At 53.8% G+C, this 115343-nt stretch carries 107 protein-coding genes and 3 pseudogenes (2 of these 110 only partly in view); 43 read left to right on the top strand and 67 right to left on the bottom strand.

From position 1 onward, the window contains the following. Both SK47_RS10490 and SK47_RS10485 read right to left on the bottom strand, forming a co-directional pair. Nucleotides 1-268: the 5' portion of a VF530 family protein gene (locus SK47_RS10490; RefSeq protein WP_003857097.1), read on the bottom strand. Its footprint begins 20 nt before the window's first position; only the first 268 of its 288 coding nucleotides appear in the window; the start codon lies at nucleotides 266-268; its stop codon lies off the left edge, out of view. 130 nt (nucleotides 269-398) lie between these two features. Beyond that, the gene (locus tag SK47_RS10485) at nucleotides 399-1880 is read right to left on the bottom strand and encodes a UbiD family decarboxylase (protein WP_048244104.1); all 1482 of its coding nucleotides are present in this window, start codon (nucleotides 1878-1880) and stop codon (nucleotides 399-401) included. Nucleotides 1881-1993: 113 nt separating this feature from the next. On the opposite strand from SK47_RS10485, the gene SK47_RS10480 reads away from it, so the two are divergent. Further along, complete coding sequence (locus tag SK47_RS10480; RefSeq protein ID WP_003857101.1) at nucleotides 1994-2878, top strand: LysR substrate-binding domain-containing protein; 885 nt, start codon at nucleotides 1994-1996, stop codon at nucleotides 2876-2878. Here SK47_RS10480 and SK47_RS10475 read toward each other — a convergent pair. The 4 genes from SK47_RS10475 to SK47_RS10460 all read right to left on the bottom strand — a co-directional run bounded on the left by SK47_RS10475 (nucleotide 2869) and on the right by SK47_RS10460 (nucleotide 6387). Further along, a complete protein-coding gene (locus tag SK47_RS10475; RefSeq protein WP_048244103.1) occupies nucleotides 2869-3777 on the bottom strand; it encodes a LysR family transcriptional regulator in 909 nt (302 codons plus the stop codon). The two genes, SK47_RS10480 and SK47_RS10475, sit on opposite strands and share 10 nt — an antisense overlap. A 1-nt stretch (nucleotide 3778) precedes the next feature. Beyond that, on the bottom strand, nucleotides 3779-4756 hold the full coding sequence (locus tag SK47_RS10470; RefSeq protein ID WP_048244101.1) for an MBL fold metallo-hydrolase: 978 nt from the start codon (nucleotides 4754-4756) through the stop codon (nucleotides 3779-3781). Between the two features lie 107 nt (nucleotides 4757-4863). Beyond that, on the bottom strand, nucleotides 4864-5748 hold the full coding sequence (locus SK47_RS10465) for an SDR family oxidoreductase (protein ID WP_022651207.1): 885 nt from the start codon (nucleotides 5746-5748) through the stop codon (nucleotides 4864-4866). A gap of 111 nt (nucleotides 5749-5859) precedes the next feature. Further along, nucleotides 5860-6387, bottom strand: a complete 528-nt coding sequence (locus tag SK47_RS10460; RefSeq protein ID WP_003857109.1) for a GNAT family N-acetyltransferase — start codon at nucleotides 6385-6387, stop codon at nucleotides 5860-5862. A 131-nt stretch (nucleotides 6388-6518) separates the two neighbouring features. Between SK47_RS10460 and treZ the strand changes: the two genes are divergently transcribed. The 3 genes from treZ to glgX are packed head-to-tail and all read left to right on the top strand — an operon-like array spanning nucleotide 6519 to nucleotide 12862. Further along, complete coding sequence (treZ, locus tag SK47_RS10455; RefSeq protein ID WP_048244098.1) at nucleotides 6519-8306, top strand: malto-oligosyltrehalose trehalohydrolase; 1788 nt, start codon at nucleotides 6519-6521, stop codon at nucleotides 8304-8306. Next, a complete protein-coding gene (treY, locus tag SK47_RS10450; RefSeq protein ID WP_048244093.1) occupies nucleotides 8303-10771 on the top strand; it encodes a malto-oligosyltrehalose synthase in 2469 nt (822 codons plus the stop codon). Before treZ ends, treY begins: the two co-directional genes overlap by 4 nt. Nucleotides 10772-10786: 15 nt before the next feature. Further along, entirely contained in the window at nucleotides 10787-12862 is a 2076-nt protein-coding gene (gene glgX / locus SK47_RS10445; RefSeq protein WP_003857116.1) for a glycogen debranching protein GlgX, read from the top strand. Here the strand turns inward: glgX and SK47_RS10440 are convergent. Then, nucleotides 12859-13407, bottom strand: coding sequence for a winged helix DNA-binding protein (locus SK47_RS10440; RefSeq protein ID WP_003857118.1), 549 nt, complete (start codon nucleotides 13405-13407; stop codon nucleotides 12859-12861). The genes glgX and SK47_RS10440 overlap by 4 nt on opposite strands. Before the next feature lie 224 nt (nucleotides 13408-13631). Here SK47_RS10440 and SK47_RS10435 point away from each other — a divergent pair, with 224 nt between their 5' ends. From SK47_RS10435 to SK47_RS10425, 3 genes are read left to right on the top strand one after another with little or no spacing between them, the layout of a single operon-like run. Next, the gene (locus SK47_RS10435) at nucleotides 13632-14354 is read left to right on the top strand and encodes a DUF969 domain-containing protein (protein WP_003857121.1); all 723 of its coding nucleotides are present in this window, start codon (nucleotides 13632-13634) and stop codon (nucleotides 14352-14354) included. Beyond that, on the top strand, nucleotides 14351-15337 hold the full coding sequence (locus SK47_RS10430) for a DUF979 domain-containing protein (protein ID WP_022651202.1): 987 nt from the start codon (nucleotides 14351-14353) through the stop codon (nucleotides 15335-15337). Before SK47_RS10435 ends, SK47_RS10430 begins: the two co-directional genes overlap by 4 nt. Nucleotides 15338-15346: 9 nt before the next feature. Then, nucleotides 15347-16342, top strand: coding sequence for a DUF2891 domain-containing protein (locus tag SK47_RS10425; RefSeq protein ID WP_048244091.1), 996 nt, complete (start codon nucleotides 15347-15349; stop codon nucleotides 16340-16342). Nucleotides 16343-16363: 21 nt separating this feature from the next. On the opposite strand, the gene SK47_RS10420 is transcribed toward SK47_RS10425, so the two are convergent. Continuing rightward, entirely contained in the window at nucleotides 16364-17752 is a 1389-nt protein-coding gene (locus tag SK47_RS10420) for an MFS transporter (protein WP_023314162.1), read from the bottom strand. A 129-nt stretch (nucleotides 17753-17881) separates the two neighbouring features. Here SK47_RS10420 and SK47_RS10415 point away from each other — a divergent pair, with 129 nt between their 5' ends. The 4 genes from SK47_RS10415 to SK47_RS10400 all read left to right on the top strand — a co-directional run bounded on the left by SK47_RS10415 (nucleotide 17882) and on the right by SK47_RS10400 (nucleotide 21232). After that, nucleotides 17882-18811 carry a LysR family transcriptional regulator gene (locus SK47_RS10415; protein WP_048244089.1) on the top strand — a complete coding sequence of 310 codons (930 nt, stop codon included), beginning with the start codon at nucleotides 17882-17884 and terminating at the stop codon, nucleotides 18809-18811. A 63-nt stretch (nucleotides 18812-18874) separates the two neighbouring features. Then, nucleotides 18875-19141 (top strand): type II toxin-antitoxin system TacA family antitoxin, encoded by a 267-nt coding sequence (locus SK47_RS10410; RefSeq protein WP_003857131.1) that lies wholly within the window; start codon nucleotides 18875-18877, stop codon nucleotides 19139-19141. Beyond that, nucleotides 19129-19614: a GNAT family N-acetyltransferase gene (locus tag SK47_RS10405; RefSeq protein ID WP_032609220.1), complete on the top strand. Its 486-nt coding sequence runs from the start codon at nucleotides 19129-19131 to the stop codon at nucleotides 19612-19614. Before SK47_RS10410 ends, SK47_RS10405 begins: the two co-directional genes overlap by 13 nt. Before the next feature lie 577 nt (nucleotides 19615-20191). After that, a complete protein-coding gene (locus tag SK47_RS10400) occupies nucleotides 20192-21232 on the top strand; it encodes a hypothetical protein (protein WP_000368395.1) in 1041 nt (346 codons plus the stop codon). Nucleotides 21233-21749: 517 nt separating this feature from the next. Here SK47_RS10400 and SK47_RS23910 read toward each other — a convergent pair. Further along, entirely contained in the window at nucleotides 21750-22511 is a 762-nt protein-coding gene (locus SK47_RS23910; RefSeq protein ID WP_001176973.1) for a hypothetical protein, read from the bottom strand. Nucleotides 22512-22615: 104 nt separating this feature from the next. Further along, nucleotides 22616-23621: pseudogene (locus SK47_RS23700) on the bottom strand (IS3 family transposase). A 263-nt stretch (nucleotides 23622-23884) separates the two neighbouring features. On the opposite strand from SK47_RS23700, the gene SK47_RS10380 reads away from it, so the two are divergent. Continuing rightward, entirely contained in the window at nucleotides 23885-24640 is a 756-nt protein-coding gene (locus SK47_RS10380) for a DUF2971 domain-containing protein (RefSeq protein WP_042199392.1), read from the top strand. A 391-nt stretch (nucleotides 24641-25031) separates the two neighbouring features. On the opposite strand, the gene SK47_RS10375 is transcribed toward SK47_RS10380, so the two are convergent. Together SK47_RS10375 and SK47_RS10370 are read right to left on the bottom strand one after the other, a co-directional pair. After that, complete coding sequence (locus SK47_RS10375; RefSeq protein ID WP_000876161.1) at nucleotides 25032-25286, bottom strand: hypothetical protein; 255 nt, start codon at nucleotides 25284-25286, stop codon at nucleotides 25032-25034. A gap of 284 nt (nucleotides 25287-25570) precedes the next feature. Further along, the gene (locus SK47_RS10370) at nucleotides 25571-28684 is read right to left on the bottom strand and encodes a chromate transporter (protein ID WP_048244085.1); all 3114 of its coding nucleotides are present in this window, start codon (nucleotides 28682-28684) and stop codon (nucleotides 25571-25573) included. Between the two features lie 800 nt (nucleotides 28685-29484). Between SK47_RS10370 and SK47_RS10365 the strand changes: the two genes are divergently transcribed. Continuing rightward, entirely contained in the window at nucleotides 29485-30216 is a 732-nt protein-coding gene (locus SK47_RS10365) for a hypothetical protein (RefSeq protein WP_000417618.1), read from the top strand. 164 nt (nucleotides 30217-30380) lie between these two features. Here SK47_RS10365 and SK47_RS10360 read toward each other — a convergent pair whose 3' ends face one another. The 3 genes and pseudogenes from SK47_RS10360 to SK47_RS10350 form a co-directional block, all read right to left on the bottom strand. Beyond that, the gene (locus SK47_RS10360) at nucleotides 30381-31919 is read right to left on the bottom strand and encodes an IS66 family transposase (protein ID WP_000555831.1); all 1539 of its coding nucleotides are present in this window, start codon (nucleotides 31917-31919) and stop codon (nucleotides 30381-30383) included. A 48-nt stretch (nucleotides 31920-31967) separates the two neighbouring features. Then, a pseudogene (tnpB, locus tag SK47_RS10355) lies at nucleotides 31968-32132 on the bottom strand (IS66 family insertion sequence element accessory protein TnpB); the annotation flags it as partial. 14 nt (nucleotides 32133-32146) lie between these two features. Beyond that, nucleotides 32147-33314 (bottom strand): IS3 family transposase gene (locus SK47_RS10350; RefSeq protein WP_095512926.1). Its coding sequence is split into 2 segments (ribosomal slippage): nucleotides 32147-33056 and nucleotides 33055-33314, totalling 1170 coding nucleotides; the frame shifts between segments, so codons are not numbered across the junction. Nucleotides 33315-33373: 59 nt separating this feature from the next. Between SK47_RS10350 and SK47_RS10340 the strand changes: the two genes are divergently transcribed. The 6 genes from SK47_RS10340 (at nucleotide 33374) to SK47_RS10315 (ending at nucleotide 40285) form a co-directional block, all read left to right on the top strand. Beyond that, entirely contained in the window at nucleotides 33374-34105 is a 732-nt protein-coding gene (locus SK47_RS10340; protein ID WP_001388968.1) for an SDR family NAD(P)-dependent oxidoreductase, read from the top strand. 402 nt (nucleotides 34106-34507) lie between these two features. Further along, entirely contained in the window at nucleotides 34508-35386 is an 879-nt protein-coding gene (locus SK47_RS10335; RefSeq protein WP_000769121.1) for a restriction endonuclease, read from the top strand. Nucleotides 35387-35606: 220 nt separating this feature from the next. Beyond that, nucleotides 35607-36782 carry an HNH endonuclease gene (locus SK47_RS10330; RefSeq protein WP_000992191.1) on the top strand — a complete coding sequence of 392 codons (1176 nt, stop codon included), beginning with the start codon at nucleotides 35607-35609 and terminating at the stop codon, nucleotides 36780-36782. Next, nucleotides 36779-38026: a nucleotidyltransferase domain-containing protein gene (locus SK47_RS10325; RefSeq protein ID WP_000064266.1), complete on the top strand. Its 1248-nt coding sequence runs from the start codon at nucleotides 36779-36781 to the stop codon at nucleotides 38024-38026. Before SK47_RS10330 ends, SK47_RS10325 begins: the two co-directional genes overlap by 4 nt. 1 nt (nucleotide 38027) lies before the next feature. Then, nucleotides 38028-39791 (top strand): HesA/MoeB/ThiF family protein, encoded by a 1764-nt coding sequence (locus SK47_RS10320; RefSeq protein WP_014640894.1) that lies wholly within the window; start codon nucleotides 38028-38030, stop codon nucleotides 39789-39791. Next, nucleotides 39788-40285 (top strand): Mov34/MPN/PAD-1 family protein, encoded by a 498-nt coding sequence (locus tag SK47_RS10315; RefSeq protein WP_001002160.1) that lies wholly within the window; start codon nucleotides 39788-39790, stop codon nucleotides 40283-40285. The genes SK47_RS10320 and SK47_RS10315 overlap by 4 nt, the downstream gene beginning before the upstream one ends. Before the next feature lie 13 nt (nucleotides 40286-40298). Here SK47_RS10315 and SK47_RS10310 read toward each other — a convergent pair whose 3' ends face one another. The 3 genes from SK47_RS10310 to SK47_RS10305 all read right to left on the bottom strand — a co-directional run bounded on the left by SK47_RS10310 (nucleotide 40299) and on the right by SK47_RS10305 (nucleotide 42292). After that, complete coding sequence (locus SK47_RS10310; protein WP_000994210.1) at nucleotides 40299-40841, bottom strand: 3'-5' exonuclease; 543 nt, start codon at nucleotides 40839-40841, stop codon at nucleotides 40299-40301. Between the two features lie 288 nt (nucleotides 40842-41129). Further along, entirely contained in the window at nucleotides 41130-41426 is a 297-nt protein-coding gene (locus tag SK47_RS23150; protein ID WP_075262092.1) for a helix-turn-helix transcriptional regulator, read from the bottom strand. A gap of 305 nt (nucleotides 41427-41731) precedes the next feature. Beyond that, nucleotides 41732-42292: a hypothetical protein gene (locus SK47_RS10305; protein WP_001088742.1), complete on the bottom strand. Its 561-nt coding sequence runs from the start codon at nucleotides 42290-42292 to the stop codon at nucleotides 41732-41734. A gap of 97 nt (nucleotides 42293-42389) precedes the next feature. On the opposite strand from SK47_RS10305, the gene SK47_RS10300 reads away from it, so the two are divergent. Further along, complete coding sequence (locus SK47_RS10300) at nucleotides 42390-42722, top strand: helix-turn-helix domain-containing protein (protein ID WP_001446018.1); 333 nt, start codon at nucleotides 42390-42392, stop codon at nucleotides 42720-42722. A gap of 202 nt (nucleotides 42723-42924) precedes the next feature. On the opposite strand, the gene SK47_RS10295 is transcribed toward SK47_RS10300, so the two are convergent. The 6 genes from SK47_RS10295 to SK47_RS10270 all read right to left on the bottom strand — a co-directional run bounded on the left by SK47_RS10295 (nucleotide 42925) and on the right by SK47_RS10270 (nucleotide 51071). Continuing rightward, nucleotides 42925-43359, bottom strand: coding sequence for a hypothetical protein (locus tag SK47_RS10295; protein ID WP_001214166.1), 435 nt, complete (start codon nucleotides 43357-43359; stop codon nucleotides 42925-42927). Beyond that, the gene (locus SK47_RS10290) at nucleotides 43359-45725 is read right to left on the bottom strand and encodes a hypothetical protein (RefSeq protein WP_001556591.1); all 2367 of its coding nucleotides are present in this window, start codon (nucleotides 45723-45725) and stop codon (nucleotides 43359-43361) included. Before SK47_RS10290 ends, SK47_RS10295 begins: the two co-directional genes overlap by 1 nt. Next, nucleotides 45722-47272 (bottom strand): site-specific integrase, encoded by a 1551-nt coding sequence (locus SK47_RS10285; RefSeq protein ID WP_048244080.1) that lies wholly within the window; start codon nucleotides 47270-47272, stop codon nucleotides 45722-45724. The genes SK47_RS10290 and SK47_RS10285 overlap by 4 nt, the downstream gene beginning before the upstream one ends. Beyond that, nucleotides 47256-48656 carry a site-specific integrase gene (locus SK47_RS24085; RefSeq protein ID WP_232927500.1) on the bottom strand — a complete coding sequence of 467 codons (1401 nt, stop codon included), beginning with the start codon at nucleotides 48654-48656 and terminating at the stop codon, nucleotides 47256-47258. The genes SK47_RS10285 and SK47_RS24085 overlap by 17 nt, the downstream gene beginning before the upstream one ends. A gap of 259 nt (nucleotides 48657-48915) precedes the next feature. After that, a complete protein-coding gene (locus SK47_RS10275) occupies nucleotides 48916-50208 on the bottom strand; it encodes a glycoside hydrolase family 28 protein (protein WP_045896810.1) in 1293 nt (430 codons plus the stop codon). Nucleotides 50209-50312: 104 nt separating this feature from the next. After that, the gene (locus tag SK47_RS10270) at nucleotides 50313-51071 is read right to left on the bottom strand and encodes a DeoR/GlpR family DNA-binding transcription regulator (RefSeq protein WP_003857136.1); all 759 of its coding nucleotides are present in this window, start codon (nucleotides 51069-51071) and stop codon (nucleotides 50313-50315) included. A gap of 86 nt (nucleotides 51072-51157) precedes the next feature. On the opposite strand from SK47_RS10270, the gene SK47_RS10265 reads away from it, so the two are divergent. After that, nucleotides 51158-51742, top strand: coding sequence for an NUDIX hydrolase (locus SK47_RS10265; protein ID WP_001190898.1), 585 nt, complete (start codon nucleotides 51158-51160; stop codon nucleotides 51740-51742). Nucleotides 51743-51826: 84 nt separating this feature from the next. Further along, the gene (gene tam, locus SK47_RS10260; RefSeq protein WP_023314159.1) at nucleotides 51827-52585 is read left to right on the top strand and encodes a trans-aconitate 2-methyltransferase; all 759 of its coding nucleotides are present in this window, start codon (nucleotides 51827-51829) and stop codon (nucleotides 52583-52585) included. 6 nt (nucleotides 52586-52591) lie between these two features. Here tam and SK47_RS10255 read toward each other — a convergent pair whose 3' ends face one another. The 5 genes from SK47_RS10255 to SK47_RS10235 form a co-directional block, all read right to left on the bottom strand. Continuing rightward, complete coding sequence (locus SK47_RS10255; protein ID WP_048244078.1) at nucleotides 52592-53782, bottom strand: cytochrome c biogenesis protein/redoxin; 1191 nt, start codon at nucleotides 53780-53782, stop codon at nucleotides 52592-52594. A gap of 135 nt (nucleotides 53783-53917) precedes the next feature. Then, complete coding sequence (locus SK47_RS10250; RefSeq protein ID WP_048244076.1) at nucleotides 53918-55213, bottom strand: ATP-binding protein; 1296 nt, start codon at nucleotides 55211-55213, stop codon at nucleotides 53918-53920. Continuing rightward, nucleotides 55210-55950: a response regulator gene (locus SK47_RS10245; protein WP_022651194.1), complete on the bottom strand. Its 741-nt coding sequence runs from the start codon at nucleotides 55948-55950 to the stop codon at nucleotides 55210-55212. Before SK47_RS10245 ends, SK47_RS10250 begins: the two co-directional genes overlap by 4 nt. A 44-nt stretch (nucleotides 55951-55994) precedes the next feature. Further along, on the bottom strand, nucleotides 55995-56990 hold the full coding sequence (locus SK47_RS10240; protein WP_003857149.1) for an alpha/beta fold hydrolase: 996 nt from the start codon (nucleotides 56988-56990) through the stop codon (nucleotides 55995-55997). A 145-nt stretch (nucleotides 56991-57135) separates the two neighbouring features. Then, the gene (locus SK47_RS10235; RefSeq protein ID WP_045342945.1) at nucleotides 57136-57576 is read right to left on the bottom strand and encodes a GNAT family N-acetyltransferase; all 441 of its coding nucleotides are present in this window, start codon (nucleotides 57574-57576) and stop codon (nucleotides 57136-57138) included. Between the two features lie 303 nt (nucleotides 57577-57879). Between SK47_RS10235 and SK47_RS10230 the strand changes: the two are divergent. Beyond that, nucleotides 57880-58428 (top strand): annotated as a pseudogene (locus tag SK47_RS10230) (GNAT family N-acetyltransferase). Here SK47_RS10230 and SK47_RS10225 read toward each other — a convergent pair. The 8 genes from SK47_RS10225 to sad all read right to left on the bottom strand — a co-directional run bounded on the left by SK47_RS10225 (nucleotide 58416) and on the right by sad (nucleotide 67184). Next, nucleotides 58416-59330 (bottom strand): bestrophin family protein, encoded by a 915-nt coding sequence (locus SK47_RS10225; RefSeq protein WP_003857155.1) that lies wholly within the window; start codon nucleotides 59328-59330, stop codon nucleotides 58416-58418. The pseudogene SK47_RS10230 and the gene SK47_RS10225 overlap by 13 nt on opposite strands. Before the next feature lie 201 nt (nucleotides 59331-59531). Then, complete coding sequence (locus SK47_RS10220; RefSeq protein ID WP_048244074.1) at nucleotides 59532-60983, bottom strand: tagaturonate reductase; 1452 nt, start codon at nucleotides 60981-60983, stop codon at nucleotides 59532-59534. A 116-nt stretch (nucleotides 60984-61099) separates the two neighbouring features. Further along, a complete protein-coding gene (locus SK47_RS10215) occupies nucleotides 61100-61627 on the bottom strand; it encodes a GNAT family N-acetyltransferase (RefSeq protein WP_045333039.1) in 528 nt (175 codons plus the stop codon). A gap of 82 nt (nucleotides 61628-61709) precedes the next feature. Beyond that, nucleotides 61710-62675: a sensor domain-containing diguanylate cyclase gene (locus tag SK47_RS10210; RefSeq protein ID WP_032609205.1), complete on the bottom strand. Its 966-nt coding sequence runs from the start codon at nucleotides 62673-62675 to the stop codon at nucleotides 61710-61712. 58 nt (nucleotides 62676-62733) lie between these two features. After that, nucleotides 62734-63096, bottom strand: a complete 363-nt coding sequence (locus tag SK47_RS10205) for a DUF4186 domain-containing protein (protein ID WP_048244072.1) — start codon at nucleotides 63094-63096, stop codon at nucleotides 62734-62736. Next, on the bottom strand, nucleotides 63096-64022 hold the full coding sequence (glsB, locus tag SK47_RS10200; RefSeq protein ID WP_003857165.1) for a glutaminase B: 927 nt from the start codon (nucleotides 64020-64022) through the stop codon (nucleotides 63096-63098). The genes SK47_RS10205 and glsB overlap by 1 nt, the downstream gene beginning before the upstream one ends. A 62-nt stretch (nucleotides 64023-64084) precedes the next feature. Then, nucleotides 64085-65674, bottom strand: a complete 1590-nt coding sequence (locus SK47_RS10195) for a methyl-accepting chemotaxis protein (RefSeq protein ID WP_048244070.1) — start codon at nucleotides 65672-65674, stop codon at nucleotides 64085-64087. 127 nt (nucleotides 65675-65801) lie between these two features. Beyond that, nucleotides 65802-67184, bottom strand: coding sequence for a succinate-semialdehyde dehydrogenase (gene sad / locus SK47_RS10190; RefSeq protein ID WP_003857170.1), 1383 nt, complete (start codon nucleotides 67182-67184; stop codon nucleotides 65802-65804). A 99-nt stretch (nucleotides 67185-67283) separates the two neighbouring features. Here sad and SK47_RS10185 point away from each other — a divergent pair, with 99 nt between their 5' ends. Next, nucleotides 67284-68162: a putrescine utilization regulator PtrR gene (locus SK47_RS10185; protein WP_017382364.1), complete on the top strand. Its 879-nt coding sequence runs from the start codon at nucleotides 67284-67286 to the stop codon at nucleotides 68160-68162. Here SK47_RS10185 and SK47_RS10180 read toward each other — a convergent pair. Both SK47_RS10180 and SK47_RS10175 read right to left on the bottom strand, forming a co-directional pair. Next, nucleotides 68159-68971, bottom strand: coding sequence for a PhzF family phenazine biosynthesis protein (locus SK47_RS10180; protein WP_048244068.1), 813 nt, complete (start codon nucleotides 68969-68971; stop codon nucleotides 68159-68161). The genes SK47_RS10185 and SK47_RS10180 overlap by 4 nt on opposite strands. A 22-nt stretch (nucleotides 68972-68993) precedes the next feature. Further along, a complete protein-coding gene (locus SK47_RS10175) occupies nucleotides 68994-69782 on the bottom strand; it encodes a PhzF family phenazine biosynthesis protein (protein ID WP_048244066.1) in 789 nt (262 codons plus the stop codon). Nucleotides 69783-69958: 176 nt separating this feature from the next. Here SK47_RS10175 and SK47_RS10170 point away from each other — a divergent pair, with 176 nt between their 5' ends. Beyond that, entirely contained in the window at nucleotides 69959-71155 is a 1197-nt protein-coding gene (locus SK47_RS10170) for a sugar transporter (protein ID WP_003857178.1), read from the top strand. Nucleotides 71156-71198: 43 nt separating this feature from the next. Here the strand turns inward: SK47_RS10170 and SK47_RS10165 are convergent, their stop codons facing one another. After that, the gene (locus SK47_RS10165; RefSeq protein ID WP_003857180.1) at nucleotides 71199-71864 is read right to left on the bottom strand and encodes a MarC family NAAT transporter; all 666 of its coding nucleotides are present in this window, start codon (nucleotides 71862-71864) and stop codon (nucleotides 71199-71201) included. 256 nt (nucleotides 71865-72120) lie between these two features. On the opposite strand from SK47_RS10165, the gene marR reads away from it, so the two are divergent. From marR to marB, 3 genes are read left to right on the top strand one after another with little or no spacing between them, the layout of a single operon-like run. Continuing rightward, complete coding sequence (gene marR / locus SK47_RS10160) at nucleotides 72121-72555, top strand: multiple antibiotic resistance transcriptional regulator MarR (protein WP_003857182.1); 435 nt, start codon at nucleotides 72121-72123, stop codon at nucleotides 72553-72555. A 20-nt stretch (nucleotides 72556-72575) separates the two neighbouring features. Further along, nucleotides 72576-72956 (top strand): MDR efflux pump AcrAB transcriptional activator MarA, encoded by a 381-nt coding sequence (gene marA / locus SK47_RS10155; protein WP_001303241.1) that lies wholly within the window; start codon nucleotides 72576-72578, stop codon nucleotides 72954-72956. A 32-nt stretch (nucleotides 72957-72988) separates the two neighbouring features. After that, entirely contained in the window at nucleotides 72989-73204 is a 216-nt protein-coding gene (gene marB / locus SK47_RS10150) for a multiple antibiotic resistance protein MarB (protein WP_003857184.1), read from the top strand. Nucleotides 73205-73242: 38 nt separating this feature from the next. On the opposite strand, the gene eamA is transcribed toward marB, so the two are convergent. Next, the gene (gene eamA / locus SK47_RS10145; RefSeq protein WP_045894357.1) at nucleotides 73243-74142 is read right to left on the bottom strand and encodes an O-acetylserine/cysteine exporter; all 900 of its coding nucleotides are present in this window, start codon (nucleotides 74140-74142) and stop codon (nucleotides 73243-73245) included. A 193-nt stretch (nucleotides 74143-74335) separates the two neighbouring features. Here eamA and ydeE point away from each other — a divergent pair, with 193 nt between their 5' ends. Further along, a complete protein-coding gene (gene ydeE, locus SK47_RS10140) occupies nucleotides 74336-75553 on the top strand; it encodes an efflux MFS transporter YdeE (protein ID WP_023324643.1) in 1218 nt (405 codons plus the stop codon). 46 nt (nucleotides 75554-75599) lie between these two features. Here the strand turns inward: ydeE and zinT are convergent, their stop codons facing one another. The 8 genes from zinT to SK47_RS10100 all read right to left on the bottom strand — a co-directional run bounded on the left by zinT (nucleotide 75600) and on the right by SK47_RS10100 (nucleotide 83608). Continuing rightward, nucleotides 75600-76238, bottom strand: coding sequence for a metal-binding protein ZinT (gene zinT / locus SK47_RS10135; protein WP_003857190.1), 639 nt, complete (start codon nucleotides 76236-76238; stop codon nucleotides 75600-75602). Between the two features lie 52 nt (nucleotides 76239-76290). Continuing rightward, complete coding sequence (urtE, locus tag SK47_RS10130; protein WP_048244064.1) at nucleotides 76291-76989, bottom strand: urea ABC transporter ATP-binding subunit UrtE; 699 nt, start codon at nucleotides 76987-76989, stop codon at nucleotides 76291-76293. A 9-nt stretch (nucleotides 76990-76998) separates the two neighbouring features. Then, nucleotides 76999-77796 carry an urea ABC transporter ATP-binding protein UrtD gene (gene urtD, locus SK47_RS10125; RefSeq protein WP_048244062.1) on the bottom strand — a complete coding sequence of 266 codons (798 nt, stop codon included), beginning with the start codon at nucleotides 77794-77796 and terminating at the stop codon, nucleotides 76999-77001. Beyond that, nucleotides 77796-78869, bottom strand: coding sequence for an urea ABC transporter permease subunit UrtC (gene urtC / locus SK47_RS10120; protein WP_048244060.1), 1074 nt, complete (start codon nucleotides 78867-78869; stop codon nucleotides 77796-77798). Before urtC ends, urtD begins: the two co-directional genes overlap by 1 nt. Beyond that, entirely contained in the window at nucleotides 78869-80443 is a 1575-nt protein-coding gene (urtB, locus tag SK47_RS10115) for an urea ABC transporter permease subunit UrtB (protein ID WP_003857199.1), read from the bottom strand. Before urtB ends, urtC begins: the two co-directional genes overlap by 1 nt. Nucleotides 80444-80465: 22 nt before the next feature. Then, nucleotides 80466-81737 carry an urea ABC transporter substrate-binding protein gene (gene urtA / locus SK47_RS10110; RefSeq protein ID WP_015570544.1) on the bottom strand — a complete coding sequence of 424 codons (1272 nt, stop codon included), beginning with the start codon at nucleotides 81735-81737 and terminating at the stop codon, nucleotides 80466-80468. 200 nt (nucleotides 81738-81937) lie between these two features. Beyond that, the gene (locus SK47_RS10105) at nucleotides 81938-83041 is read right to left on the bottom strand and encodes a cobalamin-independent methionine synthase II family protein (protein ID WP_023314139.1); all 1104 of its coding nucleotides are present in this window, start codon (nucleotides 83039-83041) and stop codon (nucleotides 81938-81940) included. 156 nt (nucleotides 83042-83197) lie between these two features. After that, nucleotides 83198-83608 (bottom strand): rhodanese-like domain-containing protein, encoded by a 411-nt coding sequence (locus tag SK47_RS10100; protein WP_003857206.1) that lies wholly within the window; start codon nucleotides 83606-83608, stop codon nucleotides 83198-83200. A 73-nt stretch (nucleotides 83609-83681) separates the two neighbouring features. Here SK47_RS10100 and ftrA point away from each other — a divergent pair, with 73 nt between their 5' ends. Further along, entirely contained in the window at nucleotides 83682-84680 is a 999-nt protein-coding gene (gene ftrA / locus SK47_RS10095; protein ID WP_022651184.1) for a transcriptional regulator FtrA, read from the top strand. A gap of 148 nt (nucleotides 84681-84828) precedes the next feature. Here the strand turns inward: ftrA and SK47_RS10090 are convergent, their stop codons facing one another. Beyond that, the gene (locus SK47_RS10090; RefSeq protein WP_003857209.1) at nucleotides 84829-85191 is read right to left on the bottom strand and encodes a hypothetical protein; all 363 of its coding nucleotides are present in this window, start codon (nucleotides 85189-85191) and stop codon (nucleotides 84829-84831) included. Nucleotides 85192-85434: 243 nt separating this feature from the next. Between SK47_RS10090 and SK47_RS10085 the strand changes: the two genes are divergently transcribed. Continuing rightward, on the top strand, nucleotides 85435-85668 hold the full coding sequence (locus tag SK47_RS10085) for a DUF2554 family protein (RefSeq protein WP_048244058.1): 234 nt from the start codon (nucleotides 85435-85437) through the stop codon (nucleotides 85666-85668). Here the strand turns inward: SK47_RS10085 and SK47_RS10080 are convergent. Beyond that, nucleotides 85665-87629 carry a peptidase U32 family protein gene (locus SK47_RS10080; protein ID WP_015570549.1) on the bottom strand — a complete coding sequence of 655 codons (1965 nt, stop codon included), beginning with the start codon at nucleotides 87627-87629 and terminating at the stop codon, nucleotides 85665-85667. The genes SK47_RS10085 and SK47_RS10080 overlap by 4 nt on opposite strands. Before the next feature lie 80 nt (nucleotides 87630-87709). Continuing rightward, the gene (locus SK47_RS10075) at nucleotides 87710-88237 is read right to left on the bottom strand and encodes a helix-turn-helix domain-containing protein (protein ID WP_015570550.1); all 528 of its coding nucleotides are present in this window, start codon (nucleotides 88235-88237) and stop codon (nucleotides 87710-87712) included. A 92-nt stretch (nucleotides 88238-88329) separates the two neighbouring features. On the opposite strand from SK47_RS10075, the gene SK47_RS10070 reads away from it, so the two are divergent. Further along, the gene (locus SK47_RS10070; protein ID WP_048244056.1) at nucleotides 88330-89496 is read left to right on the top strand and encodes a benzoate/H(+) symporter BenE family transporter; all 1167 of its coding nucleotides are present in this window, start codon (nucleotides 88330-88332) and stop codon (nucleotides 89494-89496) included. Here SK47_RS10070 and SK47_RS10065 read toward each other — a convergent pair. After that, complete coding sequence (locus tag SK47_RS10065; RefSeq protein ID WP_003857218.1) at nucleotides 89476-90348, bottom strand: helix-turn-helix domain-containing protein; 873 nt, start codon at nucleotides 90346-90348, stop codon at nucleotides 89476-89478. The genes SK47_RS10070 and SK47_RS10065 overlap by 21 nt on opposite strands. A 174-nt stretch (nucleotides 90349-90522) precedes the next feature. Between SK47_RS10065 and SK47_RS10060 the strand changes: the two genes are divergently transcribed. Then, nucleotides 90523-91419, top strand: coding sequence for a DMT family transporter (locus tag SK47_RS10060; protein ID WP_003857219.1), 897 nt, complete (start codon nucleotides 90523-90525; stop codon nucleotides 91417-91419). Between the two features lie 34 nt (nucleotides 91420-91453). Here SK47_RS10060 and SK47_RS10055 read toward each other — a convergent pair whose 3' ends face one another. Then, nucleotides 91454-92128: a DUF3313 domain-containing protein gene (locus SK47_RS10055; protein ID WP_048244054.1), complete on the bottom strand. Its 675-nt coding sequence runs from the start codon at nucleotides 92126-92128 to the stop codon at nucleotides 91454-91456. Between the two features lie 133 nt (nucleotides 92129-92261). Next, entirely contained in the window at nucleotides 92262-93857 is a 1596-nt protein-coding gene (locus tag SK47_RS10050; RefSeq protein WP_045896795.1) for an ABC transporter substrate-binding protein, read from the bottom strand. A 111-nt stretch (nucleotides 93858-93968) separates the two neighbouring features. On the opposite strand from SK47_RS10050, the gene pepT reads away from it, so the two are divergent. After that, a complete protein-coding gene (pepT, locus tag SK47_RS10045) occupies nucleotides 93969-95198 on the top strand; it encodes a peptidase T (protein ID WP_022651180.1) in 1230 nt (409 codons plus the stop codon). Here the strand turns inward: pepT and tehB are convergent. Continuing rightward, nucleotides 95195-95788: a tellurite resistance methyltransferase TehB gene (gene tehB / locus SK47_RS10040; protein ID WP_003857227.1), complete on the bottom strand. Its 594-nt coding sequence runs from the start codon at nucleotides 95786-95788 to the stop codon at nucleotides 95195-95197. The two genes, pepT and tehB, sit on opposite strands and share 4 nt — an antisense overlap. Next, entirely contained in the window at nucleotides 95788-96783 is a 996-nt protein-coding gene (tehA, locus tag SK47_RS10035; RefSeq protein ID WP_023324635.1) for a dicarboxylate transporter/tellurite-resistance protein TehA, read from the bottom strand. The genes tehB and tehA overlap by 1 nt, the downstream gene beginning before the upstream one ends. A 121-nt stretch (nucleotides 96784-96904) precedes the next feature. Between tehA and ydcK the strand changes: the two genes are divergently transcribed. After that, entirely contained in the window at nucleotides 96905-97885 is a 981-nt protein-coding gene (gene ydcK, locus SK47_RS10030; RefSeq protein ID WP_048244052.1) for a YdcK family protein, read from the top strand. Here ydcK and rimL read toward each other — a convergent pair. The 4 genes from rimL to SK47_RS10010 form a co-directional block, all read right to left on the bottom strand. Further along, nucleotides 97880-98419, bottom strand: a complete 540-nt coding sequence (gene rimL, locus SK47_RS10025; protein WP_045346283.1) for a 50S ribosomal protein L7/L12-serine acetyltransferase — start codon at nucleotides 98417-98419, stop codon at nucleotides 97880-97882. The genes ydcK and rimL overlap by 6 nt on opposite strands. 105 nt (nucleotides 98420-98524) lie before the next feature. Then, complete coding sequence (locus SK47_RS10020; protein WP_045334842.1) at nucleotides 98525-100180, bottom strand: glucan biosynthesis protein D; 1656 nt, start codon at nucleotides 100178-100180, stop codon at nucleotides 98525-98527. Between the two features lie 230 nt (nucleotides 100181-100410). Beyond that, nucleotides 100411-101184: an ABC transporter substrate-binding protein gene (locus tag SK47_RS10015; protein WP_048244050.1), complete on the bottom strand. Its 774-nt coding sequence runs from the start codon at nucleotides 101182-101184 to the stop codon at nucleotides 100411-100413. Nucleotides 101185-101194: 10 nt separating this feature from the next. Beyond that, entirely contained in the window at nucleotides 101195-102364 is a 1170-nt protein-coding gene (locus SK47_RS10010) for a pyridoxal phosphate-dependent aminotransferase (RefSeq protein ID WP_003857239.1), read from the bottom strand. A 113-nt stretch (nucleotides 102365-102477) separates the two neighbouring features. Between SK47_RS10010 and SK47_RS10005 the strand changes: the two genes are divergently transcribed. Then, nucleotides 102478-103320 (top strand): LysR family transcriptional regulator, encoded by an 843-nt coding sequence (locus SK47_RS10005; RefSeq protein ID WP_048244048.1) that lies wholly within the window; start codon nucleotides 102478-102480, stop codon nucleotides 103318-103320. Here SK47_RS10005 and SK47_RS10000 read toward each other — a convergent pair. Further along, on the bottom strand, nucleotides 103307-104812 hold the full coding sequence (locus tag SK47_RS10000; RefSeq protein WP_048244046.1) for a carboxylesterase/lipase family protein: 1506 nt from the start codon (nucleotides 104810-104812) through the stop codon (nucleotides 103307-103309). The two genes, SK47_RS10005 and SK47_RS10000, sit on opposite strands and share 14 nt — an antisense overlap. A 42-nt stretch (nucleotides 104813-104854) precedes the next feature. Beyond that, nucleotides 104855-106198: a 2-oxoadipate dioxygenase/decarboxylase HglS gene (locus tag SK47_RS09995; RefSeq protein WP_003857245.1), complete on the bottom strand. Its 1344-nt coding sequence runs from the start codon at nucleotides 106196-106198 to the stop codon at nucleotides 104855-104857. 227 nt (nucleotides 106199-106425) lie between these two features. Between SK47_RS09995 and SK47_RS09990 the strand changes: the two genes are divergently transcribed. After that, nucleotides 106426-107349, top strand: a complete 924-nt coding sequence (locus tag SK47_RS09990; protein ID WP_003857247.1) for a LysR substrate-binding domain-containing protein — start codon at nucleotides 106426-106428, stop codon at nucleotides 107347-107349. A gap of 41 nt (nucleotides 107350-107390) precedes the next feature. On the opposite strand, the gene SK47_RS09985 is transcribed toward SK47_RS09990, so the two are convergent. The 3 genes from SK47_RS09985 to SK47_RS09975 form a co-directional block, all read right to left on the bottom strand. After that, a complete protein-coding gene (locus SK47_RS09985; protein WP_023314123.1) occupies nucleotides 107391-109082 on the bottom strand; it encodes a methyl-accepting chemotaxis protein in 1692 nt (563 codons plus the stop codon). A 159-nt stretch (nucleotides 109083-109241) separates the two neighbouring features. Further along, the gene (locus SK47_RS09980; protein WP_003857251.1) at nucleotides 109242-110360 is read right to left on the bottom strand and encodes an S-(hydroxymethyl)glutathione dehydrogenase/class III alcohol dehydrogenase; all 1119 of its coding nucleotides are present in this window, start codon (nucleotides 110358-110360) and stop codon (nucleotides 109242-109244) included. 32 nt (nucleotides 110361-110392) lie between these two features. Then, a complete protein-coding gene (locus tag SK47_RS09975; RefSeq protein WP_003857256.1) occupies nucleotides 110393-110668 on the bottom strand; it encodes a metal/formaldehyde-sensitive transcriptional repressor in 276 nt (91 codons plus the stop codon). A gap of 340 nt (nucleotides 110669-111008) precedes the next feature. Between SK47_RS09975 and SK47_RS09970 the strand changes: the two genes are divergently transcribed. The 6 genes from SK47_RS09970 (at nucleotide 111009) to SK47_RS09940 (ending at nucleotide 114250) form a co-directional block, all read left to right on the top strand. After that, nucleotides 111009-111551 carry a hypothetical protein gene (locus SK47_RS09970; protein WP_126296783.1) on the top strand — a complete coding sequence of 181 codons (543 nt, stop codon included), beginning with the start codon at nucleotides 111009-111011 and terminating at the stop codon, nucleotides 111549-111551. A gap of 487 nt (nucleotides 111552-112038) precedes the next feature. Further along, the gene (locus tag SK47_RS09960; protein WP_023314119.1) at nucleotides 112039-112644 is read left to right on the top strand and encodes a hypothetical protein; all 606 of its coding nucleotides are present in this window, start codon (nucleotides 112039-112041) and stop codon (nucleotides 112642-112644) included. 184 nt (nucleotides 112645-112828) lie between these two features. Beyond that, nucleotides 112829-113101 (top strand): ElaB/YgaM/YqjD family protein, encoded by a 273-nt coding sequence (locus tag SK47_RS09955; RefSeq protein ID WP_003857263.1) that lies wholly within the window; start codon nucleotides 112829-112831, stop codon nucleotides 113099-113101. Nucleotides 113102-113290: 189 nt separating this feature from the next. Next, complete coding sequence (gene ycgZ, locus SK47_RS09950) at nucleotides 113291-113530, top strand: regulatory protein YcgZ (RefSeq protein WP_003857265.1); 240 nt, start codon at nucleotides 113291-113293, stop codon at nucleotides 113528-113530. Between the two features lie 118 nt (nucleotides 113531-113648). Beyond that, nucleotides 113649-113948: a hypothetical protein gene (locus SK47_RS09945; RefSeq protein ID WP_003857266.1), complete on the top strand. Its 300-nt coding sequence runs from the start codon at nucleotides 113649-113651 to the stop codon at nucleotides 113946-113948. A 23-nt stretch (nucleotides 113949-113971) separates the two neighbouring features. Beyond that, complete coding sequence (locus SK47_RS09940; RefSeq protein ID WP_044596271.1) at nucleotides 113972-114250, top strand: biofilm development regulator YmgB/AriR family protein; 279 nt, start codon at nucleotides 113972-113974, stop codon at nucleotides 114248-114250. 83 nt (nucleotides 114251-114333) lie between these two features. Here SK47_RS09940 and SK47_RS09935 read toward each other — a convergent pair whose 3' ends face one another. Then, nucleotides 114334-115343, bottom strand: the 3' portion of a protein-coding gene (locus SK47_RS09935; protein WP_032609154.1) for an EAL domain-containing protein. Its footprint extends 448 nt past the window's final position; only the last 1010 of its 1458 coding nucleotides appear in the window; its start codon lies off the right edge, out of view — the gene reads right to left on this strand; it ends in the stop codon at nucleotides 114334-114336.

The raw sequence follows: 115343 nt of genomic DNA, 5'->3' as shown, positions 1-115343 counted from the left end.
TATCCGTCCAGGGATTAAACGCCGGTTCGTCCTGCTCCCCGTTACCGTCATCGTGAAGGGAGTCGAGGTAGAGGGCTTCAACTTCCGCCCGCGCCCATGGGGTGCGGCGCAGGAACTTCAGACTCGATTTAACACTCGGGTCCTTGCGAAAACAGTTGATTTTGATTCGGTTGCCCAGTTCATTCCAGCCATATCGCGCAACCAGCGCGTTAACCTGCATTTCGAGCGTTACGCCATGCAAAGGATCGTTGGAAACATGTGCTGTCATAGGCGTCCGGTAGTCTCATTTTTTATGGGGATGTGATAAACGCTCAAAGGTTACAAGAAAGCAGGGGACGCGGCAATTTCAGCGTGAGGTTCTTCACCCGTGAAGGGTGAAGAAGATTTTCCGGTTAACGCTATTTTTTAAACAGTTCAGGTGCCCACGGCGTTGGGTCTACCTCCATAAAGGGCGCACGCTCAAAGCGGTACTTCAGCGCCCAGGGCACCGTACAGTCGAAAATCGTTTTGCAGGTGATCCCGTTGCCACGAATGGAGGGGCTGTAGTCCGGCGCCTGAGACGGATCGAGCTGGTGTCCGCGGATCCCCGGCAGATGGGTGATGCTGACATCGCCCTGCATACGGGTCGTCATCGCCCACAAGATGTCGTCGCTGTCGAAAATATCCACATCTTCGTCGACAAGAATAATGTTTTTAAGCTCGGAATAGGTGGCTAACGCAATGAGAGCCGCCTGACCCTGACGCCCTTCGTCAGAGGGCTGGCGTTTTTTCACCTGCAATATGCCAAGGAACTTGCCGCCGCCAGCGGTATGCGCATAGACGTTTTGCAGAAAACCGGGAATGGCTTCTTCCACCGCATTACGGATGCTGGCCTCCGTTGGCAAACCGGCCAGCGTGGTGTGCTCTTCGCCCGGTCCTACCAGGGTTTGCAGGATCGCCTGATGACGCATCGTGACGGCCTTCACTTTGATTACCGGTAAGGAGGGGTTAGCCTCCCCGCAGTAGCCGGGAAATTCCGGCATCGCGTGCCCGGTGTGGGTATGCTGATCTTCTTCTACGCGCACGCCCGGCAGCAGTTCGCCTTCGATGATAATTTCCGCACGCGCAATCGCTTTTTCATTTACGGCCACACCCTGCACCAGCTCGACGGGGGTCTGACGTAACGCACCGGCGACACCCAGTTCGTTGTAGCCGAAGGGCGTGGTAGGGGCTTCGAAACAGGCGCCAATATAGATAGCGGGATCGAGACCCATATTGATCGTGACCGGCAACGGTTTACCCGCCTCCTCTGCTTTCTTACGGAACACTTCAATATGGCGGCCCGCGGCAAGAAACATGGAGAGTTCATCGCGCTCCTGAACGCAGAGACGGTGAATAGTGACATCGGTCAGTGAGGCATCTTCCGGATCGCTTGCCAGCACCAGCCCCAGACAAAAGAACGGACCGGCATCTATCGGCGTGTTGGTCGGTGCCGGAAGCAATTTACGCAGATCGAATTCCGGATCGTCGGCATAAAACACCTTTTCCTGACACGGCGCCTGGGCCGCCGGAACCACAACGGGAGCAATCGGGTTTTTCACGGCCTGGCCGACATGTTTTGCCAGTTCAGAGGGATCGCAGCCCAACAGGAGCGCCGCTCGCTCGCGGCTGGCGTGCATTCCGACCAGTATACGGGAGTCGGGGTATCCCTTAATAGCGTTAAACATCATCGCCGGGCCAATGCGCGTCGGACGTTTTACCGTGCCGCCAGCACCAATATGCCGGTACACACCCGCCAGCTCCGCGTCAGGATCGACCGGATGGCTGGTTTCAAGGTATTGACCTTCATGGCGTTTTAGCAGTTCGATAGCACTTCTGAGATCGTTGATGTGGTTTTCCATATTTTTCCCCCCTCGGATGAATGCATCCATTCTTAACCGGACGAAGAGGGCTATCAATTGCATCATTTATGCTATTTTAATATGAATTTTATTATCAATAATAAAGGCATGGTATGCAGTTTCGACTGATGCGCAATTTTATCGTGGTGGCGGAAGAGCTTCACATGCATCGAGCGGCGGAGCGCCTTAACATGGCGCAGCCCGCGCTGAGTCAGCAGATAAAAACGCTTGAAGATCGTCTGGGGGTAATGCTCTTTAGCCGGGCGAATCGTCGCCTGACGCTGACGCCAGCCGGTGAGGCGTTTCTCAGTAAAGCCAGAGTCGCGATTTTAATGACCGATCAGGCGATTCTGGATGCCAGACAGACGGCCAGAGGAGAACAGGGCGTGCTGAATCTCGGATGTGTTTCAAGTGCGATATTCGACAGTAAGCTGCCCGCCGCGCTGCGGCTTTTACATGAGAAATGGCCAGCCATCAGCCTTTCAATGATGACGGGAAACGTGCAAACCCTTTATACCGGCGTGCAAAGCAACCAGCTGGATGTGGCCATTATTCGTGCCCCGTTACCGCTGCTGCCTGACGATCTGCAAAGCCGTCCTTTCACAACGGAAAAAGCCGTGCTGGCCTTACCTCGTCAACACAGCCTGGCGGGCTCCGCCGCGCTGACGCTTGCGTCGGTGAAAGAGGAGAAGTGGATCGCCCTGCGCGACCCGGAGGGGATGGGGCTGGAGCAATATTTCTATGATGCCTGCCACAGCGCGGGCATACAGCCTGACGTTGTGCAAAATGCCACCGATGTCCCCACGGTGATAAGTCTCGTCTCGGCAGGGTTTGGCATCGCCATGCTGCCGGCTTCAGCGAAGGCGATATGCGTACAAAACGTCGTCTTTGTGGATATTCTTGACCGACTCCGGGAGAGCGAGCTGACGCTGGTTTGCCACCGGATTATTCGCTCTGAGGTGCTGAAAAAATTGATGAGTATCCTCGATCATACCTGACGTCCGGCGGCCTGAAGAAGCTGTTCTCGCAGCCAGCGGTTAGCCGGATCCTGGCTGTTTTTCGGGTGCCAGTACATACCGATGACGATCGGCGGGAGATCCAGCGGCGGTGGAAAAATATCAAGCGTTTGCGTAAACCGTAGCAACATGCGTCTGGGTAAGGTGCAGAGCAAATCGGTACCGGCAACAATCGCAGGCGCCATCGCATAGCTTTGCGTCGACATCACTACGTTACGCTGGTGGCCAAGCCCCGCCAGATGCTGATCGACAAAGCCCGCGAACGGGTCGCCCTCGGATGAAACCACTAGGTGGGAAAGGCTACAATAGCTATCCAGATCCATCGGACTCGTACCGCGCGGATGGCCTTTTCGCTGGGCTGTGGCATATTCATCGTCAAACAGCTTGCGTCTGACCCATGCATCGTGCGCCACCGCGTTAACGCCGACATAAATATCCACATCGCCATTTTCCATCTGCGCTGGCAGCAGTTGGGTTTCCGGGAGCGCAAAACGCAGGCGGATACCTGGTGCCGCACTGCTAATCTGATTCTGCAACTCTGCCCCCAGCATCAGCGCCGGGTTCTCGTGCAGGGCAATCACAAAGGTGCGGTTGCTGTTCTGCGCGTTAAACGTGGTGGGTTCAAGCATCGCCGATATACCCTGCAAAACCGTCGCGACCTGCGGCCTTAACGCCTCGGCGCGCGGCGTCGGTAACACCCCACGTCCGTGTGGGGAAGGGACAAACAGCGGCTCACCAAACAACACGCGCAGGCGCGCAAGGCGGGCAGACATCGCCGGCTGGCTGATGCCCAGCCGCGCGGCGGCATGGGTGATATTCTGGTCCCTGAGTAACGCATCCAGCGTCAGGATCAGGTCCATATCCATATCGGAGGGGGACATCTTATTTTGCGTCACGGTTGGTATAGGTCACCGGAACCCACGCGTAGCCGTCCCGCTCACCTTTCGTCACATAGCCGATCCCGGGGAAAGGCAGATGTGGCGCCGCAATCAGCGCTTTATTTTTCACAAACTCAGCGAAAGCAGCGTTGCGCACCCGGGCGGCGCCGTCCTGATCCTCATCGTAAGCAATCGTCACGTTGGGCTGTGGGAACTGAACCGCGGCAACGTGAATGATGTCGCCGACAAAAGTCATTTTTTCACCTTTGCTCTCCAGCGTGTAGAACGCGGAGCCTGGAGTGTGACCCGGGTGAACCGTACCGCTGATGCCCGGCAGAAGCTGTTCCGTGCCGGAGAAGGTCGTCACTTTTCCGGCATCCAGATAGGGCTTTAAGGTCTTGTGCGCGACGTCGAAGTAGTTCTGGTCATAGCCAGACTTTTTCTGGTTCTCGTCGTTAAAGAAGAAATCGATATCCGGTTTGCCGACATACACCTGCGCGCGGGTAAACACGCGCTGACCGTCTTTAACCAGGCCGCCAGCGTGATCGGAGTGCGCATGGGTGATCAGAATATCGGTAATATCTTCGGGTTTGATGCCCTGGGTCGCCAGGCTCTCAATCAGCCGCCCGCCTTTGCCGGGGCCAAACAGCTGACCGGAACCGGTATCCACCAGAATTTTGTGGCCGGGGATGGCGATATAGAACGCGTTAATCGACGCTTCCACCGGATTGGACTGGAAGTTTTTAGCCAGTAACGCATCGGTATTTTCCGCCGTCGTCCGGCGCAGTAAGGCGTGCAGATCCTGCGGCACGCTGCCGTCCGTAAAGGCGGTGACAATCGTATCGCCAACCTGAACGCTGTAGCCGCCAGCCTGCTGTTTCACCACATGCTGCGGAACGCTGGCCACCGCGTGGATAGCGGGAAAGAATAAAACCGAACCGGCCAACAGGGTTGATATCGCAAGTTTTTTCACAGTAAACATGATGGGCTCCTCAATAGTAAGTTCATCATAGTTCAACTGCGATTTTTGAGAACCGCCGGGAAGTGAATGTGACCTATCCATGGAATGGATAGGTCTGAGAGGATGCTTTACAGCACGCCGGTACCGCCGTCAGAGCACCACACTTGCCCGGAGGCGTATGAGCAGGTATCGGAGGCAAACAATACATACAGCGGTGCGATTTCAACCGGCTGGCCCGGTCTGCCCAGGGGCGTATCTTCCCCGAACTTCTGAACTTTGGACTGCGGCTGGCCGCCGCTGGACTGAAGAGGCGTCCAGTATGGACCTGGCGCGACGGCATTCACCCGAATTCCACGCGGTCCCAGCTGCTGGGCCAGAGACTTGGTAAAGGCTACGTTACAGGCTTTGGTCTGCGCATAGTCCACCAGGATCGCGCTCGGTTTAAACGCCTGAACGGAAGTGGTGTTAATGATCACGGCGCCTTCCTGCAAATGGCGTAGCGCAGCTTTGGTGATCCAGAAGGGGGCATAGACGTTGGTCTTAAACGTCGCGTCAAAATCTGCCGTGGTGAGATCGTCGATAGATTCACAGTACTGCTGGCGTCCGGCGTTATTCACCAGAATATCCAGGCCGCCCAGTTCGGCAACGGCTTTTTCCACCAGCGTGTCGCAGAACGACTCCACGCGAATGTCGCCCGGAATGGCGACCGCTTTACGGCCTTCAGCCTGAATCAGCGCAATGACCGATGCCGCATCGGACTCCTCTTCCGGCAGATAGCCAATAGCGACATCTGCGCCTTCACGGGCATAGGCGATCGCTACCGCGCGACCAATTCCGGAATCACCGCCGGTAATCAGCGCTTTTTTTCCTGCCAGTTTTCCTGACCCGATATAACTTGTTTCACCATGATCCGGTATTGGCTTCATTTCCGATGCCAGCCCGGGGGCCCTTTGCGGTTGTTCAGCAAACGGTGGACGAGGGTAATGCAGCGTGTGATTATTTCCTGTAGACATACCGGCCTCCTTAATAGTGAATTCCAAGATTAGTCGTTAATTAAACGTAAGCGGGCAAAATTGACAAATTCAGACAAATCTATCTTCCGGTAGCGGATATAAAATATTTTCTCAAGCCAGCATGTAATACCAGAAAAGGGCGACCTCATCTTTTTCCGGCAGGGCGTTGTAAAGGTAGCGATCGTAACCGCCGAGAATAAACCCATAGTGACGATAAAAAAGACAGGCAGAAACATTAACGTTCTGCGTCTCCAGCCGTAACCCGGGCGCATTGAGGCTTCGCGCCCAGACGTGGGTGGCGGACATCAGCTTGTGCGCCGCGCCCGTACGACGCTTTGAACGCTCCACGGCAATGTAATCCACCGATATAAATTTATTCCAGTTGCAGGACGCGGTAATAAAACCGGCGATTTCACCGTCATCCGTTTCGGCGATAAGAAATATTGAATCCGGATTAACACAATGATTTTCCAGCGTCTGGAGATCCAGTTCATAGGTTTTAAGATAAGGTTCGGTCAGCGCCTCGATATGCAAATCACCATTGAGAAAAGGCTCTCTGGCAATCTCATCGACCGTAAAAGAAAAATCACAGCATTCAAGACGGGCAAGGTCGGTGCTTAATCCTTTTCGAATATGCATAGTATTCCTTAAGTGGGAGTTATAAATAGATAATAGACGAAGCGGCATACTCTGCTGGCATAACACTCTGTAGATCCTGGTCTAAGCTTGTATTTCGTTCCGCGTAAAATGTGGTCATTCGAGGACAATGAATGGAATTCAGAACATGTCGCAGGCACTGGGGTGCTGAGTTTATTTCCGATGACGTTGTACGTTTTCGCGTCTGGGCAGAAGGGCAAAAAGATCTCACGTTGCGTTTAACCGATACCGACATTCCCATGGCGGCGGTGGGCGACGGCTGGTTTCAGATTGACGTGCCCGGCGTCAGGCACGGTACGACGTATCAGTTTGTTTTACAGGATGGAATGGCGGTGCCGGACCCGGCCTCGCGCGCGCAGCAGGCTGACGTCAATGGCCCGTCGGTGGTGATCGACCCGCGTCGCAGCCTGCCCGCTCAGCGCGAATGGCAAGGACGACCGTGGGAAGAGACGGTGATCTACGAGCTGCATATCGGCACCTTCACCGGGGAAGGAACCTTCAGGGCGGCCATAGACAAACTGCCTTATCTGGCCGAACTGGGTATTACGCAACTGGAAGTGATGCCCGTGTCTCAGTTCGGGGGCGCGCGCGGATGGGGGTATGACGGTGTACTGCTGTATGCCCCGCACTCGGCTTATGGTACACCGGATGATTTTCATGCCTTCATTGATGCCGCCCACGCGCTCGGGCTTTCTGTGGTGCTGGATATCGTACTCAACCACTTTGGCCCGGAAGGGAACTACCTGCCGTTGCTCTCGCCGGCGTTTTTCCATCAGGATCGTATGACCCCGTGGGGCAACGGTATTGCCTATGAGGTTGAAGCTGTCCGGCAATACATCACTGAGGCGCCGTTATTCTGGCTCTCGGAGTATCATCTTGACGGTCTGCGCTTCGACGCCATCGACCAGATCCATGACGACGCTGAGACCCATATTCTTCCCGAGATAGCGCAACGGATCCGCGACGCCTTTCCGGATCGGCATATCCATCTGACCACCGAAGACAGTCGCAACGTGATTTTCCTGCATCCGCGTGATGAGCATGGTCAGACGCCGCTTTTCACCGCCGAATGGAATGATGATTTTCACAACGCCGCGCATGTCTTCGCGACGGGAGAATCACACGCCTACTATCAGGATTTTGCCTTTGAGCCGGAGAAAAAACTGGCGCGGGCGCTGGCAGAAGGCTTTGTCTACCAGGGGGAAATCTCGCTTCAGACCGGAAAATCGCGCGGGGTAGAGTGTCGCGAGCAACCCCCACAGTTTTTTGTCGATTTTATTCAAAATCACGACCAGGTCGGCAACCGTGCCCAGGGGGAGAGGCTTATCTCTCTGGCTGGGGCGGATAAAACGCGCGTGCTGTTCGCGGCGCTGCTCCTGTCGCCCCATATTCCGCTGCTGTTTATGGGCGAGGAGTATGGCGAAACGCATCCGTTCCTCTTTTTCACCGACTTCCACGGCGACCTGGCGAAAGCGGTGCGGGAAGGGCGCGCGAAAGAGTTTACCGGCCATGCCGGGCACGATGAAACCGTACCGGACCCCAATGACGTAAATACCTTTATGCGGTCGAAGCTTGACTGGAACAAGGCAGACACGGAGGAAGGCAGGGCGTGGCTGCACGTCACGCGCGAGCTGATTGTGCTGCGTCAGCGCTTTATCGTCCCGTTACTGAAACAGCGGGGCACCGTGGAGGGTAACGTCCTGCAAACGGCGCTCGGCATGGTTGCCGTGAGCTGGCGTTTTCCGTCCGGCACGTTGTCGCTGGCGTTGAATATCGGCAAAAAGCCGCTCGCCTTACCGGACCTGCCCGGAAAAACGATCTTTAGCTGGCCGGAGGCAGTCGAAAACCTGCCGCCGAACAGCATTGTTGTTCGCTTTGCTGATGGAGAAGCAGCGCTATGATCCCTTCCTCTACTTACCGAATTCAGTTTCGCAACGGCATGACCTTTGACCGCGTTGCAGACCTGATTCCGTATATGAAAGACCTTGGTATCAGCCATCTTTACGCGTCGCCTGTTTTCACCGCAACCACGAATTCCACCCACGGCTATGACGTGACCGACCCCAACGAAATTGACCCGGCGATTGGCGGGCGGGAAGGGTTTGACCGCATGGCGGCGGCGCTGAAACAGGCGGGGATGGGGCTGATTCTGGATATCGTTCCTAACCATATGTCGACCTCGCTGGAAAACCGCTGGTGGCGCGATGTTATCGAACATGGCGGGCAGAGCCGCTATGCGGCGTATTTTGATATCGACTGGTCCCGACCGCTGACGTTGCCGTTTCTTGGCGACACCTTTGAAGCCGAGCTGGAGCGGGGGACTATCACCTTAAAACGTGACAGTGTCACAAACAGCGCAGCGCTGGTTTACTATGATACCGCCTATCCGCTTAATCCCGGCACGTATGCCGAAGGCAAGAGCATCGCTGAGATCCACGAGGCGCAAAGCTGGCGGCTGATGTCCTGGCGTGAAGCGCCGAAACAGCTTTCATGGCGTCGCTTTTTTGAAATCACCGGGCTGGTCGGCGTGCGGGTAGAGGATGAGGCGGTATTCGCAGATACGCACCACCTGATCCTTGAGCTTGTCCACGCCGGGGTTGTCGACGGCCTGCGCATTGACCATGTGGACGGGCTTGCCGATCCGCTGGGCTATTTGCAGCGACTGCGTGCGGCTACCGGACCGGATTGCTACATCACGGTGGAAAAAATCCTCGCCAAAGGGGAACAGCTTCCTCCGGAGTGGCCCATCTCAGGTACTACGGGTTATGAGTTTATCGCCTCCCTGGCGGAAGTGCTGGTGGATGATACCAACCTCTCGCGGCTGGAGATGCTCTACGACGAGACGCTGGGTACGACCGTGGACAGGCAGGCGGAACTTCGCAACGCCAAAGGGCTGATGACCGATCGTAATTTTGAGGGTGAATTTACCACGTTGCTCAAAATAGCCAGCGAGCTGGCCGGGCATAACGGCGCCGAAGTGGAGCATGATGATATCCGCCATGCCCTGCGTGAGCTGCTTATCGCGTTTCCGGTGTATCGCACCTACGGCACCGCTGAGGGACTGACGCCACCGGATGTGGCGCTGCTCAGCCGTGTGGTCGCCAGCGTCAACGCCTCTGAACCCGCTCTGAGCCTGATCGTGCGTATTCTTACCGGCGATCTGCCGGAGCATGACCACGCGCTGGCCTCGCTTTTCCGCACCCGTTTTCAGCAACTGACCGGGCCGCTGATGGCAAAATCGGTAGAGGATACGCTGTTCTTCCGCCATAACCTGGAGCTGGCCCTGAACGAAGTCGGCGCCGACCCGACGCCGCGCGCGTTTTCACTTTCCCGTTTTCATCAGGAGATGCGCATTCGACTTGCCCGCCAGCCCGATGCGCTGCTGGGAACTTCCACCCACGACACCAAACGCGGCGAGGATGCACGAGCTCGTCTGTATACGCTGACGGAAGCGCCAGATCTGTGGGGAGAAAATCTGGCGCGCTGGCGGCAGATGAACCAGACGCAGGTCCGATTCCTCAACGATGGCACCGCGCCGAACGCCGCCGACACCTGGATGATCTTCCAGGCGCTGGCGGGCGTCTGGCCAGCAACCCTGTCGCCTGAGGATCGTGATGGCCTTAAGTCACTGGAAGAGCGTTTCCTCGGCTTTATCGAGAAAGCCCTGCGCGAGGCCAAGCAGCGTACCGACTGGATCGACAGCAACGAAGGTTACGAGAGCGTGGTCTTGGACTACGTGCGCCATCTGCTTTCCCCGGATAACACCCTGTTCCTGCGTGATTTCAGTGCCGCACTCCAGCCGTTTATTCGGGCTGGGTTAATGAACAGCCTGAGCCAGACGGTGATCAAGCTGACTGCGCCTGGCGTACCGGACATCTACCAGGGCAGCGAGGGGCTTAACTTCAGCCTCGTCGACCCGGATAACCGCCGCGAACCGGATTTCGTCGCACTGGCGGAAAACCTCAGCGTAGCGGATGGCACCGTTTTTAACGATGCGCAACGCTGGCGAGACGGCAGCGTGAAGCAGTACGTTACCGCCACGCTGTTACGGCTTCGGCCACATTACCCCGCACTTTTCCGCTACGGCGACTGGCTGCCGCTGAAGGTAACCGGTGAGCGGGAGGAGAATCTGATCGTTTATGCCCGCATAAAAGATGACGAGGCGCTGATCGTCGCCGTGCCGCGTCTGGTGTTTGACGTCACCGACAATGCGATGCTGTGGGCCAACACTATCGTGGCCATACCCCAGGAGCTGGCCGGGAAGCACTACCGGGATCTGTTTACCGGTGAGCGTCGCCTTCTGCCAGAGACGCTGGATTTAACGTCTGAAAAGGGATGTTTGTTGGTTCTGCTTACCTGCGACTAATCGAGGAGAACAAAAATGCCAAAGGATACAACGTTTGAAATTCGGGCCGGTCATGGCCAGCAGTTGGGCGCAAATTATGACGGGAAAGGGGTAAACTTCGCCCTGTTTTCCGCCCACGCGGAGCGGGTGGAGCTGTGTCTGTTTGATCCTTCGGGAAAAACAGAAATCGCCCGCCTGGAACTGCCGGAATATACCCATGAGGTCTGGCACGGCTATGTGCCGGATCTGAAACCGGGGGCGCTGTATGGCTACCGTGTGTATGGCCCCTACGATCCGGAGAACGGTCACCGTTTTAACCCCAATAAGCTGCTTATTGACCCCTATGCCCGTGAACTGGTGGGTGACATTGAGTGGAACGATGCCCACTTCGGCTATGAGCTGGGACACGATGAGCTGGATCTCAGTTTTGACACGCGAGACAGCGCGCCATTTACGCCCAAATGTAAGGTCATCGACCCCAATGCCGTTGACTGGCAGGACTCACGCCGGCCCGATATCCCGTGGCCGCATACCGTGGTCTATGAAAGCCACGTAAAAGGCTTTACCCAGCTTAACCCGGCTATTCCGCCTGAACTGCGCGGTACGTTTGAGGGAATGGGGCATAAAGCCTCGGTGGAGTACATCAAAAGCCTCGGCATTACCTCGGTCGAGCTGCTACCGGTTCACTGGTTCCCTGACGATCAGCACCTGCTCGATCGCGGCCTGAAAAACTTCTGGGGCTATAACTCGCTCGGTTTCTTTGCGCCAGCGTCCCGCTATTACGGCCCGGCGGGCATCCAGGGTTTCCGCGACATGGTGCGTGCCTATCATGACGCGGGCATCGAGGTGATCCTCGACGTGGTCTATAACCACACGGCGGAGGGCAACGAGCTGGGACCAACCCTGTCGTTTAAGGGGATTGATAACTTCTGTTATTACCGCACCATGCCGGATCAGCACCGATATTACATCAACGACACCGGCACCGGGAACACCGTTAATACTTCGCACCCGCGCGTGTTGCAGATGGTCATGGACTCCCTGCGCTACTGGGCGGAGTCGATGCAGATTGACGGTTTCCGCTTTGACCTCGGGACCATTCTCGGACGTGAGCCGGAGGGGTTCGATCCGCGCGGCGGCTTCTTTGATGCCGTGACCCAGGATCCGGTTCTGTCGAAGCTGAAGCTCATCGGTGAGCCGTGGGATATCGGCCCCGGCGGGTATCAGGTGGGGGGCTTCCCACCTGGCTGGGGTGAGTGGAACGACAAATACCGCGATACGGTACGTGAATACTGGAAGGGGGATAACGTTTCTAACGATTTTGCCGCCCGTCTGTTAGGGTCCGGTGATTTATACGATCTGCGCGGGCGTCGTCCGTGGGCCAGCGTCAATTTTATCACCGCGCATGACGGCTTCACGCTGAACGACCTGGTATCGTACAACGAGAAACATAACGCCGATAACGGGGAAGATAATAACGACGGACATAACGATAACCGGTCGTATAACTACGGCGAAGAGGGGCCGACGGAAAACCCGGATATCATTGCCACCCGCGAGCGGCAAAAGCGCAACTTCCTCACCACGCTCTTCTTCTCGCACGGCACGCCGATGCTGCTGGCAGGCGATGAGTTTGGCCGGACGCAAAAGGGCAATAATAACGGCTATTGTCAGGACAGCGAGATCTCCTGGGTAAACTGGGAAGGACTCACTGAAAACGACGAGAAGCTGCGCGACTTTACCCGTCGGTTGATTGCCCTGCGCGCGACGCAGCCGCTGCTGCGACGTGAGAACTGGCGCGACGGGCTGGAGATCCGCTGGTTTAACGCCGGTGGCGGACCGCAGCAGTCGGAACAGTGGGACGAGGGTTCCACCCTTGGTCTTGCCATCAGCCGTCCTGATCTTGAGCAGGAAGAGGGCGTCTGGCAAGACGTGCTGATGCTGTTTAACCCGTTTGAAGGTACGGTGCCATTCCAGATCCCGCAGTTTGGCGAAGGGGGTTGGGTGCTCGAACTCTCGACGTCGGAGGATGCCCCCACGGGGGAAATCATCACTGAATCTGTCGATTACGAGCTGGCCGGGCGGAGTATCACCCTGTTCCGCCGTCCTTAAAGCGAGGCCGCCGCGCGTGCGGCGGTATCATACAGGGAGGAGATCGCGCGGAGTAACTGCGCGGTCTCGCCAATCGACGCGCCCGGAATACCGCTTTCCGCATGAATGTTGATCAGGCAGGCCTCCCGCACCTCCCGGTACTTCATGCACAGCGCTTTTCCCTCCTCCGTAGTGGAGAAAAAAAGCTCTTTTCCCGCTTTCTCGCTGGTGACGTAGCCCGCCTTGACCAGCTTTTTCAGCGCATACGTCACCACGTGGGTATCTTCCACGTTCAGCACAAAGCAGATGTCAGCCAGCTTTTTCTTACGGTTGCGGTGATTCACGTGGTGCAGAAGCGAAACATCAAAGGCCCCCATATCCGGTTCACCCGCTGCGGTCATGCAGCGCACCATCCATTTGTTAAACGCATTGCTGGTCATGATCAGCGCATATTCCAGCTCTGATAATTCAGCACACCGCTCTGAGACGAGATGACGGGAGGAGACGATTCGCCCGTCCGCAATATCGTCGTGGTTTAACGCTGTCGTCTTTTTCTTTACTGTCATAACGATCCTTCCCCCGAAATGTAAACCCGTCGATAAAATAAGAACATTTTATTGATAAATTGTTTACATGTTTTTGACGTTCAGATATAGCTTTTTAGTGCAGGTTCTGTGGAGCCTCACGCAAAACACAACATCGCGCGCCGTAATGCACCGGCTTCGCTCTGCTGCGAAGTATAAAAAATAGCCGTCGGCGCGCAACGCTCACTTTGGATAGGGTAACGTTTATGGACAGTTCTACACTGTTGCCACTTATCGGGATTCCGGTGGTGGTTATTGGTTTTGCACTGCGTTTCAACCCGCTGCTGGTTGTCGTGGTGGCGGGCCTGGCGACGGGCCTGCTGGTTGGCATGGATTTCGGTATGCTGCTGGAAACCTTTGGCGAAAAGTTCGTGAATAGCCGCTCGCTTGCCACCTTCATTCTGATCCTGCCGGTGATTGGCCTATTGGAGTATTACGGGCTGAAAGAACGCGCCCAGGCCTGGGTCGCGAAGATCGCCAGCGCCACCTCGGCGCGTATCCTGATGCTCTACTTTGTTGCCCGCGAAGGGACGGCTGCGCTGGGCCTGATGTCGCTTGGCGGCCACGCGCAAACGGTGCGTCCGCTGCTGGCGCCGATGGCGGAAGGGGCAGCTCTGAATGAATACGGGGAACTGCCGCAGACTATCCGCGACAAAATCAAAGCCCATGCCGCCGCGTGTGACAATATCGCGGTTTTCTTTGGGGAAGATATTTTTATCGCCTTTGGCGCGGTACTGCTGATTGATGCGTTCCTGAAAGAGAACGGGATCGAGGGGATCGAACCGCTGCATATCGGCCTGTGGGCCATTCCGACCGCCATTGCGGCACTGATCATCCATATGACGCGTCTGCTACGCCTTGATGCCAGCATTCGTCGCGACGTGATGGCCTGGAAAGCAGAGCAGGGTACGCAGGAGATCGCACCATGATGACCCTCATCACCATTAACCGCGTGTACTACCTGATCGGCTTCGTCGTGATGCTGCTGGTTGTGATGACCCTTCGCGATCGCGCTAACCCGAAACGCTATACCACGGCGCTGTTCTGGTTTCTGTTTGGCGGGATCTTCCTGTTTGGCGATCTGATGGTGCAGGAGCTGGGTAAGTCCCTGGCGTATCGCATTATTGGCGGCGCCGTTATTGTGATTGCGCTGCTGGCCGGTTTCGGGCTGGTCGGGAAGGGGCATTATAAAATGTCCACCGAGGAGGAGCGTGTTGCCTCGTCGAACCGGCTGAAAAACTCGCTGTTTTTACCGGCACTGATGATCCCCGTGGTAACGGTCATCGGGACGCTATTTCTGAAAGGCGTGTCGATTGGCGGCGTTTATCTGCTCGACCAGAAACAGCTTACGCTGGCGGCGCTGTGCGTGGCCTGTGTGGCAGCTATCCTCACCGGCTGGTGGCTGACAAAAGGTACGCCGCTGCATGCGGTTCGTCAGTCGCGTCGGCTGGTCGATACCATTGGCTGGGCGGTGATCCTGCCGCAGATGCTCGCCATGCTCGGCGGGGTGTTTGTGGTGGCGAATACCGGCGAATCGGTACAAAAGGTGGTCAGCCTGTTTGTGAACCCGGACAGCCGCTTCATGCTGGTGGTCATTTATTGCGTGGGGATGGCGCTGTTTACCATGATCATGGGTAACGCCTTCGCAGCCTTCCCGGTGTTAAGCGCCGGTATCGCTCTGCCATTCCTGATTAACGTCCATCACGGTAACCCGGCGCCGCTGCTGGCTATCGGTATGTACGCTGGCTATTGCGGCACGCTGATGACGCCGATGGCCGCCAACTTCAACATTGTGCCCGCCGCGCTACTGGAGCTAAAAGACAAATATCAGGTTATCAAGATCCAGATCCCGACCGCGTTAACCCTGCTGGTGGTGAACGTGTTCTTAATGTATTTCCTCGTGTTTCGCTAAGGAGCTGCAATGGAATTAACGCAACATCAGGCTGACGCCTTCGCCAGAATGCCGTTGACCTATTTACGTCAGGAATACCCGAACCACATTATGCATCTGCTCAACGATGACGGCGACGTTCTGCCGCCTCGCGAGCTGCACCCGATCTTTTACGGCTGTTTTGACTGGCACTCTGCGGTGCACGGCTACTGGCTGCTGCTGCGCTGCCTGCGTCTCTGGCCCGAACTGCCGTGCCGGGAAGAGATCATCACTCTGTTCGAAGAACACCTGACCGACGAGAAGGTGGCGAAGGAGTTGGCCTATTGTACCGCGCCGTTCCGCGCGTCGTTTGAGCGGCCTTATGGCTACGGCTGGCTGCTGGCGCTGGCGCAGGAGCTGAAGCAATCGTCACTGCCGCAGGCGGAGCGCTGGTACCAGACGCTGCAACCGTTAACGCTGGATATTCGCCAGCGGCTGGTGGATTACCTCAGCAAGCTTACCTATCCGATCCGCGTCGGGACGCACTACAACACGGCGTTTGCGCTCGCGCTGGGGCTGGATTATGCCCGGGCGGTGAACGATGACACGCTTGAGCGCGCCATCCTGGACGCGGCAACGCGGTTTTACCTCGCGGACACGCAATATCCTGCGCATTATGAGCCGGGTGGCGACGAGTATATCTCCGGAGCGCTGACCGAGGCCCTGCTGATGAGTAAGGTGGTGGGGGATTTCCCGACCTGGTTCGATGCGTTTCTGCCTGAAGTGGGCGCCGTTTCTGCGCTCATGAACCCGGCCGAGGTGAGCGACCGCACCGACCCGAAAATCGCGCATCTGGACGGTCTCAACCTCAGCCGCGCCTGGTGTATGAAGCACATTGCCCGTGCTCTGCCGGAAAATCATCACGCCCGGAAGCCATTACACGATGCCGTTGCGCGCCATCTCTCGGCAAGCGTGGAGCATGTTGTCGGCAGTCACTACAGCGGCGGGCACTGGCTGGCGAGTTTTGCGCTGCTGGCGCTGGAGTAGCGCTTAGTTATATTTTCGTGCTCATCCTGTTTCCGCAGGATGAGTGATTTTACGCAACCGACTCGCGCTGACGACGACCGCTACCGCAGAAGCCGCGGCGGCGACCCACAGTGCAACATGAATTGACCTTTCATCTGCGGCCAGCAGAACGGCCACGGCGGCGGCGCCCAGACACTGCCCGAACGTGCGCATAATGGATAAAACACCGGATGCATAGCTCGCATGCTCACGAATAACGTTGGAGAGCATTTCCCGGTTATTGGGACTCTGAAAGCAGCCAAACCCCATGCCGCATACCAGACTCCGCAGGCAGATATCCCACATTGTAGGGCGGTCGGGTAATGTCGCAAGAAGGATCAAACCCACGACAAAAATCACCAGCCCCAGGGTGGATATCGCCGGGGCTGAAATCGTGTCCGCCCACCGGCCTGCATGCGGCGCAATCAGTACGATCCCTAGCGGCCACGGCGTAAACAGCAGGGCAGACAACACCGGACTGTAGCCGTATTCGCTCTGAAACAGGAAAGGCAGTGCAATAAAAGTGATCCCCTGGCTGACAAAAGCAATCATTGACGTGAAGGCCGCGAGGGTAAAACGTTCATTTTTAAACATCGTCGGCGGCAGCAAGGGGTTATCCGTGCGGCGGATCTGCCAGATAAACGCCATGCCGCTCAGCGCAGCGAGCACCGTCCAGCAAAGACTGCCGGGGTGATAAGTAGCCTCCTGGAGGCTGTTCGCCGCCATGATCGTCGACCCCAGCAGCAGCGCCGACAATATGGCGCCCGGGGTGTCGAAGGGCGCTTGCTTTCGAACCGCATCCCGCGGCAGCGCTTTGACCGCCAGCAGTAAGGCGAGGGTGCCGGGAACCACGTTTATCGCAAACAGCCATTGCCAGCTCAGGGTGTGAAGGATCGTCCCACCCAATACCGGCCCGATAGCGGAGCTGGAGGCGATGAGCAGAGCGTGTAACCCCAGAATGCGGCCAAGTAATCGCCCGGGAAATACGGATCGCAGGATTGCGGGGGCAATACTCAGCGTCGCCGCGCCGCCGATCCCCTGAAGCACGCGCATACCGATGAGCACTTCGGGCGTCTTCGCCAGCGCGCAACCCAGCGATGTCAGGGTAAAGGTTGTCAGACCTGCCAGAAAAACGGGGCGATAACCCAGGCGGGCCGCAAGCGCCGCGAATATCGCCAGCGACATCGCGGCCGCCAGCAGATACCCGTTGGCAAACCAGACGGCAATACTGGCAGGTACCTGCATCTCCTGAGCCATGGAGGGCAGGGCAATGTTGATCATGGTGCCATCAAACACGCCCATTAAGGTGGTGGTCATAATTGCGGCCATCACCCGTGCGCGCGCCGGGCCAGGCAGTCCTTCGTCGCCGGGTTGACTGGAAAAGAGCGTCATCAGGTTGTCCTCTGAGAAGAGTGTATGGATGACAAAACTATAAAGATGGCTTTTACAGGGCGGAAGGCGCACCATTTGCACTTTATCGTTGCATGAAACGCCTTATCTGAATGTACAGGAATGAGCGCTATGACCGATCCTGTTTTTAATTTACTGATTGCACTCGACATATTGCTGAGCGAAGCGAGTGTCGCAGGTGCGGCACGCCGTCTGAACCTCAGCACCTCGGCCATGAGCCGGACATTAAGCAGGTTACGCGACGTTACAGGCGACCCGATCCTGGTGCGCGCCGGACGTAACATGGTACTGACCCCGTGGGCCGAAGCGACCCGGGATCGCGCCAGGCGTGCAGTGCACGAGGCCAGGGCGGTATTGCAGCCCTCAACTGAAACGTTCAGCGCGCGAAGTCTGGCGCGTCTTTTTACCATCAGGGCAAATGATGGTTTTGTGGTGGCGTTTGGGCCTGCGCTTATAGCGGCTGTGGCCGACGCCGCGCCGGACGTCTGTATACGCTTCGCGCCGAAGCCGGAAAAAACGTCGCGCTATCTTCGGGAAGGGCTGGTTGATCTGGAGATTGGCGTCCAGAGCAATATGGGGCCTGAAATACGGCTGCAACGACTGTTTGAGGATCGGTTTGTGGGCGTCGTGCGTAAGGGGCATCCGCTGGCTAATCAGGCAGAAATAGGGGTGAAGGATTATGTCGCCTGGGGCCATGTGGTAGCGTCACCTGAGGGCGCGTTGCACGGTTCCGTTGACGATGCGCTGGCCGAACTGGGGACAAAACGTAAAATCGCCAGCGTCGTTCCGGGATTTCCGACGGCGCTGTCCGTGGCGCTGGCATCAGATCTTATTGCCATGATACCCGCGCTCTATTTACTCAATCAGCAGGTAACGGAGCAGTTACACGTTTTCGAGCTGCCGTTCAAAAGCCGTCGTATTACGGTTTCACAGATGTGGCACCCAAGAATGGAACGCGATCCTGGTCACCGCTGGTTGAGAGAGCAAATTCTTGCGATATGCGGTGTGGAGAGGTCAGACATGATAAAGAGCGCTGTATAGCGATTGCTATACACGCCGCTTATGTTATGCTTGTAAAGCAATTGCTATACAAGAGGTATACCCATGAAATCAGATGTTCAACTCAATCTCAGAGCCAAAGAATCCCAGCGGGCGCTTATCGATGCCGCCGCAGAGATCCTCCATAAATCACGTACAGACTTCATTCTGGAGATGGCCTGTCAGGCAGCCGAGAATGTGATCCTCGATCGACGTGTATTCAATTTTAACGATGAACAGTACGCAGAGTTCATTGACATGCTCGATGCCCCGGTCGCGGACGATCCTGCCATAGAAAAACTGCTGGCAAGGAAACCGCAGTGGGACGTGTAACAGCGCCAGAGCCCTTATCCAGCGTCCATCAACTGGCGGAGTTCGTCAGCGGAGAGGCCGTGCTTGACGAATGGCTAAAACAAAGAGGTCTGAAAAACCAGGCGCTCGGCGCAGCCCGAACGTTTGTCATTTGTAAAACGGGCACGAAGCAGGTCGCGGGATTTTACTCACTGGCTACCGGCAGCGTTAACCATACGCAAGCGACAGGTAATCTGCGGCGTAACATGCCGGATCCCATTCCCGTGATTATACTTGCCCGTCTGGCTGTTGATGTCTCGTTACGCGGAAACGGGTTGGGAGCCGATTTACTCCACGATGCGGTTTTACGCTGTTATCGGGTAGCTGAGAATATTGGGGTGCGGGCGATCATGGTTCATGCACTCACTGAGGAAGCCAAAGCGTTTTATATCCACCATGGTTTTAAAGCATCGCAGACTCAGGAACGGACACTGTTTCTCCGGCTTCCTCAGTAGAGGCAAAGGAAAGGGTGGGATGCGATGGGCTTATCTGATGAGTGATAGGATTCATAATATATCATTTAACTTATGTTGTGTAAGAATTCAGTTCATAAGGCAAATGCGCCACATTTAGTTGTTTTAAATGAATATTTCTAATTTAGATACCAACTAACTTCCAGGTAACTTCATGAACTAACAGAGAGTCCGCTTCTTATGGGCATTTCCTGTCAACTTATTTTACTCTAGTTCATGAACTATTTCCCTCCGTAATCGCATAACCAGATTTATAAGTTCTTAGGGTTTATCTGATTGCATTCTTGAGCAATCCATGAATTTCGGTAATATATAGATGCATCATTACTTAATCAGAACTGATATCTCTGAGGGCGGTAGCGTTGTCAAGGCTGGCTTGGTTTATAGTCTGGTAAGAGGGCTATTAAGATCTATGTTGGATGAGCGGCGTGAAGCGAGCACTAATGGTATGTTGGTGCAGTTTGTAAGTCTTACAAGGTGTTATAACCCTTACTATTTTGCTCTGATAGGGTTAAAAATAATTCTGATAGGTAGGCTTAATTTTCAAAAGGGATAACTCATGGATAACGAATATATGTATCAGGAAGCAATTGGAAATATCAAGTATCAAGCTCACAAAATAACATATCTTGCTAATGGTTTCAATGCTTCACTTATAGATGCTATTAATCTTTTTTTAAAGTCTGGCAACAATAACGTTAATCCAGTCGATAATGATGTTTTTTTTAAAGCTCAAGTGAATGCAGATTCATTGTTAAATGCATATGCGTCATTGATAGATTATTATTATATCGCTATTGCGATTAAGATGAATGCCCCTTTAGATGTTATTAATAGTGTTCAATACAAGAAAATCACTAACGAGTTAATTGCAAAGAAAGAGTCATGGAGTAAATATCTACAACATTTAAAACCAATTCTTGAGGAGAAGTTTGAGCCTGAAAACGACATATGGAATGAGTTTTATTTTATGTGGGGTGGTGTTTTTAAACAAGAACTAGTTAAATGGAGAGTGCTTAAGACTGAAGATCCTGCATTCTCAGAATTGACGAAAGAAAATGGGAAGATTGACATTCTTCCCAACGAAGCTGTTCTGGAATATTACCGCCTTACACATTTCCTTTACTGCAATAGAACAGGTTCCGGTCATAAGTATAATATTTATTTGGAACTTAACAACTACTTGAAACACAATAGATATCCATTAGTTAAGTATGAGACACAGAGGCTTAAAGATGGTGACTATGCTTATGCGTTTTATACTATACATCAAAATGAATATCATTTATTAAAAGCTGGCATTATACGAACTTTCGCTGAGATTGATTTTGATACTCTGAAAGAGGGATTGAAGCATTGTTATGAAAACAGAGGAGTAATCTCTAGTCTGGAGATGGAAATTGGTTTACCCATTATCAATGTTGACCGGGCGAATGGTTATGAATCGAATTCATGTCTTTATTTTCAATTGGATGGAGTTCTGATGTCAAGGAGCGTGGATTCTATATCGGTCAATGCACATAGCCTTTTTTCAGTCTCAGGATCGTTACTTCGAGAAATAAGCAATGCTCTTGACTGCAAGTTGATACCAGATATATAGTAATGCAACCAGAATGTTACGCCATTCACAGCATGGTGTAATTATAACTATATAGAGGGTTGATTTTCTTCGAGTTGGTAATCCCCGCATATCCTTCCCCGCGAACATACTACGCTGGAGTGCGGGTGTTTGCGTTAGCAAACTGGCAAAAAAAGCAATAACTCAGAATGTCAGTGTAAATAACCTAATATTCTATTTGGTTATTCAGTAAGTGTACTCTGAACCCAACGCAAGAAACGGGAGGGATTTCAGAAAACACAATGTATTCCCTTTAGTGGAAATCAGCTTTCGAATATATTTATCATGTACGCAGTTGGCACAAATGCAATGCTCTTCGTCCATATTTTCCATCATTAATTTTGCTGGTGATTCTGAGATAGAGTGTAACCTTTTGAATATCCTCTATGTCAGAACGATGAGAGAGCCGCGGGGGTGTTTCGCCGCGCTGACAGCAGCGTGCATAATTGCGCACCGGTCGGGTATGGGAAAATTATCTGCTTCACCGTAGTGAGTCAGTTCACGAAATCGTTGCGATAAGCAAATAGCTAGGAACTATTTTTGATTGCCATCCCATGCCCACAGGGAAATCCTCGCGAATTAGAATACGTTCGCTAATCGTGATTTCTGCACCTGTTTCAAACAAAACCTCCCGTTCATGGCCTTTCCTTGAAAATCCCTCTTCGTTATCTTCGTGCGAGAAGAAATAAGCCCTAGATTTGGGCTGTGTAACGGTCAGCATTACTAGATCAATGTAACCTGCCTCAAAGGCTTTACCCAAGTGCCATCCATTTGCAATTGCAGCTCCCGGACAGAATGATGTAGCTAGCGGTCTTTGAGAGGTGTATTGCCAAGGCAGATCAGCAAATTGCCCGCCGTGGAAAAGTACCTGTCCTTCAGGAGGGATTGCACCATATTGTTTAATGAGAGTGTCAACGTTACTAAGATTCAGCACATTATAAGTTTCCTGATACCGCTCAAGTGCAGCAGGCGTTGGCTCAGGCATAAGATGTCGCCAGTTCTCGAATATGGGATTGCTCCTGAAGTAATCGCTAACATGTCTGGTTAGCCCAGGAGAATGCGCAAATGCGGTAAGCGCTCCTGCTTTGCAGGGGGCATCAATGAATCCATATTGGTCATCCTCATATAAACCAGGATACAAGCGGTTAACTCTATCTGCCTCTGGCGGAGCCTCTGCAATTCTGTAGCGTTCCGGTAGAAAACCATCGGGCATTTTAGCCGGGCATGGAGTGCAGAAAGGATTTAAAACTTGTAATTGCATAGCTGACGTTCCATGTATGTAATGTAACTAGCCATTATCGGCATGAGCAATAAAGCCAGTATTTTACCTCCGCGAGAACATTGATGTGAATCGCCACGGATAATCTAGACACTTCTGAGCCGTTGATAATATTGGTTTACATATTCTGTCGGTGACATCTGATCACTCGAACCATGCCGACGCTTACTGTTATAACACATTTCGATGTAATCAAAAATATCGCTACGGGCTTCTTCCCGCGTTCCATAGAACTTTTTCTTTATCCGCTCGCGTTTCAACAACTGGAAAAAGCTGTCTGCAACCGCATTATCGTGGCAGTTACCGCGACGGCTCATGCTGCTCTCCAGGCCGTGTGATTTCAGGAACGACTGCCACTCATGGCTTGTGTACTGACTGCCCTGATCCGAGTGAACCAGCACCTGTTTTTGGGGATTACGCCGCCAGACAGCCATCAGTAGTGCGTTCAGGACAATGTCCTTTGTCATCCGGGATTGCATTGACCAGCCGATAATTTTGCGTTAGAACAGATCGACAACCACGGCAAGATACAGCCAGCCTTCGTAGGTCCTGATGTAGGTTATGTCTGTTACTCAACGCTCATCCGGATTGAACTGTCGTCAGACTCTGTTCACTCCGCACTTTTGCCCACTGTCCCGTAGATCCAGATGGATCTTTCGATCTCCATATACGCATCCCGATTCCAGCCAGAACTGTTTAATCTGCCCTGTAGTCTTAGGTCTGCCTGATGGCGTTGCGAATGCGGCTGCTGAAGCCAGGCGTAAAAGCCACTGGGATGAACATCCAGCCCCCGACAGAGCAGGCGAACAGGCCAGCAACAGCTGTTGTCACGGATAAAGGCGTACCTCAGTCGGACAGCTTTGCGAAGTACGCCGCGGCTTTTTTTAATATGTCCCGTTCGTCGGTAACTCGCTTCAGCTCTTTCTGGAGACGGCGGACCTCGGTCTGAGCATCTGACTGTTCTTTATGAGTGGAAGAATCTGGACCGTACTTCTTTATCCAGGCATAAAGGCTGTGGGGGGTGATATCGAGACGTGTTGCAACGCTGGAAACAGAATTACCACGATCAATAACCTGCTTGACTACTTCAATTTTAAACTCTTCGGGATAACGCTACCGCTCATGGGCACCTCTCTTTAAGCCATCTTAAATGACTCTGAGGTGTCTGTTAAAACCGTGGCGATTTAGTTCAATTCATGAGGTTAGTTAACATCTTGTCACGCCATTTCCAGCTCTTTACTTGATGAAGGTTGGAATCAGGCATAGTCTACGATGAAATCAAGCGCGAGCTGATTAAGAAAGGTTGAACTTACTAGACGCTGGAAGGTGCATTTTAAGTGGAGTGATTTCAGACCATGTTGTACAAATATGTAGGGAATGTTGACGACAATAAAGTCATCGAGTATTTAGATGCTTTTGTTGAGAAAGGTACAGTATATGCCAGCAGAGCCTTAGGATTTAATGATCCAGCCGAGCTAAAGCTAATTTTTGACTTCAATGCCGAATTTGAGGTGATCAAAAAACGATTTCATCAGGCCCGTCCAGATAGAACAGAACAAGAATTTTGGGCATGGTACAAATCATTTGATGAAAACTCCAGGTGGGGTATTGAGAATAGTATGCGAGAGCATACTTTGACGACAAAAGGTATTGTGTGCCTTACGCGTGACTATGATAACTATTTGATGTGGTCACATTACGCTAGTTCGCATACCGGATTCTGTATAGGCTTTGATGATGCTTTCTCTCATAGTATTGAAGATCGTGGGATTGAGGGCGATGTTCTCTATGTTGATTCATATCCCCATTATAACTATTACACTGATTCTCCGAAAGACTATTTAAACGCCACATATCTTCATAAGGGTAAACCGTGGGCTTATGAAAATGAGTACAGGGTAATTACTGAGGGTTCTGGTGTTAAACAATTTGATAAGTCTCTTATCAAAGAAATTACTTTAGGTTGCAGGGCTTCAGTTAAACTTCAAGATTACGCCAGTAAGCAAATAGACAAAGGAATAGATGTCTACAAAATGGCATTAGATCGTAATTCATATAGATTAATACGAATTCGTGTAAAAGAAGGCCATTATTTCCAAGGTGACACATAGTCCGTAAGTAAAATCAGGCGGGTAGAAACCCCCGCCTAATACATTCTAACCCAGATTATTAGTAATTTAACTCGCCGAATAATCCGATCATCAGGTCTCCGTCCAAAATTTCCATAGCTGCGACATTAAGGAGCTGTTCTAGAGATGGCCGGTATTTGCCGTCATATTTAGTGCGCAAGGCGTCGAGAGGATAACGCAAATACGAACGATAGTGCCCGTTCAGCTCTTAAGCCGCCTCAATAAGATCGACAATGTGTGTTGTGTGTTGTGCGCTCCAGCGAAAAGGCGTTACGATTGAGTATCTGGTCCTGCTCTGTCAGTAGCGCAGACAACGCCGCCGCCTGCGCAGCGATTTTCTCATTTAGTTTAGTCAGCCTGCGGTAGTCAGCCTTCAACCGACTGCTATGATCCCTAGTGCCATAAGCCCTCGCAAAAAAATCTGCTCCAGCAACGTGTAGCACTTCTTCCAGCAAAGCCGTTGCTGCGCAATGTTTTCCCATACCTGCATCATTTCTGTTTCACGGGAAATAAGCCTGTCCAGCAGCGGCCAGTGTGGCTTTCGTAACGTATGCTCGTGGAGATAATCACGGTACGCTTTAATTGTATTAAGCACCTCATCGGCAGTACGGGTATGCAGGTATTTCATGTCTTTTCCTCATCATTTGCGGCTCCACCAATTATGTCCAGGCACCACAAGGATGTCGGGAACGCAGGAGAGAAATATTTTCAGTCGCTGCGTTACTTCACTTCTGGATCTGGCATTTTTCGGATCTTAGCGGAGGAGGAGAGAAAGTTAGTACAGATAAAGCACTAATGAATCAAAACTATTGTGAATAAGAGATTATTGCAAATATTTAAAGTAAATACTTTCATTATTAGCATATAAGCATAAAAAGGCGACGCCCTGTCTGCGTCGCCGGAAGGATGAAATCAAAGGTGGTCGAACCGGCCGGCCAAGGGGCCTTTTACCTGCATGTCAAATTCCCACACCGTTCTAAGCTCCCCCTCAAGCGGATCGGCGCTACTGCGATAGAAGGTATTGAAAAGCGTGCCATCCGGATACCGGAACAGCTTCAGTTCACCAAAGGTTTCCCTGTTGACCAGCAGGGAATAATTCTGCAGGGCATGGCGAACCTGATAAATGAGACAGTTATTGATCCTGACGGGCAGTCCGTGGACACCCCGGACAGGGGTATCAATCTGTAGATTTAGCGCAGCATGCCTGTCCGGCTGGTAACTCAGCTCCCGTAATTCGTCACTGAACCGGGAACCATAAATAATGAGCACAGAATCGCGCTGATCTGCTGTGTGCTGCCGGACAGCCTGCAGCAGATCCGGCAGGTTGCTTACCGGTGTATTAAGGGTGGAGGGTAATTTACCCAGCATAAAATGCAGCCGGTGAAGCATGCTTCCCTTCAGGTCTGCCGTGGCAGGAAAATCGCCGTAGAAATTCGTGTTCAGATGGCGGGCCACATATTCTCTGGGCACTCCTGCCGAATAGCACCTCATTTGCCAGTCATGCCGGAAATCCGGGTCCGCAGTGAAGTTGAAGCGTGCAAGGAGAGGGTCTTCTGACAACGCCCCTGGCAACTCTGCCGTCAGACGAATATCGGTCTTTCTCAGTCGTTCCGTATCCACTTCTGCTGCCAGGATATCAGCTGTCCTGCTGCGGCTAAACGCCTCAATATACCGGTCCAATATGCCATTGAAAAAGGGAACCTGTCCGGCATATTCGGCGGCCGACAGCATATACCCCTGATAAGGGACAAACGGGTCTCGTTTGAGTCTTTCGAGTGTATGAATGATCTGCTCTTTACGAAAATAAGAAAACAGGCCCCCGGCCAGTGCCTCCGAAACGCGTTCGGTTACAGGCTCTGACGTTCTGGCGAGCCGGATGGCCAGGAGCGCAAACGCACCATAAAGAGAATCCAGATCATCCTTTATCCCTGAATAGACTCTGCCGGATATTAACGGTCTCTCATTAAACGAGGTCAGGGCTTCAATGGTCTCTGACAGGGCACCATACCAGTTGTCATGGTTCTGCGGCCGGTAATGTTCGATTCTCAGGATTATATCGATAATATCCGTGGCCGTTTTGAAAGCGGGCGTGGCGGCGTCATTGTCATCCCTTTCTTCAAATAATGACGACAATCCCAGACGGTTAACCAGGTCAGCGAGATCAATATTCCCCTGGGGCTCTAGGTTGGCAACGATATACCCTGATATCAACAGCCGCATATCGCATAAGGCATTACTGAAAATGATGGCTGATGCTGCCTTTTCATTATACGTACCGCCCCTGAGCATCGTGGTCCATTGCGGGCCCGAAGGTTCCAGATTAATATAATCAGGATTGAGGAAGAAGCTGTGCCATCGAAATTCTTCCTCCCAGTACCGGGAGAAGCGACTTTTCTCATTCCATAGACACAGCACATCATGCGCATGTCTTGCAGACGACACATTGTCGGCCACTACCGGAGGAATAATTAGTCTTACGGTGTAGTGCAGATGGAATAAAAGGCGGCTGGCATAATCCCCGGCGTCAGGTTTACCGATGACGTCCCCCATACTCCAGCCTTCCCACAGACTGATGAAACTGCGGATCAGATCCTGGTGTGTCTGCTCCTGGCTGACGGATAGGGTACCGCCGTTTCCTGCTTTCCATTCAGTAAGGGTGTGCCATACGCTAAAGAGCGACTGTATAAACTGTCTGAAATCCGTGAAACTGGTGCTGTCAGATTCCCTGTAGACGTGTAAGGGGACATACATCGCTTCACTGAAGTAGGCACCCGTCGTCTCAGTTGATTTTACCGTTTCCCTTATAAACTGCCTTAACTCAAAATGAAACGACTGGCTTAAAGAATAGCTCAGGCCTGAGGCGTCCTGTTCGTCCAGAAAATTACCGTCAGCATAACAAAAGCTCCTTTTGACAGACGTGTAGGTTCCCGTAAGTCTTTTTACAGCCATTTTAAAAATGCCAATGTTTTTATCATTCAGGGCATCATAGGCCTCACCAAAAAAATCATAGGGGATGTCATCATAATCTTTCTTTTGCCGAGGTATGCCCGTCGGAATACAACGTCTGTACAGCCAGTTCCACAGCTGGGAGGTAATGACTCCTTTTGCCGACAAAAGGGTTAAGTTGCCGTTTTCTCTGCCGGACGAAGGTAGAATCACAATCTCAGCCTCCTGATCCGAAACGGGCCGTAATCGTCTCAGAAGGAAAAGTAGTGGCCTCAGGTAAATATCCTTTACGATTTCATTTTTCTTAACGGGGCAGGTAAGCGTGTTCATCCCGTCGTTCATGGCGTCTGCGTAGGGCAGTATTTTTATCGTTTTCAGATACTGGTTGCCAATATAATGACCCGGATACTGCAACCAGGATCTTATCATGGATTGCTGTATATACTGGCTCACCATCTGTGATTGATAGTATTTTTTCATCAGACGGTCCCGTTTGTCATCATCTAGGACATTGAGACTGGTGACAAAGAACCAGATGGACAGAAAGATATTGAACAGCATCCAGATAAAGGCGGTAACCGCTATCGCAGTATTGAGATAGTTATCCCCGAGTGACGACGCTATCCCCGCCATCAGAATAAAGCCCGCCAGGGAAAGGGCGCTTAATCCTGCAAACATATACCCGGAATTCAGCTGATAGGCAGACTGGATATGAATCCGGGATGATTTTTTCTGAAAAAGAACACTGATCAGACCGACAACCAGCGGGAACACAATACCGATGAGGGTCACCTGGCTTCCCAGCAGGCTGGACATCCACCCGGGCAAGGCGGTAATACCTTTAAAATGTTGACGGGCAAACGGATCAAAGACAGGGCGGGCATAGTGAGCCACCGCCACCGCGCCGGCTGCCACTCCCCAGAGTATCAGCATGGCCCGAATGTAATGCGTGGAGCAATAAACCTGCAGCCTTTCCGCCAGATTCCAGCTGAGATTTTTATGATCCCGGTTGGCTTTGAGTTTGCGGCGGAGGTCAGCTCTGACCTGCCAGGTCACGCTGTTAAGGAGCTTTCCAAACATAGATATCCTGAATTCCCTATATGCTAAGTGCAGAAATAATAAGCGTTAACCCACTTTTTATCGCGGGGAAATTCACGATTAATTTTCAGTGTATTGCTTAGGCTCGGCTGGAATGCGAAGAGCAACGATATAACCATTCTCGGGCACGCCAGCGCGACAGGGAGACAAAGAAGGTCGGAGACACTGAGGGGAGCGGGTCTGCATCTACTGAAATAGTGATTTTTATCCTGACAGGGGAGAATACTCAGTAAATGGTAGTCATTTTTACCAGAGATCGCTGTCGTGGATGAAAACGCACTTTACGCTGATAGGAAATGCGCCTCTTATGAATATATCCTGACAGCTTACTTTGCTTCAGTTCATGGACCTTTTCCTAACGTAACAAAAGGTTGTAGAATGCGTTTTAGCATCACCGTGGTAGGGTGTATTAACACAAGCGGGCGGGCGCGATAAGGTGAGAGGGTAAGGTTACTACCCAACCTCAAGGGGGTCAGACGACTCCAAGTCCATTACATGGCACTTTTATGTGTCGGGACTTTGCCTACTTGAGGAAACACTATGAACACATCATCTTCTCTCGCGTCCCAGACCGTCGACCGTAAACTTGCTCGCACGGCATCGGTCGCATTAAATCAAGCTGAGGTGACAATGGACTTCTCTCGTCCAAGCGCAGACTGGATAGCACATGGCTTACCTCGCCCTGGACTGTGCGCAGAGCGGAGTGAATGAGCATGAGTTCGAATAGTCTTGCGCCTCAGTATATAAAATATGAAATCAGACGGGGAGTGGAGCCTAGCCACATGGAGAAGTACACGTTTATTGATCGATATTTTCACAGCCAGCGCGAGCTGTTGGACATCAGGCATTCTGAAGAGCGGGACATCAACACGCTGTTTACCTACCTGAATAACCTCCACTCTACGGCTGATAAGCTGCTTGAGCTATTCAACTGCTGCATTAAAACTGCTCCAGAATTCAAAGTCCTTCGGCTTATCAGAAATTATTTTCATCATGTCGGGGACGTCGACGAAATTCGTCTCCATGTCAAAATCGAGGAAAATGTTCTCGTTAGCCATTCGCAACACCTTCTAATACCACTAGAAGTGTTTGCAAAAAGCGTGAAATCATTTATCGATAACACGATACCTGACGAAAAAAACAAAAATTACAAATCCAAATTGCGATTCGTACAGAGCGAAATGAGTAATATCGCTGAGATCTTCGACTACACCGCAAATCTCATGAAAGACCTCGAGATGTTCTGTCAAAAGCCTAGTCTAAGGCTTGACGGAAGGGTATACGAACTCGGATTTGATATGTACAAATTTGTTTTCAACATCACGAATATTATTGCAGACAAATGCCGAGAAATCCCAGAGCTATGCGAAAAGAAGGTAATCCGGGACCTCGATTGGTCATATCGTGCTGAAAATAACATTGGCAAACACGACGTTTTTTGCAGCCCGTCCAACGTACCAATCACCACCACCGAAGGCTTCGTATACGCTAAGAGTATTGATCTGGTTCGTTAACTTGCTTGTGCTGTGAACCGCCTGCGTTTGCAGCCCGAGTAAGCAAACAGACAAGGAGCGGCACATTGTCTGTTTAAAACCAACTCTTTCATGGGTGGATAAAAGTAAATTAATACTTCAGAAATACGTAAGCGTCCAGCGAGAACCGTATTGACGGGGATGGGTTATTCAGTTGGCAGTGTGATGCGCCAGGGGAGTAGTTCGCTGACCCGGTTTATCGGCCAGTCAGCAATGACGTCAAGGACATAACGGAGGTAGCTTTCTGGCTCCACTCCGTTCAGTTTGCATGTCCCGAGCAGGCTGTACAGCAGCGCTCCCCGCTCTCCTCCATGATCCGAACCGAAGAACAGGTAGTTTTTGCGGCCCAGGCTGACCATCCGTAGCGCATTCTCAGCTATGTTGTTATCTGCCTCGGCCCAGCCGTCGTCAGTATAGTAAGCCAGCGCCGGCCACTGGTTCAGTACGTACGTGAACGCTTTCGCCAGTTCTGAGTGTCGCGACAGCGTTTTCACCTTTTCACGCAGCCAGCTTTCCAGGGATTTCAGTCGCGGTTTAGCTTTTTGCTGACGTTCTGCAAGGCGTCGCTTCGCCGGCATCCCCCTTATTTCCGCCTCGATGGCATATAACTCACCGATCCGTTTCAGGGCTTCCTCCGTCAGCGCTGACGGGGTGCGAACGTGCACATCGTGGATCTTGCGGCGGGCATGAGCCCAGCAGGCAGCTTCCGTTATCTGTCCATTGCGGTACAGTTCGTTGAACCCGGCGTACGCATCCGCCTGCAGAACACCACTGAACCCCGCAAGATGGGTCCGCGGGTGGATACCTTTTCTGTCCGGGCTGTAAGCGAACCACACTGCCGGCGCCAGCTCTGACCCGGCGTTACGGTCGTCACGAACGTACGTCCACAACCGCCCGGTCTTCGTTTTCTTATTACCTGGCAACAGCACCGGGACAGGCGTGTCATCAGCATGGAGCTTGCCGTCAGTCAGCACATAGTCCTGAAGCGCCCCTTCCAGCGGTGACAGTAGCCGGCAACACGCATCCACCCAGCCCGACAGCAGTGAACGGCTCAGCTCCACACCCTGGCGGGCGTATATTTCAGACTGGCGGTACAGCGGGGTGTGCTCTGCATACTTTGAGGTCAGCACGCGGGCCAGCAGCCCCGGGCCGGCGATACCCCGCTCGATGGGCCGTGAAGGCGCGGCTGCCTGCACGATGGCATCGCACTGAGTACAGGCATGTTTTTCACGTACTGTCCGGATAACCCGGAAGGCGCTGCGCATCAGCTCCAGCTGTTCGGCGGCATCTTCACCAAGGTAACTCAGCGCACCACCACATTCCGGGCAGCATGACGCTGCCGGCAGCAGCCGTTTTTCGTCACGGGGAAGTGATTCAGGGAACGGTTTGCGGGTACGGGTCTGCCGCAGCGGGCGCTGCACGGCCGGGTCATCCACCCGACCGGTAAGGATATCGCTTTCTTTCTGCAACTGCTTAAGGTCGGCTTCCATCTGCGCGATACGGCGGGAGACTTTTTCGGAGCGGCTGCCGAAGTTCATTCGGCGCAGCTTATCCAGTTGCGCCTGCAGGTGATCTATTTCGCGTTCACGCTCGTTCAGCTTTTCCAGAAGGGCACGGTTCAGCGCCTCCTGTTCGGCAAGGAGACGTTTCAGTTCATCGATATCGTCAGGAAGTAAGCTGTGCATACCGGGTATATTACCAGGCTCATTCAGCGTCGACCAGGATAAAGAGGCCTACAACATAGTCAGTGACGTAAGCAGTCTTTTAGGCTGCCGCCAGTCGATCCCTTCAAGGAGCATCGCCAGCTGTGCCGGTGTGAGGAACACTTTGCCATCCCGGGCTGACGGCCAGGCGAAGCGGCCGCGCTCCAGCCGTTTGGTCAGCAGACACAGTCCATCGCCGGTTGTAGTGGTCAACTAAAACTGGCCACCACGTTAGAGTTTTTCCAGTATCGATTTTCTGATTCGTTTGGTGATAACCCACCGTTATATTCGTGTGGCCTGAGTGTGCTGTAATATCCAACGATATAGCCCGTTATTGCGTGGGCTGCATCGCTGAAGCTTACGTAACCTGTCACCGGCACCCATTCGTTCTTCAGACTCCTGAAGAAGCGCTCCATCGGGGCATTATCCCAACAATTTCCTCTCCGGCTCATACTCTGCCTGATCCGGTATCGCCACAGTAACTGCCGGAACTGCCTGCTCGTATAATGACTACCCTGATCGCTGTGGAACATCACCCCGATGGGCTTACCGCGAGTTTCCCATGCCATTTCAAGCGCTTTCATGGTGAGTCTGCTATCCGGCGAGTACGACATTGCCCAGCCCACTGGTTTTCTTGCGAACAGGTCGAGAACAACAGCGAGGTATGCCCAGCGTTTGCCTGTCCATATATAGGTCACATCACCGCACCACACCTGGTTTGGCTCTGTTACGGCGAACTGTCGCTCAAGGTGATTTGGGATGGCAGCGTGCTCATGACCACCTCGCCTATACCGGTGAGCCGGCTGCTGGCAACTGACCAGTCCCAGTTCTTTCATGAGTCTGCCTGCAAGCCAGCTCCCCATCTGATATCCCCTTTGGGTTGCCATTGTGGCGATGCTTCTTGCTCCGGCCGAACCGTGACTGATGCCATGCAGCTCAAGTACCTGACTGCGTAATACAGTTCGTCTGCCGTCTGGCTTTTCAGGACGATTTTTCCAGTATTTGTAGCTGCTGCGATGAACCCCGAACACATGGCAAAGAGTGGCCACAGGATAACGCGCCCTGAGTTTCCCGATTATCGAGAACTGTTCAGGGAGTCTGACATCAAGAGCGCGGTAGCTTTTTTAGAATATCGTTTTCCATTTCAATACGTTGTAGCTTTTTCTTCAGCTCTCGTATTTCGATTTGTTCCGGCGTTATTGGAGAGGCTTTTGGTGTTTTGCCCTGACGCTCATCACGCAGTTGTTTGACCCATTTCGTCATCGTGGAAAGACCAACATCCATAGCCTTAGCAGCGTCAGAGACGGTGTAATTTTGGTCGACAACCAGTTGAGCTGATTCGCGTTTGAATTCAGGACTAAAATTTCTTCTTTTCATTGGAGCATCTGTGTTGTTCTGAGGTGAGCATATCACCTCTGTTCAGGTGGCCAAATTCAGTGTGCCACTACATTGACTCAGATTTGAATTCTCGTGCTCCTCGTATTTTGCTTATAGGGGCCTCCAGAGGAATAGGGCTTGCGATGGCCGAAGAGTTGCTGAAGCGAAACTGGTTAGTGACTGCCACCGTGCGTGGTGATGGGCGTACAGCGCTGCACGAACTTTCAGTACGTTACCCTGAACAGCTTACGATTGAGCGTCTTGATATAACGGATAACACTCAGCTGAATGACTTACATTCAAGGCTCAGTGGCCAGAAATTTGAAGTTTTATTCATTAATGCCGGGATTGTAAACAAAAATCAGGGCGAAACCGTTGGCGAGGTCAGTGCCGAAGAATTTATAGATCTAATGATTACAAATGCACTTTCACCGATTAAGGTCGCGGAAGCGCTTCAGGACACGCTCACTCCTGAAGGTCTGGTTGGAATAATGTCTTCTGGACAGGCAAGTCTTACTAATAACACGACAGGCGGCCTGGAAGTTTATCGCGCCAGTAAAGCTGCACTGAATCAGTTTATGAGAAGCTATGCGATCAGACAGTCTACGCTGTATCCAAATCGCGCTTTTCTTCTTCTTGCTCCTGGCTGGATCCGTACAGATATGGGAGGGAGTAATGGTGCTTTTAGCCTGGAAGAGGCCATTCCGGATATCATTAAAACAATCGAGCAGAAACAAGGTAAACCGGGCCTGGAATATTTAGATCGCTTTGGAAAGACCATACCCTGGTGAGCATAAACAATCGTGATTGAAAGATTTACACTGAAACACCGGCCAGTTTATGACTGGCTGTTTAGTTCAAGAAAATTAACAATAAGATAATGTGTCCATCAGTACCCATAAAAGCCGTCGTTAGTCGATATTGAGCTGTGTAAGTATGAACACGCGGCACTTATCCTCATAAACAGTATATATGAACAAGGTAACCAGCAAAGCTCGCCCCATTGAACTCACAGCTCTGAGCTGCCCTTCTGCTTATTGAGTTAGTCCGCCCCATGCTCACAGCAGAGCTGATGGCTACACAGCACGTCCGCTTTGTGCAATAGCGGAACACGCTAATGCTGGTGTACAGGTGCTGACTCATTTCCTCCTCCACTTTCATCCCGTTATACTGTGAAAAAAAAGGGGGTAGGCGTGAAACTGAAAATGCAGGATTTGAGGCTGTTTAATCTCGTGTTTGAGAGCGATCCTGGCTGGATACTGGATTTCTCTAACCGCACCTTGTCTGCTTTTTTTGATGAAGAACTGAACATTGATATTGATGATAAACGTTATCAGGAAGAGGGGACATCAAAAGCCAAACGAGTTAGATGTTTGCTAAAACAGACTGATCGTGAGACCGCTCTGCGGGTTCTTGGCGCTCTCTGGCAGTATAAAACAGAATCCATGCCTGAACAGGCTGAACAAAGCCGTAATGACTATCTTGCACTGATTTCCCGCTTAGAAAATGCTGACACCAATGAAGCCAAAGGCGTAAAGCCTGTCCAGGCATGGCATGGTGTTGACTGGCCTTCACTTATCGCTGAAATGAACGAGATGAAATCTCTGCCGCCACAACTACGTGGTTTTCGGTTTGAAGCTTGGCTTGCTGAACTGTTCAGTATCTTTAAGCTTGCTCCCCGTTCGTCTTTCCGAAATACAGGCGAACAGATTGACGGAAGTTTCCGACTGAATGATGAATTTTACCTGATGGAGGCAAAATGGCATCAGAAAAGAACGTCGGCTGCCGATCTCCATGTATTTGAAGGAAAGCTCAGTACCAAGGCAACCTGGACACGCGGCGTATTTATCAGTTGGATGGGATTTACGCCTGAAGGTCTGACGGCTTTTGGTAAAGGGAAGCGGGTTATCTGTGTCAGTGGTTATGATCTTTACCACTCACTGAGTCATGGGATCCCTTTGCCCGACCTTCTGGACGCTAAAACCCGGCACGCCGCTGAAACGGGAGAGCCCTATGCTGAGTTCGACCGACTATATGCACTGAAGAACAAACAGTTCGGCACGCTGAAATAACGGGTTGGGAAGCGGTGACCCGCTCCCCCGTTTCACACAGAATGCTGTTAGTAATGTCCGCATATCGCTCAATGAAGACCTGGCAGCGCTATAGGCGGTTCGCTCCGTATTTTGTTTCGCGAGTTATGTTTTTCGCGGTTGCGTATTGAAAAAAAGATGAACAGTACCTATTTCAGTATTTCCCGTGCTAATGGCTTTTCCTTTTCAGGAGTATCCTTACGTGAATGCGAAAAAAAAGGCGGATGATTCGAGTGGGCGTTTTAACACTAGCCCTGAAGTGAGAACTCTGGTCTGGATCCGTGCTGCGGGTCATTGTGAACTCTGCGGAACCGATCTGACACATGATTTTCGTATCGGTACGACGATGAAATGGGGAGAAGTGGCCCATATTCTTCCTGCCAGCCCGAAAGGCCCCAGGGGAAATGCCACACACAGCGTAGAAGAGGCATTGGCACGGACGAATGACAGCGAGAATCTTATGCTGCTGTGTCCGGGATGCCATGACCGGGTTGATCGTGACGGCGACAATTATCCCGAAGACGATCTTAGCGGACTTCACTCTGCCTGCCTGACCAGAATTCGCCTGGCGGCTTCCACGCCCGGGGAGGAACGCGCCATACCGGTTATCGTTCAAAGCCAGCATCATCAGACACTGGTTGCAATTCCGGCGCAGGCCCTTCTTACCGCCATGTCTGCAGAAGGGCTGACGGCACAGTGCCATCCGGTTACGGTTGTGTTCCCTGAGCCCAGTTCACGGGGAAGGGATGCGGGTTACTGGCAGGCGATTAAGGATTTAATCACTGAAAAACTCGAGGCCGGGCTTGCCCGCCGCGGGGGGCAATTTGGCGACAAGCCGGCTCTGGCCATGGTTGGGCTTGCGGATATTCCGGCGTTGTTTTTCCTCGGCCAGACCATTGGCGACCGCTATAAACGCTTTCAGTATTCATTTAACAGAGAACATATATTGCGCTGGCCGGATACAGATGCCCTGCCGCCGGCGTTTATCTCTTCTGAACTTCCGCAAGGTGAGGGGCCAGTTGCTCTGGTGCTGTCTCTTTCCGCAGCGGTACCGCGAGGCGATGTTACCGCCGCACTGCCGGGTGCCCGGATTGTAGAATTCACTGTCCCTGAACCCAGCTACGCCATGGTGACAAACCGCAGGGTCATCCATGCGTTCAGGGATGAGCTGCAGAAGCTGCTCAGTCAGTTAGAAGCCACCACGACCCAGGCCATTCATGTTTTTGCCGCGGTGCCTGCTGCGCTGGCCATTGAATTTGGGGCTTTGCTGACGACCCAGCATCAGCATCCCTACATCATCTTTGACCGTGACAAAAATAACGCAAACCAGTTTCGCCCCATGCTTAGCATCGGATGTACAGAGGAGCAACGTCCATGAGTAACGAACAGACTAAACACAGCAGCTGGGAGTATTTTCTTCTCCGTGCAGCCCGAAAAATTTCGTTATCAGCAGCTCAGTACAGCGTCATTGATGCTCGCTACTCTCAGCTGGAAAAAATTCTTTCTGCTGCCGATGATCCCCTGCTGGCGGATGCCCATATTTTTCCCCAGGGTTCTATGCGTCTTCAGACAACGATTAATCCGGTGCCTGGGGCGCCAGCAGATCTCGGGACAATTGATGCAGATGCGATTGTCTGGTTACCCCATGCCAGAGGGATCGATGCCCGGACTGTATTAGAGGTTATTGAACGTCGTTTCCAGGAAGGCAGTAGGGTTCAGGAGGATATTCAGCGACTTCGTCGCGGTGTCAGGATTGTTTACGCCGATGAAAATCCGGGTTTCCACATTGATGTCACACCTGCACGTCCCTGCCATCACAATGAGCAAAGCGACGGACTGGGCATGCTCGAAGTACCCGACAGGGAGCACGGCTGGAAGGCAAGCAGTCCCATTCCTTATGCAGACTGGCTGCATGATGCGTCAAAGCAGGACATCATGCTTGAACATGTTGTTGAGTTTAATAAAAGTCATGCAGCAATGGACTCTGCGACCCAGGCCCCGCTGCCTGAATATAAAGAATATCAAAAAGATGATCCGCTGCGTGCGAGCATTAAATTGATGAAAAGGCACAGGGATGAATGGGCGATCAGGACGAAAAATGAAGGATATCGGCCTATTTCGGCAGTTATCACCACGCTTGCGACTCACGCTTATCTGGATGTTGTCGCGCAGTCAGTATATACCGCCTTCACCCCGCTTCAGGCTATCCTGGCAATCGTTAACAGGATGCCTGACCATATTCACCGTTACGGTAATGAGTATTACGTCTGCAATCCTGAAGATAACGGCGAGAATTTTGCGGAAAAATGGAATCGTCCGGATGAAGGTTATAAATACGTTGATGCCTTTAATAAATGGCATGCGAGTGCCCGTTCGGCGCTGACGCTGGGGCTCGACAGCCACGCGTCGACAGAAACCTTTGCGAAGGCGGTCCAGGAGCAGTTCGGTATTGGTCCGACATTCGTTCGCGAAGTTAACGAGAGCATTCCGGCAAACTGGACGATGCCCGGGCGGCAAGACGGTGTGACACGAAACTCTGTCGCAATGGGGTCTCTGTTCGGGAGTTCAGTCAGCAGTACCCAGTCTCAAGCAAATGTTGCACCTGTCGGGCGACTCGGCTGATATGAAGGATGAGATGATACAACGGGGCATTTCCGCCCTTAAAGACTATCTGGGCGCGGACAATGCTTCGGCTCTTCTCAGGCCCGCTGAACTGCGGGTCGGTGAGGCGGTCGCCTTTTATTTTCCTTTACCCGTTGATTACACCGGCCTTGAGCGGAGACTACGGATTGGTTTTCCCAACGATTTCCCGTCTGAATCCCCTAGCCTTCAGGTTGAACCTTCACCGTGGTTAGTCTGGCCCCATGCCATGACGTCCGGGTTGTGTCTCCATGGATTCAGGGAAAAGCCCGTTACGGGCTCACCTGAGAAAATTGTTCAGGACAGCTTATCCCGTTTTGCGAGCATTGTGTCTTTTTCTCTGGAAAACGCAGATCCTGCACGGCGGGAGACGGAGTTTCAGAATGAAATTTCCACTTACTGGCTCTGGCAGCTTAAACGGTCGGCACGTAACCTGATTCTTTTGGGGGAGCCTGAATCGGGTTCAGTTTTGTATGTTGTAAGCGATCCGAGGTATACCGGTCATACTGGCCTCAACCCGGTATGGGTTTCGTCTGACAAGAACGCTATCCGCCAGCATTTCAGACGTGCCACTGGCCGTTCGGTTGTGATAAGAAGCCCCCATGAAGCAGGTTTCTTTGTCAAACTGACGTCTTTCCCTGGCATTAAGGTGCCTGAACCTCACGCGTTTCTCGAATGGCTTGCTCCCCATATTTCTGAAGAATCCCTGTCCGCGATGTCTAAATGGTCAGAAAAGAGTAGTACTTTGCTTTCCCGATGGGTTGTCATGGCATTACCGGGTGGGGACGGGGCGGCAAGATTTACTGTTAACCTGTGCACCAGAAAGAAGGAAACAGACCGTACACATTTTTACGGCCTGAGATCCTCACGCCGTCAGTCCGGGTTAAAGAAAGAAGGACCTCCGGCCAGTATTCTGTCATCGCGTGTGAACGTTATTGATCGTGGGGCATTTTTTTCACGGGATCGAAGCAACACAGCAAAAACACTTGAGAACTCGCATGTTGTCTTTGTCGGTGTAGGGTCGCTGGGATCTGCTGTGAGTATTCAACTCGCCAGGGCCGGTCTGGGCAGGCTGACCCTTATTGATCCTGACAGACTGGAGTCACCCAATCTGGGGCGGCATATGCTGGGTGCTGAGGATTTAGGCAAATTTAAGTCTCAGGCCATGCGCCATCGTCTGCTTCAGGATCTGCCTGTGCTTGATGTCACCGCGCTGGATACATACATCGAATGGGTTATGGGTCAAAAACCCGATATTTTCGAGGATGTTGATCTGGTTATTATCACGACAGCGGACTGGGAATCAGAGTCTGCCCTCTGGGAAAAGAAAGCCTCCGGAGCGAAATGGGGGCTGATACAGGCCTGGAGTGAGCCGCATACACTTGTCGGGCATGCACTGATCGCACCTGAAGGCCGCTTTGATGCAAGATATCTTTTTAGCGACAGAGGTGACTTCAGGCACCGGTTTACCGACTGGCCGGATGGGGGCGTTGTGCCTCTTCCTGCCTGTGGTGAAAGTTTTATACCGGGAGGCTCGGCGGGAATGAATGGTGTTGCAACAATGGTCACTCAGGCCGCAATACGTTACCTGACTACTGTAGGGGATGTCACTCAATGGCATTCCAGTGTGTATCGCCCTGATGAGGCCGGAGTGTTGGGGGGACGCTATACGGGACCTGTACTTCCTGAAGGAGTTGTCCATAGTGTTTTTGAACGTAACTGGCCGAAACCCGGGCAAAACGCATGAATGAAATAGCATGGTGCTGGGCCTGGCCGGATATGAATGCGGAGCTGCAGGTTGGGCGGCAGGTCTCTGAGATGTTCGGTCACTACCGGCAGTCACAGGGAGAAAATGAGCGAGGCGGGCAGCTGTTTGTCGATCCCGCCAATCCCGGCGGTATTGTACTGTGTCATGCTTCAGCGCCACATCCTGCGGACCGCGCTGGCAGAACGTGGCTCGAACTGAACAACGATCGCTGCCGCACTGAAATCGAGAACGCAAACAGGAAGGGATTGCGCCTGGTTGGATACTGGCATACGCATCCGCAGGCAGTTCCTCACATCTCAGGGACTGACATTGCCAGTTTTGCGCGATTCGCGAGGCAAAATGCACGTGATCTTCCCCATCCCGTGGCGGTGATTGTCGGCACGTCACCATCGACCACAGGCATTAAAGCCTGGATATTTCGGGAGGGCAGGTATCAGGAGGCAGTGTATACAGCATCCTTGTCGCGGCCTTAACGGACCCAATTCATCAAGACCCTTTATTTTGCATCAACGCAAAAAGCTCTGCCTGAAATAATGCATCATCCAGAGCATTATGGCTGGGTCTTCCTTTGGCAGATAAACGCTGTGTCATCATTGATGATTTGGTCTCAGACCACGTACAGCCTGTTGCCCCCATAAAGTAAGCTTTAATATCTAATGCACTGAAGCCAAATGGGTTGTTCCCCGTATATTTATGGAAGTAGTAATTGATGAATGACCAGTCAAAGGGGGCATTCAGTCCCGTAAAGACCGGCTTCTGGCTCGGTTGAAGGTGGGATGTGAGCCAGGTGGATAACTGAAGCATGGCGTCCGCGGGGGCTATGCCGGTGGTAGCCAGTGCCTGAAGGTTAAATCCCGTCACTGCCAGCGCCTCAGGATCAAAGCCAGTGCAGTCAGGCTTCAACTCGGCATAAAAACGCACGTCGGGCGCATGCACCAGACAGGCCCCAATGGAAAGCAGACTAAATAATCCCGGGACCGGGCCGGATGTTTCAATATCGACTGAAACGAAAATCTCGCTAGCATTCATAATCACTCCTGCGATTGAGGGCACTGCTATTCGGCTTGTAAAAGAAAACGATACGCTATTACGGGTGGTAAGTATCTACCACATCACCCTTTAAGTAATGCCTTTATCAGGCTAAAACCATATGCGAACTTCCGCTGTTCGCTCACAGCGGACATTCAAGTTGGTCAATTTATCCGCACCGAGCCAGAATCGGGCGTTGCTAAACAGTCTGAGTTGATCAATGGGGAACAGATCAAATGCTTAAAGGCGATGGCTGACGTCCAGGCCTATCAAATAGGCTTGCTTCTATCACCATTTCTCACGCCTTGCCGGTGAATCAGCCTCCTTTTCTACAAAATTTGCAGGCTTTGTATAAGTTGAAAGCGGTGCAGAACTGAGCGAAATCTCCACCCCTAAAATATGTAACACTTTGTATAGACGCTCAAAACTTGCTTTTGAAGGATTTGCCTCAAGGCGAGCATAAGTCTGCTGAGTTACACCCAACATGGCAGATAATTCTCTTTGAGTTAATCCTTTTGATTTACGAAAACCAATTAAAAGTGGACGTAACTGGCTAAGAAGTCTAACGGGAAAAATAGTATCCATAAGTAGGTGGCCATGTCGATTACTTCATAATAAATTCACTCCTCGTAAAAAACAGCCTGTAAGATGTTTTATTACTTTACAGCTTACAAGGTGTAAGGATGAACTCGTTGTTTAACTAGTACTGCTCAAATTTTAAAGGTTGCATCTCGCGCTGGCTGGGATTATATTTATTAAGGACTAGCATATAGTGGTGTACGCTGTTAACCTCATTGTAATGAGGCTTATCAGGGGATGAAGAGAGAGGGCGGACTCTGCTTTGCCCTCTCTCTTTCATGGACTTATTTAACTTTAAATGTTTTTAAAAGTCATTGCCTTATTGCAATAGTTTTATTAAAAATTCCAATTAATGTGTTTATTTTTTCATTTATCTTAATTTGCTTTTTCTCTTGCTCGAGAGAAAGCTTCCTGAATTCATTTTCCCTGCTCGGCACGGCAATTATCAATTCTTCATAAATCTCCTTTGCTCCTGATACTTTTTCCAACTCGCTGCTGTATTTTTCAATAAGAGTTCTTATTTGAATATTTACATTTCTGTATTCATGGCTGGTAGCACTTAAAACAAGTTGACAGGAATTTTTTTTGGGTACCTCAATTAACTCTACGCTTTCCTTTACGACATTGAATTCAGATGTGACTGAGTATACATATTGATACGCGCCTGATTTTCTGACTTTACTCAATAATCCTTTTCTAACTAAACACTGAATTTGGTTATAAGCAAAAGCTTTTGCCTTAAAATAACTTTTCGGAAGTGAAAATCGCTCGATAAGAATTTGAGCCACATCGTTACTGGTGAAGTTATCTTTACCAATATAGATTATTGCAGAAAATATGTACGACTCAGGGTTGGATACTCGACTATTCATATGACTAAAACAAGGCAGTTAACTTAGGATTGCTAAGTATACAACAATGGCAGATACTTAGACAATCTAAGCATTCGAGGCCAATGAAGATGAATCAGTGTCTGAAAAAAATCCGATACCAGAAAGACTTAAGGAAGCGAGATGCAGGGCGGGTTTATCACAGCGCTCATTGGGCCTCCTTGTTGGGTTTGATCCCGCTTCGGCTAGCAGTCGTATGAATCATTATGAGAAAGGGCGCCATGTCCCCGATATTGATACGCTTCGACGGATGGCGGCAGAGTTAAACGTGCCGTTGAACTACTTTTTTTGTGATGATCAGACCACAGCTGAACTTGCATTACTCATATCCCGGATGACAGAGGAAGAGCGAAGTAATCTTATCGAAGCACTCAAAAGGCATCCAGGCGAAAAGCATGCTGACAAAAAATGATATTACATATAAAGCGACTGAACTTTTTGAAGGTAACGAAAGTGTAGCATTACCCTGATGCAATGAACCAAGCAGGGCATTACAGTGGGAGACGCCCTCTCAGATAACAAACTCAAATGAGGGAGCCCAATATATGTTTATCAATACAACCAGCATTCCGCCGACAACCGGGAAGCTGTCGGCTAAATCTTCCATGTCAGAATTATGACGACTTATGTAGTTCCCGAATCACATGGTTGGCCAACAGACTTTCCACCGGTATAATCGAATTGATTTTTACCGCTTTGACAATTTCTATCAACGAAAGGGTATTTTGCGCTAATTGGTCTCGCAATTCACTTACTTCAGCCTGCAACTGCTGGTTTCTGGCCAGTAAGGCCTGACGGGTTTTACGGTTAACGTATTGCTGTTTTTCTTTTGGCCGTAAATTCAATGGACTAAGTTGCTGATCAATATAGGCAGCAATTAGGCGTTTTCGCTCCAGGCTGCTCAGCGTGCTTAAACCACCATTAACGATACCTTTTGCCCTGAGCCGAATATGCAAGGCTTTGGCAGAAATAGGGGACTTGTCAAAGCCTTCAACCAGCATTAGTTGTAATTCGTGTTCGAGTAGTGTGTCCAGTTCCTTGCCGCGCATCAGTCGTTCTCCTTCATCAATTGTTGGTATTCAAGTGCAAAAAGCTGGGCTAGTGTACGGACTTTGCCCTCGGTAATTACTTCACCAGACAGCACATTCTCCGTAGCAACTAGTTGTTGAGTTTTAGCTCGACGCTGCCATTGTGCTTGTATTGCCTTGAGTTGATGTAACCGTTTTTCGATGTCGGCCAGTCTGGTCTGGTAGTCAGGCTGACGTTGTGTAAGTTGTGTTAACTTAGAATATGCTTTCTGTAACGCCTGTTTTTTGGCGATCAGATTGGGTAGCTCATCCATCCGGCCTGTCAGCGTGAAATGTTCACAAAAGGCAGCACTTTGGCATTTCAGTCGATAAGGACATCCCCAGAGGTTAACTTCCCGCATACAAGAGCCAAATTTCAGCGGATACAGCACGGCATGCCTTGCCACCATAGCAGAGGCTTGCTCTGGTCCTTCTGCGGTGCGGATTTCTTCAAAGGCGGCAGCAACATCTTCAAATAGACCCTCAGCAAATGACGCCTCGATGAATCTGGCTACATCATCCCGATCGTCAAAAGTATGCAGGTTGGCTTTGATGGTATTATCCATTGCCATGTGTTCCGTGGCCGCCAGTTGGCCGGTCTGTTTGACGATATCCAGTGGCGTAGCAACGGAGGACGAATAGGGCGTGGCAGTTAGTGCTGTCGATATCGGCTGCAAGGGCATCAACGAGGCTGCTTTTCGCCGTCCTGCAAGCGCCAGATGTTGATAGTGCTGATTCTGCGTGATGTCCACTCGCCCCATCAGCATTGCCTGTAAGTGGTCAGAGATTTCCGCAATGGCAAGAAAGGTATTGATGTTGTGCCGGGGAATGTGGGTACGCATCCGCGTGGAGGTACCATCCTCCTCCAGTAATTGATATTTGCTGAATACTGATCCATCAGGCTCAACGTTGCCTAAAAATTTATTCATAAGTGTGTTAGTGAAGGGTATCGGTGTAGCCAGCAAAGCCAGTGTGCGCTTTAATGCCAGCGAACCCTTCTCGTGTAGAAATAGCAGGTCCTCGTAGTTAACTTGGTAGCGTTTGCCATTTTCCATCCAGGCGTGTGTACAGGGTTCGTTGGCATTCGTCAGGCCAAATTCGGTCTTGATGTAATGATTAAGATCAGTCTTGGAATAATAGATAGCTTTGCTGTTTTTCGGCCCTGGTATTTCTTGAGCGGGCAGCACACCTCTTTTGCTAAGGGCTTTGGATGTTTTGTCCCGTTGTCCTGCCCGGCCCCGAAAACTTGAGGTAGTTTGGGTGATGTACTTCACCACATCATCCAGTTCGACTTGTTCACCGGGCATGTTGCTGATGGCCTGTGGCAGGTAATCAGCAAAAGATTTTGCCCGTAGATAGGTAAGATGGCTGCGTATTGGTGCGGTCAACATTTTAACGGTACTGAATATACTCTCGACCAGCGGTACTGCCAGCGGTTCTACCCAATGCGTTCGCTCCCCAGCACCTTTGACACCAACATAACGGATACCAAGAAAATAATCGGGTAATCCCTTGTCCTGAAACCGTTTGCAGAGTGCCGGATCATCAATCTGGCGTTTAAACAGGGCATCCTGTCTGAGATTAAACGCTTCAATGGAGCGAAAGCCGGTAATAACCAATAACAACAGGCAATTTAACGCGATTTTCTCAGCATCACTTTCCACCCGCTGGATTAATGCAACTATGTTCAGAAATCCGCGAATGGTAATCAACGCATCTTCACCATCGGTAGTGGTATCAGACAGCTTGGCCTGCTGTTTCAGCGCCATGGTTTCCCGGGCTTTACGAGTGAGGTTTGTTTGATTGGTATATTGCCCATCGGATACATATTGCAATGTCACCAGTGTGAATGACTGGTGATTAACCAGTTTTTGCAGACTGACACAGCGTCCTTTGTAATTGGCGGTATTGGGGTCCCCTAGAGATGAAGCTGCGCTGAGGTTATCCATCGATCGTTGAATTACCCCTGTGGTTAGATACACTGGGTGGGTTTGCCCGGTCACCTCAAATAGTGAGTGGTACCAGCGCTTTAAAATCATGAGTGTTGCCACAGCCACCGCTGGGGATATACTACGATTTCGCCTCCGATACACCAGTACCAGCAGGGCTTTCATAAACCGGGCATAGTCTTCTGCCACGGCATGACGCCCCTCAATACCTTTGGTACGGCCGATTTCATCAAAGCGTAATTTATTTTTGCCATTGCCACGTAACCAACCACTTCCATTGCTACCGCAGACCCAAACAGGATCATCCCATGACTGCTCGAAGTCTGCTGCCAGATGCTGTTCAAACCAGCTTTGTTGCTCGGTGATAAAGGCGTAAAACTGCGCAAAGTGTTTTTTCATCGCACACCGCCTTTTTCCTGATGAAAGCGGCAACGAGCAATCACGGATTGAATTTCAAATTGTGTGGTTTCATGGATTGAAATAAGTGGATTGCGGGCGTTACCAACACTGTCTGAAATGGAAATCAATTCATCGACTTCTTTAACTACACTCTCCAGCACCGCCTGATGGTCACCATCAGTAAAGGGGCGGAAATACAGGCAACCGTAGCAGCAGCGTACTTCACTGAATGGGCATTTGCCATCATCTCTGGAGCAACCGCCAATCCCATCATGCAACTCATCACCGATTATGCCGACCACGCGCTGGTCTTGCCATTTCGTTGAAGAGGTCAGTTCACCAGTCAACATCATAGCCACCATGTTTTGCCATACCGGATTGATACCCAATGCTTTGGCTCGAATCAGTGCCAGTGCAGGCGTCGCCAGAATGTAATACTTGGCAACAGTAAGGGAGCTATGTCCCAGAATATGCGCAATTTCCTCGGCGCTGACCCCTTGCATAGCCAGTGAATGCCCCACGTTGTGGCGCAAGTCGGTCGGGGTAATGGTTGGCAAAGCCGCTTCGCCACGCTTTACGGCTGCCTGATAATCTGGCGGACTGAAACAGAGGAAGGCCTTGTTAATCGCTCTGGACACATTAAACGGTGCAGAGTTACTAAATTCAAATAGCTTGCCATCAGGTTTTAGTTGCGCTCGCTCGATATAGTGCCTAATCAACGCGCCGATTTCAGCTGGAATCGCCAAAAACAGACGTTCAGTCGTTACGTGCCGCTGTTTGGCGTAAGGAAGGAGTAAGCTATATCGTATTAATCCGGTTTCGGAGTTTCGGGTATCAATACGTAAATCTTTTACCGCCAGCTTGGCCAGTTGTACCGGTCGGGCACCGGTGACATACGTCAGTCCCAGAATTACTGCATCTCGCATGGTGTTCAGACTGTAGTTTTCGCCATACCGAATCGCCACAGCCATTTCAAACAAGCCTTTACTGATCATGTTTTTTTCGAGGGGATCCAGAACATGATCAATTTCCTGATAGATTCCCCAGTCATGGGAGTGCGGGCGAGGGATGAATTCGAGGTCTTCATAATCTTCGAGGGTAAAACCAGGGAATGCTTCGGTACAGAGGATTTTTAGGCCGAAAATGATAAAGTAGAAATATTGAGGTTTAATTTCCTGAGTTTCGAGGTAATCTTTCAACACCGTAAAAGTGAAAGCAGATTTGCTTATGCAATGATCAGTTGCCAAAGACCACGCATGGAGTAGCCCAGGAACCTGAGCTGGACACTTGGCAGATGCATAATGGAAGCAAATATATTTGATTAATTGGTTGCTGATTTTATCCTGACGAAAGTGGGCATAGCAGCGGCTTCCTGAATAATCGAATACCCAACTGTCACTTGTTGAGCTGATATATTTGTCATCAAAATGATCTGCCGATTTAAGATAAATACTAACTGGTATATTAACCTTTAAAATACTCTCAACAAATACAGGTGTGTAAATGTTGCTGTTCGACGCATTTAACTGTTTATTGATTCGACTCATATGCACTCCATTCATCGCATACATGGGAAAAGGTTGATTTCAGGGCTTCGTTATCAATCACAATTCGCTGAAGATTGGCCGTATTAGCCTGCTGAGATAGAAATCTTTTAGCGTAAAGATCAGGCATATGGCTATTGTGACTCCAACCGCCAAGTAGCCGTAATTCATCCTTGGCTTCATCCATCAATCCAACGATAGAAAAGTCTATGGCTGCCAAGTGTGAGTTGGCCTTAATTTTTTGAAGTTTATCACGATAAATACGTTGAAGTGTTAAATAAGCCCAAGTATGCCGCGTTATATGAGGCGAGATGCTTTCAATGGCATCATAATATTCATCTTTTTTATATTCAGGATACTGCACACTCATAATGTCATCAATACGGGTAAAGATATCATAGACTGCATGGTATGACAGTGGCGGATGTAGTCTTTGGGTGGAAGTGAACAGAAAACTATGGGAGGCTTGAGGGCGGATTTTATGGATATATATATTTAGAAAATGAAAGTCCAGTTTATCTAATGCCAGCACCCGGTTTGCATAAACATTTTTTAATGAAGGCAATCTTTTTCGTTGATCCGAAACGTCGTCATCTACTGTGGTCACAATCAGGCTGAACTGATCCCCTCGGAGATTTGGTTTGATCGAATGACACTCCAAAAGCAGTAATTCACTGACACGCAATCCGTAATTTAAAAGCAATCTGCAAATCAGAAAATTACGTAGCTGGATTTCACCAGCGGGGAAGGGATTGAGTGGGTTTTTCTTTGAAATTGAACCGGGTGTAATGATTTGGTAAAAAGCCATGACCATCTCAGCAGTCAGACTTCGAAAGCGTTTATGGGTCGTGCCATTGTTCATCTGACGAGAATGGGTAAGAGTACGGAATTCTGCCTTATGTATCGATAAACGTCCCGTTAACTGCGTGGCAAGTCGTGTAAGCTCTTTAGGCGTGCCATCTATATATCTCGGCGAGATATACGTGTTAATCAAATATCTGATAAAACGAATAACCGAATGTACATGCCTGATATTTGTACAACGTTGAGGCGTGGTCTGCGTAGTAGACCTTATGGTTAACGCTGGTACATATAAATTCGTATTTTCCAGATAATGAAAAAAGGCTGTAAGTTCATCAATGGCAATCAATGGATTGTGGTTCGAGGAATAGAAACTGAAGCAAAAAGTCACACCATGTTTCTGGTGCCAGAATTCATAGAAAAACTTGAGCGCTTGAAGTGAAGCGGATTGCGTGGCTGATGAACGCAAAGCAAGATGGTCGATAAGATATATTAACGGATATAAAAGCGGCTGGCGCGTGTGAGTATCCATCAGTGCCCATAAACGCTGCCGTTGGTTGATATTGAGTTGTGTAAGTATGAACACGCGGCACTTAACCTTATCAATGGTGTGGATATGAACAAAGTAACCGACAAACATAACGTCCTGCAAGAAGAAGATAGAGGGGTAGGTAAGTGTATGATTAATCGTATCCTGTGGCCGGTTATGAACTAAATGACCGACGGACTAAATTTAACATAATATACATTATGCGCACTAAGATTAATTAAGAACAAATCCAGCCGTTTCGGGCCCAGCCTTAGTTCTGCTCATTCAGCGAATTATGCCCATAGATTCTATGCCATCAACGTTCATAACTGTCGTTACAGTCTTGCGTGTTCTCTACGGCGGTCACCTGCACATCCTGAAAGCGCAACCCATCCACACCGGAAATTTTCCCAAACTCTGTCGCGTCAATAAAAATCCCCTCCAGCGTTAACCCGGCCACAGGACGCTCCGGATACCCCGCAATGAAAAATGCCCGCGAGAAATATTTGTTGTCTGAGCGACGCGCCGTCATATTTTTAATCGTCAGTCCGCTGACCTCAGTAAGACCGGCTTCGCCCTCAACACCTTCAGCCAGCTTGCGCCAGTGTTCTGGTTTATCAGATAAATTGCTCTGGTCGCCATAGCTGTACTGCGGAAACCAGTTCAGCTGGATCAGCACCGGAAAACGTACGTCCGTAAGACGTAAATTTTGGACGGTGATATCACGGATAAACCCGCCACGGTTGCGGGCCGACTTAATGCGAAACCCGACGCCCGTTCCGTTAAACGCGTTATCTTCTATCAGGACGCGTTCAATGCCACCTGAAGTTTCACTCCCCAGCGTGATCCCGGATCCCTTATTCAGCGTACATCCTCGAATCACTATATCCCGCGCGGTACGTGCTTTTTGCGCCGCTTCGCGTCCTCGTCCAGATTTGATGCAAATATTGTCGTCATTGCAGGACACAATGCAGCGTTCAATCCGCGCCTGTTCGCAGGAGTCGACGTCAATCCCGTCGGTGCTCGGCCCCGCAGAATTGCTGATTTGCACACCCTCAACCGCGATACGGCGCGAATAACAGAGGTGTATGTTCCAGAATCCGGACTCCCGACTGGTAAAATCACGCAGCAGAATGTTCTGGCTTTCAAAGACCAGGATATTGCGCGGGCGCTGACAGTCGTAATCAACCACCCAGCGTAATCCTCTGGCGCTGTAATCGCCAACCATGCCGCTGCGTTCGTCATCGCCCCAGAAGCGTTGCCACCAGATGACACCCTGCCCGTCTATCGTGCCTGTACCGGTAATGCTGACGTTTTCACAATCAATGATATTAATAATGCCTGCCGGCCAGCGCATATCAATGCCGGCCACCCGGGTGTTTATCAGGGGATAATCAGCCAGATCCTGGCTTCCAACGAGCTGTGCGCCAGCATCCAGGCGAAGCGAAACACCGCTTTTCAGAAACAGTGCGCCGGTCAGAAAACGGCCTTGCGGAATAACAATGACATCGTTCTCTTGAGCACTGTTTATGGCCTGCTGAATGGCAGACGTTGACAGGCGTTGCGCGGTTGGGTCCGCGCCACACGCCAGAATGGAGATCGCTTTCATGGCTTGTCCTTAAACAGATGAAAGCCTTAGTCTAGAAATCCGCGTGAAGGATAACCTTTGTCTGTTTGACAGCCTGGCGGTCAGGCTGGCAAAAAAGCGGATATTTACTGGCTTGCGATCACCGTAACGCCCTTTTCTTTCATGGCGCTCACCCAGCGTTCATCCGTTGTGTTTTCAACAACCAGCGTATTCACCAGCGACAGGTCGCCAATCACGAACGCCGAGGCCGTGTTGATCTTTTCCGGTGAGGCCAGTACCACCGTTTCCGCCGCTCTGCCGGAAAATGCACGTTTGATGCACGCTTCTTCATAATCTCCGGTGGTCAGCCCGGCCTCAGGATGCACGCCGGTGACACCCATGAAAAACAGATCCGCATGAATATTATTGATGCCTTCAATTGCGGCCGCGCCGACCGTGACGATGGAGTGTTTATACAAACGACCACCGATCAGGATCACCTCTATGCTCGGATGGCCGACCAGACCCAATGCGATACCCGGGCTGTGCGTCACCACGGTTATCGGTAAATCGGGTGGCAAGAATGTAATAAGTTCGGAGGTGGTCGTCCCGCCATCAATGATCACCACCTGCCCCGGTGAAATGAGCTGCGCGCCTCGCCGTGCCACGCGTTTTTTTGCATCCATTTTGACGGACTGACGCTCGGCAAAAGGCGCAATCGCTGAAGATGCTGGCAGTGCACCGCCGTGAACACGCTGCAAACGCCCTTCTGCCGCCAGTTCACGTAAATCCCGGCGGATAGTGTCCTCAGACACCGAGAAAAAGAGGCTGAGCGCAGTTGACTGGACCTGGCCTTCCGCCTCCAGTTTTTCCAGAATCAACTGTTTACGCTGGCTTGTAAGCATGATTTATTCCTGATGTTGCACGATATGTCTTGTATTTGCACGATAGTGCTGTTTATGATGCTTACTCTACGAGAGGAGAGACAAACGTGCAATCAAAACGTGCAGATATACGCATCATCAACAGCGAAACGTTGTCCGACAACTGGTATAACCTGAAAAAATACACTTTTGACCTCCAGCGCAGCGATGGCGACTGGCAGCGGCAAGAGCGTGAAGTGTATGACCGGGGGAATGGCGCGACGATCCTGCTCTATAATCGCGACAGCAAAACCGTCATTCTGACGCGTCAGTTCCGTTTCCCGGTGTTTATCAATGGTCACGAAGAGGATCTCATTGAGGCGGCCGCCGGGTTGCTCGATAACCTTGACCCGGAAAGCCGGATTAAGGCCGAAGCGGAAGAAGAAACCGGGTTTAAGGTGACGCGCGTAGAGAAAATTTTTGAGGCCTATATGAGCCCGGGCTCGGTTACCGAGAAACTCTACTTCTATCTGGCGGAATATCATCCGCAGGATCGGACCAGCGCGGGCGGCGGCGTTAAAGCTGAGGGGGAAGATATCGACGTGCTGGAAATGACGCTGGACGACGCGCTTCGGGGCATTGAAAATGGGCAGATCGTCGACGGAAAAACCATCATGCTGCTCTATCACCTGGCCCTCAAAGGCATTTTATAATCTCACCATTAGCCAGATACCTGCCCCGGCGCAGGTATTTGCCTGTGCTATTCTTGCTGAACACCTCAACATGGAGATGCGAAAATGGCCGACTGGGATCCCTCTCTTTATCTACAGTACAGCGCAGAACGCACACGTCCCGCCGCTGAGTTACTGGCCCGGGTGCCGCTTGCTGACATAACCTCAGCCGTGGATTTGGGCTGCGGGCCAGGCAACAGCACCGCGCTGCTGAAACAGCGCTGGCCTTCTGCGCAGATCGCCGGCGTGGATAACTCCCCGGCCATGCTGGAGGAAGCCCGACAGGCCCTGCCAGACTGCCACTTTGTTGAGGCGGATATCCGGCACTACAAACCTGACCAGCCGCTCAGCCTGATCTACGCCAACGCCTCATTGCAATGGATCCCGGACCATTACCACCTTCTGCCACACCTGGTTTCACTGCTCCAGTTAAACGGCGTGCTGGCGGTGCAAATGCCTGACAACTGGCTTGAGCCGACGCACGCCCTGATGCGTGAAGTTGCCTGGGAACAGGGCTACCCCGATCGTGGCCGCGAGCCATTGCCGGGTATCCATGCCTACTACGATATTCTGACGGAAGCGGGATGTGACGTGGATATCTGGCGCACCACCTACTTCCATCAGATGAGCTCTCATCAGGCGATTATTGACTGGGTCAGCGCGACGGGGTTACGGCCGTGGTTACAGGAACTCAACGAAAGCGAGCAGAAAAACTATCTGAAACGCTACCTTGAGCTGCTGGAAGAGCAGTATCCGCTCCAGGAGAACGGGCAGATACTGCTGGCTTTTCCGCGCCTGTTTATGGTGGCTCAGCGGGTTCCGTAAGCCGGATCAGGAACGCGCTTCCTTGAGCAACTGCTGAATCACGGCCTCCTGCTTGTCGTAGTTACCTTCGCCAAACGCGGTGTAACGCAGTTGCCCTTTCGCATCGAAATAGTAATGCGCTGGCCAGTACTGATTTCCGAACGCGCTCCAGATTTTGTAGTTATTATCCGTCACTACGCGGTACGGCAGCTGCCATTTATTGACCGCGTTTTTCACCGATGATAACGGCTTTTCCCAGGGGTATTCCGGGGTATGGACGCCAATCACCACCAGACCTTGTGACTCATATTTCTTCGCCCAGTCTCGAACATGCGGAAGGGTATGCTGGCAGTTGATACAGTCCCAGGTCCAGAAATCGATAAGCACAACTTTCCCCCGCAAGGCCTCAGACGTGACAGGGTCACCGTTTACCCAGCCCGTACCGCCGCTTAATGATGGTAGCTGGCCGCTCGTTGTTGCGTCAGCGACTGGTTGCAGTTTCACCTGCGTGGAGGATGGTTGCGCAAGGCTCAACAGAGCGTTTTCCAGCTGGTCGGCAATACCGTTGGCACCTTTCAGGGCTGAGGTCATCCCGCTGGCGTTGAACGCAACGGCAGCTAACATCATCACTCCCGCTCCCTGACGCAAACGCGCCATCAATGCGGATTTGGCTCTCAGAGGGGTTATCAGCTTACGGCCCCCCGCGACAAGCAGCCCCAGCATCAACGCGCATCCACTGCCGTAAGCGGCTAACAGCGCTCCGGTTGCGATGGCCGAGTGGCCCGCAATATTAATGCTGAAGATCGCCCCGAGAATCGGTCCGGCACAGGGGGACCACAGAAGTCCAACGGCCAGCCCTGCCAGAAAAGCCGAAACCAGGCCGCGTCGCTGAACGCTGTGGGTGTTGAGAACGTTTCCCGCACTGACCGCCGGACGGGCAATGCGCTGAGCAAACTGCGGGAAGATCAGAGCCAGGGCGGCAATGCTCAGTATCAGCAGCGCAATCCAGCGACCGATAACGGTGGCGTCAGCGATCCACTCGCTGGCAACCGTTACTACCATCGCCACCAACGTGAACATCACAATCATTCCCGCCAGAAGCGCCAGAATGTGTTTGCGCTGCCCCTGAAAGCCAGCGAACAGCAGAGGAATGACGGGAAGCGTGCACGGACTGAGCAGGCTAATCATGCCGCCCAAAAAAGCGATTATCAGAAACATAACGACCTCACGATACGGTTGCTGCGAAGGTGCAGTGAGGTTATTTGACCGTACGAATGTGTTCAGGCCGTGTGCGAAAAGCTGAATTTTGTCTGCCTGCGTATCGGCATGGGGTGCAGATACACAGGCGTACAATTAACCGCGCGGAAGAGTCACGCTTACGGCCAACCCGCCCTCTGCCCGGTTTGCAATATGCAATTTCCCGTCAAGCTGGGCGGTGAGCTGCGCGGCAATGGCGAGGCCTAACCCGGTGCCGCCCGTTTCGCGGTTGCGCGACGTTTCAACCCGGTAGAACGGCTGTAACACCGCCTCCAGTTCTGCCTCCGGGATGCCGGGGCCGTTATCCATAATGCGGATCGCTACCTGCCTTTCATCTTCATCAATCTCTATAACCGCGCTATCGCCAAACTTGAGCGCATTATCCAGCAGATTGGTCATTACCCTGCGCAATGCCTGTGGACGAGTAACGATCGGCAGACGCGCATTGCGTGCATGAAACTGCACGTTTTTACCAATGTCCTGATAATCACTGGCGATGCTGTTAACCCACGCGTTCAGCTCCAGCTTCAGCGTGGTCTCTTCCAGTGATTCTGATGACCGGGCATAGGCAATCCCCTCCCGTACCAGGCGCGACATATTATCCAGGTCGCTCAGCAGCTTATCGCGGAGTTCGGGCTGATCTGCCATTTCGATCCGCAGCTTCATTCGCGTGATGGGCGTCTGGAGATCGTGAGAAATGGACGCCAGAATCTGCGCGCGTTCACGCAGATACGTTTGTATCCGCGACTGCATCTCATTAAAAGCGTGTGCAGCCTGGCGCACTTCAACCGGTCCTTTTTCAGTCATCGGTGAATGGGCCGCAGGATTGAGGGAATCAACCGCACGCGTGAATTGCAGGAAAGGCCGGACAACCTGGCGTACGGCAATCCAGGAGCAGAGCGCGACAAGTAACAGCTGAAGAACTAGCACCACGGGTAACCAGCTGGCGACAGGCGGCATGCGCGGGATCAGATCGATAGTGAGCGGTGCGCCGTCGCGGAGCGTCAGATGGGCCTGAATATGGGAGATCGGCCCTGGCACCGCCGTAAACTGGAGCGGATATTGGGCTGAAAGCGTCTCTTTCAGGGTGCGAATTGCATCCCGCGAGCGCTTGTCCGTTGGTGCGGCGCCTGCCTCGCCGGGGCCAAGGATATAACGATAATTACCGCGACTGAGCCGTTCCAGCCACTCTGGCCGCTCTTTGGCCGGAAGCCGGTCGAGAATGGCCACGCTGGTCGCCACGTCATTCTCAAGATTGCCCAGCATAACCGTGCGCGCGCTGTGCATTCGCTCAACCATGACCAGCGTCAGGCTGAGCGCGTTAGCCAGTAAGAGTCCAAGCAGCACAATGATCAGCAGCCGGGCCAGTAAGGTGCGGGGCCACAGCGTCATTCATTGGCCTCGACGATGGTCACCGGCATGGTAAAAACGTAGCCTTCGCTGCGAACGGTTTTAATGTAGGCCGGCGTGCGGGCATCTTCATTCAGGCGCTGTCGCACGCGGCTCACCAGGAGATCAATCGAACGCTCAAACAGCTCGGCATCACGTCCCTGCGTCAAATTCAGCAGCTGATCGCGGGTCAGCACCCGTTGAGGATGATCGAGGAATACGCGCAAAAGGCGATATTCCGCCCCGCTGAGCGCCACAACCATCCCCTCGTTATCAATCAGATGACGCGCCACGGTATCCAGTTGCCATTCACCGAACACCACCAGGCGCCCTGCCTCGGTCACCTGAAGATTAGGCGGCATAGTACGAAAACGACGCAGGATAGCTTTGATACGCGCCAGCAGTTCGCGGGCCACAAACGGTTTCACCACATAATCGTCGGCGCCCATCTCCAGTCCCAGGATCCGGTCCGTGTCCTCGTTGCGCGCGGTGAGCATCAGGATCGGCAGATCCTTATGCCTGCTGCTGCGCAGCTGTCGACACAGCGTCAGGCCATCATCGCCGGGCATCATCACGTCCAGCACCACCAGGTCGATATGCTGTTTGTCGAGCACTACGCGCATCTCTTTCCCGTTCGCCGCGCCAGAGGCGTGGTAACCGGATTTCACGAGGTAATCGACAATCAGTTCACGAATATCCCTGTCGTCATCGACGACAAGGATGTGATCAATATGCTCCACCGCAGGCTCCTGATTAAGAGGTAACGGATTGAAAATAGCACATATCAGAGCTTATCCGCGTCGACAACGGCTTTAACAAAGTCCTGCGGATCTTCCTGCGGCGGGTTGTGGCCAACCGTTGCGCCGAAAGTACGGTGCTCATATTTTCCGGTGAATTTCCCCGCATAGGCTGCGGGTGCAGGATGTGGTGCTCCGTTGTTACCACCCTCGATGGTGATGGTCGGCACCGTAATATTCGGCAGCGTAGCTAGCTTTTGTTCGTAGGCGTCATATTTCTGCTCACCCTTCTCCAGCCCCAGACGCCAGCGGTAATTACTGAGCGTGACGGCAACGTGGTCCGGGTTATCGAGGGATTTGGCGCTGGCATTGAAGGTGGCATCGCTGAATTTCCAGTCAGGCGAAGCCTGGGACCAGATCAACCGGGCAAAATCGTGCGTATTTTTAGCATAGCCCTCCGCCCCGCGCGGCGTGGCGAAATAGAACTGATACCACCACTGAACCTCTGCCTTCGGCGGTAAAGGCTGTTTGCCAATCGCCTGGCTGCTGATCAGGTAGCCACTTACCGAGACCAGCGATTTCACCCGTTCCGGCCAGAGCGCTGCAACGATATCTGCCGTACGCGCCCCCCAGTCATAACCGGCAAACACCGCCTGTTTGATATTCAGGGCGTCCATCAGGTTGACGATGTCTTTTGCCATTGCCGAAGGCTGGCCGTTTCGCGGCGTTTTATCAGAAATAAAGCGTGTGGTGCCGTACCCGCGCAGGGACGGCACAATGACACGATACCCCTTCGCGGCCAGCGCGGGGGCCACTTCTGCATAACTGTGAATGTCGTACGGCCAGCCATGCAGCAGGATCACCGGTTGCCCCTCTTTTGGCCCGATATCGACGTAACCGACGTTCAAATCGCCAGCGTTAATCTGTTTAACCTGGTTAAAGGCCGACGCGTAATCCTTACCCGTCGCTTCTGCCTGGCAGGACATCACGGTGCCAAGTGATACGGTCAGGGCGACGGCTGAGTATGCGAGTTTATTAAACATGATGTTATCTCCGGGTAAGTTCAGTTGACGGAGATATAACACCATGCGTTTGTACAGGAGATGTGTGCGGATGCGGTTTTATTGCATACCTGTGTATGTATCACAGAGGCAGATACAGTGTGATACAAACCCAGGTATTAAACGACTAAAGCGAGATTCGGTACCGGACGTAATCGTCGGCTTCACCATAGTGATCATACAGCTTACGCGCCGGATTGTTCATGCGGGTTACCCAGTAGAGTTTTGACCACCCTTCCCGCTTGCCTTCATCGATCAGGGCGTCGATAAGCGCTTTACCCGCCCCTGCGCCACGTTCGGCAGCTTCAACAAACAGATCTTCCAGATAGCAAACGGGCGCGGTTGACCAGGTCCCTTCATGCAGGACGCACATGGCGAAGCCGATGACGCGGCCGTCCTTCTCCACGACACGGCAAAACAGAGATGATGAATCTGCGAGCGCCCTGTCCCAGGTGGCCGCGGTAACGGACTCGTCAAGGTAGCACTCATAAAAATGGGTATAGCCATCCCACAGCGGTCGCCATTGTGGGTAATCATCTGTGCATAAAGGACGTACGGTTAGCGTCATCTGTTCTGACCTTACAAATCAATTGCCATTTCAATACAGCGTAAATGCGCGTCGGCCATACGCGAGTAATGCGTATTTTCACCCAGCATGGCAAAACCCACTAGATTTTGCAGCCATGGCGAATCGCTTCGTTACGGACGTGCCAGAGTGTTTCGGCTTCTTCGGGCCTGGCTTTTCTCAGCATCATATAACCCCTTTTATGGATAAACCTGAATAACAAAAGCACGACCAAATAGAATGTGATATTGATGAAAATACCAGAACCCAAACAAAAGCATAACGCTTAATTATGGAGATCAGCGGATGACCATACCCACGCTTACCACCGAGCGCCTGATATTACGCCCCCTGATTGCAGAAGATGCCGTCCAGATCCAGCAACGCTATCCGCGCTGGGAGATTGTCCGCTATATGGTGGCTTCAGTCCCCTGGCCCTACCCGGAAAACGGTGCAGAAAATTATGTCAACAACGTTGCACTGCCCGATATGGCCAAAGGGATTGCGTGGTTCTGGACGATTCGCCGTCGCGAAGCGACTGACGAACTGATGGGGTTGATTTGATTGTATGACGTGGAGGACAACAACAGGGGGTTCTGGCTCGCGCCGGAATTTCAGGGCCAGGGATATATGCGCGAGGCGAGCATTGCGGCCACGGATTACTGGTTCAATACGCTTAACAAACCGGTGTTGCGCGCGCCGAAAGCGGCTGCAAACAGCCGCTCCCGACGTATTTCAGACAGCAGCGGCATGCGGCTCATCAGGACGGAGAAGAAAGCCTATGTCAGCGGTTTGCTGGATTCGGAGCTGTGGGAAATCACCCGCGACGAGTGGAATGCCCGTCAGGTCAGCTGATAATGCTTATCCGGCATCAGTCTTTCAGGTATGTTCTCTTCATCGTTCATCTGCAACAGATCGCGCTCCATCATGTTGCAGATGGCGTCCAGCGGCAGATCGTTATCTTCCGTTCCAAACGGATCTTCCAGCTCTTCCGCCAGCGTGTCCAGCGAGATAAAGGTGTAGGAAATCAGTGCAGAGACAAAGGGCGTCATGTAATGCAGATCAACGACCAGCGCAAACGGCAGCATAATGCAGAACAGATACACCGTCCGGTGCAGGATCAGCGTATAGGCAAACGGGACTGGCGTATTGGCGATACGCTCACAGCCAGCCAGCACGATGGACATATCATTCAGGCGGTTGTTGAGGCTGTGAAACAGAATGTCTGAAAGGTGCCCGCTACGCCGCCGCACGGCCAGCCACTCCCCCATGATCAGCAGGATACGGTTCGCCGGCGAGTTGGCGTCCATCACTTTGCGTAAATCGTCTGGAGCCAGATAGCGGGACAGCTGATCGGCATTGGTTTCTCTGCGTAGAGTCATTCGCAGACAGTTAGCAAACGCGATTTGCAGGCGGACAAACTCTCCAAGATGTTTATCATCCGGCAAGGTGTTTTTTACCTCGCGAAACAGCGAGCGCGCCGCTATCATCAACTGCCCCCAAAGCAGACGCGCCTCAACGTAGCGCGAATAACAGGCGTTATTGCGAAACCCCAGGAAGATGGCGATAGCCACACCCAGAATGCTGAACGGCGCGACGGTAAACCGGATACCCAGCGAGGTGTACCACGGCAGCATGACAATCACGGCGATGGAAAGCAGGAAGTTAAGCAGCAGTCGGGTATAAATTTTGGGAAGTACCGAACCATGCCAGACAAAAATCAGTTGCAGCCAGTGCTGTTGAGGACGAACAATCATAATCAGCTTCAGAAAAGTAAAGAGCGCGGCTATTAAACGTGATCCCCCTCACGGTTGCAAGCATGTTAATAGTTCATTGCATTTTCTGACCTGTTAAGCCTGAACCGCACGGTGCCGCAAGTGCGTTCTAAAAAAAGAACGGATAGTATGTTGTAACTAAATAGGGTCTTTAAAAAACCCGGCCAACGCCGGGCATTATGATTAGCAGAGCGGTTTCACCGCATCGCGCATGCCTTTGCTTAAAATTGCATCCAGATCCAGCGCAACCTGTTCTACCAGTCCGTTCACCAGAGTGAGATCCTGTTCCCAGTGCTCGCTCACGCTTAACACCGACGATACCAGTTCACGGGTAGTGACCTGTTTGTCGTGATGTTGCGTCCACAGCTGCTGGTAACGCTCAAGCCAGTGCGCATCGTCCTGCACCGGATAGCGCTCACCGTTGCGCTCGGCACGGTAAAATGCAATCAGCGCCGCCAGAGCAAAGGTCAGACGTGCTGGCAGTTTGCCGGTCGCCTTCTGCCCTGCCAGCAGTTGCGGCAGAATGCGGGTGCGGTACTTGGTCATCCCGTTCAGTGCAATCGACAGCAGCTGATGCTTAATGTACGGATTACGGAAACGCCCCGTTACGGCACTGGCGAAGGAGTGCAGCTCGTCGCGCGGCAGATCCAGGACGGGAATAATTTCCTCATAAATAGCCTTCTCGACGAACGCGCAAATTTCCGCGTCGTTCATGGCTTCCCCTACCGTATCCAGGCCGGCCTGAAAAGCGACCGGAACCAGCGCCGTGTGCGCGCCGTTGAGGATCGCCACCTTACGCTCTTTATACGGTTTAATATCGTCAACAATCAGGACGTTAAGCGAGTATTTATCCAGGCGCAGTTCTGCTGCAAGTGATTTTGGCCCCTGAATAACAAACAGATAGAAATGTTCTGCCGTGTCGAGGAAGCAGTCTTGATAGCCCAGACCAGCTTCCAGCTCTGCCACCTCATCACGCGGATAGCCGGTAACAATGCGGTCAACCAGCGTCGAACAGAAAGTGTTAGCATCATTCAGCCACGCAATGAATGCCGCCGGCAGTGCCCACTCCTGTGCATAACGTAGCACCAGTTCACGCAGGGCATCGCCGTTGTAGTCGATAAGCTCACAAGGAATAATGATCCAGCCTTTATCCGCAGCCCCGTTAAAGTGGGTAAAGCGTTCGAACAGCAGACGCGTCAGTTTGGCCGGATAGCTGGCAGCAGGCGCATCGTCATACTTATCGCCCGCATGATAGCTGATGCCCGCTTCCGTGGTATTGGAGAAGACAAACCGCATGTCCGGGTTATGGGCGAGCTTCAGAAATTCATCGTACTGGCTGTAGACGCTGATTTCACGATTTACGGAACGAATAAGACGCGCATCGCTTACCGCTTCTCCCTGCTCATTCAGACCACGAATAATCGTGGTATACAGACCTTCCTGGGTGCTCAGCGACGGCGGAAAATCGCTCTGGATCGGCCGCACAATCACCACACCGGCATTGAGATCGGTATGCTCGTTTAAGAGGTCGATTTGCCAGTCAACGAACGCGCGCAGGAAGTTACCTTCGCCAAACTGGATGATACGTTCAGGGTAGCACGCACCGGGGAAATCACGACGGTTGAGAGTGTTCACAATGGAGGTCCTTTATGATTAGTCATACAGCCTGATAAGATTGGTGTGATAACTTATCAAAACTTCAGGACCAGAACCCCTGTCTGGATCAACTCAGGACGCGATGGTGAAAAATATCAAAGAAATTTATAGAACATCGAGGTCGCCGTCATGTCCCCGTTCGGCATCAGGGCGTAGCGTGGGATCTCCCCCGCCTTTTGCCAGCCCGCTCTCTGATAAAACGTCTCCGCGCCGCTGCCGGTCGAGGTATCAAGCACCAGCACCGTAAGCGCTTTTTCACGCGCAACCGCCTCCAGGGCTTCCATCAGCGCCATTGCCGCCCCTTTACGGCGCGCCTTCTCATGAACCAGCAGTTTCGCGACATCTGCACGGTGCGGCTGGTTTTCAGGCTGATCGGTGATCAGCTGGACCGTGCCAACCAGCCCCTGCTCCGCATCAAAACAGCCCAGGACGGTACGCTCGTCGCGCCCGACGCTGTCTGCGACGCCGAGCCAGAAGGTTCGGGCTTTCCCGGCAGAAAAAGGCAGCATAAAGCTGACGGAGGCGCCGCCGTTGACACAGTTGACGAGAATATCGTTCAGGGCATCAATGTGGGTGAGGATGTCCTGTCGGGAGAGAGGTTTAATCAGCATGGGAGAGTTCATTGCGCGTCCTTAGGTTGAATCTCTCCACTTTGCTATTAACATTTTTGTAACGCAATAAGCGATGACATAGGATTTCGTTATGTCATTTTTCGCCGTGGTGTTGCCGCTTCATGGCGTACATTTGCGCATCCGCGTGTTTTAACCATGCCTGAATATCGTTGCGGTGGTGATCGAACTCGCTCAGCCCCCAGGAGAACTGTAACGACCAGGGATGCAGCTGACGCGCGTTATACTTTTCCGTTTGTTCGACGAGATACTGCATGGCGATCCAGGCGCCAGGCTCATCGGTATCCGCAAACAGCACCGCGAACTCATCTCCCCCGAAACGTACCAGCAGATCGGCCTCGCGGAACGAGGAACGCATCAGGGCGGCCATCGCTTTCAGAGCTTTGTCACCCTCCTGATGTCCGAAGCGATCGTTAATGGTTTTGAAATGGTCCAGATCCAGCCAGCCAAGGGTTAACGGTTCTGCCCGACGCTGCGAAACCGACAGTGCAAACTGCGCAAACTGGTTAAACCCGCGACGGTTAAACAATCCCGTGAGTTCATCGGTCGTGGCGGCGCTAACGGCTGCAAATTCATCCTCCGCCAGCGCGCTGAGATCGGCCAGTACGGCGGCATCCGCCGCGGTAAACTCCCGCGGCGCGTAATCAATGAGACACAACGATCCTACGCACGCCCCGTCGCGTAAACGCAGCGGGAAACCGGCATAAAAGCGCACGCCCGGATCTCCCGCCACCTGCGGATTATCCGCGAAGCGTTCGTCCAGGAGCGTGTCACTCACCACCAGCGGCGCGTCACCCAGGATCGTATGACCGCAAAACGAGAGGTCGCGAGGCTGGCTGGCGAGTGCCCGGCCGTCAGCAGATTTCACGATCGCGGCGTGGTCATCCACCAGCGTAATCATCGCCAGCGGCACCCTGAAAAAGCGTGTTGCCAGCCGCGTAAGACGATCAAACGCGGGATAATTGTCGATCTCAAGCAGACCGGATTCGCGCAGCGCATTCATGCGCTCCGCTTCATTAACGGGAATTTGAGGTGCCTTCATAACGTCTCCTGACGCTGAGCATTAGTAAAAGCGTAGCTTAAACAGAGACATTGTCAGTTCAGGAGGCACGATTTACCTCTATGACCACCCAATGATGGATTACGTTGACGATATACTGTTGTTGCTGCGCACTCAGCGGCACGCCCTGCGGAATAGCGTGCCACTTAGCCAGACAGCCCCGACAGCAGGTTGCCGTGGCATGCTGGGCGATAAAAACCGGATGGCCGCGCATCGGCGTCTGCTTACCGTCATTCACCGGGTGTGCAGGCGCCAGCCGCGCGGCGACAAATTCGGCGGCATGCTTATCGATAGTCTCTGCGCCCTTATCCCAGCAGTATTGCCGCTCTTTCGTCCCTAAATGAAATCGTGAACGAAACGTGGAGCGAGCCAGGCGCGCGAACAGAGGATCTAACGTGGACATCAGTATACGGACCGTCCAAGACGTTTGGTCAGCTGTTCCAGCGCCGCTACGCCCGCCAGTGAATTTCCGGTCTCGTCCAGTTCCGGGCTCCAGACGGCAATCGCCATCTCGTGGGGGACAATCGCCACGACCCCACCGCCAACGCCGGATTTAGCCGGCAGCCCCACGCGCCAGGCAAACTCCCCGGCATTCTGATACATTCCGCTGGTTGCCATTAAGGCGTTGATCTGCCGGGCCTGCATCGGGGAGACAACGTCCTCGCCCAGATGAGGGGCATGGCCCTGATGCGCCAGAAACAGAAAAGTCTGCGCCAGTTCAACGCAGTTCATCTTCAGCGCGCAGTAATGAAAATAGTTTTGCAGCACCGTGGCAACGTCATTATGAAAGTTGCCGAAGGACTTCATCAGCCAGGCGATGGCGGCGTTACGTGCAGAGTGTTCAAACTCAGAGCGCGCTACCACCGGATCGTAGGCGATGTCCTGCACGCCGGAAAGCTGCCGCACAATCTGGAGCATCCGCTGGCGCGGCGCGCTCAGCCGGCTTTGCAGCATATCGCACACCACCAGCGCCCCGGCGTTAATAAATGGGTTACGCGGCTTACCCTGTTCGATTTCCAGCTGAAGAAGGGAGTTAAACGGCTGACCGGACGGATCTTTGCCCACCCGCTGCCAGATCTCCTGCTCGTCATACTGGCGCATGGCGGCAACGAGGCTAAGCACTTTTGAGATCGACTGAATGGAAAATCGCTCCAGCGCGTCTCCCGCCTGAAAACGCTGCCCGTCGACAGTACAAATGGCGATGCCGAGCTTATTACCGCTGATCGAGGCCAGCGCGGGAATGTAATCGGCAACCTTACCCTGCCCCAGTAACGGACGAACCTGCGCCAGAATCTCGTCCAGCATCTCATTATGGATGACCGCAGCCACACTTTGCTCCTTGCCCTCAGGCTAAAACGGGCTGCGAGTATAACAGAGGCTTATACGTCACGTCAGGCAGGGAGACGAAAACGCGAGACGGCCTGCAACAAAAGATCGGACTGTTGATGCAGGCGCTCAGAGGCATTTGACGCTTCGCTAACCAGCACATCAGTCTGACGTGATACCTGATTCAGCGCCTGAAGCTGACGGGTCATCTGATGGATGCTATCCCCCTGATTCAGGGTGGCCAAGGAAATATCATTCAGCAGGCTGCTCAGATTCGCCACCAGCCCGGTGACCTGTTGCAAATTCTCTTCCAGACGGTTTACCACCTGAGATCCTTCCTCAATGCCCTGAAGCGAGTGGTTAATCAGCGCCTGGATGGTTTGCGTAGAGTGACTGCTTTTTCTGGCCAGCAACCCCACTTCCCGGGCGACCACCGCAAATCCGCGCCCCTGCTCTCCTGCATGGGCGGCTTCAATGGCAGCATTGAGGGCGAGAATGTTGGTCTGAAACGCCACGCTGTCGATCATCGCGACGATCCCGCGCATCTCTGAGGATCGGTCGACGATCGTCTGCATCGAGCCATTCACCGCCGCCATCATTTGCTCCCCGCCTACGGCAGCCTGTCGGGCCTCATCCGCGCGCGAGCGGGCGAGTTTTGCATAACCTGTGTTCCCCTCAACGTGGGTTTCGAGATCGGCGATATGCGCGGTCACCTCCTCCAGCTCTTTGGCTTGTCGCGTAGACTGCTGATAAAGCTTCTGATTCCCCTGCGCAAGTGACCCAATATTTTCAACCATGGCGGTAGTGGCCTCGCTGACCTGAGCCACCAGCTGCTGTAGCCCAAGCTGCATGGCGGTAATACTGCCGCAGAGCTGGCTGATTTCACGGTTAAAGCGCACAACGTCAGGCGGCGTGCCTGACAAATCCCCTGCCGCAAGCTGGTTAATATGGATAATCAGGCGGCGTAGCGGGGAGATCACCCACTTCGCCATTCCGAACCAGACGGCTATGGCAATGGCCAGCAGCACCAGCGGCGCAAACAGGAACAGCCGTTGCAGGCCTGAGAGTTGTTCCATGAGCGACTGACGCCCCTGTATCGCCTGCTTCTCACTCCGTTGCTGATAGCGTGCAAAGTTGTCATTAAAATCGGTCTGAAAGGCCTGGGCGGGTACGGCAAAAAAGAGGTCGATGCTGTTGGTTTTCACCAGCCCTTCCGCCTGCTCGCTAATGGCACCGAAGAATAGCTGATAGCTGTTAACAAGCCCCTCGTCCTGCGGAGGATTAAGCGCGAGCCATGCTTGCCATGCCTGTTGAGACGCCGCCAGGGATTTTTGCGCCTCGTCCATCAGGCTATGCCAGCTCCCTTCCGAACCGGTCTCTTTATCCTGCATAAAGTACACTCCGGAGCGGTTGAGCAGATCGCTCGCCGCAAGCAGCGAAATACGGGCCTGATCCAGCCTGCTCTGTTGCTGCCAGGCCAGCTGATTGCGCTGTTCGTTACGCTGGGCTTGATTCAGGGAGGCGGTCAGCAGGAAGGAGGAAGAGAGTTGCAGGGCGGAGAAAAGGCCAATAATACAAAAGATGCCGGTCAGCAGGCCAAACTGACGAGGAATAAAGCGCGGCGCAAGACGGCGAAAAATTTGCGTTAGGTTCATAATTTTCTTCTGTAACAATACGTTAGGCGCGAGCGAGTCTACGAAACGAAAATGACAGAACCATTACGCAAAAATGACAGGAAACGTGAATTGCCGGGTAGCGGCCTGGCCTTACCCGGCAACAATATTAGATGCGGTCCTTCCACACCGTCTGCACATTACAGAACTCATGCAGACCGAAATGAGATAGCTCTCGCCCGAAGCCGCTCTTCTTCACTCCGCCAAAGGCAACGCGCGCATCGCTTGCGCTATAGCCGTTGATAAAGACTCCGCCGCACTCCAGCTCGCGAGAGAAGGTTTCAGCCAGCGCATCGTTCGCGGTAAAGACCGTCGCCGATAAGCCAAAATCGCTGTCGTTAGCCAGCTGCAACGCGTGCGCCGCATCATTGGCGACGGTAATCGCGGCCACCGGGCCAAACAGCTCCTGACGGAAGGCCGTCATCTGTGGGGTGACGCCGCCGAGTACGGTTGGCGCATAATAGTTACCGCTCCCGGCAAGCTTCTCTCCGCCGAGCAGCAGGGTCGCCCCTTCCGCCAGCGTAGCCTGCACCTGCTGATGTAGTTCATCGCGAAGATCAAATCGCGCCATCGGGCCAATATAGTTATCTTCCTCATCCGGTGCGCCCATCTTCAGCGCCTTGACCGCGTCAACAAAGCGTTGGGTAAAGGCGTCCGCTACGCCCGCTTCCACAATAAAGCGTTTTGCCGCCGCACAAACCTGTCCGGTATTCTGATAACGTCCGGCCACCGCCGCGTTGACGGCCAGATCAAGATCCGCATCGTTCAGAACGATAAACGGATCGGAACCGCCCAGCTCCAGCACGCATTTCTTCAGCGCCGCGCCCGCCTGCGCGCCAATTGCCGCACCAGCCCGAACGCTGCCGGTTACGGTCACCGCCGCGATACGCCGATCGTTAATCGCCTGGCTGACGCCGTCATTCGTCGCGTTCACCCAGCCAAAGACCCCCTCCGGGAAACCGGCATCCGCGAATACCTTCCCGATCAGCTCCGCCGAGCCGAGCACATTTGGCGCATGTTTAAGCAGATAGCTGTTCCCTGCCAGCAGGATCGGCACCGCACCGCGCAGCACCTGCCAGAGCGGGAAATTCCACGGCATCACCGCAAGAATAGGTCCCAGCGGACGGTACTCAATCACCGCATTTTCGACCTGGGTTGATTCCGGGTGCAGCATCGACGGGCCGTGTTCAGCGTACCAGTCGCAAAGGCTGGCGGACTTAGCCACCTCCGCACGCGCCTGCACAATGGGCTTGCCCATCTCCCGGGAGATAGTCTGCGCCATCTCTTCCGCACGGCTACGCAGTGCCGCACCCAGATCGCGAAGTTTTTGCGCCCGGTGCGCCACGCTTTCGCGTCGCCATTGACGAAAACCGGTATCCGCCTGTGCAATGGCACGCTCAACGTCACGGGACGTTGCCCACGGGTAAGCAGCCAGCGTTTCGCCGGTAGCCGGGTTGACAGAGTGGGCATGGGTAGCAGATGAATACGTCATGATGTCCTCCACGTAATAACAGTTGATTGATTGTGGCCTACTCTGCTATTTCTTAAAAATGAATAATACTCACCACCTTATTCACGAATCGAGAACGGCATGGACTTAACACAGCTTGAGATGTTTAACGCCGTCGCACTGACCGGCAGCATTACCCAGGCGGCGCAGAAGGTACACCGGGTGCCCTCAAACCTCACCACCCGCATCCGACAGCTAGAAGCGGATCTCGGCGTGGAGCTGTTTATTCGCGAGAATCAGCGCCTGCGGCTTTCCCCCGCCGGGCACAATTTTTTGCGCTACAGCAAACAGATCCTGGCGCTGGTCGACGAAGCGCGAATGGTCGTCGCCGGGGATGAACCGCAGGGATTATTCTCGCTCGGCGCGCTGGAAAGTACCGCCGCCGTACGCATTCCGGAAAGTCTGGCGCGGTTTAACCAGCGCTATCCGCGCATTCAGTTTGCGTTATCCACCGGGCCTTCCGGTACGATGATTGACGGCGTGCTTGAAGGGACGCTTAGCGCCGCCTTTGTCGACGGGCCGCTCTCGCACCCGGAACTGGAAGGAATGCCGGTTTACCGGGAAGAGATGATGCTGGTCACCCCTGCGGGCCACGCGGAAGTGTCAAAAGCCACGCAGGTGAGCGGCAGCGACGTGTATGCCTTTCGCGCCAACTGTTCTTACCGGCGTCATCTGGAGAGCTGGTTCCATGCCGACCGCGTAACGCCGGGAAGGATCCATGAGATGGAGTCCTACCACGGGATGCTCGCCTGTGTGATTGCCGGGGCAGGCATTGCGCTGATGCCCCGCTCCATGCTGGAGAGCATGCCGGGGCATCATCAGGTGGCGGCGTGGCCGCTGGCGGAAAACTGGCGCTGGCTCACCACCTGGCTGGTGTGGCGACGCGGGGCGATGACCCGCCAGCTGGAGGCATTTATCGCGCTGCTGAACGAGCGTCAGCCACCTGCGCCCAGTTGTTAAAGTTGAACGTAGTCCTGGAGTCGAAGGAAAATTTTTCCCTTCATATACAGCGTGGCCTGCCCTCCAATCAGCACGCGGTCGCCTTTCAGCTCGCAGCGCAGATCCCCGCCGCGCAAGGAGACCTGGCGGGCCGACATCTGCGTTTTTCCGAGCTTTTCACTCCAGTACGGGATCAGCATGCTGTGCGCTGATCCCGTCACCGGATCTTCGGGCACCCCTTCCCCCGGGCAGAAGAAGCGGCTGACGAAATCATACTCATCTCCCGGCGCTGTAACGCAGACCATTTTCCCCAGCGGGAGCATAGCCGCGATATCCGGCGTCAGCGCTTCCACCTGCCGCTGGCTGTCGAGCACCACCATGTAGTCACGCCCCACACGGACCTCGTTTGCCGCGTTAATGCCCAGCGCGCTGAACAGCACTGGGGGTGGAGTATCGACAACCTCGGTTGACCACGCCGGGAAATTAAGCGTCAGCCAGTCGCCGCTGCGTTGTACCGTCAGTTCGCCGACAAAGCGCGTGGTGAAGGTGATTTCCGTATGCGGATAATCCAGGTATTCAAAAATAACGTGAGAAGCCGCGAGGGTTGCGTGGCCACAGAGGTTAATTTCATCCTGCGTGGTAAACCAGCGCAGTTCAAACCCGTTATCCGTTCGGACAAAGAACGCCGCCTCTGACTGATTATGCTGTTTCGCCATCTTCAGCAGCGTCTCATCCGGTAGCCACGCTTCCAGCGGACACACCGCCGCCGCATTGCCGCCGAACGCCCTGTCGCTGAAGGCATCTACCAGATAAAAATCAATTTCCTGCATCGTTGGTTCCTCTTAGATTTATTCAGCGCAGAAATACTGTGCCCTTCAGATACAGCGCCGCCTGCCCGCCCATCCGCACGCGGTCGCCCTTGAGTTCGCAGCGTACGTCTCCTCCACGGGCGGAAACCTGGCGGGCAAACATCTGTGTTTTGCCAAGCCGTTCACTCCAGTAAGGGATCAGCATGGTGTGCGCGGAGCCGGTGACAGGATCTTCCGGCACGGCCACGCCCGGCGAGAAGAAACGACTGATAAAGTCGTATTCTCCTTCGTCCCGGGCGGTGACGGCCACTTTATGCTCCCCCGGCGTCATGGCGGAGAAATCCGGATTAATGGCTTCCACCTGCTCGCGGCTCTCCAGTACCAGCACCCAGGCGCGGCCTTTTCGCGCCTCGACGTAGTGGCTGATACCGAGTGCGGTGAGCAACTCCGGTGGCGGCGTCTGCGCCTGCGTCGGGCAGGCCGGGAAGTCCAGCGTCATCCAGTCACCTTCACGGCTGACGGTCAGGCGACCAGAGGCAGTGTCAAAATGAAGGCGTGAGTCCGGATAATCCAGTTCGTTAAACAGAATATACGCCGCGGCAAGCGTCGCGTGACCACACAGATTAACCTCGGTTAGCGTGGTGAACCAGCGCAACTCGATCCCCCCTTTGGTACACACAAAAAACGCGGTTTCCGACTGGTTATGCTGTTGTGCCATCCGCAGTAACGTCTCATCCGGTAGCCACGCGTCGAGGGGGCACACCGCCGCCGGGTTGCCGCCAAAGGAGGACGCGCTGAACGCATCTACCAGATAAAAATCAATCTCCTGCATTGTGTTACCGCCTGTTTTTGTTGTGTTGTTCTTTATCTTCAATGAAAACAACCGCGTTCGCTACCGCTGCATGAAGGTAAATTTTGTGATTCATATCACATAACGGTTGAGTTTTCGCCGTTTAAGGCTTTAAGATCGTCTCCTCATCTTTCAGGCAACGAATCCCAGATATCCCTATGACAACACACACGGTTTCCCGCAGGGTCGCGTGGCTACGCGTGGTCACGCTCGCCATCGCAGCGTTTATTTTCAACACCACGGAATTTGTTCCGGTTGGGCTGCTGTCCGACATTGCAGCCAGCTTCCATATGGAAACGGCACAGGTTGGCATTATGCTGACCATCTATGCATGGGTGGTAGCGCTGATGTCGCTGCCGTTTATGCTGCTGACCAGCCAGATGGAACGTCGTAAGCTGCTGATTGGGCTGTTTGTGGTGTTCATTGCCAGCCATGTGCTGTCATTTATGGCATGGAACTTCACCGTGCTGGTCATCAGCCGCGTCGGCATCGCGTTTGCCCATGCCGTTTTCTGGTCGATCACCGCATCGCTCGCCATTCGTCTGGCCCCGGCGGGGAAACGCGCCCAGGCGCTGAGCCTGATTGCCACCGGAACGGCGCTGGCGATGGTGTTAGGCCTGCCGATCGGGCGCATTGTGGGTCAATACTTCGGCTGGCGCACCACCTTCTTTGCCATCGGCATGGGGGCGCTGATCACCCTGGTGTGTCTGATCAAACTGCTGCCAAAACTGCCCAGCGAACACTCCGGCTCGCTGAAAAGTCTTCCGCTGCTAATGCGTCGACCGGCGCTGATGAGCATCTATTTGCTGACCGTGATTGTGGTGACCGCCCATTACACGGCCTACAGCTATATTGAGCCGTTTGTTCAGGTTGTGGCGGGCTTTAGCGCTAACTTTGCCACCGTTCTGCTGCTGATCCTGGGCGGCGCGGGGATTATCGGCAGCATCCTGTTCGGGAAGCTGGGCAATCAGCATGCGTCTGCGCTTGTAAGCAGTGCGATTGGCCTGCTGCTGGCATGTCTGCTGTTGCTGATGCCTGCGGCAGGCAGCGAGAGTCATCTGGCGATCCTCAGTCTGTTCTGGGGCGTGGCGATCATGATTATTGGTCTGGGAATGCAGGTCAAAGTGCTGGCGCTGGCCCCGGACGCCACGGACGTAGCGATGTCGCTCTTCTCCGGGATTTTCAATCTGGGCATTGGAGCCGGTGCGCTGGTGGGCAATCAGATCAGCCTGCATGTATCGATGTCGGCCATTGGCTATCTCGGGGCGATTCCGGCGCTGATCGCGCTGATCTGGTCGGTGCTTATCTTCCGTAAATGGCCGGTCGCGATGGAAGAACAGACCAGCCACGGTTGACGTTTGTTGTGCCGGGTGGCTCTGCGCTTACCCGGCAACGTTCTCAATGATACGTCTTAACAATCTCCAGCACGCCGTTAATAATAAACTGCACGCCCATACAGACCAGCAGGAAGCCCATCAGACGGGAGATAGCTTCAATCCCCCCCTTGCCCACCCAGCGCATAATCGCCCCGGAACTGCGCAATGACCCCCAGACAATAATGGCAATAAGCGCAAAAATGATCGGCGGCGCAACGGTGATAACCCAGTGCGGAAATGTCGACCCATCACGCACCGTTGAGGCGGAACTGATGATCATCGCAATCGTTCCCGGCCCTGCCGTGCTCGGCATGGCTAACGGCACAAACGCGATGTTGGCGCTCGGTTCGCTTTCAAGCTCCTCCGATTTGCTTTTGGCTTCCGGGGATTCGTGCGCTTTGTGCGCCGGGAACAGCATCCGGAAACCAATAAAGGCCACGATCAGCCCGCCAGCGATACGCAGACCGGGAATCGAAATACCAAAGGTATTCATCACCAGTTGCCCGGCGTAATAAGCCACCATCATTATGGCAAAGACGTACACAGAGGCCATCATCGACTGCTGATTGCGCTCCGCGCTGTTCATGTTCCCCGCCAGCCCCAGAAAAAGCGCCACCGTCGTTAACGGGTTCGCCAGCGGCAGCAACACCACCAGCCCAAGCCCCACTGCTTTAATCAAATCCAACATAATGCACCGCAGTCCTTATCCTTATTCAACATCGCAATTATAGGGGCAAATCCTCGTCCGTAGCCATCCGCGCAGCGTAACCATAATTGTCTCTCGTAATTCATAACCCCAGATTATCTGTATGATTTAAAAGCGTACAGAATGAGTTCCTGAAGCGTTTTAGCATTTCGTGGCATCGGCCGATTCATTCAGTTGACTTATACTTGCCTGAGCAATAATATCTGCCGTGACTAAACTACTTGCCAGGGCAACCATTGTGAAAAGCACCAGTGACCTCTTTAACGACATAATCCCACTGGGTCGTCTTATTCATATGGTTAATCAGAAAAAAGATCGCCTGCTCAATGACTATCTGTCACCGCTGGATATCACCGCAACACAGTTTAAAGTGCTGTGTTCCATTCGCTGCGAAGTGTGTATCACGCCGGTTGAGCTGAAAAAGGTGCTCTCTGTCGATCTGGGTGCGTTAACCCGCATGCTGGATCGTCTCGTCTGTAAAGGATGGGTAGAACGAAGCCCTAACCCAAATGACAAACGTGGCGTACTGGTGAAACTGACCAGCGATGGCGCGGCCATGTGTGAGCAATGTCATCAATTAGTAGGACAAACACTGCACCAGGAACTGACAAAAAACTTAACGGCGGATGAAGTGGCAACGCTTGAGCTTTTACTCAAGAAAATCCTGCCGTAAACAGAAAAAGAGGTATGACGATGTCCAGACGCAATACTGACGCTATCACCATTCATAGCATTTTGGACTGGATCGAAGATAACCTGGAATCCCCGCTCTCCCTTGAGAAAGTGTCTGAGCGTTCAGGTTACTCAAAATGGCACCTGCAACGGATGTTTAAAAAAGAGACCGGCCATTCATTAGGACAATATATTCGCAGCCGCAAGCTGACGGAGATTGCCCAAAAACTGAAAGAAAGCAATGAGCCGATCCTCTATCTGGCGGAACGTTACGGATTTGAATCGCAACAAACCCTGACGCGTACGTTCAAGAACTACTTTGACGTGCCGCCTCATAAGTACCGTATTACCAGTATGCCGGGTGAATCCCGTTATCTGTATCCGCTAAAACATTGCAGTTAATCATCGCCTGTTAAGACGTAACCGAGGAAATCATGAAATTTATCGCCTCCGCCGCCCTCACCTTGCTGGTGCTGGTTTCCGGCCAGAGCTTCGCGGAGCAAACCCCCAGTGCGGGGCAGCAAAATAATCGTGACACCATGATTATGCCGTCCACGCAAAACCAGTCGCCCTGGGACTTCAATCACATGGGCGCTGGCAGCGACAAATCCGACGAATTAGGCGTGCCGTATTACAACCACGACCTGTAATTCGTTTTTGCCCCGCTAATGCGGGGCTTTTTTCTGCCTTAACTCTGCACCCGCGTCGCCCGACGCACCCGCAAGCCAAAGACGTTGATATACAGCCCGGCCATAATCAGCCCTGCGCCACACAGTTGCAGCACGCCGAGCGTTTCATCCAGCAACAGTGCGGCGCTGGCAAGCCCGACCACCGGTACCAGCAGCGATAATGGCGCCACGCGCCAGGTTTCATAGCGTCCGAGCAGCGATCCCCAGATACCATAGCCAATGATTGAGGCAACGAACGCCAGGTAGATCAGCGACAAAATAGTCGTCAGGTCGATCTCCACCAGGCTTTTCAGCATCGCCTGCGGCCCCTCCAGAATAAATGACGCGGCCATAAACGGTACGATGGGGATCAACGCGCTCCAGACCACCAGCGATAAGACCGCCGGACGCGCCTCGTGCTGCATTATCAGCTTGTTAAAGATATTGCCGCACGCCCAGCTCAGCCCCGCCGCCAGGGTGAGCATAAAGCCCAGCAGCGCGACATGCTGACCGTTGAGGCTGCCTTCAATCAGCACCAGCACGCCAAAGACCGCAAGGCTAATGCCCGCCAGCTGCTTGCCCTGCAAGCGTTCGCCAAAGACAAACGCGCCGAGAATGATGGTAAAGAACGCCTGCACCTGAAGCACCAGCGAAGCCAGGCCCGCAGGCATACCGAATTTAATAGCGCAAAAAAGAAACGCAAACTGACCAAAGCTGATGGTGAGGCCGTAGCCCAGCAGCAGCTTGAGGGGAATTTTCGGGCGGGCGACGAACAGCAGCGCCGGAAACGCCACCAGCAGGAAGCGCAGACCCGCCAGCATCAGTGGAGGCATGTTGTGCAACCCCATTTTGATGACCACAAAATTGAGTCCCCACACCACGACAACCAGCAACGCTAACAGCCCGTCTTTCCGCGTCATTTTCCGCCCCTGAAATATTAAAATTTTGTAAACACCTCAAGGTAACAGAAAAAATAGCCCCGCGAGAAGATCATTAATTCTGGTACTGAAGAGAAGCACTTGCGGATAAATTGGGTGCTATACAAGCTGCCGATCCCATGATAATCCTGTAATAACACAACAAAAAAAGCATAAGCATTTGTCGGGCAGGAAAATGAAACCATCAATCAGGCGCTCAACCGCAGCGCTGCTGGCATCGTCATTGTTATTAACAATTGGCCGCGGGGCAACGCTGCCCTTTATGACCATATATCTCACACGCGTGTACGATATGAGCGTGGAGAATATTGGCTATGCCCTTACCGTGGCGTTGACCATTGGCGTGGTGTTTAGCCTGGGGTTTGGCATCCTGGCGGATAAATTCGACAAAAAACGCTATATGCTGATCGCCATCGTCGCCTTTATCGCCGGGTTTGTGGCCATTCCGCTGGTGAATAACGTGACGCTGGTAGTGCTGTTCTTTGCCCTGATTAACTGCGCCTATTCCGTCTTCTCAACGGTGCTGAAAGCATGGTTTGCCGACGTGCTGACCTCCAGCGAAAAGGCGCGCGTTTTCTCACTCAACTACAGTTTCCTGAACATCGGCTGGACGATCGGGCCGCCGATCGGCACCCTGCTTGTAATGTACAGCCTGCAACTGCCGTTCTGGCTGGCGGCCTTCTGCGCCGCACTGCCGCTCGGGTTTATCCATTTCTTTGTGCAGAAAAGCATAGCCTCGGACAGCCCTGAGGAGAAAATGCCATGGCAACCCTCGGTGCTGCTGAAAGACCGGGCGCTGTTCTGGTACACGCTCTCCGGGCTGCTGGCGTCGTATGTGGGTGGATCGTTCGCCACCTGCATTTCCCAGTATGTCCTCGCCGCACATGCGGACAGTGATTTCGCAGAAAAGGTGGTGGCCGTTGTGCTGCCCGTCAACGCGGCGGTGGTCGTCACCCTGCAATATGCGCTTGGACGGAAGATCACCGCCAGCAATATCCGTCCGCTAATGACCGCCGCGACGCTTTTTTTCATCCTCGGGCTGGGGGGGTTTATGCTTTCCGGCGAGAACCTGATTTACTGGGGGATCGCGGCAGCGATTTTCACCCTGGGTGAGATTATTTATGCACCGGGTGAATACATGCTGATCGACAATATCGCCCCGCCGGGCATGAAGGCGAGCTACTTCTCCGCACAAGCGCTGGGCTGGCTGGGCGCGGCGGCGAACCCGATGATCACCGGACTCATCCTGACCCATCTGCCGCACTGGTCATTATTTATCATTATGATGGCCGCCATCATTGCTGCCTGGCTGATGATATTGCGCGGGATGCGCGTGAAAAGTGAAGATAGCGTGTCGAGTAGCGCTGCGCTTACCCGACCTGGAAAACCCTAATCCCAGGCCGGGTAAGGCGAAGCCGTCCCCCGGCTAAACCAACACCTTAGTGGTGCAACATCTCCTCCACCACCTGCTCCTTGTACATCTCATTCGGGTAGTAGGTCGGCCAGTTATCCATCTCTTTCAGCAGCGCCTCGTGGGAGGTGTTGCCCATAAAGATATGGAAGTGTGAAGAGGCTTTCGGCCCGATGATATGGTCGCTGAACTGCACAAACTTAGGCGCCTCGCTCGCGTTATCCTTGCACTCAAACAGGTAGCGCACACCTTTTTTCCCCGACGCATAGGTCAGAATTTTGTAGCCGCTGTAGTCGTAGCGGCAGCTGCTCACCGTTTTGCCTCGGTGGAATTCCATCACGTTGTTTTCAATGCCGATGGCGTCCACGTCCGTCGCGTAACCCTTGCGGTAGTAGGCCTTCACCTCGGCAGCAGATTTTTCTCCCTTCTGCGCTTTCTTTTCGAAAACCGGATCCAGCGAACCATCAAGCAGGAACGGGTAAACAGACTGCCATGTTCCGTCCCAGTCAGACAGCTTCCTGTCCCTGACGTCTTTATCCTCAAAGACGCCGTTTGCCGCCTTCTGTTCCGCCTCCGTCATCTGATGACCGTGCGAATGGGCAAAAAGCGAGCCGCTTACCAGCAGCGTTCCCAAAGTCAGCGCAATTTTTCCAGGTTGTGCAGCCACAGCAAAATCCTCATTCCGTTTTATAAGAATAGGGATGTTATATTATAACATTTCAGATCGCAACCAGCCCGCGAACGCCCTCCTGCTCCATATTCTCCCCGCGCCCCTGCTGGACGATGCTTCCGCGCGACATCACCAGATAGCTGTCGGCCAGCTCTGCCGCAAAATCATAAAATTGCTCCACCAGCAGGATCGCCATATCCCCCCGGTTCGCCAGGCTGCGGATCACCTGCCCAATCTCTTTAATCACCGAGGGCTGAATACCTTCCGTGGGTTCATCCAGAATCAGTAATTGTGGACGGCTCGCCAGCGCGCGACCAATCGCCAGCTGCTGTTGCTGACCACCGGAAAGATCGCCTCCGCGTCGGTGCTTCATCTCCTCCAGCACCGGGAAAAGCTGCCAAATCTCCTCCGGTACGCTTCTTGCGTTTCCCGCTGAGAAGCGCGTCAGCCCCATCAGCAGGTTTTCTTCTACGGTCAGACGCGGAAAAATCTCCCGCCCCTGCGGAACATACGCCACGCCGGACTGTACCCGCTGGTGCGGTTTACTGTGAGTGATGCTCTTTCCCTGCCAGACCACCTCCCCGGCTTTCACCGGGATCAGCCCCATCAGGCACCTCAGCAGCGTGGTTTTGCCCACCCCGTTGCGCCCCAGCAGGCAGGTCACTTCCCCGACGACCGCCTCAAAGCTCACCCCGCGCAGAATATGACTTCCGCCGTAGTACTGATTCAGTTCGCTAACCTGTAACATCCCCTCTCCTTAGCGTCCCAGATAGACGTCAATCACCTGTTCATTGGCCTGTACCTCGCGAAGCGAACCTTCCGCCAGTACGCGCCCCTGATGCAGCACCGTGACGTGGTCGGCGATGGTCTCAACGAAACCCATATCGTGCTCAACCACCATCAGCGAATGCTTGCCTGCCAGGGTGCGGAACAGCTCGGCAGTGTATTCCGTCTCGGCGTCGGTCATACCGGCGGCGGGTTCGTCCAGCAGTAACAGGTGCGGGTCCTGCACCAGCAGCATGCCGATCTCCAGAAACTGCTTCTGTCCGTGGGAAAGCAGTCCGGCACGGCGATCGCGCTCGCTGCCAAGCCGCAGCAAAACCAGCATCTCGTCAATGCGGTCGCGCTGCTCGCCGCTGAGCGTTGCCCGCAGGCTCGCCCAGACGGACCTGTCGGCTTTCATGGTGATTTCGAGGTTTTCCCCTACGGTCAACGCTTCAAACACGGTCGGCTTCTGGAACTTACGGCCAATGCCCTGACGGGCGATGGCCGCCGGTTCCAGGGCAGTCAGATCGATGGACTGATCGTAAATAGCTTTCCCGCTTTTTGGCCGGGTTTTGCCGGTGATCACGTCCATCAGCGTGGTTTTACCGGCGCCGTTAGGGCCAATGATGCAGCGCAATTCTCCGACGCCGATATTCAGCGAGAGATCGGTCAACGCCTGAAAACCGTCGAAACTGACGTTAATGGCCTCGAGCTGCAACACCGGATCGGTCTGCTCGCGGTAACGGTCGCCCGGTAGCTGGCGGGTAAAGAGTCCTTCAGAGGGCTGCATTAATTCTCTCCCTTACGAAACAGACCGAACACGCCGCGCGGTAAAAACAGCGTCACGGCGATGAAAATCAGCCCCAGAAACAGCTGCCAGTACTCCGGCATCGCCACGGTGAAAAAGCTCTTCGCACCGTTGACCAGCGCCGCGCCAATCACCGGGCCCACCAGAGTGCCGCGCCCGCCCAGCGCTACCCAGATGGCCGCTTCAATCGAGTTGGTTGGCGACATTTCACCCGGGTTGATAATGCCCACCTGCGGAACGTACAGCGCCCCCGCCAGGCCACACAGCACGGCGGAAAGCGTCCAGACCAGCAGCTTGAAGCCGCGCGGATCGTAGCCGCAGAACGTGAGACGGTTTTCCGCATCGCGCACCGCCGTTAAAATGCGGCCAAATTTACTCTTCGCCAGCGCGTAGCCTGTGCCCAGGGCCAGAAGCAGCAGCATGACCGTTGCGAGAAACAGCGCGATCCGCGTGGTGGTCGCCGTGACGGAAAATCCGAGCAGCGTGGTAAAGCCGGTAAAGCCGTTATTGCCGCCAAAGCCGGTTTCGTTGCGAAAGAACAGCAGCATGCCCGCATAGGTCAGCGCCTGGGTCATGATGGAGAAATAGACCCCTTTGATCTTCGAGCGGAAAGCAAACCAGCCGAAGACCAGCGCCAGCAGGCCGGGTATCGTCACAATTAACACCAGTGCCCAGGCAAAATGCTGCGTTCCCCACCAGAACCAGGGCAGTTCGCTCCACGAGAGAAACGACATAAACGCGGGCAGCCCGTCCCCGGCCGCCTGGCGCATCAGGTACATGCCCATCGCATAGCCGCCCAGGGCGAAGAATATGCCGTGCCCCAGCGAGAGCATACCGGCATAGCCCCAGACCAGATCGAGGGCCACGGCGACCACCGCGTAGCAGAGGATCTTGCCGATGAGCGTCAACATCCACGTGGAAACGGCCAGCGGATGGGTGGCGGGCAACAGCGCGAGAAAAGGCAGCACCAGCAGCGCCGCAACCAGCAGACTGCCGAAGATTTGCGCGGTGCGCGGTGCACTGCGCGCCAGTGTTAAGGTCAATGGCTGGCTCATCAGTCTGTCACCCTCCCTTTAAGTGCGAATAACCCCTGCGGACGTTTCTGGATAAACAGAATGATCGCCACCAGAATCAGGATCTTGCCCAGCACGGCGCCCATCTGCGGTTCAAGAATTTTATTGAAGATCCCCAGACCAAAGGCCGCCGCGACGCTACCGGCCAGCTGGCCGACGCCGCCGAGCACCACCACCAGGAATGAATCGATGATGTATCCCTGGCCCAGCTCCGGTCCCACGTTCCCCAGTTGGGACAATGCAACGCCGCCCAGCCCGGCAATGCCGGACCCGAGGCCAAACGCCAGCATATCTACCCGTCCGGTGGGAACGCCGCAGCAGGCCGCCATGCTGCGGTTTTGCGTCACCGCCCGCACGTTTAGACCCAGACGCGTTTTGTTCAGAATGAGCCAGGTGAAGAACAGCACCAGCAGCACAAACCCGAGCACCACAATACGGTTCCACGGCAGCGTCAGGTTGGCAAAAACCTGCACCCCGCCGGACAGCCAGGCCGGGTTAGCGACCTCAAGGTTCTGGGCGCCAAAGGTCATGCGCACCAGCTGGATCAGCATCAGGCTGATCCCCCAGGTGGCGAGCAGGGTTTCCAGCGGGCGGCCATACAGATGGCGGATCACCGTGCGCTCCAGCACCATCCCGATACCTGCCGTCAGGCAAAACGCCACCGGCAGCGCCACCACCGGATAAAGCGCCAGCCACTGAGGCATCCACTGCGCCATCACCTGTTGCACCATCCAGGTGGCATACGCCCCGAGCATCAGCATTTCGCCGTGGGCCATGTTAATCACCCCCAGCAGACCATAGGTGATAGCCAGCCCGAGCGCGGCCAGCAAGAGTACCGACCCCAACGACAGGCCCATGAAGGCCTGCCCCAGCAGTTCACCCCACATCAGCCGGTGCTGAATACGGTCCAGGCTCTCGGCGGCGGCGGCACGTACCCGTGCGTCCGGCTCGGTTTGCGCCCGGGTGAACGGCGTCAGCGTGGCCTGAACGTCCGGATCGTCAGACTGTCCCAACAGTTCAACCGCGTTGAGGCGCGTTTCCGCCTGCGGACTCGCCAGCTGAAGATTTGCCAGCGCCAGCCTCAGCGACTGTCGGGTGACGTCGTCCGTTTCGCGATTAGCCCGCTGTTGCAGAAACCCGAGCATATCCGGCTGGGCGTCACGCTGAAGTTGCCGCGCGGCATGACGCCTTTCGGTGACACTGTCACTAACAAGCTGATGCGTCGCCAGCGCCGTGACGGTTAACACGCGCAGCCGGTTGGTCAGCCGCACGGCTTTGGTCGTTCCTTCGGCGCTCTTTGCCGCGCCCAGGGCAACCATTTCGCCGTCGATGCGGGTAAATGCCTTCTTCTGGCTGTCGGTATAAAGGTTCTCCTGTTGCAGCGCCTTAAGCAGCGGCAAACGTGCAGGTTCCGGCGTGGCTGCCCAGCGGGTCAGCATGGCGGTTTGCTGGCTGCGGCTAGCGGCAACAAAATCATCGGCATCCGATGCCTGCGCCATCCCTGGCAGCAGTCCGGTAAGCCACACAATCGCAATCATCATGCGCATGGCGTTCATGACGTCTCTCCCTGGTGGTGGCTTAGTTGCTGGCGGTTTTCATCGGCTGATCAGGTTTTTTGTCATTCCCGGCGATAAACGGGCTCCACGGCTGAGCGCGTACCGGCTGTTCGGTTTGCCAGACGACGTTGAACTGGCCGTTGCCTTCGATTTCACCAATCATGACGGGCTTATGCAGGTGGTGGTTGGTGGCATCCATGGTCAGCGTAAAGCCGGACGGCGCGTTGAACGACTGGCCCGCCATTGCCGCGCGCACTTTGTCCACGTCGGTTGTTCCCGCTTTTTCAACCGCCTGCGCCCACATATGCAGGCCGACGTAGGTCGCTTCCATCGGATCGTTGGTGACGACGGTATCGGCATTCGGCAGCTTATGGGCTTTCGCGTAGGCTTTGTAGGCCGCGACAAAGGTCTGGTTGGTCGGGTTATCGACGGATTCAAAGTAGTTCCACGCCGCCAGGTTACCCACCAGCGGTTTGGTATCAATGCCGCGCAGTTCCTCCTCGCCCACCGAGAACGCCACAACCGGCACGTCCGTGGCTTTCAGCCCCTGGTTCGCCAGCTCTTTATAGAAAGGCACGTTGGAATCACCGTTGATGGTGGAGACCACCGCCGTTTTACCGCCCGCAGAGAATTTCTTGATACTGGCGACGATGGTCTGGTAATCGCTATGACCAAATGGGGTGTAGACCTCTTCAATATCTTTATCTTCCACGCCTTTCGAGTGCAGGAAGGCGCGCAGGATCTTGTTCGTGGTGCGCGGGTAAACGTAGTCCGTTCCCAGCAGGAAGAAGCGTTTCGCGCTGCCGCCGTCCTCGCTCATCAGGTACTCCACCGCCGGGATCGCCTGCTGGTTAGGCGCCGCGCCGGTATAGAAGACGTTAGGTGACATCTCTTCACCTTCGTACTGCACCGGATAGAACAGCAAACCGTTCAGCTCCTCAAAAACCGGCAGAACCGATTTACGCGATACGGAGGTCCAGCAGCCAAACACCACGGCGACCTTATCCTGGCTCAGAAGCTGGCGAGCCTTTTCGGCAAACAGCGGCCAGTTGGAGGCCGGGTCAACCACCACCGGCTCCAGCTTTTTCCCGAGCACGCCGCCTTTGGCGTTAATTTCATCGATGGTCATCAGGGCGACATCTTTCAGGGGCGTTTCTGAAATGGCCATCGTGCCGGAGAGTGAGTGCATGATCCCGACTTTAATGGTCTCTGCGGCCTGGACGCCAAAACTGACCCCCATGGCGACCACGGAGGCGGACAAGGCGAACGCTTTTATAAAGGTACGACGGTGCATATTTTCACTCCTGAAAAAGAAAGCTGTGCGAAGACGTCCGTTACCGCCCGGACGCAGAAAAAGTAACGTCAGTTTCAGGAGAGCAAAAAGGGTGCCAGGTTGCAGAGGCAGGATTTAAACGGGTTCGAAGAGAGGATTTACGGTAAACGACTCAGAATGGTACAGCGCTGCACTGTAATAATGCAGCGCTGTGAACGGCGTTACCAGACGTCGCTGGCGATTTGCGTCACCAGGCGAATTTTATCCCACTGCTGGGCTTCGCTCAGGCTGTTACCCTCTTCCGTGGAGGCAAATCCGCACTGCGGGCTGAGGCAAATCTGCTCTTTCGCCACGTAGCGCGCGGCCTCTTCCAGACGCGCTTTCACCCCTTCCGGGTTCTCCAGTTCACCGTGCTTGGTGGTGATCAGCCCCAGCACCACCTGCTGTTTACCCGGGCGCACAAAACGCAGTGGCGCAAAGTCGCCGCTACGGTCGTTGTCGTACTCCAGGAAGAACGCGTCGACGTTCACCGTGCCGAACAGCACCTCCGCCACCGGCTCATAGCCGCCTTCGGAAATCCAGGTTGAGCGGAAGTTGCCGCGGCAGACGTGCAGCCCGATGGTCAGGTCGTCCGGTTTGCCCTCCAGCGCCTTATTCAGCACCCGGGCATAGGTTCGGGCAAGTTCGTCTGCATCGTCACCGCGCTCGCGGATCTGGCGGCGCTGGTCTTCTGAACAAAGGTAGGCCCAGACGGTATCATCCAGTTGCAGATAGCGGCAGCCTGCATCGTAAAAGGCCCGAATGGCATCGCGCCAGGTTGTCGCCAGATCGTCAAAGTAATCCTTCAGATCCGGGTAGACCGTGGCATCAATATCCTTGCGGCCACCGCGGAAGTGCAGCACGCTCGGGCTCGGAATGGTCATCTTCGGCTGTGCGTTACCGCTGATGCTTTTGAGGTAGCGAAAATCTTCCAGCATAGGATGATCGCCGAAGCCCAGTTTGCCCGTTACGCGCACGCCGTGGGCTTTGGTCTGCACCCCGTTGAACTGAATGCCCTGCTGCGAATCATAACGCTCTACGCCCTGTAGCCCGTCAAAGAAGTCAAAGTGCCACCAGGCGCGGCGGAATTCACCGTCCGTTACCACATGCAGGCCGCAGGCGCACTGCTGTTCGACAACATGGCGAATGGCCTCGTCCTCAACCGCGCGAAGCTGACCGGCATCGATCTCACCGCTGGCAAATTGCAGACGGGCCTGTTTAACAGAGTCCGGGCGTAAAAAACTGCCGACTACATCGGCGCGGTACGGGGCGTGGTGTCGCTGCATGGAAATCTCCTCTGTCTGTCGGCGTTAATTGCCCACAGTGATAATTCATCTCTTGAACACTTAGACTTCTGGATGTCTAAACGTCCTAAAAAGATGTCATACCGGCTCGCCGCCGACAAACGAGAAAATTTCATCTGTGTTGAAATAAATTCATGTTCACAGGGCGGGTGATGAAGATCCTGCAAACGCGAACCGCTCATCTTCCCAGCCGGTCATGCCCCCGAGCATAATCTTAACCGGCAGACCCAGACGCGCCAGCTTCAGCGCCGCCCTGTCCGCCCCGTTGCAGTGCGGGCCTGCACAATAGACGACAAACAGCGTGCCCTCTGGCCACGCTGTCATCCGCTCGGCGGTGATCTGGCTCCAGGGTAAATGCAGCGCGCCGGGCAGATGCCGCCGGGCAAAATGTTCAGGCTTCCCGACAACGTGCAGCAGAACAAAGTCCTGCTCACCGCTGGATACCGCGTGATGGACATCGGCGCAGTCCGTCTCGACGCTCAGACGACGCAGAAAATGCCCCACGGCTTCCTGCGGCTCAGCAGCCGGAAATTCAGTAACATAGCTCATGAATCTTCCTCATTTGTGGTGTTTGTGTTAACACTACTCTATCCCTTAATTCAGCACATGAATGCGTCCGCCTATGCCAGAAAACAGCAAAAAGATGACAAACTTAAGACATCCCTCGCCGCGCGCGGTCGTGCTGGCATATGACGGTTTATGTACCTTTGAGTTTGGCGTGGCGGTAGAAATCTTTGGCTTGCCGCGCCCGGAGATGGGCGATGACTGGTATCAGTTCGCCGTGGCGAGCGTGGATGGCGGCGAGCTCCGGGCAACGGGCGGGATCCGTATTCTGGCCGACGGCGATCTGCGTCTGCTTGAAACGGCGGATCTGGTTGTTGTACCCGGCTGGCGAGGGCTGGATGAACCCGTACCCGAAGCGCTCTGCCAGGCGCTCCGCGCGGCGCATGCCCGCGGCTGCCAGCTACTCTCGATCTGTTCTGGCGTTTTCGTTCTGGCAGCCTCAGGCCTGCTTGACGGGCGGAAGGCAACCACCCACTGGCGCTACACGCAAGCTCTGAAAACACGCTTTCCCGCCATCACCGTGGTCGAAGATGTGCTCTACCAGGACGAAGGCGATATTCTCACTTCCGCCGGCAGCGCCGCGGGGATTGATCTGTGTCTGCACGTGGTGCGCCGGAATTACGGTATGGAGGCAGCAAACCGCGTGGCGCGTCGACTGGTGATCCCGCCCCATCGGGACGGCTCGCAAACCCAGCAACTTAGCCGACCGGTGGCTCAGTTGCGGGAGAGCCAGCGCCTGGGCCAGCTGTTCGATTATCTTCACCAGCATCTGGCCGTTTCCCATACCGTCGAATCGCTGGCCCTGCGGGTGGGTATGAGTCAACGCACCTTTCTGCGCCGTTTCCAGGACGCGACCGGGACAACGCCCGCGCGCTGGTTATTGACTGCGCGATTGCAGCGGGCAAAAGATTATCTCGAAAACAGTCGGCTCAGCATTGATAATATTGCGGAACAAACCGGATTTGGACAAAGCGCCACGCTGCGCCACCATTTCCGGCAGCAATTTGCGCTTTCGCCCGCGCAATATCGCAAACAATTTTTACAGCCGGTACGATAAACGGGCAAAAAAAAACCGCCATAATCTGGCGGTAAATGCTTGCATGGATAGATTTGTATTTTGGTATCTACGCTCCGGTATTCCCTACCGGGATGTGGATCACCAGCAATCTACCACTGTGAGCCTCAACGAAGCATAAACGAATCGATTAACCCGCTTTGGTATTAATTTGCAGATAACGCATCAGCCCCTGATCTGCACTCTGGCGGGCATCATCATTAATCGCTTCGAGATAAAACGCACGAGAGACCCCATACGGTGCCTGCTCGGGTGGGTAAACGGCGAACTGGAAGGTTTTGCCTCTCGCCTTATTGGTACAGCCCAGCTCCCAGCGATCTTCACTTACCTGGGTGCTATTACATTCGACACGTCCGTAATCGCTGGTTAAATACGATCCGACACGGCTTTTTGCTGACTGAATATATTCTGGTTCTTCATTTGAATAGATGCTGGCCGCAGCACCCACCGCAACCACTACGCCCAGAAGTGATAGCACGATTATTTTTTTCATTTATTCGATCCAATCCTTAGCCAGAAAAATCTTATTGTAAATGATTTCCCAATAAATCTAGTTGCTCTTTGCATACCAGAAATGGGAGTTTACAACGGCGATATTGCTTTTAAGAATAGTCTTAAGTGAGTTTTATTGCGACCACAATTTTTGACAGTCTATTTTCTCAAATTTAAACAGTCGAATAATTACTCTATGAAATTATCCCTACGATGACCGTAGCGTATTTTCAGGGGATAAAGGATGTTCAGAAAAGAATTTTCGCTACTGCTGGTGATTAGCGCCCTGTTCTCAGGGCAGATTATGGCGGAGCACAAAGGGCATGAATTTGTGTATGTGAAAAACGCCGACCATCACCTTCGTCATGAAGCTGACAGCGACGAGTTACGCAGCGCGGCTGAGGAGTCTGCGGAGGGGTTGCGCGAGCACCATGCCTGGCAGAAATCGCGCAAACCGGATACCCACTCTGCGGGTTAGCTGCCTTTACGCTTCGGCAGGGTCTTCATCAAATCGTCAGGGCTGACGGAGGCCACAATGCTTCCCGGAGGCGGCATTTTGAAGATGTGATTCTTCATCTTGCCGATAACGTGCATTTCACACGGACGGCAGTCAAACTTCAGCGTCAGCACTTCATCGCCATTCACCAGCTGCATCGGCGTCGCTTTCCAGCTTTTAATATTGCCTTTCGCCTGTTTCGGACAAAGGTTAAAGGCAAACCGCAGGCAGTGTTTGGTGATCATCACCGGCACATCGCCCTTCTCTTCATGCGCTTCATACGCGGCGTCAATCAGCTGCACGCCGTGACGATGGTAAAACGCACGCGCTTTGTGGTTGTAAACGTTCGCGAGGAACGAGAGATGCGTGTCCGGGTAGACCGGCGCAGGCACCGTTTCGGCCTTACGGCTGCCGCGCGGATAGTTTGCCAGCCGTGCTTCATCCAGCATCTCTGCCGTTTCACGGCGGAACTGGTTCAGCAGGCTGTTCGGCACGAACAGCGCGTCCGGCAGATTCACCTCAATATTGCGCGCGTAATAAATGGTCTGCCCCAGCTTCGCCACGCCATCCTTGAGGTTGCTAAGCGCTTTCTCCGCATTGTTCGCCACCTCGAACAGGCCGTCGAGCGTATGCGTCACGCTGATACCGTCTTCGCAGGTCATGGTCAGGATCAGCTGCTCTTCCCAGCCCCCCAGCGCGATATCCACCGCAATGCGGCGCTCGCTGGAGGTCTTGAGTAAGGCCTGCTGCCAGTTGTGATCCAGGTTACGGTTAAGCGCTGCATTAGGACGGGCTTTGTAGAGATCGGCAGGCATTTCGTTCGGCCAGACGCGATAGCGATTTTCGCCGGTTTTCTCCACCGTATTGGCGCGGAAACCCACTACTTCACGTTTGATCATCACGTTGAGACCATCGCCGTTCGCCAGCGGCTCTGTAACCTGAACGTCAAGATGATCTTTCGCCACTTTCAGCACTTCACCCACCGGTAAACCGATAAACTTCGGTGAATCGAACGCGCCAATATCCCCTTTACGGGCATTCACGAAATAGTCCGTGCTGCCGCGGTGGAAGGTCTTGTCCGTCGACGGAATAAAGAAATGCTCTGTACGACCGGCGGACGCGCGCGCCAGGTCACCGCGATCGTCGATGATGGCATCCAGCATCTGACGATAATGGGCGGTGATATTTTTCACGTAGCTCATGTCCTTGTAGCGCCCTTCAATTTTGAAGGAGCGTACACCGGCATCGATCAGCGCGCCGAGGTTGGCCGTCTGATCGTTATCTTTCATCGACAGCAGGTGTTTTTCGAATGCCACCACGCGGCCCTGATCGTCTTTCAGGGTATAAGGCAGACGGCAGGCCTGAGAGCAGTCGCCCCGGTTAGCGCTGCGCCCCGTCTGGGCGTGAGAGATATTACACTGCCCGGAATACGCCACACACAGCGCACCGTGGATAAAGAATTCAATGGTCGCGTCGGTCGCCTGGTGGATATCGCGGATCTGGTTCAGGTTCAGCTCGCGCGCCAGAACAATCTGCGTAAACCCGACGTCCGAAAGAAACTTCGCCTTCTCAACGGTGCGGATATCGCACTGGGTGCTGGCATGCAGCTCAATCGGCGGGATATCCAGTTCCAGAACGCCCATATCCTGAACGATCAGGGCGTCAACGCCGGTCTGGTAGAGATCGGTAATAAGACGCTGCGCGGGCTCAAGCTCATCATCATGAAGAATGGTGTTCAGGGTCACGAACACCTTCGCCCCGAAACGGTGGGCGAACGGGACCAGCTCGGCAATGTCGCGCAGGCTGTTGCTGGCGTTATGACGGGCACCGAAGCCAGGGCCGCCAATGTAGACGGCATCTGCTCCGTGAAGAATGGCTTCACGGGCAATGGCGGCGTCGCGGGCCGGGCTTAGCAGTTCAAGATGATGGGAGTGCAGGCGCATACTTCGTCGTTATCCGTTATGGTCAAAATGGCGGCTATTGTAGTCAGAAGTCTGTGCCAGTGAAACCGTTTTGCGACGCTTTAGCGGGGATAATGGATCAGAGAGTGAAAATGCACCGTCCGGGCGCTGCTGTTGCGGTACGCGTGCGGTTTATCGCCGGCAAAACGCACGCCGGAATCAGCGTATAGCGTGCGCCAGACACCGTCAATCTGCATGTCCAGCTCACCGCTTATCACCACCACATGCTCGATCACCCCGGCTTCGTGCGGCGTGGACTCACTCAGCGCGCCGGGCGACAGGGTGATGGAGAAATGGTCGAACTTAAGCTGTTCATCCCAGGGGAAAAGCGGTTTCACCACCATCGCCTGCTGCTGCGGATCGAACACCGCCTGCGGTTCGCTCTCTGGAGTGATAAACGCCGAAAAAGGTACGTTCAGCCCGGTGGCGATTTTCCACAAGGTAGAGACCGTCGGGCTGGACTCATTGCGTTCGATTTGCCCAAGCATCGCTTTCGACACGCCCGTCTCTTCCGCCAGTTTCGACAGGCTCCAGCCCCGCGCCTGACGCAGCGCTTTCAGTGTGGTTGCCAGGTGTTGAGTGATATCCATAGTTCCTCCCGTTGCGGCAAAGCATACCACTTGTACGCTATAGCGCACAGTGATACCTTATCCCGGACGTTATAACGCACAACGGAGTAGCCATGCGATCGACTGCCTCTCTCTTTCCTGCCGTGCTGGCCGGTTTTGTTGCCGTTCTGGTGGGCTATGCCAGTTCTGCCGCCATTATCTGGCAGGCGGCTGCGGCGGCTGGCGCCAGTACACAGCAAATTGCCGGATGGATGACCGCGCTGGGGCTCGGGATGGGGATCAGCACGCTGGCATTGTCGTGGTGGTATAAAGCCCCCGTGCTGACCGCCTGGTCGACACCCGGCGCGGCGCTGCTCGCCACCAGCCTGCAAGGCGTGACGCTGGCGGAAACCATCGGGGTATTTATATTCGCGAATGCGCTGATTCTGCTGTGCGGCGTCACCGGCCTGTTTGCCCGGCTGATGAAACTGATCCCGCACTCGCTTGCCGCCGCTATGCTGGCGGGCGTGCTGTTACAGTTTGGCCTGAAGGCATTCAGCAATCTTGAGGGACACATTTTTCTTTGCGGCAGTATGCTGGCCGCCTGGCTGGTGGCCAAAGCCGTAGCGCCCCGGTACGCCATTGTCGCCACGCTGCTGGTGGGCGTGTTCGTGGCATGGGCCGGAGGTGACGTTGTCACGGACAGGATGACGTTATCAGTCATCATGCCGGAATTCATTGCCCCTGCGTTCACCATCACCAGCCTGCTCAGCATCGGCTTACCCTTCTTCCTGGCGACCATGGCGTCGCAGAATGCGCCCGGCTTCGCCACCATGCAGGCATCGGGCTATCCGCTGGCGGTCTCACCGCTGATCGTTGCCACCGGCGGGCTGGCACTGCTGTTGTCCCCCTTCGGCGTCTATTCTATATGCATCGCCGCCATCACTGCCGCCATCTGCCAGAGCCCGGACGCCCATCCGGATGCCAGTAAACGCTGGCTGGCCGCGGCGGCGGCAGGCGGGTTTTATCTGCTGGCGGGGGTGTTCGGCGGGTCGATTTCCGGGCTGATGGCCGCCCTGCCGCTGAGCGGCATCCAGACGCTGGCCGGGCTGGCCCTGCTCGGCACTATCAGCGGGAGTTTGTATCAGGCACTGAACCATGAAGCAGAACGCGACGCGGCGATCGTTACCTTCCTGATGACCGCCAGCGGCGTCACGCTCCTGGGAATTGGCTCCGCCTTCTGGGGGCTGGTGCTGGGAGGGATCTGTTACGCCGTCTTCTCACGCCTTCGCCGCGCGTAGCTGTGACGGCGTAATGCCGGTCATGCTGCGAAAACGGTTACTGAAATGGCTGGCGGAGTTAAATCCGCAGGCCAGCGCGATGTCGGTGAGCGGCGTGGTCGTGTGCTGCACCATCGCTTTGGCCTTCTCCATGCGGCGCTGCATGACGTACTGATGCGGCGCCAGGCCCATCGACTGGCGGAACATCCGCGCAAAGTGATACTCACTGAGTGCGGCCTGGCCCGCCAGTTCCGCCAGCGTTAAGGGTTGCGCCAGGTTTTCCTCGATAAAGGCCAGCACGTTGCGCAGCACAAACGGCGATAACCCGCCGGTCACTACCGGCAGCTTCCACTGTACGCTGGAATAGTGCTGGACTAAATGCGTCAGCAATAAGGTCGACGCGGTGCTCAGGGTGAGCTGATTGGCGTTTTGCTGCCAGTCGCAGCCGAGCAAAAACTGGCGATAAAGGGCGGTGATTTTCGGATCGCTGCCGAATATTTTTTCCTCCAGCGTCAGCGATAGCGGTCGTTTATCCCAGATTTTCTCCCCCACGTCCCGCAGGTGTTCATCGGTGCAGTAGAGGTGCACGAACGACAGGTCGTCACGAATATCCCACGTGGATTCGCTCTCTTCCGGCATCAGACAAAAACGATCCGGCCCACCGCCATTTTTCCAGCCACCCGGCGTTTTTTGATAGCTTTCATAGCCATCTGCCACGTACAGGCTAAGGGTGTGATGGTTGCTTTTCACGGTGATCGTGTCGTGCTTGTTGTACCACGCCGCCAGTTGAATGCCAGTATTGAGCGCGACGGTTTCCCGCAGCACCGCATTTTGTTGGCGTAACGTTTCAAAGGTGTCGTAAACGAGAGACATGTCCGTAAACAGGTGATTAATCAGACTGTCAGTCTAAGAAGTGTTGCAGCCTGTTACCAGCCATCGTGCGAGAAAAAAGCGCAAGAATTTGCAAGTCCGGCGCAAGGCGATGAAAGCCGGGTCCCTCTTCTTTCGCCACACTGTTGTTTTTCGCGGTATGAGAAGAGAGACACCATGAACGCATTACTCTATGGGCTGGTTGTTGTTATCTGGGGCACGACCTGGATCGCCATTTTTTTACAACAGGGGCCGGTTGCAGCGCCGGTCTCCATTTTCTGGCGCTTCGCCGTGGCCAGCGCCACGATGATGATCGTCCTGGTCGCCCTTCGCCGCCTGCGCAGGCTGGCGCTGCGGGATCATCTCTACTGCATGCTACAGGGCTGCTGCGTTTTCTGTTTCAACTTCTGGTGCTTTTACACCGCCGCCGCCCATATCAATACCGGCCTTGAGTCGGTGATTTTCTCGATGGCCGTGCTGTATAACGCCATCAACAGCTTTATCTTCTTCGGCCAGCGTCCACCCGCACGCTTCTGGACGGCGGCAGCGCTGGGGCTTATCGGGATCATTACCCTGTTCTGGAACGATCTGCTCGCCAGCGGCTGGAGCGCGTCGTTGCTTACGGGCATCGGGCTTTCCGCCCTCGGCACCTACGGCTTCTCGCTGGGGAATATGATCAGCATGCGTCATCAGCGAAACGGGCTGGAAACCATGACCACCAACGCCTGGGCGATGCTGTATGGCACCGTCGTGATGGGACTTATCGCCCTCTTCAGAGGCGATAACTTTATGCCGGAATGGACGGTGAGCTATATGGGGGCGCTGCTCTATCTTGCGCTGTTTGGCTCGGTGATTGCCTTCGGCGCCTACTTTACGCTGGTAGGCCGCATTGGTCCCGGTAAAGCCGCCTACAGCACCCTGCTGTTCCCGCTGGTGGCGCTGTCGATTTCAACGGTGTACGAGGGTTACGTGTGGCATCTCAACGGGATCGTCGGCCTGTTGTTGATACTGGGCGGGAATATGGTGATGTTTACGAAGCCGGAAACCTGGTTCCGCCGCCTGCGGACGGCATAAAAAAACGGCCTGCGAAAATGCAGGCCTTTTTTTATTAATTTGCTGTCTGATGAACATCAAACATAGTGGCATCCGTTGCCATGTCATCCACAACCTGCTTCAGGGTGCCGAGGCCCATTGGCGTATTCTCGTTCGCCAGCTCTTTCCCTTCCCCCTTACGAACAACCTTAATCACCGGCTTGTTCGTAGCCGCGTCGATCAGCTCACCTTCGAAGAACAGGTGCGTATCCATGGTACGATGGCCCGTGGCCATTTGCGTACCCGCAACCAGCAGCGCGACAGGCACCACTTCATAGAACTGCAAACCTTCTTTGTCTGAGCTCACACCCGTGATGGCGCCGCGGAAGATCAGGCTATGTTTGCCCGGCGTCGTCACAATCGGCTTACGCTGGCCAATCGCGGTTTTCAGTTTGGTATTGGTATAATTCAACAGCTCATTAAGCGTTTTTTGCCCAAGCTGAGTGGTCGGTTTTGGCGTCGGATAATAGGTTATCGGCGTCCAGATAATGCTGTCATAATTCGCCTCATTATAAGAAGGATCAACCCAACGCAGGGTTGGCTTCCCGGTTGCAGATTTCATCTCCTGCAAGCCTGAGTAATCTTTTAAAAAGCCTGAATATTGATCGGGGGCTGCGACTTTTGACGCACAGCCTGAGAGGGCCAACAGACCAGAAAGCACTGCAACTTTAAAAAAAGTGTGAGTACGCATGATGGTATTCCATGTTATCTGCAAGTATGCACTTGAAGTTATAACAAAAAATGGGGCGATGTGTTGTGGCAAAAAATGACGAAGACAGCACAAATAGCGAAAAAACTGCCCGACCGAAACCGGGCAGTGAAAATTACTCTTTCAGGTCCACTTGCCAGAACAGGTGTTTGCCGAAGGGATCAATTTCATAGCCCGTGACCTCTTTACGGACTGGCTCAAAAATCGTTGAATGAGCAATCATTACCGCCGGCATTTGATCGTGCATCATCTGCTGCGCCTGCTTGTACAGCGCCACGCGTTTTTCGCGATCGGTTATCGATTTTGCTTCGGCAATCAGGTTATCAAACGGCTTATAACACCATTTCGCCGAATTCGACCCGCCGTTGGCGGACGTACAGGTAAACAGCGGGCCGAAGAAGTTATCTGGATCCCCCGTCGCCGTTGTCCAGCCCATCAGCGCAGCCTGATGCTCCCCGCCCTTCACGCGCTTCAGGTATTCGCCCCATTCGTAGGTCACGATTTTGGTCTGCACGCCAACTTTCGCCCAGTCCGCCTGGATCATCTCCGCCATACGCTTCGCGTTCGGGTTATACGGCCGTTGCACGGGCATGGCCCACAGATCGATGCTTACGCCGTTGGCAAACCCCGCCTCCTTTAACAGCGCTTTCGCTTTTTCTGGATCGTAATCGTAGTCTTTCAGCTCGCTGTCGGCACTCCAGACGCCAGGCGGCAGCAGGTTTTTTGCCGCCGTGCCGGTGCCGTGGAAGACCGCCTCAATGATGGCCGGTTTGTTAATCGCCATCGCCAGCGCCTGGCGCACTTTTACGTTATCCAGCGGCGGCTTTTGCGTGTTAAACGCCAGGAAACCGGTATTCAGACCGGCCTTGCTCATCAGGTTGATGTCTTTGTTAGCCTTCATACGCGGCAGGTCCGCCGGGTTCGGGAACGGCATCACCTGACACTCATTCTTATCGACTTTGGCAAAACGTACCGAGGCGTCCGGCGTGATGGTGAACACCAGACGATCCAGCTTCGATTTTCCCTGCCAGTAGTCAGGGAAAGCGGTAAAGAGGATGCGGGAATCCTTCTGATATTGCGACAGCTTAAACGGCCCGGTGCCAATCGGCTGCATATCGACCTTTTCTGGCGTGCCCGCTTTCAGCATGGCATCGGCGTACTCTGCCGACAGAATGGAGGCAAAGTACCACGCCAGGTCAGCGACAAACGGCGCTTCCGGATGCGCCAGGGTGAAGCGCACGGTGCGATCGTCAACTTTATCAATGGCGGTAATCAGGCTGCCGAACTCCAGACTTTCGAAGTTGGAATAACTGCCGTTGGAGACGTTATGGTAAGGATGATTCACATCCTTCTGGCGCATAAACGAGAAAATCACGTCGTCCGCGTTGAAATCGCGCGTCGGCGTGAACAGCTTATTACTGTGGAATTTCACCCCTTTGCGCAGGTGGAAGGTGTAGACCTTGCCATCCTCGCTTACCTCCCAGCTTTCCGCCAGGCTCGGCACCAGTTCGGTAGTGCCCGGTTTGAAATCGACCAGACGGTTATAAACCGGTACGGCGCTGGCGTCCACGCTGGTCCCCGACGTATAGAGCTGAGGATTGAAATTTTCCGGCGATCCTTCGGAGCAATACACCAGCGTTTTTGCCGCGACGGTGGAACTGACCGTCAGTGCAGCAAGCGCCAGCGTTATCATTGTGAATGTGCTTTTCATCATTTATTCCTGTCTTTTTAATTCGACGGCTAATTACTTCTTTTGCCATTTCATAAATAACATTAAAGTGATGGCGCAAACACATGAAAAATAAATACAGAAGGAAACACTATGGGCTCGGAACTCTCCAGACAATTAACCCAACGCTTTTTCCGCTATCTCGCCATCACCAGCCAGAGCGACCCGAAAGTCAAAACCCTGCCCTCCACCCCGGGCCAGCACGACATGGCGCGGGAGCTGGCGAAGGAGCTGGAAACGCTGGGGTTAGACGATATTGTGATTGATGAGTTCGCCACCGTTACCGCCGTGAAAAAAGGTAATGTTCCCGGCGCGCCGCGTATTGGTTTTATTACCCATATCGACACCGTCGACGTCGGTTTATCCCCGGATATTCATCCACAAATATTAACCTTTACGGGGGATGATCTCTGTCTGAATAAAGAGAAAGATATTTGGCTGCGCGTAAAAGAGCACCCGGAAATTCTGGCTTATCATGATGAGGAGATTATTTTCAGCGACGGAACCAGCGTATTAGGCGCAGATAATAAAGCGGCCGTCACCGTGGTCATGACGGTGCTGGAAAACCTCACCGCTGAGCACAACCATGGCGATATTGTGGTGGCGTTTGTGCCCGATGAAGAGATTGGCCTGTGCGGCGCGAAAGCGCTGGATTTAAAGCGCTTCGACGTCGATTTTGCCTGGACCATCGACTGCTGCGAGCTGGGCGAAATTGTTTACGAGAACTTTAACGCGGCGGCGGCTGAAATTCGCTTTACCGGCGTCACGGCGCACCCGATGTCCGCCAAAGGGGTGCTGGTCAATCCGCTGCTGATGGCAACGGATTTCATCAGCCATTTCGATCGCCGGCAAACCCCGGAATGCACCGAGGGGCGCGAAGGTTATATCTGGTTTAACGGCATCCAGGCCGGGCAAAACGAAGCGGTGCTGAAAGCCAACATTCGTGATTTTGACAAAGACGGTTTTGCCGCCCGCAAGCAGCAAATTGCCGATGTGGCGGCGCAAATAGCCGCGCAGCATCCCACGGCAAACGTGGAGTATCGCATTGAAGATACCTACAGCAATATCAGCAATGCGATTGGCGAAGACCGCCGCGCGATCGACCTGATGTTCGAGGCGATGGAGTCGCTCGGCATCACCCCAAAACCGATCCCCATGCGCGGTGGCACGGATGGGGCGGCCCTGTCAGCTAAAGGCCTGCTCACCCCGAACTTCTTCACCGGCGCCCATAACTTCCACTCGAAGTTTGAGTTTTTACCGCTGTCGTCGTTCGAGGCCTCCTGTCGCACTGCACTGCAACTCTGTCTGCTGGCCGCGCGTTAAGCGGGCTTGCGTGCGAGCATGGTGGCGAAGCGCAGCTTGATACGGTTCCCGTTGGCATCGGTACGGTGGAGTTCCCCCACCTCTTCGTTGTACTTGATCAGCTCCCAACCTTCGTAGTAGTTACTCAGTTCACCGGGTTTGAAGGCAAACGGGAAGCCGACGGTGCACGGATAATCCTCCGTATCCATGGCGGCAACGATCAGGTTATAGCCGCCTGGTTTAGTGCAACGCTGCATATTGGCGATAAGACCAGGGATGGTATTCGCTTCGAGGAACATCAACACGACGGTGGAAAGAATAAAGTCGTATTCGCCGTCAAAGGTCAGGTTGTTCAGATCCTTAATCGCCGTTTGCAGATTCGCGATCCCTTCCGCCGCCTTAATGCGCTCAATGTTATCGATGCTCATCGGGTTTTTATCCCACGCCGTCACGTCATGGCCATTGGCAGCGAGGTAGAGGCTGTTACGGCCATTTCCGCAACCGAGATCGAGCGTTTTTCCCGGCTTAACAATGTCCGCGCTGAGCAGCACCTCTGAGTGCGTGCGGGTCAGCCCATATTTCTCAGTAAAGTAGTTTTCATCGACAGTCATTATTTTTCCTCAGATTGCATAAGCAGTGCCTTATCAGCGCGCACCAGAAGTTTGCCCTGCATCAGCAAGATAAAAGTACGGACCAGCAGCATCGCGATGATGACGTTGGTGAAAATAAACAGGGGAACAGCGAGGGCATGAAAGAACCCTGACGGACTGCTCTGCCCAAGATGTAAACCGGTGGTCGCCAGCGCCGACACCCCGAACGAGAAGCTCCAGAACGACGCGTTGAACGGCTGCGACAGATACCACGGCATCAGACGCAGCATAAACAGGAGTTGCAACAGGCCATAGCCGAAAAGCATTTTGGCGAAGGTGTCCGCTTCGCCGCCGTTGACGCTAAACCAGGCGCTACAGGCCACCAGGGCAGGCGCAAGCTGGATCCCGAGCGAGGTACGAAGGGCAGCGGGCAGCTCGCCCGCGCTGCGCAGGCGTTGTAAAATGACCGGCTCCAGGCTCAGCCAGGAAAAGACCCCGGCACCAAGGAACACCAGCCCCGCGTCGTGGAAGCCTAGCGCACCGCAGGCCATCGCGCTGATAAAATTGTTCGCCACCGTCGGCAGATAGAGTCCCGGCGTCGTGGCTTCTTCCGGATGCTTGCCGCGCCACAGCCCGGCGCTTTGCCAGGCGGCATACGCAAGCTGGATCACCACGCCCACGCTAAACAACCCCAGCGCCACCGGGCGATACCACGGCACAAAGCCGATGGCCACCAGCAGCGTTGTGGCAGGAAACAGGCTGACAAAACTGCTCATTACCGGATGCCGCATCTCGGCCAACACGCTATGTGGAAACCGTACCGCACGGGTAAGAAACGCCACGCTCAGAAGGAACCAGATCGCCACCGCCAGCGCCACCAGGATCTCGCCCGGCCAGCGCGTCACCGGCCAGATGGTGCTGGCATAACGCCAGGCGAACCCCATACCTATGGTCCCGAGGACCATACCGAAATACCCGGCGGGCAAGTTAAGAACGCGTTGGTTTAGGTTATGCATTTTTTTTAAAGTTTAAAATGTATTTTAAATGCCATTTTAAGGGGTTTCCTGTGCGGACGCCAGCACTTCGAAAAACCAAAACTTTGCTACGTTTATTGAAAGGCTTTTCAGGGATAACACGATGACAAAATATCGGCTCAGCAATGAAACGCGTCTCTGGCGCTGGCAGGACGGATCAACACCGTGCACAACGCCTCTCAGACAAATTATTGCCGTGAAGGATTTTAACGATGTGACCAGCGGGACTAAAGGCGGTTGGGTTGAGGATGAACACGCGCTCGCCCAGGACGGGGATTGCTGGGTTTACGATGAAAACAGCGTGGTGTTTGCCGGGGCCAGGATATCCGGTAACGCCCGCCTCACCCAACCCTGCATCGTAAGCCACCGCGCACACGTTGGCGGCAACGGCTGGCTTGACGCGGCAGAGGTTAGTCACGGGGCGGTAATAAGTGACAACGTCACCATTCAGCACTCCACCGTACGCGGGGAATGTCGTATCGCCGGTGACGCGCGGGTGCTGCATAATAGCCTGGTGATTGCAGCCAAAGGGCTGACACCCGACCGTGAGCAGATCCTGCAAATTTATGACCGAGCCACGGTCAGCCAGTCGCGTATTGTGCATCAGGCGCAAATCTACGGCGATGCCATGGTGACCTGGGCCTTTGTTGAGCACCGTGCCGAGGTGTTCGATCGCGCCATTCTTGAGGGCAACGCGCTGAATAACGTCTGGGTGTGCGACTGCGCCAAAGTGTACGGCAACGCCCGTCTGCTGGCCGGTCTGGAGGATGATGCCATCCCGACCGTGCGGTACAGTTCACAGGTCGCGGAAAACGCCCTCGTTGAAGGCAACTGCGTCATCAAACACCACGTATTAATAGGCGGCGAGGCGTGGTTACGCGGCGGGCCAATCCTGATTGATGACAAAGTGGTTATTCAGGGGCGGGCGCGTATCAGCGGCGATGTCCTGATTGAGCATCAGGTGGAAATAACGGACGATGCGGTTATCGAGGCGCTGGAGGGTGAAAGCATTCACGTCCGGGGAGCCAAAGTGATCAACGGCGACACGCGGATCACCCGGACGCCGCTGCTGGGGGCGCTATAGCGGGAAGATTCTGGCGTACAGGTTCACATCATCGTAACGCCCGTTGAGCATTTCCGCTTTCCGCAAACAACCTTCCAGCGTGAAACCGTTGCGCTGCGCCACCCGGTTACTGCTCTGGTTATCCACGCGACACTTGATCACAAAGCGGCGGATCTCGCCGCGCTCAACGTAATAGCGCATAAACGCCTGGAGCGCCTGAGAAAGAATACCCTGCCCCTGATGCGCCTCGTCAAGCCAGTAGCCAATGTACCCGGTCTTATTCGCAGGCTCGATCGCGTTGAAGGACAGCACGCCCACCAGCTCGTCCTTCATGAAAATCAGGAACATTTTGGCGTAACCGCGCTGGTGCAGCATCTGATTGCTCTGCACGTTGCGGCGCGTGTCCTCTTCGCTGCCGACATGCTGCGCCCAGTCGAAGGCGGTTTGCAGCCAGGTTTTGTTTTTGATTACGAGGTTATGCAGATCGGTGGTATAGCGCTCTTCGACGGCGCGAAGCTCGATTTCCTGGTTAACGGGAATGATTTCTGAAGACATAGTGCCTCTTAATTGCCGGGTGGCGCTAACGCTTACCCGGCCTACAAATGCGTCCAGAGCAGGCCGGGTAAGGCGAAGCCGCCACCCGGCACAAACCCATAAGGACTAGCGCATGATCCGGTCGTCAACGTAGTTACGTTTGTCCGGCGCGGGCGGGAAGTACTGGTACAGCCAGGTCTCGCTGATGGCATCGCCCTGACAGCGCAGGAACAGGCGCATATCCACCGGCTCGGTGGAGTCAGAGGTTGGATACCAGTCAAACAGAATGCGATACCCGTCGAACGGTTCGACATAGAGGATCTCCACCTGCTTCGCTTCACCGCTGGACAGGGTAATCACCGGCTCAATGCCCTTCGGTGCGGCGGCCTTCAGATCGCCCCCGACGAAGTCAATGGCAAAGCGACGGGCCCACACTTTCGGGTAATTTTCACCCGGCGCCCAGCCCTCCGGGAAGCCGCCCATACCGGTACGGGTAGCGTAGACGTTTGCCAGCGGGGAACGCACCGGCGGCTGCGCGCTCCAGTAGAGACGGTATTTGAAGTCCAGCTCATCACCCGCCTGCACCGGTTTCTCCGGCTGCCAGAAGCAGACCACGTTATCGAGCGTCTCGCCGGTTGTCGGGATCTCCATCAGGGCGATGGATCCTTTCCCCCAGTTGTTGCGCGGCTCGACCCACAGGCTTGGTCGCTTGTTATACCAGCCCATGACGTCCTGGTAATGGGAGAAGTCACGGTCAAGCTGTAACAAACCAAAGCCTTTCGGGTTTTTATCCAGGTAGGCGTTGAATTGCAGCTTTTGCGGGTTGTTCAGCGGTCGGCAGATCCACTCCCCGTTACCGCGCCACATCGCCAGGCGGTCTGAATCATGGATCTGCGGATGTATGGTGTCGCACATGCGGCGTTCGTTGTTGCCGCAGCTGAACATGCTGGTCATTGGTGCGATGCCGAGCTGCTTGATGTCTTTGCGCGCATAGAGATGGTTTTCGACGTCCATGATCACCTGACTCTTCTCACAGTGGATCACAAACTTATAGGCACCGGTAATGCTCGGGCTGTCCAGCAGCGCATAGACGGTAAAGGTGGTATCACCCGGCTTAACGGTTTCAAACCAGAAGGAGGTGAAATCCGGGAACTCTTCCGGGGTGTCGGTAAAGGTATCCACCGCCAGCCCGCGCGCGGAAAGGCCGTACTGGTAGGTATCATCCACTGCGCGGAAGTAGCTCGCGCCCAGGAACGAAACGATATCGCGTCGCGCCAGTTCCGGCGCTTTAAAGACGCGGAATCCGGCGAAGCCGAGGTCGCTCTGCCCTTCAAGCTGGCGGGTATCCACGCCCGTATCGCCGTAGCTGAACAGCTCAGGCCGGAAGTGGATCTCACGCGCCTGAGAGGTGGTTTGATCCAGCGAGAACATGCGCACGCGGCGGCGGAACCCCATCCCCATATGGAAGAACTGGGCGTCCAGCTGACGGCCTTCAATGTTATTCCACAGCGACTGCTTCTCATCGTAACGGATGGCGTTGTACGCCTGCGGCGTCATGGTGGCCAGCGTTTCCGGCAGCGGACGCGGCGCACCGCCCCACGCGGTTTTCGCCAGATCGTGCGCCATGGATTGCAGAACAGAGAAGTCAAAGCGACGGCTCTGACCGTCGGCAATGTCGGAGTCAGCAGCATACGCCGCCTGGGAAAACAGAGAAGCAAGGCCAGAAGTGCCGCTCAGGGCAGCCATTGCCAGGGAACCTTTGAGAAAACGTCTGCGATTCATGCCTGAGAAAACGTCCTTATGGTCGTGTGAATGAGTTTCGCGCGCAGCGAAATGACGGCAAGAAAGAACGCACAGCCTAAACAAAAACGGTTAAGAATCCAATTGTTGGCGGGTGATTATCTGAACAAACCGAGAAATATTTTCTGTCGACCAGAACGGCCTGAAAAAGGGGTAAAGTTATGTATAAAAATGTCCCGGCTGGACATCGACAGCCGGGACCAACGAGGCGGTTATTTTACGCTGACATCGATACCCGGGAAGTACTTATCAGCCAGTTTAGCAATCGTGCCGTCGGCACGTACTTTATCAATTGCGGCATCAAGCTGCTTTTTGGTGGCCTCATCCCCCTTACGCAGCCCAAAGCCGATCCCACTGCCGAGGATGGTGTCGTCCGACACCGGTTTGCCGATAAAGCCAAACCCTTTACCCTGCGGCTTACTGAGGAAACCTGCCTGCCCGGCCGCTGACATGACCAGCGAGGCATCGATGCGGCCATTCAGCAGATCTCCCCAGGCCATATTCTGATCTTTATAAGACACCACGGTGACACCGTGCTTTTCCCAGTGCTCTTTGGCGTAAGTTTCCTGAATTGAACCCTGGAGAACGCCGATGGTTTTGCCCTTCAGCCCTTCGGGGGTAGCCTCTACCGCAGAACCGGCTTTGCCCACCAGCTGGGAGGGAATGCGATAGATGGGCTGGGTGAAATCAATGCTTTTGCGACGCTGTTCGGTGATGTTCATCGCCGAGTTTATGGCGTCGAACTTTTTCGCCACCAGACCGGGGATCAGCGCATCAAACGAGGTTTCAACCCAGCTGCACTTCAGCTCGGCGGCTTTACAGATGGCATTTCCCAGCTCTACGTCAAACCCTTCCAGCTCCCCTGACGCATTGCGGCTTTCAAACGGCGGATATTCCGCTTCCAGCCCGTATCGCAACTCGGTAGCGGCAAACGACGAGAATGAACACAACAGTCCCATGCCGACAACTAACGCGCGTAATTTCATCTCAAATTCCTTAACGTGGTGTAACCCGACAAAGGGCCTGGGCACCTGCCCGTAACGTCGCCTCATCTTTCGCAAAAGAGAGACGGATTAACTTATTGTCCGTGCCATCGGCATAAAACGCCGACAGCGGAATGGTGGCAACCCCGTACTCGACAATCAGCCTTTTCACCATCTCGCTGTCGCGCTCGTCGCTAAAGCCGCTGTAATCCGCCAGCAGGAAGAACGAACCGGCACTTGGTAGCAGCCTGAACGGTGAGTCGGCGAGCAAACTTTGCAGCAGATCGCGCTTGCGCTGATAAAACGCCGCCAGCGACAGCCAGGTTTGCGGATCGGTCATGTGTTCGGCAAACGCGTACTGCATCGGCGTATCGGCCGAGAACATTAAAAATTGATGGACTTTACATATCTCATCCATCAGTTCCGCGGGTGCCACACAATAACCCACGCGCCAGCCGGTGACGTGATAGGTTTTTCCGAAAGAAGAAATAATCACGCTGCGCTCCGCCAGCTGCGGGTGCGTCGCCATTCCGTGGTGCGGTTCGCCATCAAAAACGACGTGCTCGTACACTTCGTCAGACAAAATGATGATGTCGGTGTGGCGCGTCAGCGCTGCCAGCTGGTGCAGATCGGCGGCTGAAAACACCTGTCCGCTCGGGTTGTGCGGCGTATTGACGATGATCATCCGCGTGCGTGGGGTTATAGCCGCCCGTACTTCATCCCAGTTCACGGCAAAATACGGTACCGTCAGTTTAATGGCAATCGGCGTCGCTCCTTGCAGACGGACAATCGGCGCATAGCTGTCAAAGGAGGGCTCGAAATAGATCACCTCGTCTCCAGGATGAACCAGCCCGCTGATGGCTGAGTAAAGCCCTTCGCTGGCGCTGGCGGTCACCAGCACCTCACTCGCCGGGTCATAGTGTGTGCCATAGAGCGTGGCAATTTTGTCCGCGATGCGCTCTCTGAGCGGTTGCAGACCGGTCATGGAGGCGTACTGGTTATACCCTGCCTCCATGGCGCGGGTCACGCCGGAGATAAGTTTTGGGTCGCAGGAAAAATTCGGCGCACCCTGAGAAAGGTTGATGGCGTTATGCCGGGCTGAAAGCTGGCCGATAACGGTAAAAATGGTGGTTCCCACATCGGGCAATTTGGATCGTGTCTGCACCGGCGTTTTCAAAGTCATCCTCTGTCCCTTCTCGTGGTGAATGCATAACTATTCAAACAACAACTTCATTGTCGGGACAATCGAATTGTTGTCATAATAGCCATGACAAAAATGCATAGCTAAGGTGAGATATGTCGCGTCGTTCATTTCCGCTTAATGCCGTAGAGACGTTTATCGTGACCGCGCGTCACCTGAATCTTACCCATGCCGCGAAGGAGCTTTGTCTGACGCAGGGGGCGGTAAGCCGTAAAATCGCCTCGCTGGAAAGCTGGTTCGGCTTCCCGCTGTTCGAGCGCCATGCGCGCGGCCTGCGTCTCTCCTCACAGGGAAGCGCCCTGCTGCCGGAGCTGCAATCTGCCTTTGAGCACCTGCTGAACGTTGCTGAACAGGCGCGAACGCACCAGACCGTAATTCGGCTGAAAGCGCCGACCTGCGCGATGCGCTGGCTGGTGCCGCGTCTGCTACAGGTGGAGCGCGAACAGCCGGAACTCCAGATTGCGCTGACCACCACCACCGATCATAACGTCAATTTCAAAACCGAATCCTGTGACGCGGCGATTGTGTTTGGGACGCACATGAGCGCCGGCGATCTGCTGTTCGAAGAGGCCTTAACCCCGGTGATGAGCCCGCTACGGGACGGCTCTGCGCTGGAAGCACTCACCTTCCTTCACCCCACGCGGGACAAAACGGACTGGACGCTGTGGCTGGCGAAACAGCCGGGTCCGCCGCCAGCTATGCTCAAAAATCAACACTTCGAAACCATGGATCTCGCCATTACCGCCGCCATTCAGGGACTGGGCATCGCCATCGCGGATGAAACGCTGGTGGAGGAGGACGTGCGCGCCGGACGGCTGATGCGCCCTTTTGACACGAGCATAAAAACGGGGGCGAGCTACCGGCTGGTATTACGCGACGCACCCGGCCCTGAAAACGGGCTGGATGCGTTTCGCGCCTGTCTGCTCAGTCGAGGCTGACGTGGTGTTTCATCACCCGTTTGAAGAGGCTCATACGGGCACGCATGAAGCGGTTTTCAAGCCGAAAACCTGCATGTTTATTCACACCAATACGTAACAGCACGTCCCGCCCTTTCCGGCAGGCGGGCCAGCGCGTGGGCCCTGCCAGGCTATCGCGTGCCCCCGCATCCCGGGCGAAGCTCACCCAGTAGTCCGCCACCTGAGCGGCAAAGGCCAGATCGCGTTCATTCACATACTGCCGCGAAGGTTCCACCTGTCCAAGGGTATCGAAGACGTAGGGCACTTCGTTGCCGTGCCAGGCGCCGTTGATGTACGTCGCGTGCTCCGCTTCGGCCACATAATCAAACCAGTATCGCCAGCACATGCCGCCCGCCCGCTGCTGGGCCTGCATTACCACGTATCCCATGGTGGTAAAGGCCATGTCGCGGCATACCTGCCTGCCAAGTTCCTCATCGCCCTTCACGCCAGGATAAAGCAGCTTAATTAGCCTCAGGCCAAAGCGCCGCTCACGGCGAAGCTTCTGGATCTGGCCGGCCAGATCGACCCCGAATACCGACATCACGCTGGCTTCGTCGCTGTTTGACCCAATCATCACCGGTACAGGATGCTGACGGGCCGCGAAAAAGACGTCGAGCATGGCCTCAGGCAAAACGCAATCCCCCACGATGGGCGCAGGGGCGATATTCAGCGGCGAGGTCAGCGGCCAGAACGCCTCAGGCGGGATCGCGCGAAGCTGTTCCGCGGTAGCATTGTGCAGGCCGAAATGGGCGGCAATCGCTTCGCCTTTATGCATGGCCTGCTCGCGCGGGGTGTCGGGCAGCGTGTACCCGCTTTGCACAATGGCTTTATGGAACAGTCCTCCCGCAAGCGGGGAAGCCATCAGCGACAGCACGCTGCGCGCACCGGCCGACTCGCCAAATACGGTGATGTTCTCAGGATCGCCGCCGAACGCGGCAATGTTATCGCGCACCCATTCCAGGGCCTGGATCTGATCGAGCAGTGCAAAGTTATGCACCACGCGCTCTTCCTCCCCCTCCAGCGCCGGATGGGCAAAAAAGCCGAGGTGGCCGAGACGGTAATTGATCGTCACCACCACCGTGCCACGCTTCGCCAGCGCCCTGCCGTTATACGGAGGCAGCCCGCCAGCGCCGAGGGTAAATCCTCCGCCGTGCAGCCAGACCATCACCGGAAGCGGAGCGGCGCGAGCCACTGGCGACCAGACGTTAAGATACAGGCAGTCTTCAGAGAACTGGCCGGGGTCGCCGCCGCCCAGCTCCTGGCAGCTTTCGCTGCTCTGCCAGCTGGAGGCGGAGAACGCCGTCGCCGGACGCACGCCATCCCAGCGTGCAGGGGGACGCGGGGAGCGCCAGCGCCACGGGCCAACAGGGGGTGCCGCATAGGGAATGCCACACCACACATGGGTATCGCCTTCAGTAAAACCAATCAGTGCGCCCTGGCGCGTTTCAACCACAGGGGCGGAGGGATTTTCCATACCAACCTTCTTTTTCCATCACACCCTCGCAGAGTAACGGTTTCAGAGCAAACCGCAACGCTGTTTGCTGCGCGCTTCCGCCTCCTCGTAAAGCGAAAACTCGTCGTACACCGCACAGCCGAGCGCGGCTTCGAAGGCATTGCGGCTGGCATTGCCGTGGCTGCGCGCCTGCGTTTCATTGCCAAGATTCGACTGGAAGATCCCCGCCGCGCTGACGGGCAGAAAATCCTCGTAGGTGATGGGCTGTGCCACAACCCAGCCGCGCTCGATCAGCGGCTGCGGATCGTCGCCGGGACGAAAAGCGTGGCGATGCGCCTCACCTGTCGGGGTCAGACGGTAGCGGAAATAAGCCAGCCCCTGACGGCGCAGGAACATTTCACTGTCCGGGAAGGCGCTGAAGATCTCGCGCAGGTGAAGCTGGTGGGTCAGGTTGTCTTTGCCGGTCCCGGCCTGGTTTAACAGGCTGTCGTACAGCTCGCGCCCTTTCGGCGTAAGCGCCACGCCGCGCTGCTCAATCTCACCGAAACGCGCGGTATGGGTGCCCTTGTGTTCCCCCGCGAACAGCACCGGCTCCTCCAGCGCCTTAAAGCTGGTCTGACGCAGGAGGATCGGCACCTCGCGGCGCGGCGGGCCTTCAATCAGGATTTTCGGCTCGATGCCGTACTTCGGCATTAGCTCCTGCACCCGGTCGATATCCAGCGTGCGCGGCGTGAGATGGTTGATGTGGCACCCCGGGAAACAGACCACGTCGGCAATCAGGCGATGTTCGTTGCTCAGCGCCAGATAGGTTTCCTGATCGACCGTCGCATGGCGATGCCAGCGGAAGGTTTCTAAGGCTTCCTGCACAAATTCGCGCGCCTGTGCCTCGGTAAAGTGTCCCTGCGCATCATGCAGGTCGATCAGTTCCAGACAGCGCGGCGTAAAGATGTTGCGCCGGGAGAGGATCTCCGCCGCCCTTTCGCGCAGCGCAACGTTTTCAATCAGCTCCAGGCGCAGCAGCGAGGTAAAAATGCGAAACGGATTACGGCAGAGCGCCGCATCGTCTGTCGGACGAAACGCCGTCGAGTGGACGGGCACGCCCGCCTGGGAGAGATCGTAGTAGCTGACCGGGTACATGCCCATAATGGCGAAGATCCGGCGCAGGGTGGAAAGCTCCTGCGCGGTGCCAACGCGGATCGCACCGTGACGTTCAACATTCAGGCGCGCCAGTTCGTCTGCGTTCGCCAGTTGTTCATGTAAAAGTGGGTTATTTTCCAGAACCGCCAGGTTAACGTCCGCCACCAGTTCCAGCAAGGTGCCGTACTGCGGAACTTCCTGCTGGTACATCGCCGACATAGCCTGCGAAAAGTGTTCCCGAATATCATCAGCCGTGATGGTGTTCGCCATGATGTCATGCCTCCAGTGAATACTACCTGGAGTGTAGAGAAGCCCGTTCCTTTCGTTGGGAAGAATTTACGAATTGTGATCCAGGCAGACGAGTGGTCAAAGCGTGGGCATTTTCGAAAAACGGTTGTAACTCAAACAGATCAAATGTTAAAAATATTTTGCTATCAGGTTATCAAATTCAAACATCTTAACTTGTCACCCGCGTCGCTCTGTTTTTAACATCGCCTATGGAAAAAAATGGTCTGTTCAGTCAGCGCATACGCTTGCGCCATTTGCATACTTTTGTGGCCGTCGCTCAACAGGGAACGCTGGGGCGAGCGGCTGAAACCCTTAACCTCAGTCAGCCTGCACTCTCCAAAACGCTGAACGAACTGGAACAGCTTACCGGAACCCGCCTGTTCGATCGCGGCCGTCTGGGGGCTCAGCTTACGCTCGTGGGCGAACAGTTCCTGACGCATGCCGTTAAAGTTCTCGATGCCCTCAATACCGCCGGTCAGGCGTTAAACCGTAAAGAGGAGCCGGCCAGCGACATCGTGCGCGTGGGCGCGCTGCCAACGGCGGCGCTGGGCATACTGCCTGCGGCGATCGGCCAGTTCCACCGTCAGCAAAAGCACGCCACGCTTCAGGTCGCGACCATGAATAACACCATGCTGCTGGCGGGCCTGAAGTCAGGCGAGCTGGATCTGGGCATTGGGCGGATGTCCGATCCGGAACTGATGAGCGGCCTGAACTACGAGCTGCTGTTCCTGGAATCGCTGAAGCTGGTCGTGCGTCCGAATCATCCCCTGTTGCAGGACACCGTGACCCTGAGCCGTGTGATGGAGTGGCCGGTGGTGGTCTCACCAAAAGGAACCGTTCCGCGTCAGAATGCGGAAGCGTTGCTGCAAATGCAGGGCTGCACGCTGCCTTCCGGGTGTATTGAAACGCTCTCGGCGTCGCTGTCGCGCCAGCTTACGGTGGATTATGACTACGTATGGTTTGTGCCGTCCGGCGCGGTGAAGGACGATCTGCGACGCGGCGTGCTTACGGCGCTGCCGGTAACATCGCCCGGCGCGGGAGAACCGATTGGGATCCTGACGCGGGTAGATGCCCCGCTCTCTGAAGGTGCCCAAACGCTGTTAAGCGCCATTCGTAAATCAATGCCTCTCTGACCATAAACGCAGAACCCGCCGCGAGGGCGGGTCTGTCTTACTCAGAACGTTTCCCAGTTATCACCTGAGACGACCGCCGCCGGGGTTAAAGGCGCGGGTTTCGCTGCGTTTGCAGCGGCTGGAGCCCGTCCTGCACGCGCCCCGTTGAGACGAAACGCGCCAACGGCTTCCGTCAGACGTGCGCCCTGCTCCTCCAGCGAAGCCGCTGCCGCAGAAGCTTCTTCCACCAGCGAGGCATTCTGCTGCGTCACCTTATCCATCTCGGAAATCGCCTGGCTCACCTGAACGATGCCGCGGCTCTGCTCATCGGACGCCGCTGCAATCTCCAGCATGATATCGGTGACGCGTTTAACCGCCTCGACGATTTCATTCATGGTATTGCCCGCTGCAACCACCTCCCCGGAACCCTGATCGATAAGCGACACCGATTCATTAATCAGGCTTTCAATCTCTTTCGCCGCGTTTGCGCTGCGGCTTGCCAGGGTGCGAACTTCACTCGCCACGACCGCAAAGCCGCGTCCCTGTTCACCCGCACGCGCCGCCTCGACCGCCGCGTTGAGCGCCAGAATATTGGTCTGGAACGCGATGCTGTTAATCACGGCGGTAATTTCAGAGATCTTCTTCGAGCTAGTGGAAATATTACCCATGGTTTTCACCACGCCGGAGACCATCTGCCCCCCGCGGCTGGCCTTCCCGGAGGCATCTTCTGCCAGTTTACTTGCATGATGCGCGTTATCGGCGTTCTGTTTCACCGTCGCGGTGAGCTGCTCCATGCTGGCCGCCGTCTGTTCAATCGCCGCCGCCTGCTGCTCAGTACGGGAAGAGAGATCGGTGTTACCCGCGGAGATCTCGCTGGTTCCCCGGTAGATCTCCTCCGCCCCTTGCCGCACGGTGCCTACGGTGGTCACCAGCGCGTGCTGCATCGTTTGCAGATCGCGCGTAAGGCGGCCAATTTCACTGCGCCCGGTCGGTTCGTCCGGCATGGTCAAATCGCCTTTCGCGATATTTTCGATACGCGTAGCGGCTCGCTGGAGCGGGTTTATCACCGTACGGCGCAGCACCACAAAAGTGATCACCGCCAGCGCCAGCGCCAGGCCAAACGCGCCGAACATAAACATCAGCCCTAGCCGGGTGCGGGTGTGAGCCTGCGCCGTCAGCGCGTTGGCGCGTTCGGTGCGGATTTTTATCGCCTTCAGCAGCACCGCGTTATAGGCATCGTCCAGCGGACGCGCGGTCTCATTTTCGTGGTTAATAATGGCTTCAAACATGCCGTTTTTGGCATATTTCAGCATCGGCTGCATACCGGCGATGTAGGCGTCATAGCGGGCTTTCAGATCGCCGTCCAGCGCTTCATCAGCCGGTGTGCGAATAGTGCGCTTCATATAGGCGGCAAATCCATCCTGCGACTGCCTGATGCGGGTCTCAGCCTCAGCGATGTTTTGTTTCATCGCCTCCATCTCCGCGATACGGCTCGCCGCCCCCGCGTGGATCATGTTGATACGGGCGGTGCGTAAATGGTTGGAACTGTTTGACAGCCCGGTGCGCACCTGGATTTCTGCCGTAACATCCTGCTGATCGTTATCGGCCTGGAGCAGGAAATAGCCTGCCAGACCCGAGCTCAATGCAAACAGGAGAATAATGCCACCGAGAATGGAGGAAAACAGCGGAACCAGCCGGATGTGGTGCAAGAAACTCAGCTTATGCTGCGCCTGCATCGATGTTGTGTTGTCCATGACCGTCGACTCTCTTATAGGTAAGATGCGTAAAAACACGCCTGTAAAAGAGTCATCGGCACGGCGTAGAATTAGATTACGGTTAAAAGCGCCAGACAGGTCACACTTTAGAAAAGATCAGGGAAGAAATGCCAGCGGAAAAAACCGCTGGCAGAATAATCAGTTGTCGCCGAAATGGATAACGGTACGAATAGATTTTCCTTCGTGCATCAGATCGAAGGCTTCGTTGATCTGCTCCAGCGGCAGGCGGTGCGTAATGAACGGGTCGAGCTGAATTTTACCGACCATCGCATCTTCAACCATGCCCGGCAGCTGGGTACGGCCTTTCACGCCGCCAAATGCCGACCCGCGCCATACGCGCCCTGTCACCAGCTGGAAGGGACGGGTTTTGATCTCCTGACCCGCGCCGGCCACACCGATAATGATGCTCTCGCCCCAGCCTTTGTGGCAGCACTCAAGCGCTGAGCGCATCACATCGACGTTGCCGATACATTCGAAGCTGAAGTCCACGCCGCCGTCGGTCAGCTCAACGATCACCTCCTGAACCGGTTTGTCGTAGTCTTTCGGGTTGATGAAATCGGTCGCGCCCATCTCACCTGCGAGCTTAAATTTTTCCGGGTTGGTATCCACAGCAATGATGCGGCCAGCTTTCGCCTGTACCGCGCCCTGGATGACTGCCAGACCGATCCCGCCGAGGCCGAACACCGCCACGGTGTCACCCTCTTTCACTTTCGCCGTGTTATGCACCGCGCCGATACCGGTGGTGACACCGCAGCCGAGCAGACAGACTTTATCCAGCGGGGCCTGCGGATTCACTTTCGCCAGTGAGATCTCGGCGCACACCGTGTATTCGCTAAAGGTGCTGGTCCCCATGTAGTGATAAATGGGCTCGCCGTTATAGGAGAAACGGGTGGTGCCGTCCGGCATAAGACCTTTACCCTGCGTGGCGCGCACGGCCTGGCAGAGGTTAGTTTTGCCGGATTTGCAGAACTTACACTCACCGCACTCTGCGGTGTAGAGCGGGATCACATGGTCGCCGGGCTTCAGGCTGGTGACGCCTTCACCCACTTCCACCACCACACCGCCCCCTTCGTGGCCGAGCACCGCCGGGAATACGCCTTCCGGATCGTCACCGGACAGGGTAAACGCATCGGTATGGCAAACGCCGGTGTGGGTAATTTTGATCAGCACTTCGCCTTTCTTCGGCGGAGCAACATCAATTTCAACGATTTTCAGCGGCTGGCCTGGGCCGAACGCGACAGCTGCGCGAGATTTCATGATGTCTTTCCCTTGTTGTGAGGTGTGTGGATTTATTTTAGATAAGAGCGCAGTAAATGGCCGACTTCCGCCATCCGCACAGCCCGCTGATCCGGGGTGGTCTCCCCCGTCACCAGCTCATCTTTGAGGTGAATTTCAACCATTTCCCCCATCAGGCCATTGGCAGCGCCGCGCACGGCGGCGATTTGCTGCAAAATGGCGAGACAGGGATCGCCCGATTCCAGGGCGCGTTCAAGGGCATCAACCTGGCCCCGAATGCGGCGGACGCGGGTCAGAATACGTTTTTTATCTTCGGGTGAATGCGGCATACGCCCTCCTGATACTATAGGGGGGTATTGTATCCTTCATGGGAAGTTAATGTAAACATTAAGTTTTATGAGGGTATCAGGTATCATGTAATTTATAGTGTGTTTCTTTTCTTAACTCGAACATCTGAACTAAGCTATGACACATTCTGTAAAAACATAGTTGTAATAAATACCGTCGTATCCGCATTTTTGAAGGTTTCTGCATTCACGCAAATTCCCGTCCCCACCAAAGACTGTAGGTTTCTTAAGAATACAATGAGGAATAGACTAATAGGCGATAGTTAACATTTTTAAATGTCAAATGCTTTTTATGAATGAAAACTTTTATTAAGGGCTTTTAATGAGCATTTTCTTAAGACGAAGTATAAATGCATTATGCAAAGATAGTTTATTTTTCTTTCTTCTTAGTCTGGTTGTATTGATACCTTTCAATTTCCTTAGTGATAAATATACTCAGGAGATAGAAACTATCATTGAAGAACATATGGCCCCTCATTCTCTTGCAGCAATGCTTGTAATAGCAACGTCTATTACGTCTCTGACACTTCGATTTGTCGGCAGCATAAATGTCAAGAAAAAATATAATAAACTCATATATACACTCATTATTTTCCCTGTTATCAAAGTAGGGAAAGCATATGCTTCTACGATGGTCGGCATGATGACAGGGTTAACCTTAATATTATCCTTCTCTGAAGGTATATCAAAAACAATAATGCCTTTATTTTTCATTGTTTGTATTTCTATGTACTGGTTTCTTTTTGAAGCGATATTGTATGTTAGTAAAAATGGCCTGCCATCAAACGTCAGTAAAAAAACAACAAATATTTTATTGCTAATAATAGTAATTATAATACCCGCAGTGTATTTCTACATTGTATGAAGTAGCTATCAATGAATTCAAAACCAGATGGCCATACCTAAAAATTGCGGCCAGTTTTAAACTCAAGTTAAGATCCGTATTGAGCAGGCAAAGGAGATCACTATAGCCTGTCTGTACAACTGCGGCCGCGGTGTTATTGGCCTTGCGGCATTTAGCACTTATACACGTGCTGGTAACCAGCTGCTGACTTAGCCACTCTTTCTTCGCCTGCCAGCTCGGGTGTGGAGAAGCGGAAATGCTGTATCTGGTATATTCGACCTGCTTCAACGAGTTCTATGTTGAGCAGCTACAGCTGTTTAACGAGCGGTTGGGGTTTACCCTTAACGTCTCTCTCAGAGATGGTGCAACCATATTTAGGGTTTACCCCCACCTCGACCAACCCTATTTAGCTCAAAATGTTAAAAATCCGCACTTATATGGCACATTGTGAACAGAAATAACATTCTCGTCACCTAACATACCCGCTACAAACAAAATGGTGGTGTTAATGATTGTACTAAAGAGCTTTTTATTCTTCGTTGGCGCGGCGGCCGCTTGCGCACTTATTGTACTGTGTCTTTGGGTTGATATGCGGTTTGTCGGCCATGATATTCCGGAATTATCACTGACCGAAATTATGCAGGAAACGGTATTAGCGAGTATTGTCTTTCTCCATTTTCGTCTGGCGAAAATGTACGAATCCATGCGTTACTGTAATATTCTGGTGGGCGGATTTTTCCTGACAATGTTAATTCGTGAGCTGGACGCGCTTTTTGATCTCATTTCTCATGGGAGTTGGGTGTGGTTCGCGCTGATTACCGCTGTGCTGGCGTTAATTCGCCCCGTTATGCATTTTCGTGCTACCCTGGAACAGCTGGCAAAATATACCCAATCCCCCTGGTACGGTATTCTGTTGAGCGGCCTGCTGGCTGTACTGGTCTTCTCCCGCCTCTTTGGAATGCAGGTGCTGTGGCACGCCATCCTGGAGCATGGCTATATGCGTGTCGTGAAAAACGCCGTGGAGGAAGGTTCGGAATCGTTCGGTTATATGCTGTGCCTGGCCGCATCCCTTGGTTATTACGTTACCTTTCCCGCTCGCGCACGACAAAAATAATCTCTTCGCACTGCGTAGAGAGACGGCGAGGGAAATAGTGATCAACAACATCCTAAGGACGTTAGTGTTGTCATGTAAGAAAGACATATCCTAAAAAGGGGCAATCAGGCGTCGATTTCAGCGAATTCTCGCTCACGCCTGAAATCAGCGTCTATCCTTAGACTATCAACAAAAGGAGGCTGGAATGTCTGATTTCGACACTGATAAAAATGCACAATACGCTGGCGATAAAGCCAAAAACAAACTTGATGAATTATCCGGCTCTGCGCAGCAGCAGTTTGGTGAATTCGTTGACTCCCCTAAACACCAGGTGAAAGGTGCAGCGAAAAAATATGCTGCCCAGGCCAGTGATGCCGTCTCGGATGTTACTGAAGCCGTCAGAAATAACCCGTTAACGGGCTTAATCGCTGCGGGTGCGGTAGGTATCGTTCTGGGACTTCTGCTGGGACGTAAATAATTTCAGGCCCTCCGGGGCCTTTTCTTTTCCCCCTCTTTCCTTCTCTTCCCCCCCCTAATTTTGATAGTTCTCCTGATAAAAGCTCAATCCATACGAAAAAGTTGTACAATTTTGATGTACAGATTTGACCATATAGTATAAATTCGATGCCAGTGATGTTACAAAATTGTTTGTTAACGGTGGAAAATTATGCGTCGCAACCATGCTCCCTCTACAGCAGAAAGCGCTATAACCTTGTATTTTAACAAGGATAACGTCCCAACACAGCAGGAAACCCTTGGTGCCATCGTCAGTGAGATCATCAAAGAAAATGTACAACTGAGCAGAATGACAATTTGTACAAAGCTGTTGCGCAGAATTGAAGAATCCACGTCTGACGTTGAGAAAGCGCACTACAACGGTTTGATAGCCCTCTTCTTCGAGCGTTAACCTGAACACTGTTTTTTAACTTACTAAGTTAGTCATGCTGAGTGAGAATAGAGCTTCTGAATGCGATGACTAACCCCATGCTACAGCCTGCCGCGTGTAGCAGAGTGAGATTGAAGGTATGCATAGAACTAAATTTGAACGACTTAAGGATGACCTTATCGGTGAGGCCGTATTATCCATACTGAAAGAGAACGGACCTATTACCTTTGTGTCTCTTGCTAATCGCCTGCGGGCGATGGCTAACGTTGAATCAAATGATGAACGTAAAAATGCATTGATTGCCGCTGAAGATGAAGTGCGCCAGCGTGTAACCGGCGTCTCGCACGACCGGGGAAGAGTGATGGGCAATTATGACATGGGTCGCATGCGATCTCTCTTTACTCACAACACGCTTTTGACCCCAGACAAGAAACACTAATTTTAACCGAAACGGTGACCACCATGAGTAAAGCGATTATGCAGCAGACGTATAATTTTGAAGCCTTGCACGATAAAGGACTGGCGGAACATTTTCTTAATGCAGGAAAACATCTCAGTGGTGAGGTTGAAGTGTTGGGCTCGGCAATACGCTGTATTATGCTGACCGGTGACAATCTCTCTAATAAAGAGATTATCCTGCAACTGATTCACGCCCTCGAAATTACCGAGGAGCCCGAAGCCTGCGATGTCATTCGAAATACGCTTGAAATTGTTGTCGGTTTTACGCGCGATGATATCTGATAACAGATTATTGCGCTGGTGAGTGACTGTTTTTGCTGGTGGTAGAAAAGTTTCTCTGTCGTACCGCCAGCATAGTGAACCCATTAACTAAATAGCCGTACCATTCGATCAAGCTCTTCTTCTTTAACCGCCCGGGAAAGATAATATCCCTGAAAGCGTTTAACACCTAACGCGACAAGTTTTTCAAATTTTTCTTCGCTATCGACGCCTTCCGCAACGCATTCCCTTCCCGTCATGTCGCTGTATATCTGTATCGCTTTAATAATGCTATAGTCATTGTCGTTAGCAACAAAGTGCTCAACTATATCGCGGTCAAGCTTCAATCCATCAACATTAATCTGTCGGATGGGTAACATAGCGTAATCTCTGGAAAAGCAATCATCCAGAAACAGCCGACACCCCTCGGCGCGTAAACGCTGAAGAGTGACAGGAATATTTGGATCCTTTGTCACATCAATCGCTTCAGCTAATTCAAAGACAAGTTTCCCGGCCCACTGCGGCTTCAGTAACATCTCAACGGCTTTTTTCGCCATTCCCGGCAGCGCGTTCCCGGTAGCCAGTGGAGGCGGAATATTAACCGAAAAATAATATTTCCCATTGTATCTGTTGATACCTGACACGGCCGCGTGGATGACTAACGCCGTCAGCTTGAGCCATATTTCGCCATTTTTCACCCCACCCAGAAATTGGGCAGCCTTCAGAACCTGACCGTTTTTATGCCAGCGCAGCAGAATTTCAAAGCCTACTCCTTTTTTATCGCCATCGGTAATAATTTGATAAGCCGCAAAGATTTCCCGCTTATGTAACGCCTGCAAAATATCAATTTCCGCATCCGAAAACCCCTGCGGATTATTTTTTACTGCACAGACTTCATCTCTGAACACACGTGCATCGCTAAACCACACCCTGATAAGATATAATTTATCCAACCCCACTTTTCTATGGGTATAAATGGTTTTATCTGACAACCCTAACCTCGCAGACTGCTCTTTTATCGAAATACCCCGATAAAAATTCAGCAATACGGTTAATTCGCGCTTTGTTAAACCATTCAGACTTTCTTTACCTTCTTTCTCGGGTCCATCACGCAATA

It is taken from the genome of Enterobacter sp. BWH52 (assembly GCF_001037565.1).
GTDB lineage: Bacteria > Pseudomonadota > Gammaproteobacteria > Enterobacterales > Enterobacteriaceae > Enterobacter > Enterobacter hormaechei_C.
Note: the sequence above shows the minus strand (reverse complement) of the source record. Positions and strands in the feature narration are given on the sequence as shown.

Bases quoted from the DNA above. Each gene is read 5' to 3' on its own strand.
- SK47_RS10485 (WP_048244104.1), bottom strand. From the start codon at position 1,880: ATGGAAAACCACATCAACGATCTCAGAAGTGCTATCGAACTGCTAAAA.
- SK47_RS10480 (WP_003857101.1), top strand. From the start codon at position 1,994: ATGCAGTTTCGACTGATGCGCAATTTTATCGTGGTGGCGGAAGAGCTT.
- SK47_RS10475 (WP_048244103.1), bottom strand. From the start codon at position 3,777: ATGTCCCCCTCCGATATGGATATGGACCTGATCCTGACGCTGGATGCG.
- SK47_RS10470 (WP_048244101.1), bottom strand. From the start codon at position 4,756: ATGTTTACTGTGAAAAAACTTGCGATATCAACCCTGTTGGCCGGTTCG.
- SK47_RS10465 (WP_022651207.1), bottom strand. From the start codon at position 5,748: ATGTCTACAGGAAATAATCACACGCTGCATTACCCTCGTCCACCGTTT.
- SK47_RS10460 (WP_003857109.1), bottom strand. From the start codon at position 6,387: ATGCATATTCGAAAAGGATTAAGCACCGACCTTGCCCGTCTTGAATGC.
- treZ (WP_048244098.1), top strand. From the start codon at position 6,519: ATGGAATTCAGAACATGTCGCAGGCACTGGGGTGCTGAGTTTATTTCC.
- treY (WP_048244093.1), top strand. From the start codon at position 8,303: ATGATCCCTTCCTCTACTTACCGAATTCAGTTTCGCAACGGCATGACC.
- glgX (WP_003857116.1), top strand. From the start codon at position 10,787: ATGCCAAAGGATACAACGTTTGAAATTCGGGCCGGTCATGGCCAGCAG.
- SK47_RS10440 (WP_003857118.1), bottom strand. From the start codon at position 13,407: ATGACAGTAAAGAAAAAGACGACAGCGTTAAACCACGACGATATTGCG.
- SK47_RS10435 (WP_003857121.1), top strand. From the start codon at position 13,632: ATGGACAGTTCTACACTGTTGCCACTTATCGGGATTCCGGTGGTGGTT.
- SK47_RS10430 (WP_022651202.1), top strand. From the start codon at position 14,351: ATGATGACCCTCATCACCATTAACCGCGTGTACTACCTGATCGGCTTC.
- SK47_RS10425 (WP_048244091.1), top strand. From the start codon at position 15,347: ATGGAATTAACGCAACATCAGGCTGACGCCTTCGCCAGAATGCCGTTG.
- SK47_RS10420 (WP_023314162.1), bottom strand. From the start codon at position 17,752: ATGACGCTCTTTTCCAGTCAACCCGGCGACGAAGGACTGCCTGGCCCG.
- SK47_RS10415 (WP_048244089.1), top strand. From the start codon at position 17,882: ATGACCGATCCTGTTTTTAATTTACTGATTGCACTCGACATATTGCTG.
- SK47_RS10410 (WP_003857131.1), top strand. From the start codon at position 18,875: ATGAAATCAGATGTTCAACTCAATCTCAGAGCCAAAGAATCCCAGCGG.
- SK47_RS10400 (WP_000368395.1), top strand. From the start codon at position 20,192: ATGGATAACGAATATATGTATCAGGAAGCAATTGGAAATATCAAGTAT.
- SK47_RS23910 (WP_001176973.1), bottom strand. From the start codon at position 22,511: ATGCAATTACAAGTTTTAAATCCTTTCTGCACTCCATGCCCGGCTAAA.
- SK47_RS10380 (WP_042199392.1), top strand. From the start codon at position 23,885: ATGTTGTACAAATATGTAGGGAATGTTGACGACAATAAAGTCATCGAG.
- SK47_RS10375 (WP_000876161.1), bottom strand. From the start codon at position 25,286: ATGAAATACCTGCATACCCGTACTGCCGATGAGGTGCTTAATACAATT.
- SK47_RS10370 (WP_048244085.1), bottom strand. From the start codon at position 28,684: ATGTTTGGAAAGCTCCTTAACAGCGTGACCTGGCAGGTCAGAGCTGAC.
- SK47_RS10365 (WP_000417618.1), top strand. From the start codon at position 29,485: ATGGAGAAGTACACGTTTATTGATCGATATTTTCACAGCCAGCGCGAG.
- SK47_RS10360 (WP_000555831.1), bottom strand. From the start codon at position 31,919: ATGCACAGCTTACTTCCTGACGATATCGATGAACTGAAACGTCTCCTT.
- SK47_RS10325 (WP_000064266.1), top strand. From the start codon at position 36,779: ATGAGTAACGAACAGACTAAACACAGCAGCTGGGAGTATTTTCTTCTC.
- SK47_RS10320 (WP_014640894.1), top strand. From the start codon at position 38,028: ATGAAGGATGAGATGATACAACGGGGCATTTCCGCCCTTAAAGACTAT.
- SK47_RS10315 (WP_001002160.1), top strand. From the start codon at position 39,788: ATGAATGAAATAGCATGGTGCTGGGCCTGGCCGGATATGAATGCGGAG.
- SK47_RS10310 (WP_000994210.1), bottom strand. From the start codon at position 40,841: ATGAATGCTAGCGAGATTTTCGTTTCAGTCGATATTGAAACATCCGGC.
- SK47_RS23150 (WP_075262092.1), bottom strand. From the start codon at position 41,426: ATGGATACTATTTTTCCCGTTAGACTTCTTAGCCAGTTACGTCCACTT.
- SK47_RS10305 (WP_001088742.1), bottom strand. From the start codon at position 42,292: ATGAATAGTCGAGTATCCAACCCTGAGTCGTACATATTTTCTGCAATA.
- SK47_RS10295 (WP_001214166.1), bottom strand. From the start codon at position 43,359: ATGCGCGGCAAGGAACTGGACACACTACTCGAACACGAATTACAACTA.
- SK47_RS10290 (WP_001556591.1), bottom strand. From the start codon at position 45,725: ATGAAAAAACACTTTGCGCAGTTTTACGCCTTTATCACCGAGCAACAA.
- SK47_RS10285 (WP_048244080.1), bottom strand. From the start codon at position 47,272: ATGAGTCGAATCAATAAACAGTTAAATGCGTCGAACAGCAACATTTAC.
- SK47_RS10275 (WP_045896810.1), bottom strand. From the start codon at position 50,208: ATGAAAGCGATCTCCATTCTGGCGTGTGGCGCGGACCCAACCGCGCAA.
- SK47_RS10270 (WP_003857136.1), bottom strand. From the start codon at position 51,071: ATGCTTACAAGCCAGCGTAAACAGTTGATTCTGGAAAAACTGGAGGCG.
- tam (WP_023314159.1), top strand. From the start codon at position 51,827: ATGGCCGACTGGGATCCCTCTCTTTATCTACAGTACAGCGCAGAACGC.
- SK47_RS10255 (WP_048244078.1), bottom strand. From the start codon at position 53,782: ATGTTTCTGATAATCGCTTTTTTGGGCGGCATGATTAGCCTGCTCAGT.
- SK47_RS10250 (WP_048244076.1), bottom strand. From the start codon at position 55,213: ATGACGCTGTGGCCCCGCACCTTACTGGCCCGGCTGCTGATCATTGTG.
- SK47_RS10240 (WP_003857149.1), bottom strand. From the start codon at position 56,990: ATGTTTAATAAACTCGCATACTCAGCCGTCGCCCTGACCGTATCACTT.
- SK47_RS10235 (WP_045342945.1), bottom strand. From the start codon at position 57,576: ATGACGCTAACCGTACGTCCTTTATGCACAGATGATTACCCACAATGG.
- SK47_RS10225 (WP_003857155.1), bottom strand. From the start codon at position 59,330: ATGATTGTTCGTCCTCAACAGCACTGGCTGCAACTGATTTTTGTCTGG.
- SK47_RS10215 (WP_045333039.1), bottom strand. From the start codon at position 61,627: ATGAACTCTCCCATGCTGATTAAACCTCTCTCCCGACAGGACATCCTC.
- SK47_RS10210 (WP_032609205.1), bottom strand. From the start codon at position 62,675: ATGAAGGCACCTCAAATTCCCGTTAATGAAGCGGAGCGCATGAATGCG.
- SK47_RS10205 (WP_048244072.1), bottom strand. From the start codon at position 63,096: ATGTCCACGTTAGATCCTCTGTTCGCGCGCCTGGCTCGCTCCACGTTT.
- SK47_RS10195 (WP_048244070.1), bottom strand. From the start codon at position 65,674: ATGAACCTAACGCAAATTTTTCGCCGTCTTGCGCCGCGCTTTATTCCT.
- sad (WP_003857170.1), bottom strand. From the start codon at position 67,184: ATGACGTATTCATCTGCTACCCATGCCCACTCTGTCAACCCGGCTACC.
- SK47_RS10185 (WP_017382364.1), top strand. From the start codon at position 67,284: ATGGACTTAACACAGCTTGAGATGTTTAACGCCGTCGCACTGACCGGC.
- SK47_RS10180 (WP_048244068.1), bottom strand. From the start codon at position 68,971: ATGCAGGAAATTGATTTTTATCTGGTAGATGCCTTCAGCGACAGGGCG.
- SK47_RS10175 (WP_048244066.1), bottom strand. From the start codon at position 69,782: ATGCAGGAGATTGATTTTTATCTGGTAGATGCGTTCAGCGCGTCCTCC.
- SK47_RS10170 (WP_003857178.1), top strand. From the start codon at position 69,959: ATGACAACACACACGGTTTCCCGCAGGGTCGCGTGGCTACGCGTGGTC.
- SK47_RS10165 (WP_003857180.1), bottom strand. From the start codon at position 71,864: ATGTTGGATTTGATTAAAGCAGTGGGGCTTGGGCTGGTGGTGTTGCTG.
- marA (WP_001303241.1), top strand. From the start codon at position 72,576: ATGTCCAGACGCAATACTGACGCTATCACCATTCATAGCATTTTGGAC.
- marB (WP_003857184.1), top strand. From the start codon at position 72,989: ATGAAATTTATCGCCTCCGCCGCCCTCACCTTGCTGGTGCTGGTTTCC.
- eamA (WP_045894357.1), bottom strand. From the start codon at position 74,142: ATGACGCGGAAAGACGGGCTGTTAGCGTTGCTGGTTGTCGTGGTGTGG.
- ydeE (WP_023324643.1), top strand. From the start codon at position 74,336: ATGAAACCATCAATCAGGCGCTCAACCGCAGCGCTGCTGGCATCGTCA.
- urtE (WP_048244064.1), bottom strand. From the start codon at position 76,989: ATGTTACAGGTTAGCGAACTGAATCAGTACTACGGCGGAAGTCATATT.
- urtD (WP_048244062.1), bottom strand. From the start codon at position 77,796: ATGCAGCCCTCTGAAGGACTCTTTACCCGCCAGCTACCGGGCGACCGT.
- urtC (WP_048244060.1), bottom strand. From the start codon at position 78,869: ATGAGCCAGCCATTGACCTTAACACTGGCGCGCAGTGCACCGCGCACC.
- urtB (WP_003857199.1), bottom strand. From the start codon at position 80,443: ATGAACGCCATGCGCATGATGATTGCGATTGTGTGGCTTACCGGACTG.
- urtA (WP_015570544.1), bottom strand. From the start codon at position 81,737: ATGCACCGTCGTACCTTTATAAAAGCGTTCGCCTTGTCCGCCTCCGTG.
- SK47_RS10105 (WP_023314139.1), bottom strand. From the start codon at position 83,041: ATGCAGCGACACCACGCCCCGTACCGCGCCGATGTAGTCGGCAGTTTT.
- SK47_RS10100 (WP_003857206.1), bottom strand. From the start codon at position 83,608: ATGAGCTATGTTACTGAATTTCCGGCTGCTGAGCCGCAGGAAGCCGTG.
- ftrA (WP_022651184.1), top strand. From the start codon at position 83,682: ATGCCAGAAAACAGCAAAAAGATGACAAACTTAAGACATCCCTCGCCG.
- SK47_RS10090 (WP_003857209.1), bottom strand. From the start codon at position 85,191: ATGAAAAAAATAATCGTGCTATCACTTCTGGGCGTAGTGGTTGCGGTG.
- SK47_RS10085 (WP_048244058.1), top strand. From the start codon at position 85,435: ATGTTCAGAAAAGAATTTTCGCTACTGCTGGTGATTAGCGCCCTGTTC.
- SK47_RS10080 (WP_015570549.1), bottom strand. From the start codon at position 87,629: ATGCGCCTGCACTCCCATCATCTTGAACTGCTAAGCCCGGCCCGCGAC.
- SK47_RS10075 (WP_015570550.1), bottom strand. From the start codon at position 88,237: ATGGATATCACTCAACACCTGGCAACCACACTGAAAGCGCTGCGTCAG.
- SK47_RS10070 (WP_048244056.1), top strand. From the start codon at position 88,330: ATGCGATCGACTGCCTCTCTCTTTCCTGCCGTGCTGGCCGGTTTTGTT.
- SK47_RS10065 (WP_003857218.1), bottom strand. From the start codon at position 90,348: ATGTCTCTCGTTTACGACACCTTTGAAACGTTACGCCAACAAAATGCG.
- SK47_RS10060 (WP_003857219.1), top strand. From the start codon at position 90,523: ATGAACGCATTACTCTATGGGCTGGTTGTTGTTATCTGGGGCACGACC.
- SK47_RS10055 (WP_048244054.1), bottom strand. From the start codon at position 92,128: ATGCGTACTCACACTTTTTTTAAAGTTGCAGTGCTTTCTGGTCTGTTG.
- SK47_RS10050 (WP_045896795.1), bottom strand. From the start codon at position 93,857: ATGAAAAGCACATTCACAATGATAACGCTGGCGCTTGCTGCACTGACG.
- pepT (WP_022651180.1), top strand. From the start codon at position 93,969: ATGGGCTCGGAACTCTCCAGACAATTAACCCAACGCTTTTTCCGCTAT.
- tehB (WP_003857227.1), bottom strand. From the start codon at position 95,788: ATGACTGTCGATGAAAACTACTTTACTGAGAAATATGGGCTGACCCGC.
- tehA (WP_023324635.1), bottom strand. From the start codon at position 96,783: ATGCATAACCTAAACCAACGCGTTCTTAACTTGCCCGCCGGGTATTTC.
- ydcK (WP_048244052.1), top strand. From the start codon at position 96,905: ATGACAAAATATCGGCTCAGCAATGAAACGCGTCTCTGGCGCTGGCAG.
- rimL (WP_045346283.1), bottom strand. From the start codon at position 98,419: ATGTCTTCAGAAATCATTCCCGTTAACCAGGAAATCGAGCTTCGCGCC.
- SK47_RS10020 (WP_045334842.1), bottom strand. From the start codon at position 100,180: ATGAATCGCAGACGTTTTCTCAAAGGTTCCCTGGCAATGGCTGCCCTG.
- SK47_RS10015 (WP_048244050.1), bottom strand. From the start codon at position 101,184: ATGAAATTACGCGCGTTAGTTGTCGGCATGGGACTGTTGTGTTCATTC.
- SK47_RS10010 (WP_003857239.1), bottom strand. From the start codon at position 102,364: ATGACTTTGAAAACGCCGGTGCAGACACGATCCAAATTGCCCGATGTG.
- SK47_RS10005 (WP_048244048.1), top strand. From the start codon at position 102,478: ATGTCGCGTCGTTCATTTCCGCTTAATGCCGTAGAGACGTTTATCGTG.
- SK47_RS10000 (WP_048244046.1), bottom strand. From the start codon at position 104,812: ATGGAAAATCCCTCCGCCCCTGTGGTTGAAACGCGCCAGGGCGCACTG.
- SK47_RS09995 (WP_003857245.1), bottom strand. From the start codon at position 106,198: ATGGCGAACACCATCACGGCTGATGATATTCGGGAACACTTTTCGCAG.
- SK47_RS09990 (WP_003857247.1), top strand. From the start codon at position 106,426: ATGGAAAAAAATGGTCTGTTCAGTCAGCGCATACGCTTGCGCCATTTG.
- SK47_RS09985 (WP_023314123.1), bottom strand. From the start codon at position 109,082: ATGGACAACACAACATCGATGCAGGCGCAGCATAAGCTGAGTTTCTTG.
- SK47_RS09980 (WP_003857251.1), bottom strand. From the start codon at position 110,360: ATGAAATCTCGCGCAGCTGTCGCGTTCGGCCCAGGCCAGCCGCTGAAA.
- SK47_RS09975 (WP_003857256.1), bottom strand. From the start codon at position 110,668: ATGCCGCATTCACCCGAAGATAAAAAACGTATTCTGACCCGCGTCCGC.
- SK47_RS09970 (WP_126296783.1), top strand. From the start codon at position 111,009: ATGAGCATTTTCTTAAGACGAAGTATAAATGCATTATGCAAAGATAGT.
- SK47_RS09960 (WP_023314119.1), top strand. From the start codon at position 112,039: ATGATTGTACTAAAGAGCTTTTTATTCTTCGTTGGCGCGGCGGCCGCT.
- SK47_RS09955 (WP_003857263.1), top strand. From the start codon at position 112,829: ATGTCTGATTTCGACACTGATAAAAATGCACAATACGCTGGCGATAAA.
- ycgZ (WP_003857265.1), top strand. From the start codon at position 113,291: ATGCGTCGCAACCATGCTCCCTCTACAGCAGAAAGCGCTATAACCTTG.
- SK47_RS09945 (WP_003857266.1), top strand. From the start codon at position 113,649: ATGCATAGAACTAAATTTGAACGACTTAAGGATGACCTTATCGGTGAG.
- SK47_RS09940 (WP_044596271.1), top strand. From the start codon at position 113,972: ATGAGTAAAGCGATTATGCAGCAGACGTATAATTTTGAAGCCTTGCAC.